Genomic DNA, 111160 nt, shown 5'->3' with positions numbered 1-111160 from the left:
CGGCCCGCTGCAGGAAATCGAGCGTGGGCCGCGCGGAAAGCGTCGCGGCACTGACGCGGCCAAGCCCTGAAAGCACCGTGGCATAAACACTGTCCGGCAGGTCGGCCGCATCCATCTGCTCTTCTTGCAGGACCCTCTTCATGGCCGCGAGAAGCGGAAGCCTTCCGCGGCAAGGCCGGGCCCGAACGCAAGCGCCACTCCCCTCCCCCGCGCGTGCCGGTCCAGCATCCGCGCCAGGACGAACATCAATGTTGCAGAGGACATGTTGCCAAAGGCCTCGAGGACCGCCCGGCTGTCATCCAGCGCGTGGTCGCCAAGCTCCAGGCCATGGGCAACGGCGTCAAGGATAGAGCGGCCGCCGGCATGGACCGCCCAGTCCTCCACCTGATCGGACCCGAAGGGGCAGAGCGTGGCGCGGACCTCTGGTTCAGAAAGCGCGCCGGCGATGCGGCCCGGCACCTCTCCCGACAGATGCATGGAAAAGCCGTGGTCGGCGATATGCCATTGAATGAGTTCGCCACTATCCGGCAGCGTCAACGAGAAAGGTTGATCCATGCGCAACCCCTCTGGCTTCGCCGTCACCAGCGCCGCTGCTGCGCCATCGCCGAACTGCAGCGCGGCCAGCAACGCTTCGATGCTGTCATAAGGTTGAAGATGCAGGCTTGAAAGCTCAACGCATATGGCGAGCACACGCGCCTCCGGATCAGAGCGCACGATATGCCGGGCGGAGCGCAAGGCGGCAACTGCGGCATAACAGCCCATATAGCCAACCAACAGGCGCTCGACGGAAGGGGAAAGCCCCAGCCGCTGCGCGATGATCTGGTCTACACCGGGCGCAATGAAGCCGGTGCAGCTTGCCACAATGAGGTGAGAAATGGTGCCCGGCGGCTCGGGAAGATTGGCGATGGCCCTGAGCGCCAGCTCCGGCGCTGCCTGGCCGTATAGTTCCATACGGACGGATGTGGGCGGAAATGGGTCGCTGGCGTAGAAACCTCCGGGGTCAACAGGTGATCCCGTCCCACCAGGCCTTGGCAGGATCGACCAGCGGTGCGAAATGCCGGAACGCCGGGCCATTCGCCGGAACAGCATGCGCTCCACATCGCTCGCCAGCCGTTCTTCGGCCCATATAAGAAATGGCGGGTGGATGTCATTGTCCGGTACGGCGGTGCCAATGGCATTGATATGGGCGGCAGTGGCTATGGGACGGACCCTCCATATCGTTGCCGTCAATCAGGACGGCGCCTGCCCTGCTTTCACAGATGATAACTTGATGCGAGACAGAGAACAAACGGGATTTTTATGGCCATGTTCCGGTGAATATGAGCCCAAGCCAAGGTTCTATCGTCCTCTGGCGGCCTGTCTGGCGATCATCAGCAGCTCATGTTCGACCAGGACCGGCCCTGCATTGCGGCTTGTACGGGAAAGGCGCTCGGCTTCGGCCAGGCGCTGAATGACTCTGGCGATACCGTCAGCCGCCCACAGCCGGGCCTGCCGTTGCACGGCCGCCTTGTCCTTCCAGAATATGGCCTTGCCGGCTGACGCCATGGCAGCGTCCATGTCGCCGCTCCGGTCGAATTCAGCGCGGATCGACGCCAGCAGGTGCGCCCGGCGCAGCAAGGCCCAAAGCAGGCTGCCCTCACTGGTGCCAAGCTGCGCGAGGATACGCAGCTCCCGTAGCAGCTTGGGTATGTCTCCGCCCAGCACTGCGTTTACCAGCGCGCCGATATCCTCCTCGGCGGCCTCGGCGGCAAGCGCGTCAATCGCTTCATGCGTGGCCTCTGCCGGGCGATCTGGCGCGGCGTCCAGGAAAAGGGAGAGCTTCTCGATCTCGATCGCCATCAAGGTTCGGTCGCCCCCGGTCAGCTCAGCGATCCGCCTTGCAAGGTCGCTGGGGAGGCGCAGTCCCTTTTCGCGCCCGACCATGATGGCCAATTGCTCGGCATCCCGTCCTTCCGGGACATAGCTGGCGAATGTCATGACCGCCTTATGGTCGAGCGCCAATTTCAGGATCTTCGACGTATTCTTGAGCGCGCCGCCCAAGGCCACGACCGGATTGCCGGCTTGCTCTGCCTCCAGCAGGCCCTCGATTGCGCCAAGGGCATCGTCATTGGAGAGCGTCAAGCGAATCCAGCGGGCGCCGCCAAACAGAGAAATGGACGCGGCTTCATCCGCCAGACGGGCCGGATCCGTCTTCAGCGTCGGGGCGTCGAGATCGATACGTTCGGCATCCCCGCCCATCGCCTTCTCCAGGCGGGCGGCAAGGGCCTGACTTCCCGACTCGTCGGGACCATGGAGCAGGAACAGGCGAATGTCGGCGGGAGGTGCGTCCAGCGCACGCTCGATCTGGGCCCTGTTGGCCTTCACTGGCCGCCGGGGCTGCGTGCCGCGTAAAGCGCCACTCGTGAGATGATCTGGTCCGCGACGGTCTGGGCCAGCCGTTCCAAGGCGGTATTTTCCGCCGCGATGGTGGCATATTCGGAGCTGGTCACGTCAATGCCCGCATCCGAACCGGCGGTGGCATCCAGCACCACGGCATCGCGGCCCAGTTCGACTAGCTGATAACGCGCCCTCAACGTCCGCCGCTCGCGGGTTACGGCGTCGTCGGAACGCACGCCGAAACCTGAAATCTCGTCGTCCAGCTTGATCACCAGCCGGTAGCGCGGCGCCGCTCCATCGACGGCCGCCAGGCGATCGTTGAGCGCGTTACGGACAAGCCAACCCGCCTTGCCCCCAATAGGCGCGACTTCAATGTCGCGAAGAGTCTGGGCCACGGCTCCCTTCCCGCCCCCTGCATAGAGCGGACGCAAACCGCAACCCGGCAGGGCGAGGGCAATGAGGAGCAGGGGCAGAAGGCGCTTCATATGACCAGATTGACCAAACGATCCGGCACCACAATCACTTTTTTCGGCGTCGCTCCATCCAGGGTGCGGACAATCTTGGCGGAAGCCAGGGCTAGGCGCTCCAGTTCGTCCTTCGGCGTTCCTTTGGCGACGGTCAGTGTATCGCGCAGCTTGCCTTGGACCTGAATGGCCACCGTGACCTCATCGTCCACCAGCAGAGCCGGATCGACCGCCGGCCAGCGAGCATCGGCAATCAGGCCCTGTTCGCCCATATCGGCCCAGGCTTCCTCCGCCAGATGCGGCGTCATGGGGGCTACAAGCAGCGCGAGCGCGCGGATCGCATTGCTGCGTGATGCCGATGGCGCGGCCTTTTCGACGGCGTTGGCAAGCTCGTAAATCTTGGCGACCGCCTTGTTGAAGGACAGCGCCTCAATGTCCTTGGCGATGCCATCGATCGTCTGGTGAAGCTTGCGGTCAAGCGCCCTGTCCGTGCCGGCGCCCTCATCTGCCGCGGGGCCGCGCTGACCGAAGAGGCGCCACAGGCGGTTGACGAAGCGCCAGGCCCCTTCGATACCGGCCTCGGTCCAAGGCAGGTCGCGCTCGGGCGGACTGTCGCTGAGCATGAACCAGCGCACGGCGTCAGCGCCATATTGTTCGATGATCTCATCCGGGTCGACGACATTCTTCTTCGACTTGGACATCTTCTCCACGCGCCCGACCGTCGCGGGCTCGCCGGTTCCGATGACAATCACCTGATCGCCGCGCTTCTCCACCTCAGTGGGCGCAAGCCAGCGGCCATCGGGCGCCTTGTAGGTCTCATGCGTCACCATGCCCTGCGTGAAAAGGCCAGTGAAGGGTTCGGCGATGTCCAGCTTGCCGATGCGTTTCAGGGCGCGAGTCCAGAAGCGGGCGTAGAGAAGGTGAAGGATGGCATGCTCGACGCCGCCGATATATTGGCCGACCGGCATCCATTTTTCGACCGTCGCCCGGTCGAACGGCTTGTCCGAAGGCTGGCTGGCGAAGCGGATGAAGTACCAGCTCGAATCGACAAAAGTGTCGAGCGTATCGGTTTCGCGGCGCGCGGCCTTTCCGCATCGGGGGCAGTCGACATGCTTCCAGGTGGGATGGCGGTCGAGCGGATTGCCCGGAATGTCGAAACTGACATCTTCCGGCAGCTTCACCGGAAGCTGATCGCGCGGCACCCCTACGGGGCCGCAATCCTCGCAATGGATGATGGGAATCGGCGTGCCCCAATAGCGTTGGCGGGAAACACCCCAGTCGCGCAGCCGCCAGACGGTCGTGCCCTGTCCCCAGCCTTCCGCTTCGGCGCGCGCGATGACGGCTGCCTTGGCCGCCTCCACTTCCATGCCGTTGAGGAAATCGGAGTTCACCAGCTTGCCGGGGCCGGTATAGGCCTCGTCCTCAATGGACTTGTCCTCATCCCCGCTCGCAGCGACCACGCGCTCGACGGGCAGCATATATTTGCGGGCGAAGTCCAGGTCGCGCTGGTCATGTGCAGGCACGCCCATGACCGCGCCTGTGCCATAGTCCATCAGCACGAAATTGGCGACGAACAGCGGCAGCTTCCATTCGGGATTGAAAGGGTGGATGACCGACAGGCCGGTATCATAGCCCTTCTTTTCCTGCGTTTCGATGTCCGCGGCGGCCGTGCCGGACTTGCGGCACTCCTCGGCAAAGTCGGCAAGCTGCTGGTCCTGCCCGGCCAGCGCCAGGGCGATCGGATGGTCGGCCGCAATGGCAGCAAAGCTCGCGCCGAAAATGGTGTCGGGACGGGTGGAAAAGACTTCGAGCTTATCGACGCCGCTCCCGGCCGGCTCCCCTGAAGGGGAGGGAGAGATTTCGAACGAAAACTGCAAGCCCACGCTCTTGCCGATCCAGTTCTCCTGCATCAGCTTGACCTTGTCAGGCCAGTGGTCGAGCGTCTTGAGGCCCTCAAGCAGCTCATCCGCGAAGTCGGTGATTTTCAGGAACCATTGGGAAAGCTTGCGCTTTTCGACAACGGCGCCCGACCGCCAGCCGCGCCCGTCGATCACCTGCTCATTGGCGAGCACGGTCATGTCGACGGGGTCCCAGTTGACCGCCGATTCCTTACGGTAAACCAGCCCATGTTCGTAAAGGTCCAGGAACAGGGCCTGTTCGTGGCCATAATATTCCGGTTCGCAGGTCGCGAGTTCCCGGCTCCAGTCGAGGGCGAAACCCAGCTTCTTGAGCTGCTTTCGCATCGAGGCGATATTCTCGCGCGTCCAGCTTCCCGGATGGACGTTCTTTTCCATGGCGGCGTTCTCGGCCGGCATGCCGAAGGCGTCCCAGCCCATAGGGTGCAGCACTTCATGGCCGGTCATGCGGCGGAAACGCGCCAGCACGTCGCCCATGGAATAGTTGCGTACATGGCCGATATGGATGCGCCCGGACGGATAAGGAAACATCTCGAGCACATAGCTGCGCGGCTTGTCCGTCTGATCGGACGCGCGGAACGCCTGCCGCTCCTCCCAGATCTTCTGCCAGCGGGAATCGGCCTCAAGCGGGTTGAAGCGCCTTTGCATTCATTACTCCCAAAAACAGGGGCTGCCGCTTGGCGAAGCGTCAGCCGCCAATCGCGCTGCGGCGCAGGTCGCGCGCCTTGGACAGGATGATTTCCTCAAGCTTCTGGACCGTTGCAGCCTGCACCGGCGCATCGACCCAGGTGCCGCCCTGGCTGACCTGGCGGCTGGCGGCGACACGCAGCGCGTCGGCCCGAAGGTCCTGGTCCAGAATGGAAACGGTCAGCTTCATCCGCTCATTGGGGGCGGTTGGATTGGCATACCAGTCGGTGACGATGACGCCGCCATTGGAATCGGTCTGCAGCAACGGCATGAAGGACAATGTTTCCAGGCTGGCGCGCCACAAATAGCTGTTGACGCCGATGGTCGTCACCCGGGAGGCGGCAAGGTCCGCCGCCGGGCGTTCCTGCTTGGATCCGCAGGCCGCAAGAGCGGCAAGACCCGCGAGAATGATGGCGGTGCGGGCGGCCGGCGCGGCGAACTGGCGAGGCATGCGCTTTTCCTTGAAAATCTGAAGCTGTCCCGGCTTCTATAGTTGCTCCTGTGGCATGAGCAAGCCCGTCGCGTGAAGGACATTGCGGAAACCGGTCACAAGTCTGTGTACTTATTGCAACAAAGTCCTTGAAAACCGATTCCAGGGGTAGCGAGTCAGGCAAGAAAGATGATATAGATCAACCAAGGATAAAAATCAGCGGAGGAGTCAGCGCTCATGCGTCTGGGTCGGGGACATATGCTTTGGAGTGGAGCGGCTTTCGCCGTGGCCGCTCTTGCTTTGTCTCCTGCGCTCGGAGCGGTAGCCAGTCTGGTGCGCGCGCCGGCGGAGGCGCCCACTGTTTCGCTGCGCAAGCTGGGGGGCATCGGGTCCTTTACGCCCACCAACTCGGACCCGCGGTTGGCGGCGAGCTATGCGAAGGCTGCGCTGAACTCGGGTCATTCCTTCCGGTTCACACCGACAAGCGGTTCCATGAGCGGCACCCGGTCCGTGACCATTGCGGTACGGGCGAATGGCAGCCTGCAGGACCGGGGCATCCCCTCCATCCTTTCGATCACGCCGCTTGCCTATAATCTGGGCGTTTCGCGCGGATGGCGGAAGTTTGCGCTACCCGACTCCGTGGGTAAGCTCGAACTGCCGCCCGTGGCCATCGAGACAGGGGCCAGCAAGATCGACGGAGCCGACGGTTTCAGCTTGAGCGCCAAGCGGAAGTTCAGCACCAGCGTTCAAATGGACAGCGAGCGCCCGATTGCAACCTCGCCCCAGACTCTGGCGGGCGAGGCAGCCATTTCCGTGGATCTGGCCGGTTCCTATTCGCTGACCCGCAATCTCGACCTGAAGGCGGGCGTCCGCTACCGGGGGCCGATGAATCGCCTTGCTCCGCTGACAGACGAGCGGCAGGACAGCCAGGCAGTTTATATCGGGACTGCATTCAAGTTCTAATTTCTTGCGCATAACGCGCATTCCTCCAGCTTTCCTGAGCTTTATGGCCGGACGGCTGTTGATTACTTATGTCTGTTCGTGTCGAGCGAAGTCGAGACACATTGCGACCTCATCCAACGTCCCTCGACTTCGCTCGGGACGAACGGATCGACAAAATCATCTTTCTCTTAGGTAAAAGAGCGACAAGGCATGAACAGCGCCGACCCCTTCAATCTTCAGCGCTTCATCGATGCTCAGGCGTCGACCTACGCCAATGCGCTCGACGAGATCAGGTCAGGGCGCAAGACAAGTCATTGGATGTGGTTCATCTTCCCTCAGATCGCGGGCCTTGGTCATAGTGCGATGGCGCAGCGATATGCCATCAGTGGGCGCAAGGAGGCTGCGGCCTATCTGGCGCATCCTTTGCTAGGTGCCCGGCTCAGGGAGTGCGCGGCGGCGCTGAACCGGCTTCCCGGCGGCGACGCAGAGGCGATTTTCGGCGGCGTGGACGCGATGAAACTCAAATCGAGCCTGACCCTCTTCAATGCCGTGGGCGGCCCGGAGGAGGCTTTCGCCGCCTGCCTTGCCAAATATTATGGCGGCGTCCCCGACGCTGCCACCTTGCGCATAATGGGGTGACGCACGCGCCCGCCATGGCTAGATGAAGCCATGAGCAATGAGGTCAAACTGCACCAGAGCTGGCTCGAGCCACTCAAGGCCGAGTTCGAGAGTCCCTATATGCAGGCGCTCCGCTCATTCCTGGTAGACCAGAAGGCGAGCGGGAAACGTATCTTCCCCAAGGGCAGCGAATATTTCCGCGCGCTTGATCTGACGCCTCTTCAGGAGGTGCGCGTGGTGATATTGGGTCAGGACCCCTATCATGGGCCGGATCAGGCGCATGGGCTGTGCTTTTCGGTCCAGCATGGAGTGCGGCCACCGCCGTCGCTGGTCAATATCTACAAGGAATTGCAGAGCGATCTCGGCATTCCGCGGCCCACGCACGGCCATCTGGAACATTGGGCACGGCAAGGCGTGCTGCTGTTGAACAGCGTTCTGACGGTGGAAATGGGTCAGGCGGCCTCTCACCAAGGCAAGGGCTGGGAGCGCTTCACGGATGCGGTGATTGCGCAGGTGAACAAGCGGTCCGATCCGGTCGTCTTCATGCTGTGGGGCAGCTATGCGCAGCGCAAGGCGGCCTTTGTGGACGCGGAACGGCACCTGGTTCTGAAGGCTCCGCATCCTTCGCCCCTGTCGGCGCATAACGGCTTTTTCGGCTGCCGGCATTTCTCAAAAGCCAATGCCTTCCTTGAAAGCCGGGGAATGCAACGTATCGACTGGGCGCTGCCCGACGGGCAGGAAGGTCAGCCGCGGCTACTTGCCTAGCAACCCCCGCGCCTGGCCGGTAAGTTCCGCCAGCATCGCCGCATTGGGAGTCGCGGCGGCGCGGGCGCGCTTCACCAGCGCCTGATATTGCTCCACCCGCTTCTCCTTGTAGGCGAGCCAGTCGCTGACATGCGCGGCGATGTCCCTGCCCTTCGCCTCGCTTAGAAATTCGAGCCGCACCTGTTGCAGATCGCGTGCGACGCCGGCCACGAGCAACCGCTCCCATGGATCGGTGGGACTCATGCGGGCGGCGGTCGATTGCACCCAATCGATGCCTAGCGTCTCACCAAGTCTGGTGAACGACCGGGTGACCTCGATCTCGTCCATTTCGAGCTTGCGGGCGAGCAGCGCAAGACCCACCGCGCCATCCAGCTTGAAAAGCTCCACCGCCCGGCCGATCAGTTCTGCGGGTGCGCCGAGGGTGAGGAGATGAGCAGCGATGGCTTCTGCCCGGCGGGCATTTTCCGGCCGCAGCAGATTGTCGACCTGTTCGGCAAGCCGTCCCACGCCCTGGTGCAGCATGGCGAGTCCGGCCGCGGGCAGCGTTCCTGTAGGCAGGCTGCGAAGCAGGTCGGCAATCTGCGCCCGCATCGCCCCTGCGATTTCAGCAAACAGGCCAAGGCGCGCGCTTTCCGGCATCGCACTTTCGTCAATATCCTTCCAGAGAGCGGGAACATGGAACAGCCGCTCGGCGATGATGAAGGCAGAAGACAGGTCAGCGAGGGAACAGCCCTCCTCCTCCGCCAGCTCAAAAGGATGAACGATGCCGAGCCGGTTGACGATCCGGTTGGCGACCTCCGTAGCGATGATTTCTCGCCGCAGTTGGTGGGCCTGGATGGCGTCGGCATGCGCCGCCTGCATCGCGGGCGGGAAGGACGCCGCCAATTCGCCTGCCATGCTGGGGTCATCGGCCAAGTTATGGCGTTCAATGGCATCCTGAAGCGCCAATTTTGCCGTCGACAGCAGAACGGCCAGTTCGGGCCGGGTGAGTCCCCTGCCTTCCTGCACCCGTCGCAGCAGTTCTTCGTTGCTCCCCAGGCCCTCGACCTTTCGATCGAGGCGGCCAGTGCTCTCGAAAATCTCGATGAGCCGGACATAGGAAGGGAGGCTTGCTGTGCCCCCCGCCTCGGCAATGGAGAGGCCCAGCGCCTGCAGCCGGTTATCCTCGAGCACGATCTCGGCCACCGAATCGGTCATCAGGATCAGCAGGGCGTTGCGCTGCTCAAGGCTTAGCCGTCCCTCCCGCATTTCCCGGTTGAGCGCGATCTTGATATTGACCTCATTATCCGAACAATCGACGCCTGCGCTGTTGTCGATGAAGTCCGTGTTGATGCGGCCGCCATGGAGCGCATAGACGATCCGCCCGGCCTGGGTGACGCCAAGATTGGCACCCTCGCCGATCACATGCGCGCGCAATTGTTCGGCGTCCACCCGGACGCGATCATTGGCGGCGTCCCCCACCTCCACATGGCTTTGGGCGGCGGCTTTCACATAGGTGCCTATGCCGCCGAACCAGAGCAGATCGACCGGCGCCTTCAATATCGCGCAAATGAGCCGTGCCGGTTCGACCTCGTTATCGGGCAGATCAAGCAGGGATTTCACTTGCGGGGAAAGGACAATGCTCTTCTGGCTGCGCGAAAATACGCCGCCTCCGGCTGAAATGAGCGAGCGGTCATAATCGTCCCAGCTTGACCGGGGCAATTCGAACAGCCGCTTGCGTTCCTCCCAGCTCCTTGCCGGATTGGGCTCCGGGTCAAGGAAGATGTGCCGGTGATCAAAAGCAGCGACCAGCTTTATCGCCTTGCTGAGGAGCATCCCGTTGCCGAACACATCGCCCGACATGTCGCCGACGCCCGCGACGCGCACCGGTTCCTTCTGCACGTCGATGCCCATTTCCCGGAAGTGGCGCTGGACGCTGACCCAGGCGCCGCGGGCGGTGATGCCCATCGCCTTATGGTCATATCCCTGGCTGCCGCCGCTCGCAAAGGCGTCGCCCAGCCAGAAGTCGCGTTCCAGCGCAATGGCATTGGCAACATCCGAAAAGCTCGCCGTTCCCTTGTCCGCCGCGACGACGAAATAGGGATCGTCGCCATCATGCACGACGACGGCCTCAGGATGGATCACCTTGCCGCCCACTATATTGTCGGTCACCGACAGCAGCGTGCGGATGAAGATGCGGTAGCTTTCCGTCCCTTCCGCCAGCCAGCCGTCCCGGTCCTTGGCAGGATCGGGCAGCATCTTCGGGAAAAAGCCGCCCTTGGCCCCCGTGGGGACGATGACGGCATTCTTGACACGCTGCGCCTTCATCAGGCCCAGTATCTCCGTGCGGAAATCGTCGCGCCGGTCGGACCAGCGCAGACCGCCGCGAGCGATCGGGCCTGCGCGCAGGTGAATGCCCTCTACGCGGGGACAGTAAACCCAGATTTCGCGCCATGGCAGAGGGGGCGGAAGGCCGGGCACCTTCGCGCTGTCCATCTTGAAGGCGAGCGCTTCGGCGGCGGTGGGCGCAAAGAAATTGGTGCGGAGCGTTGCCAGGATCACCGACCGGACGAGGCGCAATATCCGGTCTTCGTCGATGGCGGTCACGCCCTCCAGCGCAAGGTCCACCGCCTTCTCGGCCTCGGCCGCCGCCCTTTCGTCCGCCTGGCCGGGATCATGCCTGAATTCGAACAGGCGGATCAGTTCGCGCGCAATGCTTGGCTCTCGCCGCAGCGCTTCCACAAAGGTCGCAAGCCCATAAGAAACGCCGGTCTGCCGCAAATAGCGGAAGATCGACCTGAGCAGGATGACGTCGCGCGGCTCCAGCGCGGCGGAGATCAAAAGCTCATTGAAGCGGTCATTCTCTGCCGCCCCCTCCAGTACCGCCGCGATTGCCTGCTGTATGGTGTCGCGCCGGACAATGACTTCGGTCGACTGAAGGCCGGACGGCAACTCCAACACGAATTTCTGGATGTGGCCAAGTTCCCCATCCCCCAGGGGAGTGGACATTTCCTCAACCACACGGAAGCCGAAATTTTCCAGCGCCGGAACGGCATCGGAAAGGATGATCGGATCCAGGCTGTACAGTTTCAGGCGGAGGCGGCTGTGGTCATCGTCCGGCTGGCGGTAGAGCCTCGCGCCCCGGCTCGTGCGTCCGGAAAGTGCCTGCATCTGCAAAATGTCGATGGCGGCTTCGTCGGGCCCCGCACCCGTCCGGTAGCTCGCCGGAAATCCCGCTGCATAGCGCGCCGCAAGGGCCGCGGCGCGGTTCTGTTCGCCAATCTCCGCCAGGCTGCTTTCGATGGCGGGCACCCAGCCCCGGACCATCTCTTCGAGCATCCGGTTGAGCTTCGTTGCATCGGGCACCCGGCCGCCCTGGCGCAAATCGAACGCATAGCGGAGGATGGCCACGCCTCCTTCCTCCAGGGCAATGGTCCAGCTCAGCAATTGGGCATTGGCCGCACGGCCCAGCATATCGGCAATGGCGACGCGGCGGCCGGTCGAAACATCGTCGCGCGGCAGCCACACGAAGGCAAAGAGGTGACGGCCAAGCGGGCTTTCGACCAGCACCATCTTCGGCCGCGGACGGTCGGACAGCGACATGGAGGTGAGCACCAGCTCTTCCAGCGACGCCTGACTGAAACTGATCAGAAGGTCGTGGGGCAAGGCGGTCATCGCGTGCGCCAAGGCCTTGCCGGCATGCCCTACCGGATCGAATCCATATTTCTCCACAAGGCCGAACAGTGCCGAGCGCAGCAGCGGAATCTTTTCGGGCGGGGCGCTCAGCGCTGAACTGGTCCAGAGGCCCGCGTGGATGGAAAGGCTGGCGACATCCTTTCCCTGCCGCACGGGCAGGATGATGAGATCGATCAGCACCCTGCGGTGAACGGGCGAAAGGCGGTTCGACTTGATGATAAGGGGGCTTGGCTTTCCCTCTTCGAACCAATTGAAGGCCGCTTCGACCGACGCAGGCGAAAGCAGCGGCTCCCCGCCTACCGTGCAAATGCCAAGAGCGGTCTCTGCCTTCCCGGATCTTGTCCGGAATTCATGACCAAGCTGGGTAAAATTGCGGTCCAGGAACCAGCGCAGCAGCGCGGCCCCCTCTACATCGTGAAGTCGGTCCGCATCCGCGCGCATCGCTTCCTGCATCCGAAGCCAATCGGTGACCGCTGCCCGCACATGATCCAGCGTGGAGCGCACATGATCGGCAAGGATACGGCGCTTCCTGGCGTCAACCCGGTCAGTCTCCAGATAAATGATCGATTCCCGGCGGGCGCCGCTGCTGTCGGGCGGCAGGATGCCGGTCAGAACGCCGTCCGCGTCTCTCACGACCGGAACCACTGGATGGATCAGCCGGTGGATGGCTATTCCCTCGGCAGAAAGGGCGGCTGCAACGGAATCCACCAGAAACGGCATGTCATCATTGATGATGGCCAGCCGCATCAGCCGCCGGCCCTTCTCCGACGTCAATGTTTCCAGAGCGACTACAGATTCGCCCGGCCGCCGCCTGCGGGCAACCTCCGCCAGGAATTTGGCGGCCTCTGTTCGCGTGCCTTCGTCGAAGCCCTCGTCTTCGCCCGGCAGCGCTCCGCCGAGCAGAGCGGCCTTCAAGGCCTGGATTACAGGGGACAATTCAGCTTCGGCAACTTTCGTGGCCATAGGGCTCATCCTGTCCGGGAGCGCCGGGCGGTGCTCCATCTTTCTTATGTGCCCTGTTATACCCGGTCCCCTTGCTGCCCCTCAACCCAAATCTGGAAACAAAGTTTCGAATTGCGGAAATTTAATTATAGGTTTTGCCGCGTCTCGACGGCCCCGGATTCCCGTTTTTCAGGCGGCGGCCTTGCGAACAACTTTCTCCGCTAGTGGCGTGTCGGCGCTGAGGGTCCCGACAATGGACAGGCTGCCGTCGGCTTCGCGGCGGCCAATCAGAACCGCCAGGCCCTCCTCGTCCGTCACCACTTCCTCAAACGGGATCGCCAAAGCCGCGCGCAGCTTCCGCCTTGCTTCATGCACCGGGTTGGCGGGTGCGGTGCGTGCCTTCTTCCTGGCCAGGCGTTCGTCCCGCACAAGACCCTTCAAGCCGCCGGGATAAGCCTCCAGATAAGCGCCGAGTGCACCGCTTTCCATTCCGGCCGCCATGGCATGGTCAAGCGCCGCCGCATATTCAGCAAGGCGCGTCTTGTCGTAGCTGACGCCAAAGATCAACTTGACCACCGGCGTCATGGGCGCGCGGGCCTGCACCTTGATTCCCGCATCCTCCAGAAGTTCCGCATAGTCTTCGGGGCAGCGCTGGGTCAGCAGGGCAAAGTCATAGGCGAGGCCAATGGCCCGATAGAGTGCGGAATGGCTGCGGTCCTCCATCGCCTGCGCCTCGCCCGCATAATCGCGGGCCAGCGCCAGCCAGTCGGCAAGCGGCGCATCGGCGTCCGGCTGAGTGAGAACAAATTCACCATCCCTTGATTCCGGCACCGGCAGCTCAGGCAATGCCGAAGGACCGTCGGCCCAGACCGGTGCGGTGGGCGTGTGTGCCGGAGCGCTGCGGAGGGCCTGGCTCACCTCCAGGACCAGCTCGTCCGTCAGGCTGCGGTCGGCAATTTCCTTCCAGCTAATAACGCCATAGACAAAGTCGATAGTATCGTCGTCGCTGGAAAAGGGCATCAATATGCCGCGATAAAGGATTTCCGCTCCCCGCTGGTTCAGGAACTCGGCCTCAAAACCGATCGGCGCGCCATTGGCGATGATCTGCAGATAATGGTCCGTAAGGCGCGAAAGCAGCGACCGGCTCGGCACGTCGGCGATATATTGAATTTCACCTTCGATCTCGCATTCCCTGCGAAGCGCCGAGCCCAGATAGGAGAGCGCCGGATTTTCGATCCCAGCGGTAAAGTCCAGCAGCACGCTATGGGGTGCGAAATCCTCGATATTGGCGGGATCCAAATCCTCGATTGACGGGAAATGCCGATCCTGCAGCAAGGACGCCCAATAATTATAGGCGCGAACATGCATGCGCCGCTCATCATCGCCGATCGCCGGCGGCGCTTCTATGGATGAAACTTCCGCTGCATAATCCAGCTCGTCCAGATGAGGGGCCATGTCGTGCCCAAGCGGATTGTCCATTGCCCGTCCAGTCGCAAAAACCCTTATTCCAGCGGCGAGTCTGGCACGGCGATGGTAAAGATCGGGTGAATCAATCTTGCGGCGCCGTTAACCTTCGATCCGCTGTACATGGGGCACAATGGCCGCTTGTCAGAAGCGTCCGACCTTGGTAAGCGCGGGCCAGGATCAGGCCGCTTTAGCTCAGCCGGTAGAGCACATCATTCGTAATGATGGGGTCGCGTGTTCGAGTCACGCAAGCGGCACCAGTATCTTTTCCCAAGAATCATCGAACTAGCCGGATCCGGTAGAAGCGGAGAAGTCCGCTCTCCAAGCGATAGTCCCCTCTCGCGAATGAGACTGGCCCCAAGCATCTGATCAGATGATCATGTCCGCCAGCATGCGGGGGGATACGATGGTGAGGGCGCTTTCGTCTCGTTTGACGATACCCCGCCGCTCCAGGGCGGATATGGCGCGGGAAGCGGTTTCGCGCGTCGTCTGGACGGTCAGGGCGAATGCGGTGAGGACCGGCGGAGGCGAAATGCGATTGGCCGTGCCCGCGAGGCGGAGCAATTCGGCATAGACCCGGCCCGCTGCCGTCAGCATGTTGCGGGCGGCCATGCGATCGAGCGCCATGTCCAACTGACGGGCGAGCAGGCGCGAGAGCCCAGCGCCAAGCGCAGCATGTTCAGTGACCAGCCCGACCAGTTCACTGCATCCCATCCGAAGCAGTTTCACGGTGCCATCCGCGATTATGTCCGCCCTGTGGCTGGTAGGCGAGGGATAGGCACCGAAAATCTCTCCGGGTCCGTGCACGGCAAGCTGGACCTTCTGCCCCTCTGCACTGAAGCATTGAATGCGGGCTCGCCCGTCCAGAACCAGCCAGCAATGGGCGCACGGCTCCCCCTGATGCGCAATATGCGCGCCATGGGCAAAATGCTGTTCCGCAAGGGCTCCGTCCAAAAGGCAGGCAATCGGCTTCGGGCATGAAAAAATCGCCGAAATAATTGCGAGTCGATCGTCTGCCTGCACAGCCCGCTTTCCGGAACGTTTCAACCCTGGCCAGAAGCAAAGCTCGCTTTGACCATTACGCCAATTAACCAATTATTGGTGCGACACCAAATGGATATGGCAAGGGTCGAAATTCCCCGGCGCTGATGCGGCACGTCTGGTTTCTGATGCGATGCGAAAAAATGAAGGCCGCGCCGCTCATCTGGCGGGGGAAGCCTTGCTCCGCTGGCTTGGCCCCTCCGTACGATGTACAGCAAATGCTGCGCCATTCCGCTGAAGCTAATGGCAGCTAATGGCGATCGCGCCGGCGCAGACTTCGACCTTTGCAATGAGAGCGGGAGAATGGCCGATTTTCGTTGCCTTCCCGCCAGAAAATATCGATGCTCGAGGCCTTATGGCCGCGAACATAAGAAATTGACACATGGCAAAGAGCATTTCCCGGCCGGTCCGTTTCATGTCCGGGCGGATGGGACAGGCCGCACCTGTCCGTAGAAAGGATCGCCTCGATCTGTTCGATCATCTCGGCGACCACTCTTTTGCCTGTTACGTCACTCTCCTGGATATTGCCCCGATTTTCCGGGACTTCACGATCAGCCGACCCGGCCAACTCCTTGCTATTTGGCATATTGCTTCCCTGTCCGGTGCGAACCCCCGGATGGCAGTGCTCGGTCTATTTTATTGCCGGTAACTCCTTCTGCCAGCCCTCGGCCCCCTCTCGAGCCATTCCGGCACCCCACATGCCGGTCTCTTGCCCGAGGCTTGCTATAAGCGGTGGTCAGGGATCACCTCAATATGGCTGAAAGCATTGCTGGCGACTCTTATGGGGTATGTCCTGCTGGTGATTCCTTGCTGGTAGTTTTGCGAGGGCACTGTTCTTTGGCCATTTCCGCCGAGTTCAGTCGCAGGCGCAATGCAATTTCCAGGCAAGCCAGGCGGACACCAGGCACATCGCCGCCACCAGCAGCAAGGCGCCGGTGATCGAGAGGCCGGCTCCTGTGGCGCTCAATATTGCGAGGGCGCCCACCGTCATCGCGCCTGAATTCACCACATTATTCGCTGCCACGGTGCGCGCGGTCTCGCTCTTGCTGACGGTGGTGGTCAGGAAGGCGTAAAGCGGCACGACGAACATGCCGCCGCTGATCGCTATGCCGAGCAGCGCGATCACCACCTGCCAGGCGCCGGAATGATCAATGAAAGTCCAGACGCTGTAGAACTGGCCTTCGGGCGCTCCGGTCCAATTCCGAGCGACGGCATAGAGATAAAGGATGAATCCCGCCATCAGGATCACTGACGCCGGGGCATATTTCGCCGACACCTTTCCCTGAAGCAAACGGTTGATCAGAACCGATCCCACCGCCACGCCGATGGAGAAGATCGCGAGGAACAGGCTCGCCACTTCCTTGCTCGCGGTAAAGACATTCTTCACCAGCGGCGGAAAGATGATGATCAGGATAGACCCGATCATCCAGAAGAAACTGATCGCGCAGATCGCCAGGAACAGGCGGGGGATGTGCATGGTGACGCTGATGAGCCGCCAGGAGGAACGCAGCACATTATGGTCGATCTGAATGGGATCGCCGACCGGTGGAGCGGGCGGTATCTGGCGTCCGCTGAAATAGCCTAGCAGGGCCACGCAGATAACGGCGATGGCCGTCGCCTCCGCATTGATCCAGCCCGCAGCGATGGTGCCCGCCAGAATGGCGAGATAGGTCCCTGCCTCCACCAGGCCCGTGCCCCCCAGCACTTCATCATCCTTCAGATGCTGGGGAAGAATCGCATATTTGATCGGGCCGAAGAAGGTCGAATGGACACCCATGGCCAGCACCGCCGCGAGCATCAGCGGGATGTTCTGCAACAGCAAGCCGCCCGCCCCCACCGCCATGATGGCAATTTCCGCCGCCTTCACGATTCGTACGATTCGCGCCTTGTCCGTGGCGTCGGCAAGCTGGCCTGAAAGGGCGGACAGCAGGAAGAAGGGCAGGATGAACAGCCCCGTCGCCAGCGCGTTGAAATTGGATTCCATGCGCGGGTCGTCATAGATCGTGTAGGTGGCAAACAGCACCATCGCGGTCTTGAACAGATTATCGTTGAAGGCGCCCAGAAACTGCGTGACGAAGATGGGCAGGAACCTTCGCTTGCCAAGAAGCCCAAGGGATGCCTGCATGAAGGGAAATTCTCGTTGTTGCCGGACGGTACGGGAGGAGCATGTAGCCTTTGTCAGCGGCCGGGCCAAGCCCCCTCATCAACATTCATCCGACGCATTTCCATTGCCCGAGAAAAGCATTATGGCGTTGGCCGAAAAGATGCTTACGCTGCCGAACATATTGACCCTTTCCCGGATACTGGCGGTGCCCCTGCTGGTCGGCCTGCTATGGTTTCCGCAGTGGGAGACGGGCTATGCCTTTGGCTTTGCGCTCTATTGCCTGATGGGCATCACCGATTATTTCGACGGCTATCTGGCGCGTGCCAATGGCACCGTATCAAAGCTTGGCATTTTCCTGGATCCGATTGCGGACAAGATCATGATCGCGGCGGTGATCCTGATGCTGGCCGCCACGCGAGACATAGCGGGGATCCATATCATCGCCGGCATCATCATCCTGCTGCGCGAAATCGCGGTGTCCGGCCTGCGGGAGTTTCTGGCCGACCTTCGCGTGTCGGTGCCGGTGTCAAAGCTCGCAAAATGGAAAACGGCATTTCAGCTGATAGCGCTTGGGGCCCTCATCCTGGCGGGCGCGCTCCCGCAATGGGAAGCCATCAAGCTTATTGGATTGGCGACGCTCTGGGCTGCCGCTATCCTGACGCTGATCACTGGATGGGACTATCTGCGGGTCGGCGTCAGGCATATGGATTGAGGGACAGTGGCCAAGCTTGACATTCTTTATTTCGCCTGGGTGCGGGAGCGGATTGGCCTTGATGCCGAAACGCTTGAACATCCCGGCCGCGACATGCGGGTCAGCGATGTGATCGCTATGCTTGCGGGCCGGGGAGGCGGCTATGCCGAGGCCTTTGCCGAACCTGCGCGATTGCGGGCAGCTCTGGACCAAGCTTTCGTGCCGCTCGACGCGCCGCTCGAGGGCGCAAGGGAACTGGCGCTCTTTCCGCCGGTGACCGGCGGATGATCTCGGTTTCCGTCCAGACCGGGGATTTCGATCCCGGCCGGGAACAGGCGGCACTGGAGGCCAGCGGCGGCGGGGCGGTGGCAAGCTTCACTGGACTGGTACGCGCTGATGGGGGGCTCGTTGAGCTTCACCTCGATCATTACCCGGCGATGACGCTGGCCCAGTTGGATGCCCTTGCGAGGGAGGCGGAGGCGCGCTGGTCATTGCTGGGAGTACGAGTGATCCATCGCGTGGGGCCATTGGTTCCGGGCGACCGCATCGTATTTGTCGCCACGGCCGCCCGGCATCGGCAGGCCGCGCTCGAAAGCTGCGCCTTTCTCATCGACTGGCTGAAGACAAGCGCCCCCTTCTGGAAACGCGAACGCTTCGCCGACGGGCGGACGAACTGGGTGGAAGCGCGGGCCGAGGATGACGAGCGCGCCGCCAGGTGGAAGGATTGAGCCGGGGCTGCTTTGGGTCGATGCCGGGAATCTAATCCTCTCCAGTGGGAGAGGATATGAAGGCTTGGCTACGTGCAGCCTAGCCGGAGTCGGTGAGGGGTTGGGCTCTATCGAGAGTGCGGAACCCTCACCCATATTCCTCTTAAGCCGCCTTGCGCCCTTCCTCCGCCGCATCCCGCAGGATTTGTGCCATCAGGCGGAATTCCTTGTCCCGGGGACTGTTCTTCCGCCAGACCAGCGCTACGTCGCGATAGGCATGTTCGGACTTCAACGGTCGGGCCGCAATGTCCGTATTGGCGAGGATGCCGTTCCGGATCGCCATCTGGGGCAGCATCGTAAGTCCAAGCCCATTATCGACCATCTGCACCAGCGTATGGAGGGAGGTGCCCATCATGGTCGCTTCGGCGCGGAGATCGGGGCGGTTGCAGGCGGCAAGCGCATGATCTTTCAGGCAATGGCCGTCCTCCAGAAGCAGCAGGCGCGTCTCATCGATCGCGTCCGGCGTTACAAATGGCGGAGGATTATGCGGATCGTCCTTGGGGAAGGCGACGAACAGCGGGTCCTGGAACAGCAGTTCGCTGTCAACGTCCCCGCAGGGAAAGGGAAGGGCGAGCAGCACGCAATCGACATGGCCGTGCCGCAGGGATTCGATTGCTGCATGGCTGGTTTCCTCCCGAAGATATAATTTCAGTTCCGGCTTTTCCTTGCGGACCTTGGGCAATAACTGCGGCAGCAGGAACGGCGCGATCGTCGGAATGACGCTCATCCGCAACTCACCGGCAAGCGGCTTTCCGGCCGCCTGCGCCATTTCGGCCAGTTCCTCGGCCTCGCGGAGGATCCTGTGGGCCTTTTCGACAATCCGGTTGCCAAAGGCGGTGAAGCGGACCACACGGCGGGTTCGCTCGACAAGCGTTATGCCGATCAGCGACTCAAGCTCTCTTATGCCCGCCGAAAGCGTCGACTGCGTCACGAAACAGGCGTCGGCGGCCCGGCCGAAATGGCCGTGTTCCTTCAGGGCGGCAAGATATTGCAATTGCTTGAAGGTCGGCATGTAGCTCGACATTTATCGGTCTCCTCGATTGGTGGGCGCGATATAATCGTTTCAATCGATAAAGCCAACCCTCCATGGGGCCCCGAAATCCGTCATTTTCTTCTGAAAGAGGCGCCGCATCTGGAAAAATCCGGTCGCTTCGACTACCTTGGCCGGATATGTCAGTCTTGAGGGGAGCGCAGATGTTGCGCAATCTTGTGGCCTATCTGGATTCGGTGAAATTGCGCGATCCCGCGCCTAGGTCCCGTTGGGAAATATTATTGTACCCGGGCGTGTGGGCACTCGCCCTCCATCGGGTGGCGCATGCGCTGTTCCATGCCCGGCTTTATTTCCTTGCCCGAGCGGTCAATCATTTTTCCCGGTTCCTGACGGCGATCGACATTCACCCGGGGGCAAGGATCGGCCGGCGCTTTTTCATCGACCACGGGTTTACGGTGATTGGTGAGACGGCGGAGATCGGCGACGATGTCACCATCTATCAATGTGTCACCCTGGGCGGGACGGACCCGGCCAATGGCGTTGCCGGAAAACGGCACCCAACGATTTCCGATGGCGCCATCATCGGTTCGGGAGCGCAGGTTCTGGGCCCCATCGTGGTTGGCCCCAGGGCGCGCGTAGGCGCCAATGCCGTGGTCACCAAGGATGTGCCCGAAGGGGCCGTCATGGTCGGCATTCCGGCGCGGCAGACGCTGGTCGACGCGCATGAATATCAACGGCATTTCGTGCCCTATGGCACGCCCTGCTCAGAGGTGTTCGACCCGGCCACGCAAAAGCTGGAAATCATGCAATGCGAGCTGGAACAGCTGCGCAAGCGGATCGCTGAACTTATGGAGGAACGCGACCGCGGCCGGTCGCGGCATGAAGGTCTGCCGGAGCGTGACAGCGCCTGATGTATAATGTGACCCCCTTTCCGACGCTGCATGGCGGGGGGATACAGACCGGGTTTGACCGGCTCGAACTGATGCGGATCATGGATCTTTATGGCCGCATGGTCGCGGCGGGCCATTGGCGGGACTATGCCCTCGACCTGGGACGCGACGCAGCGATCTTCTCCGCCTTTCGACGGACTGCCGAGCGCCCGGAATACCGGGTTGAAAAGCGGCCTGCCCTGCGCCACCGGCAGGGCATGTGGGCCCTTATCGGCGAAGCGGGCATGGTGCTTAAGCGCGGTCATGAGCTGGTGGGCGTGCTCGCTCCGCTGGAACGGCGGCTGTTAAAGCTGGTGGGCGAATAGGTTCCGCCGGTTTCAAGCGATTGATGGCGCTGAGAACATAGAACTGTCGCCCCCGCAGGCAGGGACGACGGGTTCAGCCCTTAGGTTCAATGCCGGAAATGGCGCATTCCGGTGAAGAGCATGGCAAGCCCTGCCTCATCCGCCGCTGCAATGACATCGTCATCCCGGATCGAGCCGCCAGGCTGGATGACGGCCGTGGCTCCGGCCTCTACCGCCGCGAGCAGGCCGTCGCGGAAGGGGAAGAAGGCATCGGACGCCACCGCTGATCCGATGGTGCGCGGCTCGGCCCAGCCATTGGTTTCAGCCGCCTCCTTCGCCTTTGCAGCGGCGATACGGGCGCTGTCGCGGCGGTTCATCTGTCCAGCGCCGATGCCAGCCGTTGCGCCGTCCTTGGCATAGACGATTGCGTTGGACTTCACGTGCTTTGCGACCGTCCAGGCGAACAGGCAGTCCTGCAGTTCCTGCTCGGTAGGCGCGCGCTTGGTGACGACCTTCAACTGGTCGCGTGTCACCTGGCCGTTGTCGCGGTCCTGCAAAAGGATACCGCCCGTAATGACTTTCACCTGCTGCCCCTTCCGCGCCGGGTCGGGCAGATCGCCCGTTAACAGGAGACGCAGGTTTTTCTTCTTCGCGAAGACCGCCCTCGCAGCCTCATCGGCGTCAGGGGCAGCCACGACTTCGGTGAAGATCTCGCTGATCGCTTCCGCCGTAGGGCCGTCCAGCGGGCGGTTGACGGCGATGATCCCGCCAAAGGCCGAAACGCTATCGCAGGCCAGCGCCTCGCGATAGGCCTCGATCAGCGTGTCTGCGGAGGCGACGCCGCAGGGATTGGCGTGCTTTACGATCACGACAGTCGGCGGACCGTCGCGGAACTCGCTCACCAGTTCCAGCGCTGCGTCGGCATCGTTGAGATTATTGAAGGAAAGCTCCTTGCCCTGCACCTGCTGCGCTTGCGCGATCCCCTGGGCCGCAGGACCGAATGGAAGGTAGAGCGCAGCGGCCTGATGCGGGTTTTCACCATAGCGCAGCGGCATGGCAAGGCGGCTGGCCATGGAGCGGACCGGCGGGAATTTCTGTCCCTGGTCCACATTGGCGAACCAGCTTGCGATCATGCTGTCATAGGCTGCGGTCGCTGCATAAGCCTTGGCGGCGAGCAGGCGGCGAAAATCATAGCTGGTCGCCCCGCCCTTTGCGTCCATTTCCGCGATCAATTGGGCATAGTCTGCGGGATCGGTGACGATCGCGACGCTTTCATGATTCTTGGCCGCCGAACGGACCATGGAAGGACCGCCAATGTCGATGTTCTCGATGATCTCGTCCCTGTCCGCGCCGCGGGCGACGGTCTGGGCGAACGGATAAAGGTTCACCACAACGAGGTCGATCGCGCCGATCGCATGTTCCTGCATCGAGGCGACATGTTCGGGATTGCCGCGGACCGCGAGCAAGCCGCCATGGACCTTGGGGTGCAGCGTCTTGACGCGGCCGTCCATCATTTCCGGGAAGCCGGTAAGGTCGGAAATGTCCTTCACTTGCAGGCCGGCCTCGCGCAGCGCCTTGGCGGTGCCGCCGGTCGACACCAGTTCGACGCCATGCCGCGCCAGCGCCTGGCCCAGTTCAACAAGGCCGCTCTTGTCGGACACTGACAGCAGTGCCCGGCCGATCTTCACTTCACTCATCTTTTTCCCTTTACCCGACCCTTTTCAGCAGCCAGCCAATACTTGCGCCGCCGGCCGCGGTTTCTCCGGTCACTACCAGTTGTTTCGTGGGATGAGGGCGGCCATCGCCATCGACCCACAGACTGTCCTCAATGGCGAGCGCGCCGCCTCCGCTACGGAATTGCCAGAGAGGTCCCATTTGAATTCGCAGCAGTGCGCCCTGCTTGTCCGCCGTCAGCGTCGGTTCCACATCGGGCGCCAGATGGAAGCGCACGGCAAAGCCGGTTGCGGCGTGCTTGCGGCGGCCTGACGGCAGCAGCATGTCTTCGCCCCTTACTTCGCGGCCGTCCGAGCCCATCAGCAGCAAACGGCGATGGATGAAGCCCAGCCGGCGGACATAGCCGTCATGGCTGATCTCAAGGCGGCTGCCCTGTTCCAGTTCCTGGCGTTCCAGTTCCACTTCGGTGACGCCCTTGCCGAGCGTGCCGTCGTTCAGAATCGCCGTGCTGTTGCGGTCGGCGAGGACCAGGGTGCTATGCGCCGCAGTGGTCCGCAGGCCCTGCGCCAGGTCCTCCGGGATCGTGCCCCCCGCGAGCGCGGCGCCGCCGCAGTTGACGACCAGCCTATAAGGTCCGTCGCTGATCTCCATGGCGTTGGTCGACGCGCATCCCGCGACCGCCAGATGCGATACGGGCGGGGGCGCTGCGTCCACCAGCAGGACGGTCTGTCCGGCCGAAAGCCTCTGATAGCCCCAGTCGCGCGCCTGCCGCAGGGGCCGGGTGCGCACGCCGGTAGCGGCGACCACGGCCTCGACGAGCGAATCGGAGATGGCGTTGCCGCCTTGCCAGCTCCCAAGGCCGCCATCGCCATGCGTGATGCCCAGAAGCGCGGCGACCGCGCGGGACATGGCGATCTGAATGAAGTCCGGCATGGCTTCGCGCCGCACGTCATAGACGGCCTTCAGCATGGCGAGGAGCATGACGCCGTCAAGCTGGGCCGCCGGGGAGCGCGACACGCTGCCGCCATCGGGATGGAAGGCGGTGCCGATGGTCCGCTCAAGCCCCGCCTCGCCAAAGATGCGGCGGGGTCCCCCGCCGGGGATCAGCAGCGAAGCCGTGACGATGCCGCCCCAGGCGACGAGCCGGGGAAGGCCCGCCTGCGCCTTGTCTGCGCTGCGATCGAGATGGCGCGCCGTGCGGGCGATGCAGTTCAGCACCAGGGAGCGATAGACAAGATCCGTGCTCGACAGGATGAAGGGCGCGTGCGCCGTCCAGAATAGCAGGCGCCAGCCCGCATTATCGGCGCGCCAGGCGGGTTCGCTCGGCTTTTCGGCATGCACCGCGAGCCATTTGCGCATGATCGCTTCGGCGATCGGGGCCGCCTGTTCACGGGTGGCGACGGTGGCGAGATCGCGCAGCCAGCGGAAGCTGTGAATATAGTCCAGAAAGACCGGCGCCAGCGAGGGATTAGCGAAATCCAGCGAGGCGATGGGCTGCTTCATGCCCCGGAACAGGAAATAACCCGCGCGCAGCGCCTTGCCCGCGCGGGCGTCGCCCGGAATGGGATCGTCGGGCACGGCGAGCAGCTTCAGGGGATATTTGCCCTTCAGCCGCATTGCATGAAGCGGCGTGCGCCATGTCAGCCGATAGAAATGATTGGCCATGCGCTGGGCCAGCGACACGCCCTTGTCATCCGAAAGCCGGATCAGCCTCTTGCCCTGTTCGATCCCGTCCTGGGCGAGGTCGAGGGGGGAATGGTCGTTCACCCGCCCCTCAATATCCGGATATTGCCGGCATAGGCTTCGGGGCCGCCGCGGAAAGTGGCGGTGCCCGCCACAAGCACGTCGGCGCCCGCCGCAATGGCGCGCGGCGCGGTGCTTGCGTCGATGCCGCCATCCACCTCAAGGCGAATGTCCTTCCCGGTCTTGTCGATCATCTTGCGCACGGCCTCGATCTTTCGAAGCTGGCTTTCAATGAAGCTCTGCCCTCCGAAGCCGGGATTGACGCTCATGATGAGCACCAGGTCAATGTCTTCGATGAGGTAATCCAACATTTTCGCGGGCGTGGCAGGGTTCAGCGATACACCCGCCATCTTGCCCAGCGACTTGATATGCTGGACCGTGCGATGGATATGCGGCCCAGCCTCGGGGTGCACCGTGATGATATCCGCCCCCGCCGCCGCGAAGGCGTCCAGATACAGATCGACGGGCGAAATCATTAGATGGACGTCGAAGGGTTTTTGTGTGTGCGGCCGAAGCGCCTTCACCACGGCTGGACCGATGGTGATGTTGGGCACGAAATGACCATCCATCACATCGACATGGACCCAGTCGCACCCTGCTTCGTCAATCGCGCGGATTTCCTCGCCTAGTTTGGCGAAATCGGCGGAAAGAATGGAAGGCGCAATCTTGACAGGGCTATGCATGTCAATGGGCATTAGCCACAGGCCGTAAGCTTCGCAACTGCTCTGAAGGCGATTCTGGCCAGTTGCGAGCTTTTTGGGTGGGCAAGCTGTGGATAACCTCGCTCCTGTCCGTCTCGTTCAGCTCCGCCGCAGCCGCGCAATGAAAAAGCCGTCGAGCCGCCCCTCCGCAGCGAGCATGCCGGGAAGCGTCCGGATCCAGCCCTCTGGCGTTGGGGCAATGCCCACCGGAAGCAATTCGGCCGGTGCAGCCTCCAGCGAGAACTCCCTGTTCTTTTCCAGCAGCCGCGCTACCTGTTCTTCCCCTTCCGCGCGCTCGAGCGAGCAGGTCGCATATACCAGGGTTCCGCCGGGCTTCAGCCAGCCAGCGACGCGCTGGAGCAATTCCTCCTGCAGTTCGGCAAGCTCCCCGATCTGCCGTTCGCCGATTCGATGAAGGACGTCGGGGTGACGGCGAAAAATGCCCGTGGCGCTGCATGGCGCATCCAGCAGGATGGCATCTACTGGCGCTTGGGGTTCCCACTGCCGCAGTTCGGCCTGCACGCTCTCCGCTGCAAGCCCGGTGCGGGCAAGGTTTTCGCCAAGCCTCTCCAGCCGCCTCTTGGACTGGTCGACCGCCGTTACGCGCCAGCCATGGGAGGCAAGCTGCATCGTCTTGCCCCCCGGTGCGGCGCAGAGGTCAAGCACGTGACGTCCCTCGCCCTCGCCCAAAAGGCGCGCGGGGAGGGAAGCGGCAAGGTCCTGCACCCACCAGGCGCCTTCGCCAAAGCCTGGCAGCTCCGTGATGTCAGCAGACTCTGCCAGCCGGACATGTCCGGGGAGCAGGCTGGTTCCGTTCAACCGTTCGCACCAGCTTGCCGTGTCTTCGCCTGGCTTGAGGGTGAGATCGATGGCCGGCGGGGCGGCGAGCGCGTCCCTGGCGGCCTCCACCATTGCCTCGCCCCATTGGGCGAGCCAGCGTTCGCCGACTTCCGGCAGCAGCGCCGGCCGCTCGGGAAGGCTGACTTCATTCCGCATCAAGGCGCCGAAGACCCCATGCACCAGCTTGCGCGGTCCGCCATCGACCAGCGGAAGCGCCGTCGCAATGGCGGCATGGGCAGGCGTCTTGAGCAGCAACACCTGCGCCAATGCGATCCGCAACACTGCCCTCGCCTTCGAATCGGCGGGCAGCACCCGGCGCGTGGCGCTGTCGATCAGGGCGTCAAGATCGGGCGTCCGGCGAAGCACTTCCGCCACTATGGCATGGACGAGCGCCTTGTCCGCGCGCTGCGCAAGACCTTGCGCTGCGGCATGAAGCGCCAGCTCAAGCGGTTCGCCGCGGCGAAGCACGGCATCGAGAAGTTTCAGCGCCGCACGACGTGCTGGCAGGCCGGGCGGATGAGCTGGATAACGTGACATGAGCGCCCCCTAGGGGATTTCTGAGGAGGTGCAAAGAAGACCGTATCGTTATCGAAACGATATCGGCTGTCAATGATGCCGATGTGGATCAAGTGCGCTTGACCGGCGGGGAGTCTTGCCGCGAGGGGAAGGCGCGGAAGGCACGCCCCCGCTTGACGCCGGTGCCGCCGCTATTGGCGAAGCGCCCATTTCCAGAGCCATCTGTTCCAGCGCCGCAATCCGGTTCTCGGTCGCGGGATGGGTCGAGAACAGCTCGCTCACATGTGTGGGCACGATGTAAAGTTGCGCCGCCGCCGGGTTATGCTCCGCAACCGGGTTTGGAATATGAGCAGCGCCGCCCGCGATCTTCCTGAGGGCGGAGGCAAGGGCGCGCGGATTGCCGCTGATCTCTCCGCCCGACCGGTCGGCGCTATATTCCCGAGTCCGGCTGATCGCCATCTGCACGATCATCGCGGCAAAGGGCGCAACGAGAACGGCAAGAATCCCCGCCAGTCCCGGCCCGCGATCGTCCCCGTTCCGGAAGAACAGGCCGAAATTGGCGAGCATCGATATCGCGCCTGCAATCGTCGCCACCATCGTCATGATCAGCGTGTCGCGGTTGCGGACGTGCGCGAGCTCATGCGCCATGACGCCCGCAATCTCCTCGCGGCTCAGCATGGAAAGCAGACCGGTCGTCGCAGCGACCGCCGCATTCTCCGGATTGCGACCCGTGGCAAAGGCATTGGGATGCGGGCTGTCAATGACATAGACCTTCGGCATCGGCAGGCTGGCCCGGCTCGCGAGCTGTTGCACGATGCTAAAGAATTCTGGTGCGGTGCGGCCGTCCACCTCCTGAGCATGGTGCATTTTCAGCACGATCTTGTCGGCATTCCAGAAGGTGAAGAGGTTCATCCCCGCCGCCACGAGCAGCGCGATCAGGGCCCCGCTGGGGCCGCCCAGCGTATAGCCGAGCGCCATGAACAGCGCCGTCAGCGCCGCAAGCAGCATGACCGTCTTCAGACCATTCACTTGTCAAATCTCCTTGTCGAGCCGATCATGGGCCACGCGAATGAATGTGGGATGACATTGGTCCCGCTTCAATGTGAAGGGATATAGCATGGGCAAGCGCCCCGATCATGTGAAACCGCCAGCCTATTTGTCCGAAAGCCCACCAGTGCCGGAACCGGAGCCGGTGACTGGACAGAAGGACCAACCAAAGGATTCGTCCAATCCCACCCGCTACGGCGATTGGGAGCGCAAAGGCATTGCGATAGACTTTTAACCTTCCGGCTCCATAATGTCCGTTCATATCCGTCGTCCCTGCCTGCGCAGGGGACGGCGGAATTATCGCGCCTCGACTTTCTCAGGGACGCAAAATCGCGTCACAGCCACACGCAACGCAAGCTGTTCCATTTTGAACCATTCCGTCGTATTTTACGCACGGCTTTCGGTGGTTTGTGCACCCTGCGCGAGCAGTGGGGGTGCAGGACAAGGGCGCTCATTCTAATGGTCATGGACATAAGTAGTAAACGGGCCATTCGGAGATCGCGCAATCATGCTGGAACTTAACGATGATTCCGTCGTCGGCCCTCGCGAGGATGTGGACGGAAGAGGCACCATGACCAATGTAGCGAGGAAGTTCAGGCGGCAAGAGGACCCGGTTCGTGAAGCCCAGACGCATGAAGCATTGCTTTGCGGAATCGGGCGGCTGATCTTCGCCTGGGGCAAGCTTGAGGTCCAGTTGGAACAGAAGATCGCGCAGTTGCGCCGCGCCGCGGGCGACGTTCGTTCTGCAACAGGACGGACCAAGCCGACAATGGCCAAGATGCTTTCGGAGCTTCGCGCGATTATCTCCATGCGCTGCCGCCGCGACAATGTGCAGCTGGTGGAAATTGCCGAGGTCGAGCGCGCCATCCAGCAAATCGACAAATTCCGTACCCTTGTTCTCCAGGGCTTTCAGGGCCCCGGCGACAATGGCCAGTCGGAGGAACATCCCTTCCTCTGCCGGGATGCAAAAAACAATGTCATCAGCATCAGCCTTGATGAACTGAATGGAGAGATCTCCCGCCTCGATGCCTGCAGGGAACGCTTATTGGCGCTTTAGTTTGATCTGGCGCTATTTCGGATGAGGATAAGCAGTTCCGGCGGGTAATTGCCTCCTCATTGCTTGACCTGCATTTTAGGAGCGGCAAAGGCTGCTTCCGTCTTCGGCAACGACAGCAGAAGGAAAATCGATGAACCCCAAGAGAATACGCAAGGCCGTGTTCCCCGTGGCCGGCCTTGGCACCCGTTTTTTGCCCGCAACAAAGGTGGTGCCAAAGGAGATGCTGCCGGTCGTCGACAGGCCGCTCATCCAATATGCGGTGGACGAGGCGCTGGAAGCCGGCATCGAGCAGATGATCTTTGTCACCGGGCGCGGCAAGGGGGTCATCGAAGACCATTTCGATATCGCCTATGAGCTTGAGCACACGATGAACCTGCGCGGCAAGGACCTCTCCGTTCTGGCCCCGACCCGGCTGATGCCCGGCAACGCCGCCTTCGTCCGGCAGCAGGAGCCGCTGGGGCTTGGGCATGCGGTTTGGTGCGCACGCGACATTGTGGGCGATGAGCCCTTTGCGGTCTTCCTGCCGGATGAATTCATGGTCGGTCAGCCCGGCTGCATGAAGCAGATGGTGGATGCCTATGAAAAGGTCGGCGGCAATCTGATCTGCGCGCTCGAAGTGCCGATGGACCAGACTTCAAGCTATGGCGTGCTTGATCCAGGCAAGGTGGACGGTTCGCTCACGGAGGTGAAGGGGCTCATCGAAAAACCTGCGCCCGGGACTGCGCCCTCCAACCTCATCATCGCTGGCCGCTACATCTTGCAGCCTGAAGTGATGGAGATGCTCGAAGGGCAGGAAAAGGGCGCTGGCGGGGAAATTCAGCTAACCGACGCGATGGCGGCGATGATCGGCAAGCAGTCCTTCCACGGCGTCACCTTCGACGGCCGCCGCTTCGATTGCGGATCCAAGGCGGGCTATATCGAGGCCAATTTCGCGCTCGCGCTGGAGCGGGAGGACATGCGCGATCACATCCGCGCCTTTGCCCTCAATCTGCTTGGCTAGAGGCGCTATTGGAGGTGAAAGACTGACATTCCCTCTGACCTGTTTCCGTCGTCCCTTCGCAGGGACGACGGTTCTTTTAAGCGGATAGCGGAATCGGTCTCAAAGCCGCCATCGCTTCTGCAGCTAGCTTCCGCCTTGTCCGCGAACGCTCCTCATAATATCCTCCAATCTGCGCGATTCGGGGTCGACGCAGATCATGTCCTGGGGGGCATGCTGAAATCTGGACTGAGGACGGGTTCGCCCGGCTGGTAAAATCGTTCGCCCCGCGTGCACGAGCTTGCGGGACGAACGATTTGGTTCCGCGCCGATCCTATAACGGCCGCGCCGCTCCATCTTTAAGTGGCGGTTAACCAATCCTTAGAGGATTTCCTTCACTCCCTTCAGGACAGCATTCTGTTGGGGGAATTCCCGGATGTCGCGTGCGGACAAGGCAGTGGATGTGGCGATCATAGGCGCAGGCCCGGCGGGCCTTACTGCGGCCTATCTCCTTACGAAAAAGGGCTATAGCGTCACCGTGATCGAAAAGGACCCGGCCTATGTCGGCGGGATCAGCCGCACGGTCGAATATAATGGCTTCCGCTTCGACATTGGCGGTCATCGCTTCTTTTCGAAATCCAGGGAAGTGGTCGATCTCTGGAATGAGATCCTTCCCGACGACTTCATCCAGCGTCCCCGCATGAGCCGCATCTATTATGAGGGGAAGTTCTACAGCTATCCCCTGCGCGCCTTTGAAGCGCTGCGGAACCTAGGAATTTTCAGGTCCACCCTCTGCATGCTGAGCTATCTGCGCTCGAAGCTGCGCCCCAAGCAGGATGTCCGCAGCTTTGAGGACTGGGTTGTGAACCAGTTCGGGCACAAGCTTTATTCGATCTTCTTCAAGACCTACACGGAAAAGGTCTGGGGCATGCCCTGCGATGAAATGTCGGCAGACTGGGCTGCGCAGCGGATCAAGGGGCTAAGCCTTGGCGCGGCTGTCCTCGATGGGGTGAAGCGCTCGCTCGGGCTCAACAAGAGGCCCAATGACGGCATGGCGACAAAGACCCTGCTCGAAACCTTCCGCTATCCCCGCCAAGGGCCCGGCATGATGTGGGAAGCCGCCAGGGACTTTGTGCTGAAGGGCGGGAATCAGGTGCTGATGGGCCATGCCCTGAAGCAGATGAAGCATAACGCCCGCACCGGCCGCTGGCAGGTGCAGGCGACTGCGGGCGATGGCGGCCTTGTCACCATCAACGCCGCGCATGTCATCAGCTCGGCGCCCATGCGCGAGCTTGCCGGACGCATCGATCCGCTGCCCGCCACCGTTCCGCAGGCAATGGAGCTTAAATATCGCGACTTCCTGACCGTGGCGCTTATGATTCGCTCGGACGATCTTTTCCCGGACAACTGGATCTACATCCATGACAGCAAGGTGAAGGTGGGCCGCGTCCAGAACTTCCGTAGCTGGTCGCCCGAAATGGTGCCCGATGCCGATATTGCCTGTGTGGGCCTTGAATATTTCTGCTTCGAAGGCGATGGGCTCTGGTCCTCAAGCGATGCCGATCTCATCGAGCTTGCGAAGAAGGAAATGGCGATCCTGGGGCTTTGCAACCCGGAGGATGTGGTCGGCGGCGCGGTGGTGCGTCAGGAAAAGGCCTATCCCGTCTATGACGACACTTATGCCGAAAATGTCCGGCTGATGCGGGAGGAGCTGGAGGCCAGCTATCCAACGCTCCACATGGTCGGCCGCAACGGCATGCATCGTTATAACAACCAGGACCATGCCATGATGACTGCGATGCTCACCGTCCGCAACATCGAGGCCGGCACCCGCATCTATGACATCTGGGGAGTCAATGAGGATGCCGAATATCATGAGGCAGGCGATGAAGGCGAACGCGCTGCGCTTGCCTCCGAGCGGCTTGTCCCTTCCCGGATCGAACGGGCGGCCTGAGGCATGATGATGGCTGTCCTCTCCTTGCTGCGCAACATCACCTATCTCCGCTACATCCTGTCGAGCGCGGGGGCGCTGGCGGTGGACATGAGCGTTTTCATGGCGCTTTTCCATCTGGGGCTGTTTCCGGCTGCGGCGTCGGCGCTCGGTTACATGGCCGGTATCGCGGCGCATTGGCTGCTTTCCAGCCGAGCCGTTTTTACTGACAGCGTTGCCGCTCGAGGACGGGACCGCGACCGGCAGAAGGCGCTGTTCCTTGGCTCTGCGCTTGCGGGCCTTGCCATTACGACCGCCATCGTAGGTGCGGGCGACCTGATGGGCATAGATGCCCGCCTTGCCAAGCTCGTGGCGATCGTTATCAGCTTTCAGGCGACATATCTCATGCGCAAGAAAGTCGTATTCGCCGAATGATCCGCGACAGCCAAGTGGCGCCCTGGTTCAGGCCCGCCACATTCCTGATCTGGGCCGTTTGTGCTGCCATTCTGCTTTGGCTTTCGCGGGCGCAGATAGCCGATTTGGGCTTTCGTGACCCGGACGATGCGCTCCGCCTCGTGCAGGTCCGCGACTGGATGGCGGGGCAGAGCTGGTTCGACGTCACTCAATATCGCATCAATCCGCCCGGCGGCGGGCCGATGCATTGGTCACGCCTCGTCGATGTTCCCATCGCAACGCTGCTCTGGCTGGCGACCCCGTTGCTGGGCCATGCATGGGCGGAACGGGTGGTGCTGGCGGTCTATCCTCTGCTGGTCCTCGGGCTTACCTTCCTGCTGGTCGGGGGACTGGTAAGGCGGCTTGCCGGGCCAGTGGTGGCGCTGATCGCGCTGGTGCTGCTGGCCATGACCTTTCCGCTTCTGATCCAATTCAATCCGATGCGGATCGACCATCATGGCTGGCAGATCGCCATGGCGGCCCTGGCGCTTTACGGCAGCCAGATTCCGTCGGCCCGCAAAAGCGGTATCGTGAGCGGAATTGCCGTGGCGCTGTGGCTCAACATATCGAGCGAGGCGCTGCCCTATGCAGCGCTGTTCGGGGCGCTCTATGGCCTAAAATATCTGATCGCGGCCGAACAGTGGGAGCGCCTTGCCGCCTATCTGTTGACGCTGAGCCTGGTTTCCACCGGGCTGATGTTCGGAACCCATGGCTGGGCCGAGTCGCTGCTTCCCTATTGCGACGCCATGTCACCGCCCTATGTGGTGCCCCTCTGGACGGCCACCCTGCTGTTTCTGGGGCTGAAGGCTGTCCTTCCCGGCGGCGGGATGACTGGCCGTTTCTTCACTGCGGGGCTCGCCGGAGCAGCGGCGCTGGTCCCGCTCTTTCTGATGGGCCGCCCGTGCCTTGCCGGACCTTTCGAAACGCTCGACCCATTTGTCTATCGCAACTGGTATCTCAAGATCAGCGAGGGGCTCCCGCTTTGGCGGCAAAGCCCTGAAACAGTGATGTTCAGCCTTACCGGGCCTGTTCTTGGACTTATCGGCTATGTTCTGGCGATACGGGGCGCGCGGGAAAAGGACCAAGCCCGACCTTGGCTGGAGTTGCTTATTCTCGCTCTCGGAGCCGTTGCGCTTTCAGTATTGGTTCTTCGCGCGATGGCGGTGTCGAACCTCTACATGCTCCCTGGCAATGTCTGGCTCTTCTATGCGGCGCTTGTACAGGCGCGCGCGATCGGGCGGGCAGCCCCTCGCATCGTGGCGACGGTGGCGGCTTTCGCGCTGGTCCCGGCCATGCCGACCGCCCTGCTGGCGCATATCATTGTGAACAAGGATGAGCAGGAAAAGCAGGAAAAGCCCAATTCTGCCATGGATCAGGCAGAGGCCAAATGCGTTGGCGCCGGAGGGTTACGGGGCCTTGGCGCGCTTCCAGCCTCGACCCTTTTCGCGCCGCTCGACATCGGGCCGATGTTGCTTGTCTATACCCATCACAGTGTGATCGCCACCAATCATCACCGTAACCAGCACGCCATGGCCAAGGTGCTGAAGGCGTTCATGAGCAACGCTCCTCAGGCGCGTTCCATCGTCCTGGGTACAGGGGCCGATTATCTGGTCTATTGCCATGACCGCCCGGAAATCCGGAATTATGTGAAGGATAATAAATCGGGCCTCGCTGCCCTGCTGGAGGCGGGCAAGCCGCCCGTCTGGCTGGTCCCGCTGCCGATGCGGAAGGGTGAAACGATCCGGGTTTACCGCGTCGTCCGGTAGGGCATCCGCCGACACCATGACGTCGTCCCTGCGCAGGGACGACGATTCCAACGCCGGCAACGAAATGTTACCCCAATTGCCGACCGGCGGTCTGGAACAGCATCGCTGCGCCATTCATGCAATAGCGCTTTCCCGTCGGCCCTGGCCCATCGTCGAAAACATGCCCCAGATGCCCGCCGCAGCGGCGGCAGTGCACTTCTGTCCGGGGATAGCCGATCAGATAGTCGGTGCTGGTGCGCACTGCATTGGGCAGGGGCTTCCAGAAGCTCGGCCAGCCCGTGCCGCTGTCATATTTGGCGGCGGAGGAAAAGAGCGGCAGGCGGCAGCCCGCGCAAAGGAACAATCCCTTGCGATGCTCCTTGTTAAGCGGGCTTGAAAAGGGCCGCTCGGTCGCGGCCTTGCGCAGCACGGCATATTGCTGCGAGGTCAGGCGCTTCCTCCATTCCTCGTCCGGCAGGCTGATCTCGAATTTCTCGCCAGCGACCGCCAGTGCCGGAAAGCCGCCAAGGATGGTGGTCAGGACCCCGGCGGATGCGAGGAAGCTTCTTCGTGAGATTTGCATGCGATTGTCCTGCATCGCGCGTGAAGCTCAGCCCAAAGGGAGGCCGACATCGGCATAAGAGCAGATCACATCTGAACCGGCGATGGACGGTGGCTGAGCCAGGCCCGCCAGCCTCGCTTTTCTCCATCCCCACGGCCGGATTTCAGCACCGTGCGGCGGAACAGCCTTACGCCGATGCGAATGATGATCCCTACCCACAATAGCTGCCAGCCAAGCGCCAGAAAATGCGGCCAAAGCTCTGGCGATTGGGCGGCGTGAGCAATCATGGCAAAGGGGGAGCTGAGCGGAAAGGCCGCCGCTGCAATCTCGAAAAGGCTGCCCGGTCTGCTGACTGCATAGGAGGCAAGGAAGAAGACGACCACCTGGCCCATGGTGACGGGCATGGAGAGCGTCTGCACTTCCCTGACCGTGGAAGCCTGGGCCCCGATGCTGATGAAAAGCGCGCCCAGCAACATATAGGCCATAGCGAAATAAAGTATGCCAAGAGTGATGAAGGCGGGCCATCCCACGGCGGGAGGGGGCGGTGAAGAGGACAGGCCGAATACGCCGAGATACACAAGGCCGGCGCCGCTGCCCCAGATCGCGATCCCCACAAGCGACATGCCAAGCATCGCGATCAGCTTGCCGATGAAGATCGCGTCCACCGGCACCGCTGCGGCCAGTATCTCGATGATCTTGTTGGTCTTTTCCTCGACCATATTGGACAGCACCATGCCGGCAAGCAGCATGGTGAGGAGGAACAGCAGCACCTGAGTGCCCCGGCCGGTCAACATCTGCGCCTGCTCGCGGGCGCCCCGGCTGTCCTCGACGATGTGGTTCTGCAGCCTTGTAACGGGCAGCGCTTCGCCAGCGCGGGCGGTACTGACCAGAAGGGAAAGATCGCCCTCCAGCCGCCGGACTTCCGCTTCCCGTCCGGTAAGGACGGGCCGTTCAAGCGTGCCGGAAAGCACCGCGAGCACGCTGTCCTCGCGCCTCTGCAGCATGGCCTGCGGGCTGGCGCCGGGCCCGCCTGCTTTTAGAACCGGCATGGACAATGGGCCAAGTTGTTCCATCAGCCGCGCGTTGGCGCGGTAGAGGGCCTGGACTTCCTCCGGCGCCATCAGCACTCCCACGGCGGGGCGCATACCGGCGCCTGCCATGTCGTCGCCCAATTGCCCGGCGAGCACCCCCACTATCACGGGGAACAGCGGCCCCAGCAGGAAGAAGATGAAGGCCTTGGAAAAGATCACGGCGGCAAAGTCCCGTCGCGCGATGACGAAGGCGGCTCGGAACAGCTCTCTCATTCCGCCGCCTCCCGCTCAGTCGCCTCATCCATCTCGCGGGCCGCGGCCTCGCCTGCAATGGCGACAAAGGCGTCGTGCAGCCCCGGCCGCTCGATCGCCAGCGCCTCCACGCCCGCATTGCCCTCGACCAGGGCTTTGAGCAGTGGCTCCACGCCTCCGTCCGGCATGGTGAAATGCCACACATTGCCATCCACATGGGTGTCGGGCGGCAGCACCGCGCGCCAGGAGCCATCGGTGCGCCGTGTCTCCAGCCGGACTTGCGGCCGCAGGCGGCCGCGCGCCTCCGACACGCTCCCTTCAAAGCGGACCTTGCCCTTGGCGATGATCGCGATCCGCTCGCAAAGGCGCTCTGCATGGGCGATGACATGGGTGGAAAAGATGATGGTGGCGCCTTCCGCCGCCTTGCGCTTGATCAACCGTTCGAGCTTGCCCTGGTTGATCGCGTCCAGGCCGGAAAAGGGCTCATCGAGCACGATCAGCTTCGGCTCATGCACGATGGCGCCCAATAGCTGCACCGTTTGCGCCATGCCCTTGGAAAGGGTGCGGACGGGTTTGTCCACGGCCTCGCCAAGATCATGCTCCTCCATCAAAGCGCGGGCACGTTTGCGCCCTTCCGCCAGCGGCAGGCCGCGCAGCGCCCCCATGAAAGCGATCGCGTCATGGGCCTTCATGGATGGATAAAGGCCGCGTTCCTCAGGCAGATAGCCGACCTGCCGCACCATCTTCAGCGGCTTCTTCTCGCCGAGCAGCGATCGTTCGCCCGCGTCGGGATCTATAATGCCGAGCAGAATGCGGATCGTTGTCGTCTTGCCCGCGCCATTGGGGCCGAGTATGCCGTAGATGCTGCCTCCGGGCACAGCGATGTCGACGCCATCCACCGCCCGGAAGGAGCCGAAATCCTTGACAAGCCCATGCGCTTCAACGGCATAGGGCGAATGCATGTGCCCTGTCATCGAGGGCAGGATAGTCGCGGCTTATGACAACACAAGGCGAAAATATTGCAGAGCGCATCAAGGCGCAGGCCGTTTCGCTCGGCTTTGCCGCCTGTGGAATTGCGCGCGCCGATGCCGCGCCGCGCACCGCCGACCGGCTGGCGCAATGGCTTTCGGAGGGGTGCCATGGCGACATGATCTGGATGGAGGAACGCGCCGGGCAGCGCGGGGCCCCGCAGGCGCTGTGGCCGGAGGTTCGCTCTGTCATCATGCTCGGCATGAGCTATGCGCCCTCGCGCGATCCGCTGGCGCTTGAAAGAGCATGCGATATCGGCCGAATATCCAGCTATGCCCAGGGACAGGATTATCATGATGTGGTGAAGAAGGGGCTGAAGGCGCTCGCCCGCTGGCTGGTGGAAGAAGCGGGCGGTGAGCTCAAGGTCTTTGTCGATACAGCGCCGGTCATGGAAAAGCCGCTGGCAGAAGCTGCGGGTCTAGGCTGGCAGGGCAAGCACAGCAATCTGGTCAGCCGCGACCATGGGAGCTGGCTGTTCCTTGGAGCCATCTACACGACGCTGGAGCTTCAGACGGACAGGCAGGGACAGGACCGCTGCGGTAGCTGCGACGCCTGCCAGCGCGCCTGCCCCACCAATGCCTTTCCGGCCCCCTATCGCGTCGATGCGCGGCGTTGCATTTCTTACCTCACGATCGAGCACAAGGGGATCATCCCGGAAGAATTTCGTGCCGCCATCGGCAATCGCATCTACGGCTGCGACGATTGCCTGGCGGTCTGCCCCTGGAACAAGTTCGCGAGCAGTGCAGCCGTGAACAAGGCGTTTCTTGCCCGCGCGGAACTGGTGGCGCCGAAGCTTGCCGACATCCTTGACCTTGACGATGCCGCCTTCCGGACAGTGTTCGCCGGATCTCCAATCAAGCGCATCGGCCGGAACCGGATGGTCCGCAATGCCGCCATCGCCGCAGGAAACAGCGGCAATGGCGCCTATCGGGAACAGCTTGAGCGGCTCGCCAGCGATGACAGCGATGTGGTTCGCGACTCCGCGCTCTGGGCGCTGCAGCGGCTGAGCGATGGATAAGGATTCCCGCTTAGGCGTCCACTTCTGCCGCTGTTGTCATGGAAACATCCCAAAAAAACAGCCATCCTGCATGATTGGAAGTTGAAACTGCCCTCCGGCGCGTGAATGATTGCTCCAAAGGAGAGAAGGAATGCAGCATATCTACCCGGTGCCGCAGGAGTGGCGCGAGCGCACCAAGATGGACTTCGACAGTTATAGCCGCAACTATGCCCGTTCGCTGTCGGACCCGGACGGCTTCTGGCTCGAGCAGTCTTCTCGCCTGGCCTGGGTAAAGGCACCGGGCGTGGCGAGCGAGAGCAGCTTCGATCAGGCGGATTTCGGCGTTCGCTGGTTTGCGGACGGAGAGCTGAATGTCTCCGCCAATTGCCTGGACCGGCATCTGGCGGAGCGCGGCGATGACATCGCGCTCATCTGGGAGCCGGACGACCCCAAGGAAGATCCGCGACGCTTCAGCTATCGCCAGCTCCATGCCGAGGTTTGCCGCTTTGCCAATGTGCTGAGGGGCGAGGGGGTAAGGAAGGGCGACCGGGTGACGCTTTACCTTCCGATGATCCCGGAGGCGGTGTTCGCAATGCTGGCTTGTGCAAGGCTTGGGGCGATCCACTCCATCGTGTTCGGCGGCTTCTCGCCCGATGCGCTCGCGGGACGGATCACCGACTGCGACAGCAAATATCTGATCACCGCCGACGAAGGCCGGCGTGGCGGCAAGGCGGTGCCGCTGAAGGCGAATGCGGATGCCGCGGCAAAGCTCGTCACCTGCCTTCAGAAGATGATCGTGGTCAAGGCGACCGGCGGCACCGTTGCCATGCAGGAGGGGCGCGACCATTGGTATCATGACCTGGCGGCGGGCGTCGGCGCGGACTGCCCGGCAGAGCCCATGAATGCCGAGGACCCGCTCTTCATCCTCTATACCTCGGGTTCGACCGGCAAGCCCAAGGGGGTGCTACACACGTCGGGGGGCTATCTGCTCTGGGCGAGCCTGACGCACGAGCTCTGCTTCGACCACAGGCGGGGTGAGATCTTCTGGTGCGCGGCGGATGTCGGCTGGGTGACCGGCCACAGCTATATTGTCTATGGCCCGCTCGCCAATGGCGCGACGACGCTCATGTATGAAGGCGTGCCCAACTGGCCCTCCCCCAGCCGCATCTGGGAAGTAGTGGACCGGCATCAGGTGAACACGATCTTCACCGCGCCCACCGTGCTGCGCGCGCTGATGCGCGAGGGCGATGAGCATGTGACGCGCACCTCCCGCAAGAGCCTTCGCCTTCTGGGCACGGTCGGCGAGCCGATCAATCCAGAGGCCTGGCGCTGGTATCATGAGGTGCCGGGGGAAGGCCGTTGCCCGATCATCGACACCTGGTGGCAGACGGAGACGGGCGGCGCAATGATCGCTCCCTTGCCCGGCGCCACGGATTTGAAGCCCGGCAGCGCGACAAGGCCGCTCTTTGGTGTCGAGCCGCAGATCGTCGATGGCGAGGGCAAGGTGCTGGAAGGGGCATGCGAAGGCAATCTGGTGATCGCGAGTAGCTGGCCAGGGCAGATGCGCACGGTCTATGGCGATCATGACCGGTTCTTCCAGACCTATTTCAGTACTTTCCCGGGGAAATATTTCACCGGCGACGGCGCGCGCCGGGACGAGGACGGCTATTACTGGATCACCGGGCGGGTCGACGACGTCATCAATGTCTCAGGCCACCGCATGGGTACGGCCGAGGTGGAAAGCGCGCTGGTCCTCCATGCCAAGGTGGCCGAGGCCGCCGTGGTCGGCATGCCGCACGAGATCAAGGGGCAGGGCATCTACGCTTATGTGACCTTGAACGCGGACGAGGAGCCGACGGAGGAGCTGCGCAAGGAACTCGTCCAATGGGTGCGGCTGGAGATCGGACCTATCGCCACGCCCGACGCCATCCAGTTCACCCCAGCGCTTCCCAAGACCAGAAGCGGCAAGATCATGCGCCGCATCCTGCGCAAGATCGCAGAGGGCGATGTCTCGTCGCTTGGCGATACCTCCACGCTTGCCGATCCTGGCGTGGTGGAGAGCCTTGTCGCCAACCGGGTGGGGGTGACCTGCTGATTCATGTTGGCGTCATTCCCGCGAAAGTGGGAATCCATCTACCTGCGCGAAATCACCCGGTTAGCCTAGGAGATGGATCCCCGCCTTTGCGGGGATGACGGCAAAAGGATTTTACGCACCATTTCGGGCCAGAGGCATAGCATCATGGCCGCGCTCGCCCGGTCTTCAGGGCACCAGCACTGTATCCACCGCATGCGGCAGCGTGTCGGGATAGTCGAGCGTGTAGTGCAGCCCCCGGCTTTCCTTGCGGCGCAAGGCCGACCGGACGATCAGCCGCGCCACCTCCAGCAGGTTGCGCAGCTCGATCAGGTCGGGCGTCACGCGGAAATTGCCGTAATATTCATCCACTTCCTGGGCGAGCAGGCTGACGCGGTGCAGCGCGCGTTCCAGCCGTTTGGTAGTCCGCACAATGCCGACATAGTCCCACATGAACCGGCGGATTTCGCGCCAATTATGCTGGACGATGACCTCTTCGTCACTGTCCGTCACGCGGCTTTCGTCCCATGGCCGGATGGGAGGGGGCGGCGGCAGCTCGTCCCAGTTGGCATGGATATGCCGCGCCGCCGCCTCGCCGAAGACGAAGCATTCCAGCAGGCTGTTGGACGCAAGGCGGTTGGCGCCGTGCAGCCCGCTTTCGGTCACTTCGCCCGCGGCGTAAAGACCCGGCAGGTCCGTCCGGCCATCAAGATCGATTATGACCCCGCCGCATGTATAATGTTGCGCCGGAACGACAGGAATCGGTTCCTTCGTTATGTCGATGCCCAGTGCCAGCAGCCGGGCATGGATGGTCGGGAAATGTTCCTTTATGAACCCGGCCGGCTTGTGGCTGATGTCAAGATGGACATAATCAAGCCCGAGCCGCTTGATTTCATGGTCGATCGCACGGGCGACTACGTCGCGGGGCGCCAGTTCGCCCCGTTTGTCGAACCGATCCATGAAGCGCTTGCCGCCGCCGGGAGCGCCTGGAGGCAGTTTCAAAAGCCCGCCCTCGCCCCGCATCGCTTCCGTAATGAGGAAGTTTTTCACCTCCAGATTATAGAGGCATGTCGGGTGGAACTGGTTCATTTCCATGTTCGATACGCGGCACCCCGCACGCCATGCCATGGCGATGCCATCGCCGGTGGCTCCCCTGGGCGCTGTGGAGAAGAGATAGGTGCGTCCCGCGCCGCCGGTCGCCAAAATGGTCGCGCGCCCCAACAGCGCGTCGACCCGGTTGGCTGCGCGGTTGAAGGCATAGACGCCCCAGACATGGCCATCGCCTGAAAATTTCTCTCCATGGCGGCTGGTGACGAGGTCAATGGCCACCATGTCCGACATCAGCGTAATGTTGGGATTGGCCTCGGCCGCGCGCACCAGCGCGTCCTGTACCGCAGCGCCGGTGGCGTCATCGACATGAACAATGCGCCGGTGGCTGTGCCCGCCTTCCCTGGTCAGATGCCAGCGCTCGCCGAAATCCTGGCCGGCATTGAAGGGTACGCCGAGCTCCGCCAGCCGCTCTATGGCTGCGGGCGCATTGGTGACGACAAACTCGACAGTCTCCCGCTTGTTGAGCCCCGCGCCTGCGACCATCGTGTCATCAACATGACTTTCAAATGTGTCACCAGCATCGAGCACAGCAGCGATTCCGCCTTGCGCCCAGTTGGTAGAGCCGCCGTTGATCGCCCCCTTGGCGAGGACAAGCACCTTCTTGTCCTGCGCCAGGTTGATTGCGGCCGTAAGACCCGCGGCGCCCGAACCAATGACGACGACATCGAAAATCTGCGTGGGCATACTCTCTATCTTATCCGTTCGTCCCGGGCGAAGTTAAGGGACGTGCATTAAGCGCCAAGCCAGCGTGCCTCGACTTCGCCCGGCACGAATGGGAAGAGAACTAGGCCGCTGACCGGGTCAGGTGGAGGAATACGTCCTCCAGGTCGGGCTCCCGTGTCGACACATCGACAATGCCGAGCCCGCCCTTCTGCACCGCCGCCAGTACTTCCCCGGCATTGGCCTTGTTCTTCATATAGGTGATGGTGAGCACTCGGCCCGCCGTCAATTCTATCTTCTCGAAGCAGGAATGCATCGGCACTTCGTCCAGATCGCGGTCAACGGTCACCTCAACCACCTTTTCCTGCGCCATGTTCACCAGTTCGCGGGTCGGCTTGTTGGCGATGAGGCGGCCATGATTGATGATCGCGATGCGGTCACATAATTCCTCGGCTTCTTCCAGATAATGGGTGGTGAGCACAATGGTGACGCCCTGCTGGTTAAGCCGTTGCACATAGGCCCAAAGCTGTTGCCGGAGTTCAATGTCCACGCCCGCCGTGGGTTCGTCCAGCACGAGGATCGGCGGCGAATGCACCATCGCCTTCGCCACCAGCAGCCGCCGTTTCATGCCGCCCGATAGGGTCCTGGCATAGGCATGCGCCTTATCCTCCAGATGGACCGCCCGCAGCAGTTCCCAGGTTTTTCGCCGGTCCTTCGGCACTCCATAGAAGCCCGCCTGGTTCTCCAGCGTCTCAAAAGGGGTGAAGAAGGGATCGAACACGATTTCCTGCGGCACGATGCCAATGCTGTTCTTGGCGTTGCGCGGGTTCGTCATGATGTCGAAACCCCAGATGCGCGCTGACCCGCCGGTCTTGTTGACCATGCCCGACAGAATGTTGATCAACGTGGACTTCCCCGCGCCATTGGGACCCAGCAGGCCGAAGATCTGCCCGCGCGGCACATTGAAAGTGACATTGTCGAGCGCCTGCTTGCCGCCGGCGTAGATTTTGGACAGGCCATCGATTTCGATGGCGTTCTGGGTGAAAGCGCCTTGAGTCATGCGGGGGTAATAGCGCCCGGAAACCGAAGGGGCAAAGGAAGTCTGAGCAAGGTGTGAGGGCACCGCCAGAATGCACATGCCCTGAACGTGCGAAAGCCCCCATCCTCTGCAAAGGATGGGGACTCGCGCGGACACCCCTTTCGGGGATAAGGAGGGCTCCCGGGGTCGTTGGGGACAAAAGGCGCCCCGGGAGCCATTTGATCGGCTAAAGGTGGACCAATACCTTCAACGATCAAGTCTGTTCTTTTTATCGGTCAGCCAAGCCTTAGCGGATCAGCTGCAGCACGCCCTGCTGGCTCTGGTTCGCCTGAGCGAGCATTGCGGTGGAAGCCTGGCTCAGAATCTGGGACTTCGCCATCTGGGTGGTTTCAGAGGAGAAATCGACGTCCTCGATCCGCGAACGCGCTTCGGTCAGGTTGGTGGCCTGCGAGGTCAGGTTGGTGATGGCCGAAGACAGACGGTTTTGAACGGCACCCAGTTTTGCACGGCCTTCGTTGATCGTGTTGAGGGCAGTGTCCAGCTTCGCCAGAGCATCCACAGCGTTTGCCTGAGTTTCAAGGCTGATCGAACCGCCGCCAACGCCGGGGCCGCCGGCTGCCGTGGGCGTGCCCGCATTGGGAACACCAGCCGTTACGGTGTTGTCAGCGCCGTCGCCGATGTCGAGGATGGCGGCGTTCACGTCGGTGAGATTGATGGCGATGGTCTGACCGGAACCCGAACCCGCCTGGATGGTGATGGAACTGGTGCTGCCGTCGGTCAGCTTCACGCCGTTGAACGAGGTGTTGTTGGCGATGTCATCGACCTGCTTGAGCAGTTCGGTTGCTTCGAGCTGGATCGATTCCCGGTCGGTGTTGGACAATGTGCCGTTCGATGCCTGCACGGCCAGTTCGCGAACGCGCTGAACGAGATTGGAAATTTCGCCCATGGCGGCGTCGGCGGTCTGTGCCAGCGAGATGCCGTCATTCGCGTTACGGACAGCCTGTTCCATGCCCTTGATCTGGGAGGTCATCTTGCTGGAGATTGCAAGGCCGGCGGCATCGTCGGCGGCGCCGTTGATACGCTTACCGGTGGAGAGGCGCTCCATCGATTTCTGAAGACCCATGGAGGCCTGCGAGGTTGCAGTGCCCGCACGGATTGCGGCGACATTCGTACCAATAACAGTCATATTCGTCTTCCTTCTTCATGGTATGATGTCCCCGCAAAGTTTGGCGCCGGACCGAGTTAAGGCCCGGCGCCGGATCTTATATTATTGAAGCAGTTTCAGTACGCCCTGCTGGCTCTGATTGGCCTGAGCCAGCATGGCAGTCGACGCCTGGCTGAGGATCTGCGCCTTTGCGAGCAGCGTCGTCTCAGCCGAGAAGTCGACGTCTTCAATCCGCGACCTGGCTTCCGTCAGGTTGGTCAACGTGGACTGGAGATTGTTTACAGCCGATTCCAGCCGGTTCTGAACGGCGCCCAGATTGGCTCGGCTGGCGTTTATGGTATCGAGCGCCGTGTCGAGCTTGGTCAGGGCATCGGCGGCGAAGGCCTGGGTTTCAAGGCTGATGCCGGCGGCCGTGACAGTACCGTCAGCGGCACCTGCTGCGGACTGGTCGGTCAGATTCAGGATAGCAGCATTGGCGTCGGTCAGATTGATGGTGATCGTCTGGCCGGAGCTTGCGCCCGACTGAATGGTGATGGCGGCCTGTGAACCATCGGTCAGCTTCACACCATTGAACGATGTGTTGTTGGCGATGTCGTCGATCTGGGCGATCAACTGGCTGGCTTCTGCCTGGGTCGATTCCCGGTCGGTGTCGGACACCGTGCCGTTCGAGGTCTGGACGGCCAGTTCCCGCAGGCGCTGGACCAGGTTGCTGATCTCGCCCAGGGCGCTGTCGGCGGTCTGAGCAAGCGAGATGCCGTCATTGGCATTGCGGATAGCCACCGCCATGCCCTTGATCTGGGAGGTCATCTTGCTGGAAATGGCAAGGCCAGCAGCATCGTCGGACGCATTGTTGATGCGCTTGCCGGTGGACAGGCGCTCAAGCGACATGGCCAGCGATTTTTCCGCACGGTTGGCGGCGGCAGACGATCGCATGGCTGTGACATTGGTTCCGATAACTGTCATTTCAAATTTCCTTCCGCGCTAAGTTTTGAGACCCAAATGTGAATTGCAGTTCGTCGGTCTCGAAGGGGCATAACGGCGGGGCGCCGGACAACTTTAAGCCGGGTGTCAAAAAAATGCCGGGGTTGGCGAGGTCCGTCAAAAATTTGACGCGCGCGCGTCGGCCGCATGACATGCGCGTAAAGGGTGGGAAAAAATTTCCTACTATCAGTGGCTTACAAAGCCTCAGAGTTTGGCATGCTTGTTGCTTTAATCCTCTTCGTCAATCTTGCTGGCGGGGGTCGCCGGTTGGCCTTGCGCGGGGGCGCAAGGGAAATTGTGGGGGGCTTTGAAATGCAGCATGTTGAGCTGAGCGCGAGACTCAATGAGCAGATCCCGACCTTGGCGCCTTGGCTAAGGGGGGCCTGTTTCGACCTGTCCATCCTGGCGGAAACACCCCGTCCAGACCGGAATGCGCTTCGCCTGCTGACGCCTGAAGAGATTGGCGGGGCCACGCACAGGGACATATTGGTCGAATGGCGTGAGGGCCAGCCGGAGCTGGTGCGCGCCCGATCCGGCATGCCCGCGCGGATAGCTTTCGGCTTCGCGGACGCGGCGCTGGGTCATGCGCTGGTTGCTGAGCTTGTGCGGCCCGCCTGGCAACCGGCGGTTGGCGAGCCGAACAGCGCGCGCATGCTGCACCTCGCCGCCCGCATTGCCCAGAGCGACGCCACGGTCCTCATTCAGGGCAATACCGGCACCGGCAAGGAAGGGATGGCGCGCTTCGTCCATGCCAGCAGCGGACGGGCGGCGAAGGATTTCATCGCCGTCAATTGCGCCGCGCTCCCCGAAACCATGATGGAGGCCATGCTCTTCGGCCACCGCAAGGGCGCCTTCACGGGCGCTTCGGCATCATCCGACGGCCTGTTCCAGGCTGCCGACGGCGGCACGCTGTTCCTTGATGAAATCGCCGAACTGCCGCTCGCCCTGCAGGCGAAGCTGCTCCGCGCGCTTCAGGAGGGAGAGGTCCTGCCCGTCGGGGCGACCCATCCAGTGCCCGTGGATGTGCGGATCATCGCAGCGGGAAACCGGGACCTTGCTGCCCTGTGCGAGGAGGGGCGGTTCCGTCCGGACCTTTATTGGCGTCTCAACGTGATGGCGCTCAATTTGAAGCCCTTGGCGGAACGACGCCAGGATGTAAGAGCGATTGCAGCGGCTCTCCTGCTTCGGCAGCAGCCAAATGACGCCGGCTTCGTCTGGCCGACCAACCGGGCGCTCGAAAAGCTGATGGCGCATAGCTGGCCGGGCAATGCCCGTGAGCTTGGCAATGTGCTGCAGCGCGCGCTGGTGCTTCGCGAAGGCGACCGGATCGAAGCCGAGGATCTCCAGATTGCATCCGCGGCGCCCCTGGCAGCGCCGACAGTGGCGCCTGTCATGGTGCCGGCCGAACCATCGCCGGTGCGGCAATCGGCCACGCTGCACGACATCGCCCGCGCCTCCATGCTGGACCGGATCAGGGCGGTTCTGGACGAGGTGGATGGCCACCGCGCCCGCGCCGCCCAGCGGCTCGGCATTTCCGAACGCACGCTTCGCTATCGCCTCGCCGAGATGCGCGAGCTGGCGGCGGCCTGACGGGGGAGTTGAGGCATGACGGTCATCAACACCAACAGCGTGATGGCGATGCGGGCGGCCATCCTTCAGCAGAATGCGGCGCTGCGCGAAGCGTCTTCCGCCGCCGATGTGGTCTCCTCGCCCCTGTCCGGGACAACGCGCGCGGGTTCGGCCAATTTCGGCACGGCCATGAAATCGGCGCTGAGCGAGGTCAATGCGCTCCAGAACCAATCTTCCGAAGCCGCCGCCGCCTATGAGCGCGGCGAGACCACCGACATTGCAGCGGTGATGCTCGCCAAGCAGCAGGCGTCGATCGGCTTTGAAGCGACGCTGCAGGTCAGGAACAAGCTCCTGTCTGCTTACAAAGACATCATGAGCATGCCGGTGTAATATGAGTGAGACCAGCCTGACCATAGACAATCCGCCTGCGCCGTCCCTGGCGCGCAATCTTCCCTCCCGGTCGATCCAGGGGAACAAGGGCGGTTTTGACGACGTGCGCCTCCGTTTCCAGCAATTCCTCGGTCAGCCTGCCGTGGCGCGCAGCCTGCCGATGGTCGGCCTGATTGCCGTTGTGGCGCTGGCGGCGCTCGCATGGCTGGCCCTCCGCGAACCGCCGCAGCGCGACCTGTTCCGGGGGCTCCCCGACAGCGACAAGGCTGCTGTGGCCGAAGCGCTGGGGGCATCGGGCATAGCCTTCGACCTTGATGATGCCACGGGCGCGCTCACTGTTTCCGAAGATGATTATCACAAGGCGAAGATGACGCTCGCCGCCGAAGGCTTGCCCAAGAGCGCGCCCGATGGCGACAGCCTCATCAATTCCCTTCCCATGGGCGCAAGCCGCGCTGTCGAAGGCGAAAAGCTCCGCGCGGCGAGGGAAATGGACCTCGCCCGGACGATCGAGGCCATTGACGCGGTGCAGAGCGCCCGCGTTCACCTGGCCTTGGAGCAGCCCAGCATCTTCCTGCGCGACAAGAGCAAGCCTGCCGCTTCCGTGATGCTGCGCCTGGCCGATGGCCGCGCCCTGTCGGATGCGCAAGTGCAGGCGATCGTTCACCTCGTCGCCTCGTCCGTGCCGGGATTGTCCCCCGACGATGTGTCGGTGGTCGACCAGAATGGGCGCCTCCTGTCCAATCCCGGCGATGCGGGCGGTTCGGCGGAGACCGACCGGCAAATCGCCGTCCAGGGACGGGTGGAGGAGCGTTACCGTCAGGCGGTGATCGCGCTGCTGACCCCAATTCTTGGCGCTGGCAATTTCAGCACTGAAGTCCATGCCGAACTTGATTTTTCGGAAAGCCAGGCCACCAGGGAAACTTTCCCTTCCGAGGAAAGCCGAGTGAAGTCCGAACAGGGTAGCTGGACATCCGACAAGGGTGAGCCGCCGGCCTATGGCATTCCCGGCGCGCTGGCGAACCAGGCCCCTCCCGCCGCGGTTCCGGGGGCGCAACCTGCCGATCCCGCCGCAACCGCCACGCCGGGCGCGCAGGCGGCGAAGACGGCTGAAAATTATGTGCGCAACTTCGAGCTCGGCCGTGAGGTGTCCGTCACCCGCAATGCGCTTGGGACGGTCAAGCGGCTGTCCGTCGCCGTGGCGCTGCGCAACCCGGAAACCGGCAAGCCACGGAGCGCGCAGGAAATTGCCGCTCTGGAAGCGCTCGTGAAGGGCGCGGTCGGCTTTGATCAGGCGCGCGGCGATATTGTGGCGCTGACCGCCCGCAAATTTGCGGCAACAGGCGAAGAAGGGGCGGTCGCAAGCTGGTATGAAGCAAGCTGGGTGTCGATGCTGGTGCGCAACCTCTCTGCCCTGCTTGTGGCGCTTGCCCTCATCTTCGGCATTGGCCGCCCGCTCATGAAACGTCTGGCGGGCCGGAGAGAAACCGAGGGGGCGCTTTCGGCAAACCAGAGCGCCTCCCTTGGAGCAGAGATATCGCAGGAAATAAGCCGTGCCGCTGCCGCCGATCCAAGCCGTCCGGTCACACTCGACATGATCTCTTCGACCCAAAGCTATGCCGAGCGCGCGGCGCTCATCCGCAATTTCGTGAAGCAGGATCCCGATCGCGCCGCCCTGGTGGTGCGCGACCTGCTGCGGGACTCAAACCGCAAGGAGGCCGTGAATGCCTGAGGCAGCGCTGATGAAACGATCCATGACGGGCAGCGCCGCCGCCGCCGTCCTCCTGATGCTGTTCGAGGAAGATGAAGCGGCGCAGATCCTGTCCCGGCTTGAGCCCGAAGAGGTCCGGCAGCTTGGCAACGCCATGTATGACGTCGCCGATGTCGCAGTGGAGGAGGTCGATGCCGCGCTCGACCAGTTCGTCAGCAAGGCGAAGAGCCGCACGACCGTCGGCTATGGCGCGGAAGAGCATATCCGCGCCATGATGCACAAGGCGCTTGGGCCCGACCGTGCCGACAATATGCTGGCGAGGATCACGCCGCCGCAGCGCTCCAACAAGCTGGAGATGCTGAAGTGGATGGAGCCGAAGGAGATCGCCCAGGCCATTGAGAATGAGCATCCGCAGATCATGGCGCTGGTCCTTGCCCATCTGGATGCACCGGCCGCTGCTGATGTGTTGCAGCTCCTGCCGCTCGATATGCAGGACGACATTGTTTACCGCATCGCGACGCTTGGTCCTGTAACGGCCGAGGCGCTGGACGATCTGGAAGCGCTGTTGATGCGGCGCGGAACGAAGACGGCGACCAGCACGGCTTCGCAACGGGGTGGCACGACCGAGGCGGCCGCGATCATGAATAACGTGCGCAAGGTCAACGAACAGCGCATCATCAAGCAGATCGGGAAGCGCGACAAGGCGATCGCCCAGACCATCGAAGAGGAAATGTTCGTCTTCGACAACCTCATCGAAATGGACGACAAGAATCTGGGCGCGCTGCTCCGCACCGTCGACAACGCCGTGCTGGTCGTGGCGCTGAAGGGCTGCAACGAGCTGCTGAAGGCAAAGATCTTCGGCTGCATGTCGAGCCGCGCCGCGCAGGCCGTTCAGGACGAAATCGAGGATCGCGGACCGATCCGCCTTGCCGATGTGATCGACGCGCAGAAGCAGATCATCGCCGCCGCCCGCCGCATGGCGGAATCGGGCGCCATCATGCTTGGCAGCAAGGGAGGCGAGGACTTTGTCTAATATCTGGCAAGGCGTCGAGGCGCAGGCCGCCCGCTTTGGAAGCTGGACCGAAATGTCCGCGCAGGACAATTTCCGTCCTCTCTATGGCCTGGATGCAGAGGGCTTCACCCCGCTCGGCACTTCCTTTTTCGAAGGCAGCGAACAAGCAGCCGAGGAAGGCCCCTCGCTGGAGCAAATGACCGCTGACGCCTTTGCTCAGGGCTTTGAGGAAGGGGTAAAGGCGGCGCGCGCCGAATTGGAGGCGGACCGCGCTGCGCATCTTCGTCTGGCTTTGGCGCTTGAACAATTGCAGCCCCAATCCAGCGGCGCACTGTCGGCGCTCCTGTCCACCGCCGTGCTCCGCCTCGTGCGCCAGATTGCGGGCGAGGTGGAGGTGGATGCGGACCTGCTGGAAAAGCGCTGCCTCGCCATTGCCGAATGCATAGAGGAGGAGGTCGGGCAGCCCGCCCTTTACCTCCATCCCGGCGATGTTGAGTTGATGGCATCCAGGAACCTGCCGGTGCGGCTGCTCCCGGACGAAGAGATGCTGCGCGGATCGGTGCGGCTGGAGACTTCCGACGGATGGGTCGAGGATGGCCCGGAAATCCGCCTCTCGCGGCTGCAGGGCCTGCTCGACGACATGACGGGCCGCTCATGATCGGCGCAGTGCTCAAACAGGCTGAAACCCTGCTCGAAACCATGCAGGTTGCTCATGCAGGTCCGCGCCATGTGGGGCGGCTTGTGGCGCATGATGGTGGCATGCTGGAGGTCACGGGTTTCAACCGGCCAATCGGGGCAGGGGCTCGCGTGATCGCAGCGGATGGCACCGTGGCAAGGGCCGAGGTTGTCGGGTTTCGTGGCAATCGCGCCTTGCTGGTGCCGCTCGACCTTGATGCGCCGCATGAAAGCGGCGCCCGGGTGGAACCGGACAGCGCCGCCAATATGGTGCAGGTCGGCGACGGCCTCATGGGCCGGGTGATCGATGCCATGGGCATGCCATTGGACCGCAAGGGACCGATCATGGCCAATGCCTATTGGCCGCTCGCCGGGGTCAAGGGTAATGTGCTTGACCGGGGGCGGGTGACCGAGCCCTTCGATCTTGGCGTCCGTGCGGTGAATGCGCTGCTGACGGCGGGGCGTGGCCAGCGCATTGCGATTATCGCAGGTTCGGGCGTTGGCAAGTCCGTGCTCATGGGCCAGATGATCGCGGGCGCGGAAGCAGATGTGGTGGTCGTGGGTCTCATCGGAGAGCGCGGCCGCGAGGTCAGCGACTTCCTGGAGACCAAGCTTGAAGGCATGATCCGGTCGAAAAGCATCGTTGTCGCGGTGCCCGCCGATCATCCGCCGGTGCTTCGCCTGCGTGCCGCCGCCCGCGCCACGGCGATCGCGGAATATTACCGGGCGCGGGGCAAGAAGGTGCTGCTCCTCATCGACAGCCTGACGCGCTGCGCCCATGCCCAGCGCGAAATTGGCCTGGCGCTTGGCGAGCCGCCCGCGATGAAGGGCTATCCGCCATCCGCCCTCTCGCTGATCCCGCGCCTTGTCGAGCGTGCTGGCGTGGACAGCCGGTCGGGTGGATCGATCACGGCGCTCTACACGGTGCTGGCCGATGGCGACGATACCGATGACCCCATCGTCGATGCCGCGCGCGCCATCGTGGACGGCCATATCGTCCTGTCCCGCCAGCTTTCGGAACAAAGCATCTTTCCCGCCATCGACATCGGCAAGTCGCTGAGCCGCGTCATGGCCGACGTGGTGACGGACGAGCACCGCCGTGCCGCCTCAGCCTTCCGGCGCCTCTGGGCGGCCTATGAGGAAAATCGCGACCTCATTCTGATGGGGGCGTATCGCCCGGGCAATGACGCCGTCATTGATGAAGCAGTTGCGCGGCGGCCTGAACTGCTCGACTTCATCCGGCAGGATGCCAAGAGCCAGATTGGCTTCGATGCCAGCACGAGTGCGCTGCAGCAGGCGTTCGGCGCATGAAGGGCGTGATCGCAAAGCGGGAGCGGGTGGCGCGGGCGCGCCGGGTGCAGCATCTGCTCGCCACGGTTGAAACCGCGCGGGCGCAGAATGAAGCGCAGGTGCTCGAGGACAATGCCCGGCGCGTCAGCAGCGTTCGCGCGGAACTCTATGCGACCGGCAAGTTCACCATGGGCGCGCAGCTTGCCGCGCACCGGGAACTGGCAGGAAGGCTGGAGCAGGCGGGGCGGCAGCTCGACGGCGCGATCTATGACGCGCACAAGCGCGTGGAGCAGCGCGAAACCGAACTGCGGCTCGCCAATCGCGACAAGGAAATTGCCGAAAGGCTGAAGGACAAGGCGGCTCGCAGCCATGCCGAGCAGATGGAGGCCCGGCTGCAATCGCTGCCGCGCTACAGGCGGACCGCCTCGCTGGGAGATGTTTGATGATGGCCAATATGCCGACGCTCGAAAAGATCGCTGGAGAACCCCTCAAGGGAAAGAACAAGGCGGCGCCTTCGGACGAAGCGGGCGCCGATTTCCTGGCGCTGTTGGCGGGGCTGGACGCTGGCAGGGCGGATGCGCCTGGTCAGGCGGTGGCGGTGACGCACCGGCCCGCTTTCGTCACGGAAATGCTCCAACAGCGCCTCGGCGCGAACGGAGCGGCTGACGGCAGCGAAGATGAGAGGGTCGCATCCATTTTACCCGAGGCTGGGGAAGATGCCGCAGCGGAAGCATCCGTGCTCGCCAGCAAGGCTCCGGCGGCGAATATCTTGATGGGGCTTGAGAAGCTGAAAGAACGGCCGCTGGAAGAGATGCCGAATGCGTCTGAGGACCAGGACAAGCCCGCCAAATTGGCTCAGTCCCCATCCGTCCCGCCGCAAATGGCCCTGACCGTCGCTGAGCAGCCGAAAAACGCGAAGGCTGACACTGCTGTTGCCAAGGAGCAGGAGGAGGTTTCTGCTGCGGGTGGCGAGGATCAAGACAAGGTAGAAGCCGTCAAGAATCCCGCTCTTCCGGTGCTGCCCGGCGGAAATATGCCGGCGGCGGCACCAGCGAGCGGAGCTGAACGGAAGGGCGAGAAGCCGCCGCCAGGCGCTTTGGCACTGAGCAACTCTCTTGCCGCAACGCCAAAGGCCCTGCCCGAATGGGCGGCGCAGCCGGCACAACTCCATGCCGCGATTGCCAAGCGGGATCCTGTTGCGGCTGAGGCAGGTCAGGAAACGGCGCTGGCTGAACCGGTATCCGCCCGGCCCGCCCGCAGCCGGCAAGCATTGGCGCTGGAACTGGTGGCGGCGTCATTTGGCAGAAACAATGCTGCTGAGGCGCCCGCGTCTGCCGAGAAGGCTGATGCTGCGGCGCCCCTTCTGCCGGGTGTAGCTCATCTGAGGGCAGTGGACGCTCCGCCGCCCCTGACGGCCAGCCCCGCTGGGCCTTTCATTGACGCTGCGGGTCCGCTGGCTCAGGCCATTCCCGCCGCTGACACGGCTGCAATCCTTGGCGAGCAGGTGATCGACATGGGCGTCGATGGCCAATGGATCGACCGGATGGCGCGGGAAATCGCGGATGTGGCCGCCGGAACCGGGCGGGCCAGCTTCACGCTCAATCCTGAAAATCTGGGCAAGCTGCAGGTCGAAATCCTGCAAAAGGATGAGGGTGCCAATGTCCGCCTGCTCGCCGCAACGGATGCGGCAGCGGCGGCGCTTCATCAGGGGCGGCAGCACCTCCAGCAGGATGCGCGTCTGCAAGCTGTCCGAATTGTTGATGTGCAGGTGGAACGCCAGAACGTGGAGCGCGGCAGCGACAGCAGCCTTTCGGCTCGCGCCCAGTCATCCGGGCAGGAAATGACGGGGCAGCAGGGACAATCGCAGCCCTTCCTTAAAAAACCGGCGGTTCAGGCCGTATCTTCAAGGGTCACCGGACAGGAACAGGACCAGATGGCGAGTGAGCGCGCACGGAGTCAGCACGCCCGCTATGCCTGAGCGGGAGATATGAAGTGAGCGATGAAAAAGCGCCCAGGAAAAAGGGCAAGGGTAAGCTGGCCATCATTGTGGTGCTGGTGCTCCTTTTGGGAGCGGCAGGCGCGGCGGGCGGCTTCTTTGCAGCGGGCATGCTGGGCGGCACGGCTCATGCGGAAACCGAAGATCCGAACAGGCCAAAGCTGGTGCTGAAGGGAGAGGCCGCGGAGCCCGCCAAGGAAGGCGAGAAGGCGGAACCGGTCATCGGCACCGTTGACGGGGATGGCTCCAGTCCCAAGGACGCGGCCAATTATCAGGCGACCTATTATCAGATCGAAACGCCCTTCACCTCGAACCTGAAGGACAGCGGCTCCTTTGCGCAAATCTCATTGGCGATTGCGACCTATTATGACAGCCGCCTGATCGAGAATATCAAGCAGCATGAAATCGCCGTCCGTTCGAGCGTTCTGATGCATATTGCCGACCAGGACGAACTGGAGCTTTCCACTCCGCAGGGCAAAGAAGCGCTGCAGAAGGAGCTGAAGGGCGCGATTAACAAAATTCTGGTGGAAAAAACGGGGTTTGGGGGTGTTGATAACGTTTATTTTACCAATTTCGTTATTCAATGAACTCGCGCGGGCACCCGCCCGCGGGGGGCCAAGCATATATGAATGACGTAGTAGCGTATAAATTCGGGCAATCCGAACCGCAGCCGCCTGTCGTGCTGTCGGGCATGGACCGAATCGGCGAACGGATGGTGCGCCGGATTCGCGTGCTGCTGGAACCGATGCTTGGGGTGAAGCCGCAGGTAAGCTGCGAGCAGGTCTCGGTTTTCCGCTTTTCCGATTGGTCGCTCTTCGTTCCCGATTTCGTCAGCCTTAGCATGTACCGGCTGCACCCGTTGAAGGGTGCGGCCCTTTTGCGCATCGATGCAGACATGATCGCTTCGCTGGTGGACAGCTTCTATGGCGGCACCGGCGCGCGCATGCCCTTCAACCGCAAGGAATTCACGCCTACCGAGGAACGGATGCTGGGCAAGTTCACCGGCAGCCTTGTCGAAAAGCTGGTCGAGTCCTGGGCAGAGACCCATGCGGTCGACGCGACGCTGATCGGGCGGGAAACCAGCATCAATTATGTGACGGTCGCGGGCGATGACGAGCAGGTCGTGGTGCAGCGCTTTGACGTCACGCTTGGCCGCGAAGACGTCTGGCCCATTGAATTCGTCTATCCGCTGGCGGCGTTGCGCGGAATTGAATCGCTGATGGGCACAAAGGTTCATGACGAACTGAGGATCAGCGATCCCGCCTGGCGCGAACGGCTGGGGCGGCAGGTGAGCCATGTCAGCTTTCCTGCGCGCAGCATCCTGGCCCGGCCCAGCCTGTCGCTGTCGCAACTGATGCAGCTTGAACCGGGCGATGTCATCCCGGTGCAGATAAATCGCAGCTTGCCCCTACTTGTGGGAAACAAGGTTTTCGCGCATGGAACCATCGGGGAGAAGGAGGGGCGCGCTGCCTTCATGATCGAAAAATTAGCTGAAGGGACCGAATGATGAGTGACATGAGCGACGCGCCGCGGATCGAAGATGCGATCGGCACGCTGCCGGGCAGCCGCAATTTCCGCCTTCTCGCGGATATTCCCGTACGCATGTCGGTGGAGGTGGGATCCACTTCGCTGAAGCTTGCCGAAGTGATGGACCTTGCCGAAGGCAGCGTGGTCGAACTTGACCGCCAGGCCGACGAACTGCTCGACATCATGGTCAACGGCACCCTTATCGCCAAGGGCGAAGTGGTGACGGTCAATGGCCGCTATGGCATCCGCATTGTGGAGGTCGCAACCGCAGAGGCGCGCATGGCCGGAGTGGAACGGCGCGCCTGATGTTCTGGTATTTCGTGAAGCTTCTGATCCTGCTGCCGCTGGTCGGCGGCATGGCCTTCGGGGCGCTCTGGCTCTGGCGCAAATATCAGCCCGGCATGATGCTGGGCCAGCAGGACCGGGCGGTGAAGCTGATCGACGCCATTCCGATGGGCACATTCGGAAAGCTTGCCGTGGTGGAATTCGAAGGGAAGCGCTTCCTGCTTTCCGTCACCCGCGGCCGGATCGACAAGATCGCGGAAAGCGGCGATGAGGGGTAAGGAAGGTTTGTTCTTCCCTTCTTCCGTCGTCCCTGCGCAGGCAGGGACCCCGCTTTTCTTCCTTCGGCGCCGGAAAAGGCAGATGGATTCCCGCCTTCGCGGGAATGACGGTAAGAAGGGATGGGCGCTGCTACTGATCGCCCTTGGTCTCTTCCTTGCTGTCCTCCTCGCCACTCCCGCCCTTGCTCAGACGGCCGCTCCCGACAGTTCGGGCGCGCTGACGCGGGCCCTTGGCGACGTCTCGGGCGATGGCCGTCCCCTGTCGCTAAGCCTTCAAATCCTCATATTGATGAGCCTGCTGACGGTGCTGCCGTCGCTCATCCTGATGATGACCAGTTTTACGCGAATCATCATCGTGCTTTCGCTGCTGCGCCAGGCGTTGGGCTTGCAGCAGACGCCGCCCAATCAGGTGCTGGTGGGCCTGGCGCTTTTCCTTTCGCTTTTCGTCATGCGTCCTTCGGTCGATGCCATCAACAACCAGGCGATGGACCCCTATGGCGCAGGCCAGATCTCCATCGAGGAAGCGATCTCGCGCTCGGGCAATGTGCTGCATGGCTTCATGGCGCGGCAGACGCGGGAAACCGACCTGAAGCTGTTCTCCGACCTTGCGGAAGCCAAGCCATTTGCCAGCACCAAGGATATCCCCTTTTCGATATTGCTACCCGCCTTCGTCACCAGTGAGCTGAAGACGGCCTTTCAGATCGGCTTCCTCATCTTCCTGCCGTTCCTGATCATTGACCTGATTGTCGCCTCCACCTTGATGGCGCTTGGCATGATGATGCTTTCCCCGACGATCATCTCGATGCCGTTCAAGCTCTTGCTGTTCGTGCTGGTTGACGGCTGGGCGCTGACGATGGGATCGCTTGCGGGGTCGTTCGCGACATGAGTTGGGCGGAATAGCTGATGGAAAATTCCGACTTCTTTATCGGCATCGCACAGCAAGCGCTCTACATCACCGCGCTCGCAACCGCGCCGATCCTGATCCCGGCACTGCTGGCCGGTGTAATACTCGGCATGATCCAGGCGGCGACCTCCATCAATGAAGCTACGTTGAGCTTCGTGCCGAAGCTGATCGTCGTCGCACTCATGCTGGCATTGTTCGGCGGATCGATCATGATCCTTGTGGCCGATTTTACACGCGAAATATTCAGCCGGATACCGGAACTGCTCCAATGATCGCGCCGGGCCTTGCCGGAGCGGAGGCGCAGCTCTGGCTGTGGCTCATTGCGATGGTGCGGCCGGGCGCTGCATTTCTTGCCGCCCCCATCTATGGCACGCGCTCGGTTCCGGTTCAGCTCCGTCTCATCCTGTCGCTTGCGCTCGGCATGGCGGCCCTGAACAGCGTCACCATCACCATGCCCGAAGGCGGCATTGCCACTTTCCAGGGCATATTGCTCGTTGCCGGGGAAGTCCTGGCGGGTCTCGCAATGGGCTTTGCGCTGCAGATCGGTTATTCCGCCGCCTTTGTCGCGGGTGAGGTCATAAGCAACGCCATGGGTCTTGGTTTTGCCAGCATGTCCGATCCGCAAAGCGGACAGTCCAGCCCGGTCGTCGGCACCTTCCTCTCCGTGCTCGCGACTTTCCTGCTGCTGGCCATGGACGGCCATCTGATGCTGATCACCTTCATAGTGAAAAGCTATGAGGCGCTTCCCCCCGGCGTCATGATTTCCAATGATGCGATCTACAGCCTGGTGATGTTCGGCGGGACCCTGTTCGGGGCGGGCCTGACCATTGCCCTGCCGGTCGGTTTCGCGCTCATCCTCATCCAGATCGTAATGGCGATGCTTGCTCGTTCGGCTCCATCGCTCAACCTTTTCTCGGTCGGGATGCCCGCTGCGATTATCTGCGGCTTGATCCTGCTTACCATGGCCGCGCCCGTGATGAGCGATGCCATTACCGACGCCCTGCGCCTCGGCCTCGACCAAGCCCAGTCCATAGCGGAGGGGAGCGGTGGCTGAAGGATCGGGCGGCGGCGAAAAGACCGAGAAACCGACACCGAAGCGGCTGCGCGACGCCGCTCAGAAGGGTGATGTTCTTCAATCGAAGGAGCTTGCGACCGCATTGGTGGTGATGGCCGGCATGGCATGGATCGCCATAGCGGGTCCCGCCATTGTTGAGGCCATGGCGCACATGCTGACCGAGGGATTGCGTTTCAGCGCCAGGGACGTGCTCAATTTCACCCCAGCCGCGCGGGCCTATGAACTGCTCGGCCTCGTCGTCATGCCGGTTGGCGGGATCATGGCGGCTACGCTGATCGCCGCAATCGCCGCACCCGCCATGCTGGGATCGCTGGGCTTCCGCTCCAGCGCCTTTGCCCCCAAGCCGGAAAAGCTCAATCCGCTCAATGGCCTGAAGCGTATGTTCGGCATGCAGGGGCTGATCGAGCTTGCCAAGTCGATCGCAAAGGTCGTGCTGCTGGGTGCGGTCGGCTTCTGGGTCATCTGGGACCGGCTGGAGGCGATCGTGCACATGGGTCAATCCGGCATCCAGCCCGCGCTGGTGGAGTTGGGCAGTCTGTTCGTCATCGCCTGCCTCATCATGGCGGGCGCCCTGTTCCTGATCGCGGGCATCGACATTCCAGCCCAGATCCTCCAGCGCTCCAAACGCCTCAACATGTCGAAGCAGGAACTGAAGGAAGAGCATAAGGAAACCGAAGGCTCGCCGGAACTGAAGGGCGCCGTCCGCCGCCGCCAATATGAGCTGCTCAACCGGTCCGCGCGAAAGGCGATCGGCGAGGCGTCGGTGGTGGTCACCAATCCGACGCATTTCTCGGTGGCTTTGCGTTACCGTTTGGGGGAAGACAGCGTTCCGCTGGTGGTGGCGCGCGGCCGGGGCGACACTGCGCTAGCGATCAGGGAGCTTGCCAAGGAAAAGGGCGTGCCGCTGATGGAATATCCGGAACTCGCCCGCGCCATCTATTACACGTCGCAGGCGGGGCAGGCGATCAATGAGCAGCTCTATATGGCCGTGGCAACCGTTCTGGCCTTTGTCTTCCGAGTGGAAAGCAAGATGGCGAGCGAAAGCGACCGGCCGCAGATCATAGTGCCTGGCGACCTCCGCTTCGACGCGGATGGGCGCAAGATGAACTGAAAAAACTTAGCCCCTCAAAAAAATTCCTAAACTTTTGTCGCGCCGATCCGTCCTGGCGTTACGGGGCAGAATTTTAGGATTGGCCAATGAACGATTTTCTCGCCCGCAGCAGTATTCAGTCCTCTCCCCGGTTGGAGAGGGCCAGCATAGCGGTGTCCGAAGCGCAGGCATCGGGCCAAATGGCATCCGGCCGGGATGGCAAGAGAGCCAACGCCGCCCTTCCCGAAGGCGATGTCGATCAACAGCTTTCCAGTGCGGCAGAGGTGGCGGAGGCGCAGGCCAAGATTGCAGCGCTTCTGTCGGAGATCGATGGCGTGGACAGCGGCGCACCGCTCGATGCCGATGCGCTGGAGGCGCAGATCATGGCCCTGCTGCCCCGGCCCACCATTATCGTTCCACTGCCTCCGGCAAGCCGGGACGTGGTCGAACGGGCCGTTCAGATTGCGGAAACCATCCGCGCCTCCGCCATGCTTGCCCTTGCCGCGCAGGCGAATGTGGAAAGCGGCCTTGCAGGGGGATCGCTGGCTTAGCGCTTCCCCTAAAGTTCTTCCCGGTGTCGCCGTTCTATTTCCTTGAAGGGACAAGGCATGGTTACAAGCGTTTCATCAGGCATCACCTCGGCGCTCGGGCTTGGCTATGGCATTGACAGCGCCAGCATCGTGAGCGGCCTTGTGTCTGCCGTGCGAGATCCCAAGAACCAAGTGCTTTCCGCGCGTGAATCGATGGTCAGCGCTCAAATTTCGGCGCTGTCCAACGCGTCGAAGGCGCTCGACACCTTCTCGACCGCGTTGACCGAGCTGCTGGCCGACAGCAGCTATTCGGGCCGGCCGGCTTCCAGCGACAGCAGCATCGCCGCCGTGAAGCTCACGCAGGAAGGCGATTTGTCGAACCTGCCGGTTGCGCTGGAGGTGAAGCAGCTCGCTACGTCCCAGGTGCTGAAGTCCACAACGCTGGCCAGCAGTGGCACGGCCGTTGGCCTTGGTACGCTTACCCTCACCACGTCCTCGGGCAGCTATTCCATCACCGTCGACGGCAGCAACAATACGCTCGCGGGGCTTGCCACGGCCATCAACGATGCGGACGCTGGCGTGACCGCCACCATCGTTTCGGATAGCAGCGGCGCCCGGCTGGTTCTGAAGGGCGGGGTAGGGGCCAGCGAAAGCTTCACCCTTTCCGATGGCGGGGATGCGGATCCCGATCTGCTCCGCTTCACCTCCACCGGCGGCCTCACTCAGGCGCGCCCGGCGCAGAACGCCCTGGTGGTCATGGACGGCGTTGAAACCAGCTTCGCCAGCAACACGCTGGTCGACGCCATCCCGAATGTGACCATCGATCTGATGAAGGCGGTCCCCGGCACGGTGATCACCATTTCCGAGCAGCAGCCGTCCAAGTCCATGCGCGAACTGGTGACGGAATTCGCCGCAGCTTATAACGACCTTTGGAAGGGGCTGGGGGATCTGACCGCTGCCGGCATGGACGGTCAAAAGGGCGGTATCCTGGCGAGCGATTCCAGTGTGCGGCTGATGAAGAACCTGCTCAACAAGCTGACATCCACCAAGCTGGTGGCGAGCGGCCCTTATACATCGCTGGCCCAGATCGGCTTGCAGACCAACAAGGACGGCACGCTGAAGGTCGACACCGCGGCGCTCGACAAGGCGTTGGAGGCGGATCCCGCCGCCGTTACCGCCATGATCAATCCGGTCACGCAGGATGCGAACAATCCGGGTCTCGCGGGCGCCCTCGAGTCCGTCAAGGATAGGCTGCAGCACGACGATGCCGACGAGCGGGAGGACGGCGCCCTCGTCAGCGCGCTCAACCGTTACAAGAAGACGCAGGAGCAGGTGCAGAAGGATCGCGAAAAGTTCGAGGATTTCATGGAGGGTTATGAAGCGAGCCTCAGCGCTACCTTCTCCGCCATGGACACCAAGCTTGCAACGCTCAAGGCGAGCCAGAGCTATATCGAGCAGCAGATCAAGATGTGGAACAGCTCGGACGATTAAGAAAAGGGGATAGATGATGTATTTCGGAAGCGGATATAGCGGCGCGGCCAGCCGGCGTTATGCGGCAGTCGATACGGGCAGCAGGGTGGAAGGGGCCAATCCCCACCAGCTCGTGAAGATCCTGTTCGACGAACTCCTGCTTGCAATGGACGCTTCGATCATTGCCGATCGCAATGGCGATCGCGGCAAATGCTCCGAAAAGCAGGCGCGCGCCCTTTCCATCCTGCATGCGCTGGAAAGCAGCCTGGATTTTGACAAAGGCGGTCAGATAGCCCTTGGCCTTGCGCAAATCTATCGTGAAGCCCGCCGCCTGATCGTGGCCGGACTGCAGTCGCGGTCAGCCGCCGAAATGCACCAGGCGCATCACATCATCAACGAGATTGCCGAAGCTTGGGCAGCGATTGGGTGATCGCTTCCTTATAATGAGACGTTTTTGACCCGTCGTCCCTGCGCATGGAGGGACGACGGATTTCTTTGATCGAAAATCAGTTATCTCGGTGCCATGCGGATCGCACCATCCAGCCGGATGGTCTCGCCATTCAGCATCGGATTGGCGATGATGCTTTGCGCAAGCAGCGCATATTCCTCGGGCTTGCCGAGGCGGTTGGGGAAAGGCACTTGCTGCGCCAGCGATTGCTGCGCCGCTTCCGGGAGCCCGGCCATCATTGGCGTCCAGAAAATTCCGGGAGCGATGGTCATCACCCGAATGGCGAAGGGCGCCAGATCGCGGGCGATGGGCAGGGTCATGCCATAGACGCCGCCCTTCGACGCTGAGTAGGCGGCTTGGCCGATCTGGCCTTCAAAGGCGGCCACGCTCGCCGTATTGATGATGACGCCCCGCTCCTCGCCGATCCGGTCGGCCGTGCTGAGGCGGGCCGCGAACTGGGAAATGACGTTGAAGGTGCCGATCAGGTTGACCTCCACCGTGCGACGGAACTGATCGAGCGGGTGCGGCTTGGCTTCCTTGCCCACCGTTTTGCTAGCGATGACAATGCCGGCGCAATTGACCAGCACGCGAGCAACGCCATGCGCCGCTTCGGCCTCATCGAGACCGGCGGTCACGCTGGCTTCATTGCTGACATCGACCTTGGCGAAAAGGCCGCCGATCTGGGCGGCATGCGCGCGGCCCGCCTCTTCATTGAGGTCGAAGATCGTGACTTTCGCGCCCTGCGCCGCCAGCATTTCGGCGGTTGCCCCGCCCAGCCCCGACGCGCCGCCGGTCACAATCGCGGCCACATTGTTCAATTCCATGCAATGATCCTCCTCGCCAATTCATTCCTCCAAACGCCTATGGGCGCGGCAGGAGGAACGCAAGCACGCGACTAACGGGACAGGGACGCAGCCTCCCGCGCCAATGCTTCGATCTTGCCTGGGTCCACCGGCCCCTTGGGCACGATCCAGCTTCCGCCAACGCACTTCACAGCCGGCTCGGCGAGCCATGCGGCGGCGGTGTCCGCCCTGATGCCGCCGGTGGGACAGAAGCGGACCATGTGGAAGGGTGCGGCGAGCGCCTTCAGTGCAGCCAAGCCTCCAGAGGTTTCTGCAGGAAAGAATTTGAAGCGCGAAAGCCCCATGTCCATACCGCGCATGATGTCCCCCGCCGTGGCCGTTCCGGGCAGGAAGGCGACGCCGCTTTGAATGGCGGCTTTCCCCAACGGCTCGGTAAGCCCGGGGCTGACGATGAACTGCGCCCCTGCCTCCAATGCCTGATCCAGTTGCCGGGGATTGAGCACCGTTCCTGCTCCGACCACGGCGCCCGGCACCTTCGCCATTTCCCGCATGACATCCAACGCGGCGGCTGTCCGCATCGTGACTTCCAGAGCGGGCAGGCCGCCCGCCACCAGCGCCTCGGCGATGGGCGCCGCATCTTCCACCCGCTCGATGACCAGCACCGGTATCACCGGCGCCAATTCCATGATTTCGTCAACGCTGCGGCTCATGTCCTCATCTCCCGGAACGCGGCGGCGGCCCCGAACAGTCCGATTTCATCATGGACCGCAAGGCGGATCGGAATGGAGGCCATCAGGCTTTCGAACCGGCCCTTCGCCTTGAAGCGGGCATGGAAGCCGCTGGCGAGCAAATGGCCGCGCATGCGCTGGGTAAGCCCTCCTGCCAGGACAACCGCGCAAGGGCCATGCGCCAAAGCGAGGTCGCCCGCCACCGAACCATAGGATAGGCATAGCCGGTCCAGCGCGGCGCGGGCGAGGGGAATGCTGCCGTCGAGTGCAGCCGCCCATAGATCGGCGTCGGAGAGCAATTCGATCTTTTCATGATTCTGGACCGCCAGCCCCTGATAGATGTTGTTGAGACCGGGCCCCGACACGATCCGCTCGACCGATACCCGGACGAATTTCTGGCGGAGATAGTCGAGCAGCCGAGTCTCCAGCGCATCAAGCGGCGCAAAATCGAGATGCCCCCCCTCCGTCGCGATGACATGAGGCACGCCGTCGTCATAGGCGATCATCGCCACGCCGAGGCCGGTGCCCGGCCCCATTATCGTGACTGCGCCATGCCGGGGAAAGGGCCTGTCGTCCCCATAGAGCAGTTCCAGATTCTCCGCAGGCAGTTTCGCCACTGCATGCGCCACCGCCTCAAAATCGTTGATGAGGCGCAGGTGGTCGAGACCCAGTTCCGCCGCCAGCCTGTTTGGACGGATGACCCAATTGCTGTTCGTCAGCTTGATCACGTCCCTGCCGATTGCCGTCGCAAAGGCGATGCACGCCGCCCTCGGCAGGTCGCCCGCGCCTTCCTTCGCCTCATCCTTGGCAAAGGCCTCCCATGTGCTGGCAAGGCTTACATGCTCTGCGACCTTGTATTTTCGCACCCTGCCCAGGCGGGGGACGCCGTCGCCATCCATAGTGGCGCGGGCAAAGCGGGCGTTCGTCCCGCCAACATCGACGGCAACGATTTCCTTCACAATTCGGCTTCCATCGCCGCCAGCATCGCTGACGCACCTTCCTCCGCGCTATCGCTATGGTGACGGAACAGCGCAAAAAGTTCGCGGCCGGTATCATAGGGCGGTGGCGGGGCTGGTGCAGCCTCTCGCGCCTGCCATTCCGCTTCTTCGACCAGCGCGCTCACGACCCCGCTGTTCGCGCAGATACGTACGATGTCGCCGTCCCGCAACCTGGCGATAGGTCCGCCGCCCAGGGCTTCCGGCGACAGGTGAATGGCCGCCGGGACCTTGCCGCTGGCTCCCGACATGCGCCCATCGGTGAGCAGCGCCACTTTATGGCCCCGGTCCTGCAGCACGCCCAGCGCGGGAGTAAGCTTGTGAAGCTCCGGCATCCCGTTCGCGCGAGGACCCTGGAAGCGGACGGCAACGACGACGTCCCGGTCGAGTTCACCCGCCTTGAATGCCTTCAGCACGTCCTCTTGCTTTGCAAATACCCGGACTGGGGCCTCGATAGTCCAGCGGGACTGTTCCACAGCGCTGATCTTGATGATGCAGCGGCCAAGATTGCCCTGGAGCAGCTTCATACCGCCGTCGGGCTGGAAAGGGTCCGTAGCTGGCCGCAGCATTGCATGGTCGCGCGGCTCGGGCGGGGCGTCCTTCCAGACCAGCGCATCATTTTCAAATAGGGGCTCCACCGCATAGCCCGAAAGATCCGATCTCGCGACCGTCATGACGTCGCGATGGAGAAGGCCCTCACCAAGCAACTGGCTGATGATCCAGCCGATCCCGCCCGCCGCATGGAACTGGTTCACATCGCCCGATCCGTTGGGATAGACCCGCGCCAGCAGCGGAACCGCCGCCGACAGTTCCGAAAAGTCGGTCCAATCCACGCTGATCCCCGCCGCGCGCGCAATCGCCGGGATGTGGATCGCGTGATTGGTGGAGCCGCCGGTGGCAAGCAGCCCCACGATCGCATTCACGATCGCCTTTTCATCCACGCACAGCCCCAGCGGCCGGTAATCGTCCCCCTCCCAGCCGATCGCGGCCAGCCGGTGCACCGCCGCGCGGGTGAGTTCGCTACGCAGCCGGGTGCCTGGATTGACAAAGGCGGCGGCGGGCATGTGGAGGCCCATCACCTCCATCATCATCTGGTTGGAATTGGCCGTGCCGTAGAAAGTGCAGGTGCCCGCGCTATGATAGGACTGGCTTTCCGCCTCCAACAGATCCGTCTCGCCCACCTTGCCCTCGGCATAGAGCTGGCGGACCCGCACCTTTTCCTTGTTGGAAAGGCCAGTGGGCATCGGCCCGCCTGGCACAAGGATGACTGGCAGATGCCCGAAGCGCAGCGCGCCGATAAGAAGGCCGGGAACGATCTTGTCACAAATGCCGAGCAGCAGCGCCCCTTCGAACATCGCATGGGACAGGGCGATGGCAGTTCCCATCGCGATATTGTCGCGGCTGAACAGCGACAGGTCCATGCCCGCCTGGCCTTGGGTGACGCCGTCGCACATGGCCGGAACGCCGCCAGCGACCTGCGCTGTCGCGCCCACCTCACGCGCCGCCAGCTTGATCGCCTCGGGGTAGCGGCCATAGGGCTGATGGGCGGACAGCATGTCATTATAGGCCGTGACAATGCCGATGTTCATGGCCTTGCCCGTCTTGATGACGCCCTTGTCTTCCCCGCTGGCAGCGAAGCCGTGGGCGAGATTGCCGCAACTCAACTTGCCCCGGTTGGTGCCGGCGTCACGCCCTCGCTTGATGAGGTCCAGATATTTGCCGCGCCGTGCCGCACTCTGCCGGACGATCCGTTCGGTGACGGCGGCGACCGTCGAATGAAGGTCAGTCATGCCAGCTTGCTCCATCGCGTTCGATAAGCGCAATGGCCGAGGACGGTCCCCAGTTCCCGGCGGCATATTTGGCCGGCTTCATCTCTGCCTCCGCCCAGCCCTTGTGGATGCTGTCGATCCAGCTCCAGGCGGCCTCCACCTCGTCGGCGCGAACGAACAGGGTAGTGTCGCCCACCAGAAGATCGAGGATCAGCCGCTCATAAGCAATCCGCCGACGCATCTTGGCGAAAGCGGCGTCAAGGCTCACATTGAGCCCGACCTCGCGCAGTTCGACACCCCCGCGGTCCAGTCCCGGCTGTTTGGCCATGATCAGCACGCGGATATTTTCTTCAGGCTGAAGGCGGATGATAAGGGTGTTGGGTTCCAGCCCCTTGCCTTTGCCGCTGAAGATGGAGTGCGGCACCTCCTTGAACTGGATGAGGATTTCCGACTGCCGGTTGGGCAGCCGTTTGCCGGTGCGGATGTAGAAGGGCACGTTCTTCCAGCGCCAATTGTCGACAAAGGCCTTCAGCGCAACGAAGGTTTCCGTGTCGGACTCATGTCCGAGCTCGTCGGCATAGCCAACGACGATCTCCCCCTTTACCGCGCCGGGACCATATTGGCCCTTCACGCTGTGATTGAGCACGCTCTTGGCATCCATCGGGCGCAGGCAGCGAAGCACCTTCACCTTTTCATCGCGGACAGCCGTGGCATCGATCCTTGCGGGCGGCTCCATCGCAACCAGCGCGAGTAGCTGGAGCATGTGGTTCTGCACCATGTCCTTGAGCGCGCCAACGCCATCATAATAGGAAACGCGGCCTTCCAGCCCCACCGTTTCGGCCACGGTGATCTGCACATGGTCAATCGCGGTGTTGTTCCACAGCGGCTCAAAAAGCATGTTGCCGAAGCGCAAGGCGAGCAGGTTCTGGACGGTTTCCTTACCCAGATAATGATCGACGCGGAAAATCCGTTCTTCGTCGAAAGTCGCCGCCATCGCCAGGTTGACCTCATGCGAGGATGGCAAATCGTGGCCGATCGGCTTTTCCATCGCGATCCGGCTTTTGGGACCGGCCAGCCCCGCCTTCTGCAGCGCCTCGGCGGTGGGCGCGAACAAGGATGGCGGCGTTGAGAGATAAATGGCAAGGCCCTTGTCCTCGCGGCCCTTCACGCGCTCGGCCAGCGCGGCGAACTGGGCGTCATTGCCGACGCTCACCGGACAATAGATGATCATTTCCGCAAATTTCGCGGCCTGCTCGCGATCATATTGATCGTCGGCAAGGAACTCCTTCAGCGTCTTGTCGATGTCCCTGCGGAACGCGGCATCGTCCAATTCGGAACGCCCGGATGCGACGATAAGGAAATCCTTGGGCAGCAGCCCATCGCCCATCAGATTATAGAGCGATGGAAAGATCATGCGATGAGCCAGATCTCCGGTCGCGCCGAAGAGTATGAACGTGGCAGATGGTTCGGTCAAAAAGGCAACCTTTACCGGCTAGAGTATCATCTTTTCTGCACGCGCGAGCGAATATAACCGCTTGGTGCGCAACCGCAACCCGGCTCGCGGCATTGGCGAAATTTGCACGGTGCCTATCAGCGCCAGTTGCCAGCCGCATTTAGCTCAGCTAGAGCCGCGCGTTGCAACTCGCTGCCCCTGTGGCGAAATTGGTAGACGCGCTCGACTCAAAATCGAGTTCCGCAAGGAGTGCTGGTTCGAGTCCGGCCAGGGGCACCATTTCTGTTCCGAAAACGCCAATATCCCCTGCCCTCAGCAGAGAGACGGCTTTGGAGCAGTGAACCGGAGCTGCTCGGTGAGGCTAGGGATGGGCTGCGCCTTCGGACGGTCGAATCAATTTCCGGCAGATTCCAGTGCCAATCTCAGTTGCCCAATATCGACACTGAAAGGCTGTTGCTTGCACTTCAATATGGCTTGCCAGCCAGCAAATTGCACATTGTCGTCGAAACTCGGAACCAATTGGAAATAGCTTTCGACCTTGTGACCAAGAGCAAGCGGGAAGTGGTCATGGTAGACATTGGGAGGCAAAAGCTCGACCAATGTACGGATGCGATCGTTGAGTGCAAGAAATGCCATTGCCGCACCATGTATGGCTACGACATCCTCAGCGGACTGCATGATCGAGATTTGCTCCGAAATGGAATGCTCTTCAGGGTAAAATATATGATAGCCCCGGTCTTCCAGAAATGAATTCACCTCCGACTCGTTTCTCAATGAGCGCGCGCCACGGCGAGAGAGGAATATTTTTTCTCTATTATTTCTGCATTCTATAAACGGCGAGTATACTTCCCCTGTAAAATTGTAAAATGGAATATCGATTTCATGATCGAAGTCATATTGGGCAAGTTGTCGAGAAAGGCGGAACATATACTGCTGCCCGATAATGGGGCGGTATGTGCACAGTGGTTCGATACCGAAGTAAGACAGAAGTTCACGAAATCGCGGTTGCAATGGACGGAATATGAACTTCACATCGCCGCCTGCGCTCTGGACATGCAAACATAAGGGAATGATGTCCATCAACATGTGGGAGATGTTGTTTGGTTCGATAAATCTCGTATCGAAGAATGGCCCAGCCTGGATTGGAATCGCCGATCGGCTGATTATGCGCTTTGCCAGGGAGCGATGCCATCTGCCCTCCAAACCGGCGACTTGTTTCGAACAAGCATGCTTTGAGATGAGCGTCATCCCGGTGTAGTGCCTTGATCTCGCGACCTCCAGAAGCCGCCGCTCATGGCCGACGAAGAGGTGGACCGGAACGATGGTGCAGGGCGGAATCGGCCTCTCAAAATGCTTCATAAAGAGACCGCTGCACACAGTCATAGCCTCAGGCCCATCAGCGTTAATATTTGCGAACACTTCGCTGGCCAGTTTATCTGGAGGCAATTCGCGAAGGAATTCATCTTTTCCCGCGCGTATTTTTGGCTATTCACCCTGATTCTAATGAAAATCAGCTTCTGTCCGACGCAAGGGACCAATGACCATCCATGGTCTGTATGAGGAAGCGCAGCGTTGGCCGGGCGAGCAGCGCGTCTGCATTGGCGTGAGGGGCAAAGAGCAGGCCGATCTCGCGGTTGTAGGGAAAATCTGCCAGCCGGGGGCGAACGACGCCCTGCAGATGGAAACTGTCGGGCATTACTGTAACGCCCAGGCCCGCGCGCACCATGCGAAGCGCCTGGTCGTCATTGGTGGTGCGGGCGGGGAAAAAGGGGCGTACGCCACGGGCGGTGAAATAACGGCTTGTCTCGGACAGCAGCTCACAGTGCCGCCGGACGATCATGGGATTGTCGGCAAGGCGGGCACCGTCGATGATTTCCTCCCGGGCAAGCGGATGACTGGCTGGCATGGCCAGCGAATAGCCTTCGGTGAACAGGGGCTCTGCCCGGAACCGGGCGTCGTTCCTGCGCAATATCGTCAGCGCCGCATCGATCCTGCCCCGCATCAGCCGCTCCAGAAGGTCCCGTTCGCGCCCTTCGACAAGCTCCACGCGTTCGTCGAACGCCGCCGATTTCAGCCGCACGGCATATTCCTCGATCCAGCCTCCCGGAATGGTCGTCAGAATACCAAGGCGCAGGGTCGAAACCGGCGAGACACCCTGGATGTCACGTTCTGCGGCCAGAAATTCGGCCTCGATCCGGCGCGCATGATGCGCCAGCGATGCGCCGGCGACGGTCAGTTCCACGCGGCGGTTGGTGCGATGAAACAATTTATAACCAAGCATCGCTTCCAGCTTAGCGATGCCCGCCGATAGGGTCGGCTGCGAAACATTGCATTGGGCGGCAGCCTTGGAGAAATTCCCCTGATCTATCACTGCCAGAAAGTAACGCAGAAGGTAGCGGTCCATCATAGATACCGCCTATAGCATGATCGGCTTTCTTTCAATTTCTCTTGAACAAGGGATTGCAGTATCACGTCTTTCCAATACTGCAGGAAAGGATGCCCCATGGCCGAACTGGATTTTGCGCTGGGCGAAACTGCGGACATGATCCGGGAATCGACACGGCGCTACGCCGCTGACCGCATCGCGCCGCTCGCTGCCCGAATTGATGCGGAGGATTGGTTTCCCAGGGAACTCTGGCCCGAAATGGGATCGCTTGGGCTCCATGGCATCACTGTTGAGGAGGAATGGGGCGGCCTCGGGCTCGGTTATATTGAACATGTAGTGGCGCAGGAGGAAGTCGCCCGCGCCTCTGCCTCCATTGGCCTTAGCTATGGCGCGCATTCCAATCTCTGCATCAATCAGCTCCGCCGCTGGGGAAACGAGGAGCAGAAGAGCAAATATCTGCCAAAGCTCATCTCGGGAGAACATGTCGGCAGCCTCGCCATGTCCGAGGCAGGGGCTGGTTCCGATGTCGTTTCGATGAAGCTGCGGGCCGAGCGCAGGGGTGACCGGTATATATTGAACGGCACCAAATTCTGGATCACCAACGCCTCCTATGCAGATACGTTGATCGTCTATGCAAAGACCGGTGAAGGGTCGCGCGGGATCACCGCCTTCATCATCGAAAAGGAAATGAAGGGATTTTCGATCGGGCAGAAGATCGAGAAGGTCGGCATGCGCGGCTCCCCCACCGCCGAACTCGTCTTTGATGAGTGCGAGGTGCCGGAGGAGAATGTGATGGGGCCGCTGAATGGCGGTGTCGCCGTGCTGATGTCGGGCCTGGATTATGAGCGGACGGTGCTGTCAGGTATTCAGCTTGGCATCATGCAGGCCTGCCTGGACGTGGTTCTGCCCTATGTCCGGGAACGCAAGCAGTTTGGCCAGCCGATCGGCGCCTTTCAGCTCATGCAGGCGAAGATCGCCGACATGTATGTCGCCCTCAATTCCGCAAGAGCCTATGCCTATGCAGTGGCCAGGGCCTGCGATGCGGGCATGACCACGCGCTTTGATGCCGCTGGGGCGATTCTCCTTGCCAGCGAAAACGCCGTGAAGGTGGCGCTGGAAGCGGTCCAGGCGCTTGGCGGTGCAGGCTATACCAGGGACTGGCCCGTCGAACGCTATATGCGGGACGCCAAGCTGCTCGACATCGGCGCGGGCACGAACGAGATTCGGCGCATGCTGATCGGAAGGGAACTGATCGGCGTTTGAGGATGCTTTCGATCGGACCGTTGCTGCGCTAAAGTGATTGCAGGCGCTTCAGCCCGCCCGTCAGGAGGGTTTGTGACAAAGCATTTTTCCCGAGCCGGCCTTGGCAGGAATGACGCCTGAATCCACCTGGATGTTCGCCGAGGCTGGCGAGGCGGCCGCCATGGTTGCGGCTCAGCTAGCCGACAACAGGGACCAAGTCGACAGCCTGGCTGAAAGGCTGCGTTCCAGTCCGCCGCCAGCTGTGCTCACCTGCGCCAGGGGGAGCTCCGATCATGCCGCGACCTTTGCCAAATATCTCGTCGAGACGCGGCTGGGAGTGATTACCGCTTCGCTCGCTCCCTCCGTTGCCTCGGTCTATGGCGCTGCGCCGCGTGCCGCTGGGGCGCTTTGCCTTGCTATTTCGCAGTCGGGCAAGAGCCCGGACCTGCTGGCGACGGTGCGCGCAGCGAAGAAGGCGGGAGCCTATTGTGTTGCGCTGGTCAATGTGCCGGATTCCCCGCTGGCTGAGCTTGCCGACAGCTTCATACCTTTGATGGCGGGGCCGGAGCGCAGCGTTGCTGCGACCAAGAGCTATATAGCCTCGCTCGCCGCCATCATTGATCTGGCCGCTGCCTGGAGCGGTGACGCGATCCTGGCCGATGCGCTCGCCGCCGCGCCCACGCTCCTGCGCCAGGCATGGGCGGCGGATTGGTCCCCCATGATAGAGCGGCTGCGCCACACGCAGGGTCTTTACGTCATCGGACGAGGCATTGGCCTTGGCATTGCTCAGGAAGCGGCGCTCAAGTTCAAGGAAACCTGCGGACTTCATGCTGAGGCATTCAGCGCGGCGGAGGTCCGGCACGGGCCCATGGCGCTGGTGGGTCCCGGTTTTCCGCTGCTCGTCTTTCGCCAGTCCGACGAGACCGGAAGCAGCATTGACGAGCTTGTGTCGGAAACCGTGGCGCGAGGTGGCGAGGTGCTGGTGACGGGACCTGCGCTCCGTGGCGCAATCGCGCTTCCGTCGCTTGAAGCGCATCCCGTCATCGAACCGATGTTGCAGATTCAGTCCTTCTACCGCGCGGTGAACGCGCTATCGGTCGCGCGCGGCTTCGATCCCGACAAGCCGCCAAATCTTGCCAAGGTGACGGAAACCATCTGATGTTCGCGCTCGCCCATGGACGAATTTTGATCGGCGCCAGCTTTGTCGAAGGGCGGGCCGTGCTGGTCGAGGAAGGACATATAGCCGCCATCGTGCCAGAGGCCGATATACCAGCGGGAACATTGGTCCACGACCTTGGCGGGCAGATGCTCGTCCCCGGCTTCATTGACACCCAGCTCAATGGCGGGGGAGGGGTGTTGTTCAACGATAATCCGGCAATTGACGCCATCGCCGCCATTGGCGCCGCGCACCGTGCCTTTGGGACGACCGGCTTCCTGCCAACGCTCATCAGCGATGATCTGGAAGTGATCCGGCGTGCTGTTGCGGCCGTGGACGAAGCCATTCACAAGGGCGTGCCCGGCGTGCTCGGCATCCATATCGAAGGACCATTTCTCAATCCCCTACGCAAGGGGATCCATGATGGAAGTAAAATTCGCCCGCTGGATGATGAGGGCTTTTCCGCTATCACTGGCCTCAAACGGGGGCGCACGCTGCTGACGCTTGCGCCGGAAAGGACGACGCCCATGATGGTCCGCCGTCTCGCCGATGCCGGAATCATCGTTGCGGCTGGGCATAGCGAGGCGAGCTGCGCCGAGGTCAAGCTGGCGCTCGACCATGGTCTTACGGGTTTTACGCACCTCTTCAACGCCATGTCCCCGCTGACGGCGCGCGAGCCGGGGGTCACGGGAGCGGCGCTCGATGACAGCCGTGCCTGGTGCGGCCTGATCGCGGACGGGCGGCATGTCGACCCGGTGGCGATGCGCGTGGCGCTCCGCTGCAAGGGGCCGGAAAAGCTGATGCTGGTAACGGACGCGATGCCGAGCGTCGGCATAGCCTCCAAGCATTTCATGCTGCAGGGCCAGCGCATTGAGGTCATTGACGGCGCCTGCGTCAATCAGGACGGAACCTTGGCTGGCTCCGATCTCGACATGGGCCATGCGGTGCGCAATGCGGCAGCCATGCTTGAGGTCGGCCTCGAAACCGCCATTCAGATGGCGAGCGCCACCCCGGCGGCTTTTCTAGGCCTTTCTCACCGGACGGGCCGGATTGCTGCGGGGCTCGCCGCCGATTTGGCGGCATTGGACGAAAGCGGCCGCGTCATGCAAAGCTGGATAGCCGGGCGGACGGCGTGACCTGTTGCGGACTAGCCTGGATTGAACGCGGTCACGAACCAGGCGGCGCCCTCGATCATTACGGATCCCTCGCGGTAGCGCGGCGCCAGCATCATCTCCAGATCTCCTTTCAGGTCATTGCGTACAGAAGCGTCCAGTTTTGAAACCGAGGCCGCGATCGGCAGGGCCGTCATAAGGAAATCGGCGGCGGCGCTTGGGCATGCACCCTTGCCACCCACCGGCTGCTTCCCTCGCCAGGGCTCGATGCCGATGCCGGTATAGCCCGCCCGTTCCAGCATCCCTCTGGTGACATCGGGATCGGACAGGCGAAAGGGACCCGGATCGTCGGGTTGATGTTCGGGAAGCGTGATGTAGCGGCTGACGACCTGCGCGACATCCGTGAACCAGATATTCTCCTCTACCGGAGCCCAGCAGGAAAAGATGATCGATCCTCCCGGGGCGAGCCAGCTTCGCATATGGGAAAAGGCAGCCGTCGTGTCGCGAAAGAACATCACGCCAAAACGGGCGAACAGCCGGTCGAATCCGGTCATCGGCAATTGGGCGTTTTCAGCGTCCGCGCAGTAGAACTCGACATTCTCAACGCCTTGTTCCCAAGCGCGCTGTTCGGCCCTTTCGATCAGCATATGTGCGATGTCGACGCCCAATACCTTCCCCCCGGGAGCAACGAGCCTCGCAATGTCGAGGCTGGTGAGGCCGCCGCCACAGCCCACATCCACAACCGTTTCGCCCGGTTTGAAGCGCGCCCTTGCGATTAGCGCGTCGCCCACGGGCGCCACCATGGTTTCCAGGCGGTCGATGTGCTCAAGCCAGCGTCTGCCGTCTTCGCCCTTCCAATCGCGATGTTCCGGAGCAGCCATTTCTGCCTTCCCTCCTGTAATAGGGCCGGAGGGCCAACGACTCACCGGCCATTGGGCAAGCATCCAATAGCTGCGCAATATTGCAAGGCCTGGCTTGGGGTGTCCTGCGTCAGCGCCGGGGACAGGCCCCGGTCAGTTGTGCACCGGAATATTTCTCTCCAGCATTTCATTTTCGGCAGGGCTTGCCCATTGGCCGATCTGGCCGTTCACCTTTTCCACCAGTTCAAGCAGCTTGCTGCGATCATTTCTGCGCATGGTCGCGAAAATATGTTCAGCGATCAGCCGGACGTCCGGGATCATTGAACCCAAAACCTCCCACCCGGCATCATTAAGGCTGACCGGGCGGCGGCGGCGATTATCGTCATTATCCTCGCGCGTCAGCCAGCCCCTTTCATCAAGCGCGGCAAGCGCACGGCTGACATTCATGGGAGCGATGGACATGATTTCGGAAATGTCGTGACCGGCGACCGGCCCTTCTCCGCCGACGCACATCAATACACGCAGTTCATTGATCGAAAGGCCATGTTTGATGGCAATGCCTTCCCGCATGGGCCGGCCGATCATGCCCGACAATTTCAGCAGGCCGATGAGCAGCTCGACATCGAACCCCAGTTTTTCGGGCGACAGGATGTCGTCTCGATCAGTCATGATTCTCCCCCGGATTATAGCTTCATTTTCGTAGTGCGGAGGCTTGCTGCCAAAATCAAAAGATGGAAGCTTGCCTATAGGCCAGTTGAAGAAGCCGGATCGTCCTGACTTCTTGGTCCAGCGCTTGTCCTCGGCGGCGCCGTCAGGCCTCTTTGCCGCCCGGCGTTGGCGCGCCGGGAAGGGGTGGGACGGGCTGGGGCGGCACGTCCCGGTCCTCCTCATGCACGTCGACAATGCCTCTTCCAACATGGCTCTTGCGGTAGCCATAGGCATAGTAAAGCGCCAGGCCGATGCCGCCCCACACGGGCAGCACCATCTTCGCCTCGAAGGGCAGGTTCGCGTAAAGGCCAACGCAGCCGATGATCGCCAGCGGCGCGACGATCCAGACGGCAGGCGTACGGAAGGGGCGGGGCCGGTGCGGGTCGGCGCGGCGCAGGATCATCACTGACAGTGCGACCATGAAAAAGGCGAAGAGGGTGCCCGAATTCGACACATCTGCCAGCTGTCCCACCGGCAGGAATGCTGCTGCCACCGCCACGAAAGCGCCGGTGATGGCGGTCACGACATGCGGCGTCTTCCAGCGCGGATGGACTGAGGCCAGCTTTTCCGGCAACAAGCCGTCGCGCGCCATCACGAAGAAGATGCGCGTCTGACCGAACAGCATCATCAGGATGACCGAAGGCAGGGCAAGGAAGGCGGCCAGCCCGATGAGGTTGCCGACCTGCTCCCAGCCCAATTGCCGCAATACATGGGCCAGTGCCTCGCGAGAGCAGACAAGCGGTTCGCGGCCAATGGCGGCAAGGCTCTGGCACTGTTCAGCGAGGGCAGGGGTGCCCGGCGCCAATATCTCGCCGCCAGGACCTGTCACTGGTTGTGCGCCGATCGTGCCGATCGCGCCCGCCGCCACCAATATGTAGAAGACGGTACAAATGCCAAGCGATCCGATAAGGCCGATGGGCACGTTGCGCTGCGGATTTTTCGTTTCCTCGGCCGCCGTCGAAACGGCATCGAAGCCCACATAGGCGAAGAAGATAGAGGCTGCCGCGCCCACCACGCCAAGGCCGCTGCCGCCGGTGCCGGCCCAGCCATTTGGAGCGAAGGGCTCAAAATTAGCGCCATTAATCATGGGGATGGTGATGGCGACGAAAACGCTGAGCGCGACTACCTTTACCGCCACCAGCACCGCGTTGAAGCGGGCGCTTTCCGTCGTTCCGATCATCAGCAGCCAAGTCACGAGGAGCGCAATGATCAGCGCCGGGAGGTTAACCACGCCCCCGGCATAGGGTCCGGTCGCCAGTGCGGCGGGTATTTCGATGCCAAGCGAGCTTTTGAGCAGGCCGACGAAATAGCCGGACCATCCCACCGATACGGCGCTTGCCGCGACGGCATATTCCAGCACCAGGGCCCAGCCTACCATCCAGGCCAGCAACTCACCCATCACTGCATAGGTATAGGTGTAGGCCGAACCCGATACCGGCACCATGGAGGCCAGTTCCGAATAGCAAAGCGCCGCCACTGCGCAGACGAAGCCCGCGATGACAAAGCTCAGCATCATGCCGGGCCCCGCCTTCTGGGCGGCTTCCGCTGTCAGCACGAAAATGCCGGTCCCGATGATGGCGCCTACGCCCAGCAGCGTGAGCTGGACGGGCCCCAGGGTTCGGACAAGTGATTTTTTCTCTGCGGTGGCAAGAATGGCGTCGAGCGGCTTAACGCGGCCAAAGATCATGCATGAGTCTTTCTGCACAGGGCGAACCGCCGGGTCCGCTATCCCCTTTATGGCGCAGAGATTACCGCCAAATTCCGGCCGCGCAAGTATATTACAAGGGTCGGCAATGGGTTGGCTAGTCAGTCTGATCCCTCTCCAGTGGGGGAAAGCAATACGCAGACTTGGGCCGACCTGATCGGTCGCAGTTGGGTGAAGGCTCCAGCGCTACTGATAGGGCACAACCCCTCACTAGCTCTGGCTGGGCTTCAAGTGGCCAAGCCACCATATCCTCTCCCACTGGAGAGGGAAAGCAGCCCTGTCGTTTCCAACTCAATATCTGCCGGTGCGGTTATCTCGCCAGCATCGGTCCAAGCGGACGGCCCGCGAATATATGCACATGGAGATGCGGCACCTCCTGATGGCTGTTGGGGCCGGCATTGGCGAGCAGGCGGTAACCGCTCTCAACCAGCCCGGCTTCCCGTGCGATGCTTCCCACCGCGCGGATGAAGCCCGCGATCTCGGCGTCGCCTGCCTTGGCTGAAAAATCGTCCCAGCTCACATAGGGGGCCTTGGGGACCACCAATATATGCGTGGGCGCCTGCGGATTGATGTCGTGGAATGCGAGCGCGAAATCATCCTCATAAACTTTCTTGCAGGGGATTTCGCCGCGCAGGATCTTCGCGAAGATGTTCTGATTGTCATAGGGCTTGGTCGCATCGACTGGCATCGGCTCTACTCCGTTTTTCTCGCGGCCTTTTCATCAATGCCGGAAACGCCCTCCCGCCGGTCAAGCTCCGCCAGGACATCATCGAAACTGAGGTTGAGGTCGTCCAACAGCACCGCGAGATGGAAAAGGAGATCGGCGGCCTCGCTGGTCACGCCCTTCGCATCACCCTGCATGGCCGCGATGACGGTTTCGACCGCTTCCTCGCCAAGCTTCTGCGCGATTTTGGCGCGTCCCTTGGCCCGCAGCTTGGCGACATAGGAAAGCGCCGGGTCAGCGACCCGGCGCTCCTTGATGGTGTTTTCCAGCCGCTTCAAGGTTCCGCTCATGTCCCGCAGTTGGGACATGCCCCCCGGACCCGTCAACTGGAAAATCTTTGGCCCACCCTCAAACCGGTTATTTCCTTTCGCGCCGGGCTGCGCGTTTGCGGCTGCCGTGGCGGCCGACCAGAAGGCCTACTACGCCCGCCGCAAATAATGCGAAATCCGCAGGCTCAGGTACGGCGGTGCCGCCGCTTGATCCACCCGAAGACCCGCCGCTGCTCGAGCTCGAGGAAGACGAAGACGAGCTGGAGCTAGAAGAAGTCGTGGACGAAGACCCGCCAAAGCTGCTGCTGCCGCCCGATGAAGAACTGGTCGAACTGGAACCGCCATGGCCACATCCTGGATAATGCTTGTGCCCCCACCAGCTTCCGGTCGCATGCGCCGGTGCGGCGGAGAGCAGCAGGGTTATAGGCAATAGCAACAACAACTTATCCAGACGCATGATCATTTCCCCCTTATCGAAATGCATATATCGAGAGGGGTAAGCAGGGCTCATGCCAGTTTTGGAAAGGGCAGCATATCTGTCCTTTATATGGTTAACGTCCGGCAAGCGGCTGTGGTGAATGTAAAAGGCCCCGACGTTAACCAAGGGGAATTGCGGGTAGCGGGGTAGAGCCCGGCCTACCCAAATTACCAACGGGTCGAATCATCCGCCTACTGGCGCGCGGCGAAATCTTTGCTTACCTTTTCTCCAATGACCATTGATCTCAATATCCTGCTGCGGGCCTATGCGATGGGGATATTTCCCATGGCCGACAGCAGGGATGATCCGGAAATCTTCTGGGTGGAACCCAAGAAACGGGCCATCCTGCCGCTGGAGGGACTGCATATTTCCCGTTCGCTGCGCAAGACCATCCGGTCCGACAAGTTCCAGGTGACGGCCGACCGGGATTTTCCCGCAGTGCTGACGGCTTGCGCGCAATCGACTCCGGGCCGGCCGGAAAGCTGGATCAACGGACCGATCGCCGACGCGTGCCTGTCCCTTTTCCAGATGGGCTACGCCCATAGCATCGAATGCTGGACGGGCGGCCGGCTGGTGGGCGGACTCTATGGAATATCCCTGGGGCGCGCCTTTTTCGGGGAAAGCATGTTCAGCCGGGAAACCGACGCCTCGAAAGTGGCTCTGGCATGGCTGGTGGCGCGGCTGAAGGCGGGTGGGTTCGAACTGCTGGATTGCCAGTTCATGACCGATCATCTGCGCTCGCTAGGCGCGGTGGAGATCAGCCAGGCGCGCTATCTGTCGTTGCTGGATTCGGCATTGGCCGGGGCGGGCGCGGCGGCTGTGGGGGGCGCAGGCGGTGCCTCATTGGCTTCTGTCGTGCCTTCCGCCGGAGATTTTTCCGCGCTGGATTCGCTTGCCCCTGCGGCTGATCCGGTCTTGCCAACCTTGGTGGTGCCGGGGCCGGTTTCCGGCCAGGTCATTGTGCAGCTCTTGACCCAGACGTCATAAATTTCGTGCTGGACCACATTGCGTTCCGGGCGTTCCTTGAACAGCCAGCCTGAAAAGACGCGCCGCCATTTCTTATCGTTCCCCTGAACGTCAAGCTGCACGAAAGCACCGGTTTCGGGCACTTCTTCCCAGGGCGCAGTGGTTTCGCAAGCGTGCAGGCGAACAATTGCCTTGCCGACGCGCAGCGCCTCGCCCGGCTTCATGCTGAGATCGCGGGTCAGGCCATTGCGCTTGTTGAGGAGTCCGATGACGGCTTCCCGTTCCGCCATGGGCGTGCCCGGCAGGTCGGCGGCCTGGCTGCGGTTCGCCGTCGGCTCGGCAGCGTTTTCCAGCCTCACCGGACCTTCATTGGTCTGGTTGTCGGTGGGCAGCTTGTCACTGCATCCAGCCAGAAGCAGAGCAGGCAGGACCGCTCCCGCCAGTCCACCCCTCATGATGCGTCGGGGCTCCATGCCTCATAATCGCCCGTGGCGGCGGCACGGCGGCCGCCCGCCTCCAGCGCGCCCTGCGGCCGGTAGGCCTGCGGCGTGCCGGTGAGATTGGGGGCGGATTCCTTTTCCCAGATGCGCGGCGGCGGCAGAAAGCTTTCGGGCACCTCGTCAAATGTGTGGTGCAGCCAGCCATGCCATTCGGGCGGCACCCGGCTGGCGTCGTTGGAGCCATTATAGATGACCCAGCGGCGATCATCCTTGCCGCGATAATAGATATTGCCCAGATGGTCTTCGCCTACTTTCGTGCCATGCCGGGCACTATAGAGCGAGGTGCCGATGGTGGCGCCGTCCCACCAGGTGAAGATCTTGCCGAGGATTCCCATGCGCAGCGCTTAGCCTTTTCCTGCCGGGATTGGCAATGGGCTATCGAAGTCCTGATCCAAGCAGCGCCAGGATCACACCGATCGCCACCAGCGCCAATCCCATTGCCTCGGAGCGGGTCAGCCTTTCGCGCAGATAGAAATGGGCAAAGGCCAGGGTGAAGATCACCTCGACCTGACCAACGATCCGCACCAGCGCGACGGGCGCGGTGGCGAAACCGGTGAACCAGCAGGCAGAGCCGAGGGAAGCGAGCAGCCCCACCTGGCTCGCGACCCGCCAGCTATGGACGATCTTTGCAAACTGGTCCTTCTCCCGCCAGAAAATATAGCCGCCTTGCATCAGCGTCTGCAGGAAAACCGTGGTTGCCAGCACGATGAGCGCGGCTTGGACCTTGTCCGGCGTGGCCACCTGAAGCGTAGCGCCCTTGACCGCCACAGAGGTCATGGCGAACAGGAAACCCGATGCGATGCCGCAGATCGCGGCCTTGTCCCCCAAGGCTTGGACGAGACCAGCGAAACCGACATGCTTGCCGCCCAGGGACAAGATCAGGACGCCCGCAATGCCCACCAAAATGCCGAGCCAGCTCAACGGGCTAAGCACCTCGCCCAACAACAGGAAGGCAAGGATCGCTCCTTGCAGGGCCTCGGTCTTCGAATAGGCGGTTCCGGCGACGAAATTCCGGTAACCAAAAGCCATGATCAGCAAATTGGTGGCCAGTATCTGCGCCAGACCCGCTGCGGCCGCATAGGGCAGGAACATCGCTCCGAGCGATGGAAACGGGTCCCTGGCGATAAAGCCTTCATAAAGGCTGAGCAGCAGCCATGCCACCGGCAAGCCGAACAGATAGCGGACAAGCCCTGCGGCGTTGACCGACAGCGTCGCCCGGACCCGCTGCTGCACCGCCGTGCGCCATGCCTGCACCGATCCGGCGATCAGTGTCGCGGGCAGCCATATGGGAGAGGTGATCATGGACGCGGATGGCCTCTACCGCAGTCCAAGATATTTATGCGTCTGCACCGACAGGCGCCATTTCGGCCGGGCCATGACGAAATCAATCGCGGCCTGATGGTTGGCCGCGGCATTTTCATCGTCGAGCGGCTGGACCAGGAAATGGTCGAAGGTCCAGTTTTCCATCGCCTCGACATTGCTGCCCGGCTGCGGCCAGACGAGCTTCAGTTCATTGCCGGACCGCTGCACAATCTCACTGCCCGCCTTGGGACTGATGCATACCCAGTCCAGATCGGGATGGGCGGGAAGCGTGCCATTGCTTTCCATGGCGATCTCGAACTGCCGGGCGTGAAGTGCCCTGATGAGCGGATCATCGATCTGCAGCATCGGCTCGCCGCCGGTCAGCACGATGAAGGGGCGGCCTTCCGCATCACCCCACAGCTTCAACGCAGCATCGGCCAGCGCCTCGGCGCCGGAAAACTTGCCGCCACCGTCGCCATCCGTCCCGACAAAATCGGTATCGCAAAAGCGGCAGACGGCCTCTGCCCTGTCCTGCTCGCGTCCTGACCAGAGATTGCACCCGGCAAAGCGCAGGAATACGGCACGGCGCCCGGCCTGCATCCCTTCTCCCTGAAGGGTAAGGAACATCTCCTTCACGGCATAGGTCATGGCAGCGTCGCGTACACCGTCGGGTCGGGCAGCCCCGCCTCCTCAAAGCCCTTGTGGCGCAAGCGGCAGCTATCGCACAGGCCGCAATGCCTGCCATCGCTCGTCGGATCATAGCAGGACCAGCTGAGGCCGGCGTCCATTCCCAGACGGCGCGCCTCGGCCGCGATCTGCGCTTTGCTCATATGCTGGAGCGGGGCGTGGATAGTGAAGCTCTCGCCCTCCACTCCGGCGCGGGTTCCCAATTTGGCTGTGATTTCGAAGGACCGGATGAATTCGGGCCGGCAGTCGGGATAACCCGAATAATCGAGCGCATTGACCCCAATGAAGATGTCGCGCACGTCCCTCGCCTCGGCAAGACCCAGGGCAAGCGAGAGGAATATCGTGTTCCGGGCGGGAACATAGGTGATGGGAATGGCGGTGCCTACGCCTTCCTTGGGCACGTCGATTTCACTCGTCAGGGCCGAGCCGCCAAAGGTCCTCAGGTCAAGCGGCAGCACGATGTGCGAGGCGGCATTCAGGACCTTGGCGATCCTTGCCGCCGCTTCGAGTTCAACCCGGTGGCGCTGATTATAGTCGATGGTAAGCGCGTGCAGGACAAAGCCCTGCTCTCGCGCCAATGCACCAGAGACCATTGAGTCCAGCCCTCCCGACAGAAGGACTACCGCGCCTTTGGGTTGTCGAACCATGAAAAGCCGCTACGCCGCTCTGGCCGGAGTTGCAAGTTTGGCGTTGTTTTCATGAGGGCTCCGGTAGAAATGTCCGTCGCCCGTGCGCAGGCAGGGATCCCGCTTTGCGTTCAAATTGAAGAAAGCAGTGGCGCCCTGCCTGCGCCGGGGCGACCGATGCTTCCTTTACCTCTACCAATCCTCCACGGTCAGCAATGCAAGTTCCATTGTCGCTTTCCCGCTTTCCCACGTCCATGCCTCGACCACCGCATCGGCCACGATATGACCAGGCAGCTGGAACTCGGCCTCAGGCAATTTCGCGGCCAGTTGCCCGGCCCGCACATGGGCATCGCCCCCCGATATCTTCAGCACTGCCTTGTGACGTGCGCCGCTGAACGTGGCGCTAGACCAGGAACGGCTCGAAGAAGACAGAATCTCCGCTCCCTCCCCGGCCATGGCCAGCAGCAGGCGCAATAGCCGCGCATGCGGATCTCTCTTTACCGGTGACATCATCATCAGCGTTGCTCCCTCGCATTAATGTTCATGAAATGTTCTATTCTTCTTTTTACGCGTTCCCCCGGTTCCCGGCCATTGCGCAGGTCAAAGACCAGCCGCGGATCCCGCACGGCCGCGCGGCCGAACTGGGTGGGCGCCATGCCGGTCTGGCGCAGAAAGCGTTCGATGGATCGCAGCAGGTGCATGGCAAGGCTCCTTGAGTCGTATAGGGTTTTTCCTATTTCAGATGATATTTCCTACTTGTCTAGGAAAAATCCTGCCGGTATGATGTGCCTCATGGACAATCTCCAGGCCCGCGCCTTTCTGGATCGCCTCGTTCATGAGCGGCGGGAGAATTATGGCGCGCTGTCCAAGCTCATCGGGCGGAATGCCGCCTATATTCAGCAATATATCAAGCGGGGCAGCCCCAGGAAGCTGGATGAGGCCGACCGGCGCACGCTTGCCCGCTATTTCGGTGTCGACGAACATCTCCTCGGCGGGCCGGAGGAAGCACCGGCTGCCCTTGCCGGGCGCGGGGCAAAGGGCATGGTGCTGGTGCCGCAATATGATCTTGGCGCATCAGCCGGGGCGGGATCGCTCGACCAGAGCGAGCGGCCGGCGGGCAGGATGGCCTTTGACGAGAAATGGTTGAGGGAATTGGGCGCCAACCCCGCCGGTCTCTCAATGATAAGGGTGGATGGCGATTCGATGGCGCCGACGCTTTCCCATGGCGATGACATATTGGTCGACCGGGCGGATGGCGCCGTGCGGCTGCGCGACGGCATCTATGTCCTGCGGCTCGATGATACGCTCATGGTGAAGCGGGTGGCGATGGGATTGGTGAGGGGCCGCTTTTCGGTACGCAGCGACAATCCGCATTATCCCGACTGGGAAGATATTGACCCCGCACTGGTGGATGTGATCGGCCGGGTGATCTGGGCGGGCCGGAAGCTGGGATAGTGGCTTGTAAACAATCCGTCGCCCCTGCGGAGGTCCGGCAAATTTGAAGCGTCGCCTATATCGGCGCCAGCTTGCGAATCTCCTAGGCGTCCGCCACATAGGCGGCATGACAACGCCCCCGCTCAAAGCCGCCATCATCCCCGTGACGCCCTTGCAGCAGAACTGCACCCTGCTCTGGTGTACGGCTACCAACAAGGCCGCCTTTGTCGATCCGGGCGGCGACCTCGACCGTCTGAAGGCTGCCGCGAAGCAGCAGGGGGTTGAGATTGAAAAAATCCTCATCACCCATGGCCATATCGACCATTGCGGTGAAGCCGGAACATTGGCCAGGGAACTGGGCGTTCCCATTGAAGGACCGCATGAGGCGGACCGCTTCTGGATCGCCCGGCTTGACGAGGATGGCCGCAACTATGGCGTCAACGGCGCGGTGTTCGAGCCGGACCGCTGGCTGCATGACGGTGAGAAGGTCAGCGTTGGCGATCTGACGCTGGACGTCATCCACTGTCCCGGGCACACGCCGGGACATGTCGTCTTCTACCACCGGCCCTCTCAACTGGCGATTGTCGGGGACGTGCTGTTCCAGGGCTCGATCGGGCGCACGGATTTCCCACTCGGCAATCATCAGGATCTGATCGACGCGATCACGAAAAAGCTTTGGCCACTTGGCGGCGAAACCGCCTTCGTGCCCGGTCACGGCCCCATGAGCAATTTCGCGCATGAGCGGCAAACCAACCCTTTTGTCGCGGATCGGGTGACGGGTTTGGCCTAAGATTCGTTCACCATTCCCGTCGTCCCCGCATAGGCTGAATCTTTGCAAGGGCCGATCTTTGCATAAATCACATCGCCCCCGTCGTCGTCCCCGCGCAGGCGGGGACCCCGCTTTTCTTGCCGGAATGGAGACAAGGCAGCGGAGTCCCTGCCTGCGCAGGGACGACGGAATTATTTCTCCCTTCCCACTATTCCTCCATCTCTTCCCCAGGCTCCGCCTGCACAAAGCGTCTCGCCAGATCAAAGTCATGGCCCGCGCGCAGAAAAGCCGCGATCTGTTTCTGCTGCTTCTCCCGGTCGGCCGCCTCCGCAGCGAAAGGGCCGATCCGCCTTTTGCGGGCGAAGGCTTCGGCCGCACGCCATTGGTCCTTTTCTGCCATCCGCCGGGCGGTATCCCGCTCCGCCTCTTCAATACCCGCCGCGCGCAGGTTCTCCTCGATCCGGCGGGCGCCATAGCCGCGGCGGCCGAGGGAAGCCGTCCGCATGGCCGCAAAGGCGGTGTCGTCCACATAACGCAGCTCGGCAAACCGGGCGATCAGCCCTTCCACGTCGGGCGGACGGTCGCCGTCCCATCCCCGTTCGCGCAATTTACGTTGAAGATAGGCCGCCAGCTTCGCCCGCGTCGTGGCGTACCGTCCGGCATAATGGAGTGCTAGCTGCTCCAGCCGTTCGCCGTTCAGGGCAGGTTTTTTCTTGCTGTTATAATCTCTAACCACGCGCCACGATTATGCCACAGTCGGGCCGGAATTTGAACGCGCCTTCTGGTCTAAAAGCGCACGCTAGCACGGGCTGGACAGTTTCGGCGCAATAGCGCAGGAAGAGCAGCCGCGTTTCGGATAGATAAGGGAGCAACCGGAATTGCAGAATGCCAATGTGATGGTTCGGGACGCCGCACCGTCCGCAACGCCGACGCATGACGGCTTGCCGCGGCGCTTTTCCGACTTTGACACGCTGGGTGAGGCGCTGGATTATGCGGCTCGCGGCCAGCGCGGTTTCAACTTCTATGATCCGCGCGGCAATCTGGCGCGGCCCTATCCCTTCTCCCAGTTGCGTGAGGACGCGCTGCAATGCGCCTACCGCCTGGTCGCAGAGGGTGTCCGCCCGCAGGACCGCATCGCGCTTGTGGCCGAAACCGGCGCTGATTTCGCGGCGATGTTCTTCGGCATTGTCTATGCGGGCGCCTGGCCGGTGCCGCTGCCGCTGCCGACCAGCTTTGGCGGCAAGGAAAGCTATATCGACCAGCTTTCGGTGCAGCTCAAAAGCTGCGATCCGAGGATGCTCGTCTACCCGACGGAGCTTGCCGACATGGCGGGCGATGCGGCGCGGGCCTGTAATGTGGATGGGCGGACCTATGAGGATTTCATGGTCCTGAAGGCGCATCAGACGCCCCTGCCGCAGGCCGGCACCGAAGACATCTGCTATCTGCAATATTCGAGCGGCTCGACCCGCTTCCCGCATGGCGTCGCGGTGACGCACCATGCGCTCCTCAACAATCTTTCCGCCCACAGTCATGGCATGGAGGTCACGGAAACCGACCGCTGCATAAGCTGGCTGCCCTGGTATCATGACATGGGCCTGGTCGGCTGCTTCCTTTCGCCTGTCGCGAACCAGGTCTCGGTCGACTATCTGAAGACAGAGGATTTCGCCCGCCGCCCGCTTGCCTGGCTCGATCTCATCAGCCGCAATCCGGGCACCTCGATCAGCTATTCCCCGACCTTTGGCTATGACATCTGCGCCCGCCGCATGTCGAGCCAGACCAAGGCGTCGGACCGCTTCGATCTGTCCCGCTGGCGGATTGCGGGCAATGGCGCAGACATGATCCGCCCGGACGTCATGCAGGGCTTTGTCGACGCGTTTGCCGATGCGGGCTTTTCGGCCTCTGCTTTCCTGCCGAGCTATGGTCTTGCAGAGGCGACGCTCGCCGTCACCATCATGCCGCCGGGCGAGGGCATCGTTGTCGAGCTGGTCGAGGAAACCGACCTTTCCGGCGGCGAAAGCGCGCAGGACCGCCCGCCGCGTTACCGCGCCATCGTCAATTGCGGTAAGCCTGCCAAGGACATGGTGGTCGAAATCCGTGATGAAGACGGTACGATCCTACCCGAAAAGCAGATCGGCAAGGTGTGGACGACGGGTCCCTCGATCATGACCGGCTATTTCCGTGACCCGGAAGCCACGGAGGCCTGTCTGGTCGACGGCTGGCTCGATACCGGCGACATGGGCTATATGTCGGAGGGCTATCTCTACATTGTCGGCCGCGCCAAGGACATGATCATCATCAATGGCAAGAACCATTGGCCGCAGGACATCGAGTGGGCCGTGGAGCAGCTTCCGGGCTTCAAGGCCGGCGACATCGCCGCCTTTTCGATCACCACGCCCGGCGGCGAGGAAACGCCCGCCGTGCTGGTCCATTGTCGCACTTCGGACAATGCCGAACGCACCCGCCTGCGCGACCAGATCAAGGAAAAGGTGCGGTCGATCACCGGCATGAACTGCGTGGTGGAACTCGTCCCCCCGCGCACCTTGCCCCGCACCAGCTCAGGCAAATTGAGCCGGTCCAAGGCGCGGAACCTGTATTTGTCGGGCGAGATCCAGCCTTACGACGTGGCGGCTTGAGGCGGGTTAGAGGCCCGGCGGCTTCGGGTGGTTTTCGGACAGGCAGCTTTGCGCCATGATTGCTTGAAATCAGACTGGAGTTCAGTTGAAAGGTTTCGCTGACTGGATGAAGCCCACCGTAGGCGCAGTCTGTTTCGGGATGCTGTTGCATGTGTCGCTGCTCATTCCTCCCGCAACGTTCCCTCCGTGGATGATAGGTTTGCTCTTTATCGCCTTGGCATTGGCGACATGGCTGAGCCTGCGTCGCAAAGTCCTACCTTACAGCGCCAACGCATTCGCCGCAGGGATTTTCTGTATGTCGTCGCTTGTTTGGGGATCAACACTCATTTTGTTCCCGCACAGTCCGCTCTGAAGTCAGTTACAGGACGAGCTAGACGGCGACTTTTGGTCGACAGCGGACATAAAAAGTTCTGTCCTCCGGGAGCTATGGCCACTCCGGCTCTTTCCCCTGTAAAGCCCGAAAATGCCGCGGCTGTAGGAAATTCCCGCCGCAACAATTTCCTATTTAACAGGCGAACCCTTACGCGCCCTCTCCCCACAGGCTACCCGGCTGAAGCAAGCCGCTCGCCTGCTTCAATCCGCCCTTCCGGTCCTTCGCCAGCAGCAACGCGCCGTCCAGGTCGACCCATTTCGCCTTCTGCCCCAGCAGAAAGGCCGGGGCGATGCCGAGCGAGGTGCCCAGCATGCAGCCAACCATGATGTCCAGCCCCCGCATCCGCGCCTTTTCCGCCAGCAGCATGGCCTCGGTCAGGCCGCCCGCCTTGTCGAGCTTGATATTGACCGCCTGATAGCCCTCAAGCCGGTCGAGATCCTCATGTGTGTGGCAGCTTTCGTCCGCGCAGAAAGGGATGGGTGAGTTGAGGCCGAGCAGCAGGTCTTCTTCCCCCGCCGACACCGGCTGCTCGATCAGTTCCACGCCGAACGCGGCGAGGGCATGCGCCTCCGCCTCGATGTCCAGCTCATCCCAGCTTTCATTGGCGTCGACGATCAAGCGCGCTCCGGGTGCCCCTTTGCGGACGGCAGCGACCCGCTCGCGGTCGCCTTCGCCGGTCAGCTTGCATTTCAGCAGCTTGTACGTCTTCGCGGCCTCGCGGGCATCGGCCTCCATCTTGGCGGGATCGGCCAGGCTGATGGTGAAGGCCGTGCCAAGCGGCTGCGGCTGCGGCAGGCCCGCGAGCTGCCAGACCGGTTTCCCCGCCTGCTTCGCCTCCAGGTCCCAAAGCGCACAGTCGAGCGCGTTCCGGGCCGCGCCCTCCATCATGCTGTCGAGCAGGTCCTCGCGCGTGATCTTCCGCCGCTGTTTCCCCCGCATCAGGATGGCGTCGGCGCAAAGCTCCGCCGTTTCGCCTTCGTAATAGATGGGGGTGCCTTCGCCCCGGCCGATATGGGTGCCGTCCGTCACTTCGCAGACAACGACATCGACGTCGGTCTTTGCGCCCCGGCTGATGATGAATGCGCCGTCGACTTTCCAGCGCTCGACCTTTGCGGAAACAATTTCAATCATGGGTCGAGAGCCTTAAAGGAGAAGCGATGGAAGGCAAACCCAAAGGCAGCGGCCTCAAGCGATTTATTCAAGGCGTGCGGGTGGATGCCCACGCCGTCTGGTTCGCCGTGCGTGATCCGCGCACGCCCCTGCCGGTGCGCATCTTCGGCGCGCTGGTCGCCGCCTGTGCGCTTTCGCCGATCGATCTCATTCCCGATTTCGTGCCGGTCCTGGGACTGATCGACGACCTTGTCATTCTGCCCATAGGCATATGGCTGTTCACGCAGCTTATCCCCAAGTCTCTCTGGGCGGAATATAAAAGAATGGCAGAGGCGGAGACCCATCGCCCGATGAGCCGCGCGGGCGCGGTCATGATCATCGCGATCTGGCTCGCCCTTGCCGCGCTGGTGGCGTTCATGGTGGCCAACTGGCAATTTTATTGAGCGCCTCAATCGGAAAGTTCCGGCGAGTTTAGGTTGACGAGTCGGTCCTTGTCGTGGCACTGGCGAACGCCTTGCGGGTATAGCTCAATGGTAGAGCACTAGCCTTCCAAGCTTGTGATGCGGGTTCGATCCCCGCTACCCGCTCCAACTCCCCTCTTCATTGCACCTGCCGACGGAACCATTTGCGCCTGATCGCGTCTCTCCGGCTGATACAATTTGCGACAATTTCGCTGTCCCGCTGACATATTTTCCCGACAAAGACGGGCCATAAGCGGATCAAGGCGGGACGGTTGGTCCGGCTGGGATCAATGATCAAGGACCTTTATGAAGAAGAGTTGGCTTATCACTTCCGCGCTGGGCGGGATGATTTTTGCGGGCGGCGTTGCGCTGGCCGCACCTCAGGGCAAGGCTATGCGCGCGGACGCCAATGCCGATGGCAATGTGACCAAGGCGGAGCTCACCGCGTCGCTCGAGAAGCGCTTTGCCGAACTCGACAAGAATGGTGACGGCAAGGTCACGCAGGAGGAGCGCGACGCCGCCCGTCAGGCGCGGTTCGACAAGCGTTTCGCCGAAATGGACAAGGACGGAAACGGCCAGATCAGCAAGGCCGAGATGCAGGCCGCGCATGAGGCTCGCAAGGAGCGGCGCGGCGACCATCATGGCATGGGCGGCCCCGGCCCCAAGCCTCATTGGGGCGGCGGCATGCACGGCGGCCGTGTGGCGATGATGGACGCGAACAAGGACGGCGTCCTGACCAAAGCCGAATTCATGGCCAAGCCACTGGAGATGTTCGAACGCGCCGATGCCAACAAGGACGGCACCGTGACCCAGGCTGAGCGGCAGGCCGTTCGCGACGCCATGAAGAAGCGCATGCAGGAAGGCACCAAGACACCTTCGAACTGATCTGTCCCCCCTCTCCCTTGGGATCGGTTCGAAACCGGAAGGGCGGAGGCTTCGATGCCTTTGCCCTTCCTTGTTTCGAGCGCGTATGACGGTAAGCTCGGTCCATGAACGACAAACCCCATTTACTGTTGGTAGATGACGAGCGCTCGATCCGGGAGCCGCTCGCCCAATATCTGTCACGCAATGGTTTCCGGGTATCGGCGGCCGCCAATGCCGCGGAAGCGCGGACCAGGCTTGCGGGAAATGCGATTGACCTGGTGGTGCTGGACATCATGATGCCGGGCGAGGATGGCCTCAGCCTCTGCCGCCATATCAGGGAGAATGGCGATCTGCCGGTGATTCTGCTCACCGCGAAATCGGAGGAGACGGACCGGATCATCGGCCTTGAAATGGGCGCCGACGATTATGTGCTGAAGCCCTTTTCGCCTCGCGAACTGGTGGCGCGGATCAAGGCGATTTTCCGGCGTGTGGCGGCGGGAGGCATTCGTCAGCATACCGATGGATCCAATTACAGTTTCGAAGGCTGGGTGCTGAAAACCGGCGAACGGACATTGGTGGATCAGGAGGGTGTGGCCGTGCCGCTCAGCACGGCTGAATATAATCTGATGCTCGCCTTTGCGACCCGGCCGAATCAGGTGCTGAGCCGCGATCAGTTGCTGGACATCACCCAGGGGCGTGAGGCGAATATCTTCGACCGGGCGATAGACAATCAGATCAGCCGCCTTCGCCGCAAGATCGAGCAGGATCCCAAGAACCCGCGCCTCATCAAGACTGTATGGGGCGGCGGCTACACGTTGGCCGCCGACGTGCGGAAGCTCTGATGAAGCTCCTGCGGCGGATCACGCCCTCCAGCCTTGCGGGCCAGATCATCCTTGTTGTCGCCATTGCCCTGTTCGTGGCGCAGGCGCTGAATTTCGCGCTGCTCTATCGCGAGCGGGAACGGCAATTACTGGCGATCGCGAGCGCTCCGGCGGCAGCCCGGATCCTCGATGCAATAGACCGGCGTGAAAGGTTTCCGGGTAGGACCGAGCGGATCAGTTGGTCGAGCGTGACGCCCGAGCTCACCGGGAAGCGCAGGCCCGACATCGAACGCCGGGCAAGAACGCTTCTCGAAGAAGCCGGAGCGAATATTCTGGCGATCCGGGCGGTGGAGCGGAAGCGGCCGTTCCGCAACCCGCGCTGGGCCGGTGAGGGGCACCGGCGCTTCATGCACGGCATGCCGCCTCCCCGCGATGCGCTTTTTCTTTCCGTACAGCTTGCGCCCGATCGCTGGGTGACGGCTGAGACGCGTTTGCCGCGTGGCGCTCCCCGCTTTGTCGGCTGGCTGATCGGTCAGACGCTGGTGCTCTATGTCATCGTGCTCGTGCCGCTGCTGTTCGTTGGACGGCGCATTGGAAGGCCGCTCAAGGACCTCACGCGGTCAGCCGAGCAGTTCGCGACCACGGGTGCTGCCGAACCGGTGCAGGAAAGGGGGCCCGGGGACGTCCGGCGTCTTACCACGGCCTTCAATGCCATGCGGGCGCGTTTGTTGGCGATGCTGACGGAAAAAGACCGGATGCTGGGCGCCATCGGCCACGATCTGCGCACGCCCCTCGCCTCGCTCCGGGTACGGGCGGAGTCGGTGGAGGATGAGGGCGAAAGAGCGCGCATGACCGAGACCATCCTGGAGATGAACCGCACGCTCGACGACATATTGTCCCTGGCGCGCGCGGGGCGGAGCATGGAGCCGGTTCAGCGGGTCGATCTGGCGGCGCTGGCCGATGCTGTTGTGGAGGACTTCATTGAGCTGGGCCGCAATGTCTCCTTGGCCGAAAGCGACCGTCTGGTCGTGTCGGTCAAGCCCCAGCTAATGAAGCGGGCGCTTCGGAACCTCATTGAAAATGCCCTCAAATATGGTGGCCATGCCCATGTCGAACTGCATCGGCATGCTGAGGACATCCATATTGATGTGACGGACGACGGGCCCGGCATGCCCGAGCATCGCATGGCGGAGATGATGGAGCCCTTCACGCGAATCGAGGAGTCGCGCAGCCGCGATACGGGCGGTGCAGGATTGGGGCTGGCGCTGGTCCGGGCGATCATGGCTGAGCATGGCGGGGAATTGCGTCTCTCCAACCGCCCGGAGAGGGGATTATGCGCAAAGCTGGTGCTGCCGAAAATGCCCGCAGATCAGGCTTAGACCATCTTTAGTTGGATTGCTTCGTCTCCGTTCGTCCCGAGCGCAGTCGAGGGACCTTGGTTCGCATGAACATGTCTCGACTTCGCTCGACACGAACGGAAATAGACGAGTGATTTCAACGCGGAGAATCCTGCTCCAGCACAATGTTCAGCCTAATTCCGGCTGGCCCAGCAGCGTGTCGACCCAGCGAATGGCGATCGCGCTTGCCTGATCGCCGGAAAGGGTCGAGGAATCGAGTGATAATTCCAGCCAGAGGCCATCTACCAAGGCCGTCAAGGCGATGGCGACCGGTCCCCTCTGCGCCGGGGGAAGGCCGCAATCCGCCAGCAACGCTTCCAGCTCGGCCCGGAATGCGGCATAGCTTTCCTTGTGGATCGCCGCGATTTCGGGATCGCTGCGGACCAGGCTCCAAAAGGCGATCCAAGTCGAAAGCACCGCCGGGTCCGCGATGGGGGAACGGAAATTGGCGGTGACATAGGCGATAAGACGCGCCCGCTTGTCTTCTCCGGCCTCGGCGACCGCCGCCGCGACGGTTTGAGCCATGCGGACCGTCGTGGCGCGATATGTCTCGGCGATCAGGGCATCAACGCCATCGAAATAATGGCGCAGCAATCCGGACGACACCCCAGCGCGCAGGCAGATTGCACGAACGGACGTGCCGCCCACCCCTTTTTCCGCAAGGCAGGCAGCGGTGGCGTCAATCATTGCCTGCCGCCGGAAATCAGCGGCTTCCCGGGAAAAGGAAGCTCTGTTCATCAGTGATAACCAAGCCCTGAACTCATGAACCTGGCCCTAACCCATATTGTGCATTTTTTCCAGTTGTTATACGCTCGTAAAACAGCTGGACGACCCATTTTGCGCGGCATTAGCGCGATCCATTCCATTACTCCAGCGCAATGGAACCGCAATGGCTCGCTCCCATGAAAATCCGGATGTTCTGATCGTCGGCGGCGGGCACAATGGTTTGGTATGTGCGTTCTACCTTGCTCGTGCCGGGCTCAAGATTTGCATCCTCGAACGCAGGCATGTGATTGGCGGCGCGGCCGTGACGGAGGAGTTTCATCCCGGCTTCCGCAACAGCACGGCAAGCTATACGGTCAGTCTGCTTCAGCCCAAGGTCATCCGGGACATGGCCCTTGCCGACCATGGCTATCGGGTGATCGAAAGGCCGATCGCCAATTTCCTGCCTTTGGGCGAAGGCAATTACCTCAAAATGGGCGGAGGGCTGGAGCGGACCCAGGCGGAGTTCCAGCGCTTTTCGATGCATGATGCGCAAGTGCTGCCCGCCTATCTGGATGCGCTCGAGACAGCGGCGGGGCTGCTGCGTGACATGGTCTTGCGGGCCCCGCCCAATGCAGGGGATGGATTGAGGGCCCTTGTCGAGGGAGCCTTGCAGGTGCGGCGGTTGCGCGGTCTGTCCCTTGCGGAACAGCGCGACCTGCTGGACCTTTTCACCAAGAGCGCGCGCGATTTTCTGGACGGCTGGTTTGAAAGCGAGCCGATCAAGGCGGCCTTTGGCTTTGATGCCATGGTCGGAAATTATGCCAGTCCCGACACGCCGGGCAGCGCCTATGTCATGCTGCATCACGTTTTTGGCGAGGTGAACGGGACCAAAGGCGCCTGGGGCCACTGCATCGGCGGAATGGGGACTCTGACGCAGGCGATGGCGAAGGCGTGCCGGACTGTGGGAGTGGACATCCGGCTCGAGGCGCCCGTGGAGCAGGTGCTGGTGGATGGCGGAGAGGTCGCAGGTGTCCGCCTACAGGACGGAAAGGAAATTGCAGCCTCGGCCGTGATCGCCAATGTCGGGCCCAAGCTGCTGTATGAGCGGCTGATGGAGCCGGATGACCTGCCCGCAGATTTCCGCCGCCGGATGAAGGGGTACAAGGCAGGGTCCGGCAGCTTTCGCATGAATGTGGCGCTTGCCGAACTGCCGCGTTTCACCTGCTTGCCGGAGCCGGGCGAGCACCACCGTTCGGGAATCATCATTGCCCCTTCGCTTGACTATATGGACCGCGCCTTCAACGATGCACGCTTATGGGGCTGGGCGAAGCGGCCCATCGTTGAGATGCTGATCCCCTCGACGGTCGATGACAGCCTGGCGCCAGCGGGTGCGCATGTGGCGAGCCTCTTCTGCCAGCATTTTGCCCCCGAACTGCCCGATGGCCGTGACTGGGACGCGGAAGAAGACAGGGCAGCGGATGCCGTGATCGATACGGTGGAGGAATATGCCCCCGGCTTTCGCGCTTTGATTCTGGGCCGGTCGGTGCTCTCACCCAAGGGCCTGGAGCGCACATTCGGCCTTTCGGGCGGTGATATCATGCATGGGCGCATGTCATTGGATCAGCTTTGGGCGGCGCGGCCAGTGCTCGGGCACGGCAATTATCGGGGACCGGTAAAGGGACTCTATATGTGCGGTGCGGGAACGCATCCAGGCGGCGGTGTCACAGGCGCGCCCGGCCACAATGCCGCTCAGGCGGTGCTTGCTGACCGGGGACTGTTCCGCCGCCTTCCGTTTATCGGCGGGGCTCGTCCTCGTCGGTCCAATCCTCCGGGTCGATGAAGGACTCGTCGGTATCTTCGACAATATCCAACTGATCCTCATCATCCTCTATTTCGTCATCGTCGGTCAGGTTGCCGTCGATATCGGGAGGAATGTCGGTCTGGATCGTGCCGTCGGTCGGGCCGCGTCCCTCAGCCTCAAGGATTTCGGCGCGTTGGGATTCGTCATAATCCTCATCCGGGGGAAGATCGGCAGGGCCCCGGTCCTTTTGCTGACCATAGCTATGGGTGGGAAGAATGCTGGGGTCTTCCTCATCGGGCCGGGGATCGGGCTTCTTGCCAATGTCGGACATGATTGTTCCTTCACACAATATAGGGAACCGGCGCGAACCAGGTGACGGCGGCGACCAGGACCACGATGAAGAGAGCAAGGACAACCGCAACCTGTTTGCTGAGCTTATTGCGCCGGCGCGCGGCATAGATGCCGCCCAGCAGTGCAGCGCCGATCAGCAGGCTGACGAGAAACGGCATCACTGCGAACATGAGCCGCAGGGTAGGGCGATGATGCCGGTGCTGCAGTATCACATGTTATGATTTTGCTGCCGCAACGGCCCGCGCCGCTGGCCGCATGGGCTCATTCCTTACCAACGCAGGTTAATCTGACGGACCCGCGCCCCTCGAAATGTGTTCTGTCTTTCCTGGCTTGGAGAGGAAGCGGATGCTTCCGGGTTCTGGAGTGATGAAATGAGTAAAGTCCTGGCTCAATTTTCCATCAGCCGTTCGCGTGATGGCTATGTCCTTCATCTGGAGGATGAGGATGGCGATACCTCGGATTTCGTAGCCACTTATGAACAGCTCGACCTGATCAGCGAAGCGGTCGAGGACCAGTTGAACACCGATGAGGAAGATGCGCTGGGCATCGATGAAGAGGAAGAAGATGAGGAGGATGAGGATGAGGACGACGAGGAGATGTGATGCTGGCTGGAAAGCATTACGGGGTTCATAATGACATATCCTTGACTCCCACCCCCCACCCCCTGTTATGAAGAACATAACAGGAACATTTTGCAATGGGTGAGTCGGGCATAAAGTTGGCAGCCTTGCGGCGCCAGGTCTCCGGGATCGAATTCCGGCAAGCTGAAGCTGCTGCGCGGTTCGCCACCGGCCATCCGGCTCTGGATGCAGCGCTGGGGGGTGGATTGGCTGAAGGGCGGCTGCACGAGCTGTTCGCTGCAAGCCCGGAGGATGCCGCCAGTGCGGCGGGGTTTGCCGCGATGCTGGCGCTTCGGGCACTTGAGCCGGGAAAAGCGCTGCTGTGGCTGCGGACCGATAATGCCGAGCGGAGGAGCGGCGGCTTTCATGCGCCCGGCTTTGCCGAACTTGGCGGCAATCCGGACGCCATACTGCTGGCGCTTGCGCCCGATGAGGTCACCTTGCTGCGCTGCGCGGCCGATGCGGCGCGCTGTGCGGGATTGGCTGTGGTGGTGGCCGAATGCTGGGGCAGCCCCCCTGCGCTCGATCTGACCGCGAGCAGGCGTTTGACGCTGGCGGCGGAGAAGTCCGGCGTCACGCTATTGCTGCTCCGGGTGGATGCGGAGGCTGCGCCTAGCGCGGCGGAGACGCGCTGGCAGGTCTCGGCCGCCCCTTCGCAGGCGCTGGAGGCCAATGCGCCTGGCCCTGTGGCCATGGACATCGAATTGCTGCGCCGCCGTGCTGGACCTGCCGGCATGCGCTGGCGCGTGGAGTGGGATCGTGACCAATGCAGCTTCCGGGAACCGGCGCTTTCTGGCGCTATGGTTCCCCTTCCTCTCGGCGGACCGGCTGCGGATTTGCCGCCGCTCCGCCGCACGGCCTGACGCCCCGCTCGCTTTTACCGAAAAGGTGAGGGGCGCGATGCGTCTGATGGCGGTGGACCAGGCGGCCTTGTCGCTGGGGCTCTCCCCCGGGCTGATGCTGGGCGATGCGCGCGCGCGCGTGCCGGACCTGGAGGTGGCGGAACATGACGCCCGCGCCGATCAGGAGTGGCTCGAACGGCTGCAATTGGGGTGCATACGCTATACGCCCACCGTGGCCCTGGATGCGCCCGACGGGCTGGTGCTCGACATTACGGGCTGCGCGCATCTTCTGGGTGGCGAGGCAGGCCTTGCCGGGGACATCGAGATGCGGATGGCGCGGCTTGGCATGAGCCTGCGTCATGCCCTTGCCGGGACGCCGGATGCAGCCTTGGCGCTGGCGCGGTTCCAGAGGGTGTCGGCTGCGGATGAGGCTCTGGCGGTCCGCCGCTTGCCGGTGGCGGCGCTCCGGCTGGAGGCGGAGAGCGAAACCGCCCTCAAGCGTGCGGGCCTGAAGACCGTTGGCGATGTCGCCAGCCGTCCCATCGCTGCCATTGCCGCTCGCTTTGGCGAGGAAGCCGCAACGGCGCTTCGGCGATTGACAGGGGAGGCGGAAAACCCGCTCATTCCCCGCCGCCCCCTTCCCCCCATCATCGCCGAACGCCGCTTTGCCGATCCGGTGGCAAAGACCGCCTATGCGCTTCAGGTGCTGGAAGAACTGGCCCATGCGGCAGGGCAGCAGCTTGAGGAGCGGAAGGAGGGCGGCCGCCGGTTCGAAGCGGTCTTCTTCCGTGCCGATGGTCTTGCGCGGCGGCTGAGCGTCGAGACGGGACTGCCCACGCGCGAGGCGGAAGCTGTGATGCGGCTGTTCCGGGAGCGGCTCGACAGCCTGTCCGATCCGCTCGATCCTGGTTTCGGCTTTGACATGATCCGTCTCTCTGTCCCGCGCAGCGAAGGGCTTGCTCCCGCCCAATTGAAGCTGGAAGGGGGCAGTGTCAGTGAGGCGGAAGTGGCGGCGCTGGTCGACCGCCTCAGCACCCGTCTCGGCCGCGCCCGGCTGAAGCGTTTCCGCCCGCGCGACAGTCATATCCCCGAACAGACGCAGCTTGCCCTGCCTGCCGCCGATGCCGCTGGGAAGCCGTCCTCGCAATGGCCGGTCTCGCCGCCGGGGGAACCGCCCATGCGTCCGCTCCACATGTTCGAACCGCCGCAGCAAATCGAGGTGTTGGCAGAGGTCCCGGATGGCCCGCCCCACCGCTTCCGCTGGCGGCGGACCTTTCATGAGATACGCCGCTTCGAGGGGCCGGAGCGGATCGCCCATGAATGGTGGCGGCAGGAAGAGGGGCTCACGCGGGATTATTACCGTGTCGAGGACGCGCATGGCCGCCGCTACTGGATTTTCCGGCATGGCCTTTACGGCAGCGAGGCGATGAATCCGCTTTGGTATCTGCACGGGGTGTTCGCATGAGGGGGGAGCGCAAATCCTCCCCGGCGGGAGAGGCCGCTCTGGATTCAGGAAGCACCCCTATTCCGTTTGCCCTGAGCCTGTCGAAGGGCTTTTCTTCCAGAAGGAGAGGGCTTCGACAAGCTCAGCCCGAACGGGAGGGAACCGGCAAGGATGCCGATTTTGCCGAACTCATCGCCGCAACCAATTTCTCCTTCCTGCGCGGCGCCTCGCATCCTTCCGACATGGTCGCGCGCGCGATGGAACTCGGCCTTGCCGGCATTGGCATAGCCGACCGCAACAGCGTCGCAGGGGTTGTGCGCGCCCATGTGGCCTTGCGGGAAGCTCAGGAGAAGGCGGAGAAGCCAGTCGATTTCAAATTGGCCGTGGGCGCGCGGCTCGTCTTTGCCGATGGGACCCCGGACATTGTCGCCTATCCTGAGACCCGTTTTGGCTGGGGACGGCTGACACGCTTGCTGACGGTGGGCAACCGGCGCGCGAAAAAGGGGGATTGCACCCTCTATCTCTCCGACTTGCTGGAATATTGCGAAGATCTGCTGCTGATCGTCCTTCCTTCGTCATTCCCGCAAAGGCGCGAGAAAAATGCGGAAGGAGTAACTTCGCTCCTCTCCCAGCTCACCGCCGCCCGTCCGGGCTCCGTCTGGATCGGGGCGAGCATGGCTCGATCCGGTTCCGACCGCCGCCGTCTTGCGGAGCTCATGCGCCTGGGAGCTGCCGCAGGGGTGCCGCTTCTTGCGGCCAATGAGGCGCTTTATGCCGCGCCTGAGCAGCGTCAACTGCACGACATAGTCACTTGCATCCGCGAGGGCGTGGCCATTGCGGATGCGGGCCGCCTGCTCGCCGCCAATGCCGAGCGGCACTTGAAATCGCCGCAGGAAATGGTGCGGCTGTTCCGCGACTGTCCCCAGGCGATCGGCGAAAGCCTGCGCCTCCTCTCGCGCATCCGCTTTTCGCTCGACGAGCTGCGCTACGAATATCCGCATGAGCCCGTGCCGGAGGGCTGGAGGCCGCAGGAGTGGCTGGAACATCTGGTGATGGAGGAGGCGCGCAAACGCCATCCTGATGGCCTGCCGGAAAAGCTGCTCAAGGTCCTGGATGAGGAATTCACCCTCATCCGCAAATGCAATTATGCCTATTATTTCCTGACGGTTCACGACATCGTCCGCTTCGCGCGCAGCCAGGAGCCGCCGATCCTGTGCCAGGGCCGGGGTTCGGCGGCCAATTCAACCGTCTGTTACCTGCTCGGCATCACCTCGATCGATCCGGTTGCAAACAACCTGCTCTTCTCCCGCTTCCTTTCCGAGGAGCGCCGCGAGCCGCCCGACATCGACGTCGATTTCGAACATGAGCGGCGGGAGGAGGTCATGCAATATGTCTATCGCCGCTATGGCCGCCATCGCGCTGCAATTGCGGCGACAGTCATCCATTACCGCTCGCGCAGCACGGTGCGGGAAGTCGGAAAGGCATTGGGTCTTAGCGAGGATGTGACGGCCCGCCTCGCCGGGACCGCCTGGGGCAGCTATGCGAGCGATATGCCGGAAAAACGCTTTACGGAAGCGGGCTTTGATCCCGGCAATCCGGAAATGATGCGGCTGCACCGGTTGGTGGGCGAACTGCTGCAATTCCCCCGCCACCTGTCGCAGCATGTCGGCGGTTTCGTGCTGACCGAGGACCGGCTGGACGAGACCGTACCCATCCATAATGCGGCGATGGAGGACCGTACCTTCATTGAATGGGACAAGGACGATATCGACGCGCTTGGCCTCATGAAGGTCGATGTGCTGGCGCTTGGCATGCTGACCTGCATCCGCAAGAGTTTTGAACTTATCGCCAACCTTCCCCCGTCATTCCCGCGAAAGCGGGCACCCAACTCGCCCCAATCCTTAACATTGAACCAAAAGGATGGATGGGTCCCCACTTTCGCGGGGATGACGGATCAGGAAGACGAAATTCCCCAAGCCCTCACCCTCGCCAATGTCCCTCCCGAGGACCCCCTCGTCTATGACATGCTTTGCGAGGGCGACAGCATCGGCGTCTTCCAGGTCGAAAGCCGGGCGCAGATCAACATGCTGCCGCGCCTCCGGCCCCGGAAATTCTATGACCTGGTCATCCAGGTGGCGATCGTTCGTCCAGGTCCCATCGAAGGCGACATGGTGCATCCCTATTTGCGGCGCCGGAGCGGGAAGGAGGCGGTGGTCTTTCCTTCGCCCGCGCCGCCGCACAATGCCAATGAGCTGGTGGAGGTCCTCGGACGCACCAAGGGCGTTCCGCTGTTCCAGGAACAGGCGATGAAGCTCGCGATTGTCGCTGCCGAATTCACGCCCGATGAAGCCAATGGCCTCCGCCGCGCCATGGCGACCTTCCGCAATCTTGGAAAGATGCACATCTACAAGGACAAGCTCATCAGCGGCATGACGGCGCGGGGCTATGAACGCGATTTCGCCGAGCGCTGCTTCAAGCAGATCGAAGGATTCGGCAGCTATGGCTTTCCTGAAAGCCATGCCCAGTCCTTTGCCAAGCTGGTCTATGTCTCGGCCTGGATCAAATGCCACCATCCGGCGGTCTTTGCCTGCGCGCTGCTCAATTCCCAGCCCATGGGCTTCTATGCTCCGGCGCAGATCGTCCGCGACGCACGCGAGCATGGCGTGGAGGTGCGAGCGGCGGATATCAATACGAGCTTCTGGGACAATGGGTTGGAGGCTGCAGGCACCCAACCCAAAAAACCGTCATTCCCGCGAAAGCGGGAACCCAATTTGTCTCCAGAAAGAGAATACTCCCCCGCCCTCCGCTTGGGTTTCCGCCAAGTCGACGGGTTCCGTGAGGATTGGGCCAAGGCGCTGGTGGCGGCGCGGGAGGAAGGGCCGTTCGACAGCATGGAAGCACTGGCCCGTCGCGCGAGGCTCCCGGCGCGTGCCTTGCGGCTGCTTGCCGATGCCGATGCCTGCCGCTCCATTGGTCTTGATCGCCGGCAGGCCCTGTGGGAGGTGCGGCGTATGCCCGATGGCGAGCTGCCCCTGTTCGTCGCGGCTGAGGCGCGGGAACTGGCTGAAGAGGCGGACACCAATCTTCCCGCCATGCCGCTTTCCGAACATGTCGTAACAGATTATCAAACGACGCGCCTGTCGCTGAAAGGACATCCCATGGCCTTCCTCCGTCCGCTCTTCCGGGCGGAAGGGATATTGAGCTGTGCAGAGACAAGCGCCGCCAAAAATGGCGCGCGGGTGAGGACGGCGGGCGTGGTGCTGGTCCGCCAGCGGCCGGGCAAGGGCAATGCCATTTTTGCCACGATCGAGGATGAGACGGGAATCACCAACATCCTCATCTGGGCACGGCTTTTCGAACGCTACCGCCGCCCCGTCATGGCCTCTCGCCTGATGCTGGTGGAGGGAGAGGTGCAGCGCAGCGAAGAGGGGGTCGTTCACCTGATGGCCGCGCGCATCATTGACCGCACTGCCGAACTCGACCGGCTTTCGGAGGATCGCCAGCCGCATATCGAACTATCGCGCGCCGACATTTTCACCCACCCCCTCTACCCCCGGGCGGCGCATCCGAGAGATGTCAGGATATTGCCGAAATCCCGGGATTTTCAGTGAACGCCGCTGCAGGGGCAAAAGGCTCGGCTTTGCCGGGTGGAACATCAAACCCCTATCCGTGTTTCCCCGCAGGCATAGCAGTGGGTCGCTCCGCTGATCATGAGGGACCCGTGGCAGACATCGAACTGAAGAAAAAGGCGCCTGGCGCCACCGCGCTGCTCATCGTCGACATGATCAATGACCTGCAATTCACCGAAGGCCCGTCCATGGCGGCGCCGGGGCTGGTGGCGGCGAACATCATTGCAAAGCTTCGAACCGCGGCGACCAAATGCGGAGTGCCGGTGGTTTATGTGAACGACAATTACGGCCTCTGGCATGGCGACACCACCGCCATCGTCGAATATTGCCTGCGCCCTGAAAGCCGCGGCAAGGAGATCGTCCGCAAGCTCCGTCCCCGCAAGCGCTACTATTTCGTCGTGAAACCCCATTTTTCGGGCTTTTATGCAACCAACCTGCCGGTCTTGCTGCCACGGCTGGGGGTAAGCCGCCTGGTCCTCACCGGGATTGCGGCGGACATCTGCCTGCTTTTCACGGCCGCCGATGCCCATATGCGGCAATATGATCTCTGGGTGCCCTCGGATGCCACGGCTGGCGTCACCCCAGAGCGGAAGGGCTGGGTAATCGATATCGTGGAGCACAGCATGGAGGCCGAAACCGCCCCGTCAAGCGCGCTCAGCCTGAGCGAGTGGCTCCGCCGGGCGGACTGATGCTATCTTTCCCGCGTCGCGCTGAACCGGATGTCGGGATTGCGGTCCTGCACATAACCCACGTCCCAGGCGCTTTTCGCCAGATATACGGGGTTGCCGTCCCGGTCCTTCGCCAGATTGGAGCGGTTGATGTCGGCAAAGCTCTTCATTGCGGCCTCGCTCCCGCCGATCCAGCGGGCGGTATCGAAGGGCGACATTTCGAGCGCAGCATCCACCTTATATTCAGCCTCCAGGCGGGAAAGGAGCACATCGAGCTGAAGCTGCCCCACCACGCCGATGATCCAGGCGGACCCGATCTCAGGGTAGAAGACCTGAATCACGCCTTCTTCCGATAGGTCGTCCAGCGCCTTCCTCAACTGCTTGGTCTTGGTCGGGTCCTTGAGCGCCACGCGGCGCAAAATTTCGGGCGCGAAATTGGGAAGGCCGGTGAAGCGCACATCGGCCTTTTCGCTCAGCGTATCGCCGACCCGAAGCGTGCCGTGATTGGGAATGCCGATGATATCGCCGGGATAAGCCTCGTCCGCCAGCTCGCGATTCTGCGCGAAGAACAGGATCGGGCTATGCACCGCAATCGGCTTGCCATGGCCGCTCGGCGTCAGCTTCATGCCTCGCCGGAACGTGCCCGAGCAAAGCCGCATGAAGGCGATGCGGTCGCGATGCTGCGGGTCCATATTGGCCTGCACCTTGAAGATGAAGCCCGTCACATCGTTCCGCTCCGGATCGACTGCCGCTGGCTCGGCCGGCTGAGGACGGGGCGGGGGGGCATGTTCGCCGAGCGCCTGGATCAGCTCGGTCACGCCGAACTGCTTGAGCGCCGATCCGAAATAAACCGGCGTGAGGTCGCCATGGCGATAGGCCGCCGCATCGAACTCCGCATAGCCCGCCTGCGCGAGCTCCGCCTCCTCGCGAAGCCGCTCCAGACCCTCAGATGAGAGCGTTTCCGCCAATTTTGGGTCGTCCAGGCCGGTGAAGGCGCTTGTCCTCCCCTCGAACTGACGGCTGTCACCCGTCGGTTGCATCAGCCGATTGGCATAAAGATCGTAAATCCCCTCGAACTGCCCGCCCATGCCCGCCGGCCAGCTCATCGGACAGACATCGAGCGCCAGCATGTCCGCAATCTCGTCCAGCAGGGCAAAGGGATCGCGTCCCTCGCGGTCCACCTTGTTGACGAAGGTGATGATCGGGACCGACCGCAGGCGGCAGACCTCGAACAGTTTGCGGGTTTGCGGCTCAATGCCCTTGGCGGCGTCGATCACCATCACCGCGCTGTCGACGGCAGTGAGGGTGCGATAGGTGTCCTCCGAGAAGTCCTCGTGTCCCGGCGTGTCGAGCAGGTTGAAGGTAAGGCCATCCTTCTCGAACGTCATGACCGACGAGGTGACGGAAATGCCGCGCTGCTGCTCGATCTTCATCCAGTCGGACCGCGCGCGCCGGTTCGCCCCGCGCGCCTTGACTTCGCCCGCAAGGTGAATCGCGCCGCCTTCCAGCAGCAGCTTTTCGGTAAGCGTGGTCTTCCCCGCGTCGGGGTGCGAGATGATCGCGAAGGTACGGCGGGTAAGAATGGTCATGCTCTCGGCTCTTTTCAATTCTATTCGTCATCCCGGCGAAGGCGGGGATCCAGCTTCCGGCGTTCCGTCTAGAGCGCGCTGCGTTTAATCTGACGCGGGCGGGCGCTCTAATTCTTTGTTGTCGCATCGTTTTTCGCGCAAAACCGGTTCCCACTTTTGCGCACGATGCTCTAGGGCATAGGTCAGGAGATGGATTCCCGCTTTCGTGGGAATGACGAAATCCTGCTTGGCTTCTCAACCCCGTAACGTACCGCCGAGCTTCTCCGCAGCCTTCACGATTGCGGCACTGATCACGCTCAGTTCCTCTTCCGTGAAGCTTTTCTCGCCCGGCTGCAGCGTCACTTCGATCGCAAGGGATTTCTGCCCTTCCGGCACGCCTTGGCCGGCAAAGACATCGAACAGCCGCGCGTCCACGATCGCCTTCTTGTCGGCACTGCGCGCGGCGCGGACGAGTTGCTCCGCTTCCAGACCTTCGGGCACCAGGAACGCGAAGTCACGCTTCACCGCCTGCAATGCGGGCGGGGCATAGAGTGCGCGCATGAAGCCGATCCGGCGCTTGGCCGGAATGGCATCAAGGAAGATCTCGGCGGCCACGGCGCTACCCGGCAGATCGAACTGCTTCACCATCTTGGGATGCAGCACGCCATATTCGGCCAGCACATTCTTTGGCCCCAAACGCAGCGTCCCCGACTGCCCGGGATGATAGGCGGCGCTTGCTTCGCCCATCATCTGGAGATTTTCGACCGGCGCACCAGCCGCGGCGAGCAGCGCCACGACTTCCGCCTTGATGTCGAAAGCGTCGAAGGGGCTTGCCTTGCCGCCCTTCCAGTTGCGGGGCGTCTTGTCGCCGGCGAGCACAATGCCCACGGTGGCGCGCTCGCCATCCGAAAAGTAGCGCCGCCCAACTTCGAACAGGCGGACGGAGGACGCGCTGCGATCGGCATTGCGCTGCGTCGCCGAAAGCAGGCCGGGGAGCAGCGAAGGCCGCATGACCTTCATTTCCTCGGAAATCGGATTGGCCAGCGTCCAATCGCCCCCACCCACGGAGGCGGCTTCCTTCTCCGAGATGAAGGACCAGTTCACCGCCTCATTGAGCCCGCGCGCAGCGGCGGCGCGGCGGACGCGGCGCTCCATCAACTGCTGCGGCGTGGCCGTTGGCCTTGCGACACCCGGCACGCGGGGCAAGGGGATGGAAGGCACCTTTTCGATGCCGTAGATGCGGACGACTTCCTCGACGATGTCCGCGCTGCCCTCGACGTCACGACGCCATGAGGGGACGGAGATGGCCCATTTCTCAGCGCCTTCCATTACAAAGCCCAGCTTCTCGAGGATCGCCCGCTGCATGTCGCGGCTGACCTCTACGCCAGCGAGCGACAGGACCGCGGCTGGATCAAAGGCGATGCTGCGCACTTCAAGCGGCGGTTCGCCAGCATAGGTCGCCTCGGTCGCAGTTCCGCCGCACAGGTTGAGTACCATCTGCGTCGCGATGGAGAGGCCATCATCGAGAAATGCAGGATCGACCCCGCGCTCGAAACGGCTGCGCGCATCGGAGGTGAGGGCCAGCTTCTGTCCCGTTCGCGCAATAGCTTCCGGGGTGAAATAGGCGCATTCGATCAGGACATCGGCCGTGCCCTCCTGCGCGCCCGAATGCTCGCCGCCCATGATGCCGCCAATGTCGTGCACCGCTTCTGTGTCGGCGATGACCGTCATGCCCTCTTCAAGGCGATAGGTTTTGCTGTTGAGAGCCAGCACTTCCTCGCCCGCCTTCGCCTTGCGTGCGACAAGGCCGCCTTTGAGGTTCGCCATGTCATAGACGTGCAGCGGACGGCCAAGATCGATCATGATGTAATTGGTGATGTCCACCAGCGCTGAGATCGGCTTTTGCCCAATGGCTTTGAGCCGCTTCTGCAGCCATTCGGGCGACGGGCCGTTTTTCACGCCCTTGACCGAACGGGCATAGAAGGCCGGACACCCTGCAAGATCATCCGTGCGGACATCGGGTCCCTGGCCTTCACCCTTGATGGCGGGCACGTCGAGTGGCTTCAAGGAGCCCAGTCCTACCGCTGCCAGATCGCGCGCAATGCCGCGCACGCCCATGCAATCCTGCCGGTTGGGGGTGATTGCCACTTCAATCACGGGATCATTGAGGCCCGCCCATTCGGCATAGACCTCCCCCACTGGGGCGTCGGCGGGAAGCTCGATGATGCCGTCATGATCCTCGCCCAGCTCCAGCTCGCGAGTGGAACACATCATGCCGTTCGATTCGACGCCCCTGATCGCAGCAACCTTCAGCGTAATGCCGCTCCCCGGCACATAGGCGCCCGGCATGCCGAACACGCCCACCAGTCCTTCGCGGGCATTGGGCGCGCCGCAGACGACCTGCAGCGGGCCCCCAGGAATATCGGCACCAGCGTCCACGGAGAGCACCTGCAGCTTGTCCGCCTGCGGATGCGGCGCGGCGCTCAGCACGCGCGCAATGCGGAACGCACCCAGCTTCTCGGCAGGATTTTCGACGTCCTCGACCTCGATGCCGAGGGCGTTGAGCTTTTGAAGGATCTGCTCCAGCGTTGCGCCGGTTTCCAGATGCTCTTTCAGCCAGGACAGGGTGAATTTCATGCGCCCACTCCCCCCGAAAGCGTGGGTACATCGAGCGACGAAAAGCCATAATGGCGCAGCCAGCGCAGATCGCCGTCGAAGAAAGCGCGCAAGTCGTTCATCCCATATTTGAGCATCGCCAGCCGGTCGACGCCGGTGCCGAAGGCAAAGCCCTGCCATTCCTCAGGATCAAGGCCGCAGGCGCGGATGACATTGGGATGAACCATGCCGGACCCCAGCACCTCCATCCAGCCTTCCGAGCCGCCAATGACGCGCTGGCCCTTTTCGACGCTGTAGCCGACATCTACCTCGACCGACGGCTCGGTGAAGGGGAAATAGCTGGGGCGCAGGCGCAGAACGATGTCGTCGCGCTCGAAAAAGGCCTTGAGGAAGGTCTCCAGTGTCCATTTGAGATGGCCAAGATTGATCCCCCGGTCGATCACCAGACCCTCGATCTGGTGGAACATCGGGGTGTGCGTCGCATCGCTGTCCGACCGGTAGACGCGGCCCGGCGCGATGATGCGGATCGGCGGCTCCTGCGACGTCATGGTGCGGATCTGCACCGGCGAGGTATGCGTGCGCAGCAGCATCCTGTGCCCGTTGCGCTCGTCCGGGAAATAGAAGGTGTCGTGCATCGCCCGCGCCGGATGCGTCTCCGGGATGTTGAGCGCACTAAAATTATGCCAGTCGTCCTCGATCTCCGGCCCCGTGGCGACGGAAAAGCCAAGATCGGCGAAGATCTCCGCCAGTTCGTCCATCACCTGGCTCACCGGATGCACCGATCCTTGCGGCTCGGGCAGCACCGGAAGGGTCATGTCGAGCTTTTCAGATGCCAGTCGCGCCTCCAGCAGCGCGCTTTCCAACGCCTCCTTCCTTGCAGCGATGGCGGCGGTGACACTTTCGCGGAGATCGTGGATTCTGGGCCCTTCGACCAACCGCTCCTCAGGGCTCATCTTTCCCAGCGTCTTGAGCAGCGCGGTGATTTCCCCCTGCTTGCCCAGCGCATGCACGCGAATGGCCTCAACGGAGTCGAGGGTGGCGGCAGCATCGACCTGGCTGAGGAGATGGGTCTTGAGGTTGTTTAAGTCTGTCATATATGTTCGTCATTCCCACTTTCTCGTCATCCCCGCGAAAGCGGGGACCCATCTACCCGCAATCTCCAACATTGAACCTGAGGAGAAATGGGTTCCCGCTTTCGCGGGAATGACGATCAGGATTTAGCCGCTGGCCTTAATCTGGAAGCCTCGGGAATCCAAGTCCGATTGCCACATCGCTCCAATGCGGATTGCGCTCTTCGAGCAGTTCGATTTTCCACGGGCGGTTCCATTTCCTGATCCGCTTTTCGCGTAAGATCGCATTCTCCATGGTCCCATGAATTTCGTACCACATCAGGCGATTATCGCCATATTCGCGGGTGAAACCGGGGACGGATGTTCGAATGCGCTTCAGAAGGTTGGACGTGACGCCGACATATAAAGTGCCGTTGCGCTTGCTGGCGTGACGAATAAAGATCGGCACCCCCAAGAAAAAAGGTGCCGAAGCATCGCCCCGGCACCCTTGATCTCTTTGCCTTGTCGCGTGTTACGCGTTCGGCAGGGCTGCCTGCGCCTGTGCGACAATGGCCTTGAAGGCGTCGCCTTCGTGCATCGCGATGTCGGCCAGGACCTTGCGGTCGAGATCCACGCCGGCGAGCTTCAGGCCGTGCATGAACTGGCCGTAGGTCAGGCCTTCCATGCGAACGGCGGCGTTGATGCGCTGGATCCACAGGGCGCGGAAGCTCCGCTTCTTTACCTTGCGGTCGCGATAGGCGTACTGGCCGGCCTTTTCGACGGCCTGACGGGCGATGCGGATGGTGTTCTTGCGGCGGCCATAATAGCCCTTCGCCTGATCCAAAATCCGCTTGTGCTTGGCGCGGGTGGTAACACCCCTCTTTATGCGTGCCATATCTCTCTAGTCCTTCTCTTACTTCAGGCCGTAGGGAGCCCACAGGCGGATGTGCGCGACGTCGGCGTCGGACAGCACTTCGGTGCCGCGGTTCTGGCGGATGTACTTGGCGTTGTGGCTGATCAGGCGGTGGCGCTTGCCGGCGACACCATGCTTGACCTTGCCGGTGGCGGTGAATTTGAAGCGCTTCTTCACACCGCTCTTGGTCTTGAGCTTGGGCATTTTTGTCTCCTTTGTCAGTTCGACGATTGTAGACGGCCACGGCAGCCCATGATCGGCCGGGCAGTCCCTCATGAATCGTGGAAAGGCGCGCCTATAGGGCGGAACTGGCGGCAAGGCAAGCATCGTTCATCGCTTTGCGCTGGCTTCGCTTGCGCGCGCGCGTAAACTCTGCCGGGAGTCGACCCATTGAAGGAGAGGAAAATGGCCGAGACGCAGGCAACCGTTCTGCCCGGCGTAATCCCGCATTTGACGATTCGCGACCGGCGCGGGACCGAAGCGATCGATTTCTATGTCCGCGCTTTTGGCGCGCAGGAATCCCGCCGGCATTTCGCTGACGACGGCGTAAGGCTGATGCACGCCCAATTGCAGATCAATGGCGGCTCGTTGATGTTGAACGATGATTTTCCTGAATATTCCGGCGAGGAAAGCGCCCCGCCGGCGAGTGTTACGCTCCATCTGCAGGTGGACGACGCCGACCGGTGGTGGGCACGGGCGACAGAAGCGGGCGCGCAGGTCCGGATGCCGCTGGACAACCAGTTCTGGGGCGATCGCTATGGGCAACTGGTCGATCCATTCGGCCATGTCTGGTCGATCGGCGGGCCGTTGAAGGGGTAGATCATCAGACCCGTTGGGGCTGAGCCTGTCGAAGCCCTTTACTTTCCTGGAGGAGCCAAGCCGTTCGTCAGGCTCCGGGCAAACACGCTACTCAAGGGTGAAGAGCTTCAGTGCCCTTCATGCCCATGGGCAAGCGCCTCCAATATGTCGTCCATCCGGGCGATGTCGCCCATGGCGACGACATCGCCCTTGCTGTCCCGGTCGAGCGGATTGCCCTGCCAATCGCACATATGCCCGTCCGCTCCTTCGACGACGGGGACCAGGGCGGCAATGTCATAGAGCTTCAGGCCCGCTTCAGCGACGATGTCGACATGGCCGGTGGCGAGCAGCGCGTAATTGTAGCAGTCGCCACCCCAGACGGCATCGCGGCACTGGCCAGCCAGGATCGAGAAATGCTCGCCAGTGCAGCCGGGGAAATATTGGGGACCGGTGCTGGCCAGGATTGCCTGGTCGAGTGCGCGGCAAGGCCGGGTCCGGATCGGCTGGCCGTTGAGCGTCGTCGCGTCTCCGGTCCGGCCGATCCATCGTTCCCGTGAGATTGGCTGGTCGATGAGGCCCAGAACCGGCCAGCCTTCCTGCATCAGCGCGACCAGCGTTCCGAAAATGGGCCGGCCCGCAATGAAGCTGCGCGTTCCGTCAATGGGATCCAGGACCCAGACATGAGCTGCGTCCTCGCGCACATTGCCATATTCCTCGCCAATGATGCCGTCCTGCGGCCGCTCCTTTTCCAGGATGGAGCGCATCGCCGCTTCGGCGGCGCGGTCCGCCTGCGTCACCGGCGACAGATCGCCTTTTGTCTCGATGTCGAAGCGGGCGCGAAAAAAGGGCCGGATTGCGTCGCCTGCCGCATCGGCAAGACGCTGAGCGAGTTGCAGGTCGTCGCGCGACGCCATCGCCTCAGTCGAACAAGCTGGAGACGGAGCTTTCGTCCGCGATGCGCTTGATCGCTTCGCCCAGGAGCGGCGCGATGGGCAAATGGCGGATGCTGTCCGAGTCGCGAACGGCGTCGGTGGCGAGGATGGAATCGGTGATCACCAGTTCCTGCAGTTCCGATGCATTCACGCGGGCGACAGCCCCGCCGGAGAGCACGCCGTGGGTCACATAGGCAACGACCTCCTCAGCCCCGGCCTTCTTGAGCGCGGCTGCCGCATTGCAGAGCGTGCCGGCCGAATCGACAATATCGTCGATGAGGATGCAGAAGCGGCCCTTCACGTCGCCGATGATGTTCATGACTTCCGATTCGCCTGCGCGCTCGCGGCGCTTGTCGACAATGGCGAGCGGGGCGTTGTCGAGCCGCTTGGCAAGGGCGCGGGCGCGCACCACGCCGCCCACGTCCGGGGAGACCACCATGATGTTCTTGTCGCCGAAACGCGCCTGAATGTCGGCGGACATGACGGGCGCGCCGTAGAGATTGTCCGTCGGAATATCGAAGAAACCCTGGATCTGTCCTGCGTGCAGATCCACGGACAACACCCGGCTTGCGCCCGCAACGGTGATGAGGTTCGCGACCAGCTTGGCGGAAATCGGCGTCCGGGGGCCGGGTTTCCGATCCTGCCGCGCATAACCGAAATAGGGGAGCACGGCCGTGATGCGCTTGGCCGACGCACGCTTGAGCGCATCGACCATGATCAGCAATTCCATCAGATTGTCGTTCGCGGGATAGCTGGTCGACTGAATGACGAAAATGTCTTCGCCGCGGACATTCTCATGGATCTCGACGAAAATCTCCTCATCAGCGAAGCGGCGGACGCTGGCGTCGATCAGGGGCAGCTCGATATAGTCGGCAATCGCCTGCGCTAGCGGGAGGTTGGAATTCCCCGACATCAATTTCATGGTCTGCACCCCGTGACAACTATGTGACGCTGATAATCGGCGCCCCTGTAGACTCCAAATGCATTTTGGGAAAGGGGCTGTTGAATGAGGGGGGACGGGGTGGTTGAAGGAACCGGTTTGCTACCGTTCCCGTTTGCCCTGAGCCTGTCGAAGGGTTGAAGGGAAGGATTGGGCTTCGACGGGCTCAGCCCGAACGGCATAGGGCGATTGGGCGGATAGCCCACAACCCATTTCCAAGCCGTGCCAAAATGTTTTACGGACCGCAGCCATGAACGATCGACCCGCCGACATTCTCACCATCGCCCTGGCGCAGATCACCCAGTCGGTGGGCGATCTCAGGGGCAATGCCGATGCGATGCTGCTCTGGCGGGAAAGGACGCGCGAGGCCGACCTCATCGTCTATCCCGAATTGCAGTTGATCGGCTATCCGCCCGAGGATCTGGTGCTGAAGCCGGCCTTCATCGAACGGGCCGGGGAGGAACTGTTGCGCCTTGCCGAGGCCACAGCCGATGGCGGCCCGGCCATGCTGGTCGGCACGGTGATTGCGGCCCAGGGAGTGCTGTTCAATGTCGTGGCGCTCCTCGACGGCGGAGAGATTGTGGCCGTCCGCCAGAAGCGGGAGCTGCCCAATTACGGAACCTTCGATGAAAAGCGCCTGTTCGCGCCTGGCCCGCTGCCGGAGCCGGTCGAGTTCCGGGGCGTGAAGCTGGGCCTGCCGATCTGCGAGGACATCTGGTTTCCCTTCGTCTGCGCCCATCTCAAGGAACGCGGGGCGGAAATCCTGATCAGCCCGAATGGCAGCCCCTATGAGGTAAACAAGGATCAGCACCGCATCGACGCCATTTCCGGCGCACGGGTACGGGAGACAGGCCTGCCCATCGTCTATCTCAATCGCGTTGGCGGTCAGGATGAGCTGGTTTTCGACGGCGCCTCCTTCGTGCTCTCGGCTGAATCCAAGCTCTTGCACCGCCTCCCCGAGTGGGATGAAGCGCTGGCGCTGACCCGCTGGACCAGGGGAGAGGCGGGCTGGACATGTGC

General features: G+C 62.2%; 112 protein-coding genes, 4 tRNA genes and 1 pseudogene (1 of these 117 cut by a window edge). 60 read left to right on the top strand and 57 right to left on the bottom strand.

All coding sequences use genetic code 11. The features are described from left to right. The 6 genes from VJS46_RS09110 to VJS46_RS09085 form a co-directional block, all read right to left on the bottom strand. A protein-coding gene (locus tag VJS46_RS09110; RefSeq protein WP_324059702.1) for a methyltransferase domain-containing protein crosses the window boundary here: on the bottom strand, positions 1-142 show its 5' end (the start). Its footprint begins 542 nt before the window's first position; only the first 142 of its 684 coding nucleotides appear in the window; the start codon lies at positions 140-142; its stop codon lies beyond the left edge, outside the window. Next, positions 139-1230 carry a type III polyketide synthase gene (locus tag VJS46_RS09105; RefSeq protein WP_414707990.1) on the bottom strand — a complete coding sequence of 364 codons (1092 nt, stop codon included), beginning with the start codon at positions 1228-1230 and terminating at the stop codon, positions 139-141. Before VJS46_RS09105 ends, VJS46_RS09110 begins: the two co-directional genes overlap by 4 nt. A gap of 108 nt (positions 1231-1338) precedes the next feature. After that, positions 1339-2364, bottom strand: coding sequence for a DNA polymerase III subunit delta (gene holA / locus VJS46_RS09100; RefSeq protein ID WP_324059700.1), 1026 nt, complete (start codon positions 2362-2364; stop codon positions 1339-1341). Continuing rightward, positions 2361-2861 (bottom strand): LPS assembly lipoprotein LptE, encoded by a 501-nt coding sequence (lptE, locus tag VJS46_RS09095; RefSeq protein WP_324059698.1) that lies wholly within the window; start codon positions 2859-2861, stop codon positions 2361-2363. Before lptE ends, holA begins: the two co-directional genes overlap by 4 nt. Further along, a complete protein-coding gene (gene leuS / locus VJS46_RS09090) occupies positions 2858-5404 on the bottom strand; it encodes a leucine--tRNA ligase (RefSeq protein WP_324059696.1) in 2547 nt (848 codons plus the stop codon). The genes lptE and leuS overlap by 4 nt, the downstream gene beginning before the upstream one ends. A 40-nt stretch (positions 5405-5444) precedes the next feature. Continuing rightward, positions 5445-5894, bottom strand: a complete 450-nt coding sequence (locus tag VJS46_RS09085) for a DUF3576 domain-containing protein (protein WP_324059695.1) — start codon at positions 5892-5894, stop codon at positions 5445-5447. Positions 5895-6110: 216 nt separating this feature from the next. Between VJS46_RS09085 and VJS46_RS09080 the strand changes: the two genes are divergently transcribed. From VJS46_RS09080 to ung, 3 genes are all read left to right on the top strand, one after another. Next, on the top strand, positions 6111-6836 hold the full coding sequence (locus VJS46_RS09080) for a hypothetical protein (protein ID WP_324059693.1): 726 nt from the start codon (positions 6111-6113) through the stop codon (positions 6834-6836). A gap of 189 nt (positions 6837-7025) precedes the next feature. Next, a complete protein-coding gene (locus tag VJS46_RS09075; RefSeq protein ID WP_324059691.1) occupies positions 7026-7454 on the top strand; it encodes a DUF1810 domain-containing protein in 429 nt (142 codons plus the stop codon). A gap of 30 nt (positions 7455-7484) precedes the next feature. Next, entirely contained in the window at positions 7485-8198 is a 714-nt protein-coding gene (ung, locus tag VJS46_RS09070) for a uracil-DNA glycosylase (protein ID WP_324059689.1), read from the top strand. Here ung and VJS46_RS09065 read toward each other — a convergent pair. Together VJS46_RS09065 and VJS46_RS09060 are read right to left on the bottom strand one after the other, a co-directional pair. After that, positions 8187-12836, bottom strand: a complete 4650-nt coding sequence (locus VJS46_RS09065) for an NAD-glutamate dehydrogenase (protein ID WP_324059687.1) — start codon at positions 12834-12836, stop codon at positions 8187-8189. The two genes, ung and VJS46_RS09065, sit on opposite strands and share 12 nt — an antisense overlap. A gap of 168 nt (positions 12837-13004) precedes the next feature. Continuing rightward, on the bottom strand, positions 13005-14294 hold the full coding sequence (locus VJS46_RS09060) for a hypothetical protein (protein WP_324059685.1): 1290 nt from the start codon (positions 14292-14294) through the stop codon (positions 13005-13007). Between the two features lie 169 nt (positions 14295-14463). Between VJS46_RS09060 and VJS46_RS09055 the strand changes: the two genes are divergently transcribed. Beyond that, positions 14464-14539 (top strand) — tRNA-Thr (locus VJS46_RS09055). A 109-nt stretch (positions 14540-14648) separates the two neighbouring features. Here the strand turns inward: VJS46_RS09055 and VJS46_RS09050 are convergent. From VJS46_RS09050 to VJS46_RS09040, 3 genes are all read right to left on the bottom strand, one after another. Next, positions 14649-15233, bottom strand: a complete 585-nt coding sequence (locus VJS46_RS09050; protein WP_324059683.1) for a Crp/Fnr family transcriptional regulator — start codon at positions 15231-15233, stop codon at positions 14649-14651. 337 nt (positions 15234-15570) lie between these two features. Then, positions 15571-15906: a hypothetical protein gene (locus VJS46_RS09045; RefSeq protein WP_324059681.1), complete on the bottom strand. Its 336-nt coding sequence runs from the start codon at positions 15904-15906 to the stop codon at positions 15571-15573. A 270-nt stretch (positions 15907-16176) separates the two neighbouring features. Continuing rightward, positions 16177-17445, bottom strand: a complete 1269-nt coding sequence (locus VJS46_RS09040) for an MFS transporter (protein WP_324059679.1) — start codon at positions 17443-17445, stop codon at positions 16177-16179. A 139-nt stretch (positions 17446-17584) separates the two neighbouring features. On the opposite strand from VJS46_RS09040, the gene pgsA reads away from it, so the two are divergent. From pgsA to VJS46_RS09025, 3 genes are read left to right on the top strand one after another with little or no spacing between them, the layout of a single operon-like run. Continuing rightward, on the top strand, positions 17585-18136 hold the full coding sequence (gene pgsA / locus VJS46_RS09035; protein ID WP_324059677.1) for a CDP-diacylglycerol--glycerol-3-phosphate 3-phosphatidyltransferase: 552 nt from the start codon (positions 17585-17587) through the stop codon (positions 18134-18136). Positions 18137-18142: 6 nt separating this feature from the next. Then, positions 18143-18403, top strand: coding sequence for a molybdopterin converting factor subunit 1 (moaD, locus tag VJS46_RS09030; RefSeq protein WP_324059675.1), 261 nt, complete (start codon positions 18143-18145; stop codon positions 18401-18403). After that, positions 18400-18843 (top strand): molybdenum cofactor biosynthesis protein MoaE, encoded by a 444-nt coding sequence (locus VJS46_RS09025; RefSeq protein WP_324059673.1) that lies wholly within the window; start codon positions 18400-18402, stop codon positions 18841-18843. Before moaD ends, VJS46_RS09025 begins: the two co-directional genes overlap by 4 nt. A gap of 142 nt (positions 18844-18985) precedes the next feature. Here the strand turns inward: VJS46_RS09025 and VJS46_RS09020 are convergent, their stop codons facing one another. After that, a complete protein-coding gene (locus VJS46_RS09020; protein WP_324059671.1) occupies positions 18986-19906 on the bottom strand; it encodes a hydrogen peroxide-inducible genes activator in 921 nt (306 codons plus the stop codon). 170 nt (positions 19907-20076) lie between these two features. Here VJS46_RS09020 and epsC point away from each other — a divergent pair, with 170 nt between their 5' ends. Continuing rightward, a complete protein-coding gene (gene epsC, locus VJS46_RS09015) occupies positions 20077-20784 on the top strand; it encodes a serine O-acetyltransferase EpsC (protein WP_324059669.1) in 708 nt (235 codons plus the stop codon). Further along, positions 20784-21128 (top strand): DUF2794 domain-containing protein, encoded by a 345-nt coding sequence (locus VJS46_RS09010; RefSeq protein ID WP_324059667.1) that lies wholly within the window; start codon positions 20784-20786, stop codon positions 21126-21128. Before epsC ends, VJS46_RS09010 begins: the two co-directional genes overlap by 1 nt. A gap of 86 nt (positions 21129-21214) precedes the next feature. On the opposite strand, the gene purH is transcribed toward VJS46_RS09010, so the two are convergent. The 5 genes from purH to htpX form a co-directional block, all read right to left on the bottom strand. Further along, the gene (gene purH, locus VJS46_RS09005; RefSeq protein WP_324059665.1) at positions 21215-22804 is read right to left on the bottom strand and encodes a bifunctional phosphoribosylaminoimidazolecarboxamide formyltransferase/IMP cyclohydrolase; all 1590 of its coding nucleotides are present in this window, start codon (positions 22802-22804) and stop codon (positions 21215-21217) included. Between the two features lie 10 nt (positions 22805-22814). Further along, positions 22815-24548 carry a heparinase II/III family protein gene (locus VJS46_RS09000; RefSeq protein ID WP_324059663.1) on the bottom strand — a complete coding sequence of 578 codons (1734 nt, stop codon included), beginning with the start codon at positions 24546-24548 and terminating at the stop codon, positions 22815-22817. Continuing rightward, a complete protein-coding gene (gene rpe / locus VJS46_RS08995) occupies positions 24545-25207 on the bottom strand; it encodes a ribulose-phosphate 3-epimerase (RefSeq protein ID WP_324059661.1) in 663 nt (220 codons plus the stop codon). The genes VJS46_RS09000 and rpe overlap by 4 nt, the downstream gene beginning before the upstream one ends. A 117-nt stretch (positions 25208-25324) precedes the next feature. Further along, on the bottom strand, positions 25325-26602 hold the full coding sequence (locus VJS46_RS08990) for an RsmB/NOP family class I SAM-dependent RNA methyltransferase (protein WP_324059659.1): 1278 nt from the start codon (positions 26600-26602) through the stop codon (positions 25325-25327). A 69-nt stretch (positions 26603-26671) separates the two neighbouring features. Continuing rightward, positions 26672-27610: a zinc metalloprotease HtpX gene (gene htpX, locus VJS46_RS08985; RefSeq protein ID WP_324059657.1), complete on the bottom strand. Its 939-nt coding sequence runs from the start codon at positions 27608-27610 to the stop codon at positions 26672-26674. Positions 27611-27698: 88 nt separating this feature from the next. On the opposite strand from htpX, the gene VJS46_RS08980 reads away from it, so the two are divergent. The 6 genes from VJS46_RS08980 (at position 27699) to VJS46_RS08955 (ending at position 33810) form a co-directional block, all read left to right on the top strand. Continuing rightward, positions 27699-27863, top strand: coding sequence for a DUF1674 domain-containing protein (locus tag VJS46_RS08980; protein ID WP_324059655.1), 165 nt, complete (start codon positions 27699-27701; stop codon positions 27861-27863). A gap of 273 nt (positions 27864-28136) precedes the next feature. Continuing rightward, on the top strand, positions 28137-28685 hold the full coding sequence (locus VJS46_RS08975; protein WP_324059654.1) for a hypothetical protein: 549 nt from the start codon (positions 28137-28139) through the stop codon (positions 28683-28685). A gap of 130 nt (positions 28686-28815) precedes the next feature. After that, positions 28816-29685 (top strand): UTP--glucose-1-phosphate uridylyltransferase GalU, encoded by an 870-nt coding sequence (galU, locus tag VJS46_RS08970; RefSeq protein ID WP_324059652.1) that lies wholly within the window; start codon positions 28816-28818, stop codon positions 29683-29685. Positions 29686-30097: 412 nt separating this feature from the next. Further along, positions 30098-31615, top strand: coding sequence for an NAD(P)/FAD-dependent oxidoreductase (locus tag VJS46_RS08965; RefSeq protein WP_324059650.1), 1518 nt, complete (start codon positions 30098-30100; stop codon positions 31613-31615). A gap of 3 nt (positions 31616-31618) precedes the next feature. Further along, positions 31619-32026 (top strand): GtrA family protein, encoded by a 408-nt coding sequence (locus VJS46_RS08960; RefSeq protein ID WP_324059649.1) that lies wholly within the window; start codon positions 31619-31621, stop codon positions 32024-32026. Further along, positions 32023-33810: a hypothetical protein gene (locus VJS46_RS08955; protein WP_324059647.1), complete on the top strand. Its 1788-nt coding sequence runs from the start codon at positions 32023-32025 to the stop codon at positions 33808-33810. The genes VJS46_RS08960 and VJS46_RS08955 overlap by 4 nt, the downstream gene beginning before the upstream one ends. A gap of 67 nt (positions 33811-33877) precedes the next feature. On the opposite strand, the gene msrB is transcribed toward VJS46_RS08955, so the two are convergent. The 3 genes from msrB to VJS46_RS08940 form a co-directional block, all read right to left on the bottom strand. After that, positions 33878-34372 carry a peptide-methionine (R)-S-oxide reductase MsrB gene (msrB, locus tag VJS46_RS08950; protein WP_324059645.1) on the bottom strand — a complete coding sequence of 165 codons (495 nt, stop codon included), beginning with the start codon at positions 34370-34372 and terminating at the stop codon, positions 33878-33880. A 65-nt stretch (positions 34373-34437) separates the two neighbouring features. After that, positions 34438-35655, bottom strand: coding sequence for an ABC transporter permease (locus tag VJS46_RS08945; protein WP_324059643.1), 1218 nt, complete (start codon positions 35653-35655; stop codon positions 34438-34440). Further along, positions 35652-36608, bottom strand: coding sequence for an ABC transporter ATP-binding protein (locus VJS46_RS08940; RefSeq protein WP_324059642.1), 957 nt, complete (start codon positions 36606-36608; stop codon positions 35652-35654). The genes VJS46_RS08945 and VJS46_RS08940 overlap by 4 nt, the downstream gene beginning before the upstream one ends. 23 nt (positions 36609-36631) lie before the next feature. Here VJS46_RS08940 and queG point away from each other — a divergent pair, with 23 nt between their 5' ends. Then, on the top strand, positions 36632-37681 hold the full coding sequence (queG, locus tag VJS46_RS08935) for a tRNA epoxyqueuosine(34) reductase QueG (protein WP_324059640.1): 1050 nt from the start codon (positions 36632-36634) through the stop codon (positions 37679-37681). A gap of 130 nt (positions 37682-37811) precedes the next feature. Further along, the gene (gene acs / locus VJS46_RS08930; protein ID WP_324059638.1) at positions 37812-39755 is read left to right on the top strand and encodes an acetate--CoA ligase; all 1944 of its coding nucleotides are present in this window, start codon (positions 37812-37814) and stop codon (positions 39753-39755) included. 165 nt (positions 39756-39920) lie between these two features. Here the strand turns inward: acs and nadB are convergent, their stop codons facing one another. From nadB to VJS46_RS08910, 4 genes are all read right to left on the bottom strand, one after another. Beyond that, positions 39921-41525, bottom strand: a complete 1605-nt coding sequence (gene nadB, locus VJS46_RS08925) for an L-aspartate oxidase (RefSeq protein WP_324059636.1) — start codon at positions 41523-41525, stop codon at positions 39921-39923. 100 nt (positions 41526-41625) lie between these two features. Further along, entirely contained in the window at positions 41626-42561 is a 936-nt protein-coding gene (locus VJS46_RS08920; protein ID WP_324059634.1) for an ABC transporter ATP-binding protein, read from the bottom strand. 265 nt (positions 42562-42826) lie between these two features. Further along, the gene (locus tag VJS46_RS08915; RefSeq protein WP_324059632.1) at positions 42827-43726 is read right to left on the bottom strand and encodes a flagellin; all 900 of its coding nucleotides are present in this window, start codon (positions 43724-43726) and stop codon (positions 42827-42829) included. A gap of 81 nt (positions 43727-43807) precedes the next feature. After that, a complete protein-coding gene (locus VJS46_RS08910) occupies positions 43808-44668 on the bottom strand; it encodes a flagellin (protein WP_324059630.1) in 861 nt (286 codons plus the stop codon). Positions 44669-44998: 330 nt separating this feature from the next. Between VJS46_RS08910 and VJS46_RS08905 the strand changes: the two genes are divergently transcribed. The 19 genes from VJS46_RS08905 to fliS all read left to right on the top strand — a co-directional run bounded on the left by VJS46_RS08905 (position 44999) and on the right by fliS (position 60915). Further along, positions 44999-46276: a sigma-54 dependent transcriptional regulator gene (locus VJS46_RS08905; protein WP_324059739.1), complete on the top strand. Its 1278-nt coding sequence runs from the start codon at positions 44999-45001 to the stop codon at positions 46274-46276. Between the two features lie 15 nt (positions 46277-46291). Beyond that, positions 46292-46645 (top strand): flagellar hook-basal body complex protein FliE, encoded by a 354-nt coding sequence (gene fliE / locus VJS46_RS08900; RefSeq protein WP_324059628.1) that lies wholly within the window; start codon positions 46292-46294, stop codon positions 46643-46645. A gap of 1 nt (position 46646) precedes the next feature. Beyond that, the gene (gene fliF / locus VJS46_RS08895; protein ID WP_324059627.1) at positions 46647-48374 is read left to right on the top strand and encodes a flagellar basal-body MS-ring/collar protein FliF; all 1728 of its coding nucleotides are present in this window, start codon (positions 46647-46649) and stop codon (positions 48372-48374) included. After that, positions 48367-49386 carry a flagellar motor switch protein FliG gene (gene fliG, locus VJS46_RS08890; RefSeq protein WP_324059625.1) on the top strand — a complete coding sequence of 340 codons (1020 nt, stop codon included), beginning with the start codon at positions 48367-48369 and terminating at the stop codon, positions 49384-49386. The genes fliF and fliG overlap by 8 nt, the downstream gene beginning before the upstream one ends. Beyond that, positions 49379-50023 carry a FliH/SctL family protein gene (locus VJS46_RS08885; protein ID WP_324059623.1) on the top strand — a complete coding sequence of 215 codons (645 nt, stop codon included), beginning with the start codon at positions 49379-49381 and terminating at the stop codon, positions 50021-50023. The genes fliG and VJS46_RS08885 overlap by 8 nt, the downstream gene beginning before the upstream one ends. Further along, complete coding sequence (locus VJS46_RS08880) at positions 50020-51351, top strand: FliI/YscN family ATPase (protein ID WP_324059621.1); 1332 nt, start codon at positions 50020-50022, stop codon at positions 51349-51351. Before VJS46_RS08885 ends, VJS46_RS08880 begins: the two co-directional genes overlap by 4 nt. Beyond that, a complete protein-coding gene (locus VJS46_RS08875; RefSeq protein WP_324059619.1) occupies positions 51348-51773 on the top strand; it encodes a hypothetical protein in 426 nt (141 codons plus the stop codon). Before VJS46_RS08880 ends, VJS46_RS08875 begins: the two co-directional genes overlap by 4 nt. Further along, on the top strand, positions 51773-53308 hold the full coding sequence (locus VJS46_RS08870; RefSeq protein ID WP_324059617.1) for a flagellar hook-length control protein FliK: 1536 nt from the start codon (positions 51773-51775) through the stop codon (positions 53306-53308). Before VJS46_RS08875 ends, VJS46_RS08870 begins: the two co-directional genes overlap by 1 nt. A 14-nt stretch (positions 53309-53322) precedes the next feature. Next, entirely contained in the window at positions 53323-53913 is a 591-nt protein-coding gene (locus tag VJS46_RS08865; protein ID WP_324059615.1) for a flagellar basal body-associated FliL family protein, read from the top strand. 38 nt (positions 53914-53951) lie between these two features. Continuing rightward, positions 53952-54833: a flagellar motor switch protein FliM gene (locus VJS46_RS08860; protein ID WP_324059613.1), complete on the top strand. Its 882-nt coding sequence runs from the start codon at positions 53952-53954 to the stop codon at positions 54831-54833. Beyond that, on the top strand, positions 54833-55159 hold the full coding sequence (fliN, locus tag VJS46_RS08855; protein ID WP_324059611.1) for a flagellar motor switch protein FliN: 327 nt from the start codon (positions 54833-54835) through the stop codon (positions 55157-55159). Before VJS46_RS08860 ends, fliN begins: the two co-directional genes overlap by 1 nt. Next, on the top strand, positions 55159-55416 hold the full coding sequence (locus VJS46_RS08850) for a flagellar biosynthetic protein FliO (protein ID WP_324059609.1): 258 nt from the start codon (positions 55159-55161) through the stop codon (positions 55414-55416). The genes fliN and VJS46_RS08850 overlap by 1 nt, the downstream gene beginning before the upstream one ends. Before the next feature lie 82 nt (positions 55417-55498). Beyond that, a complete protein-coding gene (gene fliP, locus VJS46_RS08845; protein ID WP_324059607.1) occupies positions 55499-56302 on the top strand; it encodes a flagellar type III secretion system pore protein FliP in 804 nt (267 codons plus the stop codon). Between the two features lie 17 nt (positions 56303-56319). Continuing rightward, positions 56320-56592: a flagellar biosynthetic protein FliQ gene (locus tag VJS46_RS08840; RefSeq protein ID WP_324059605.1), complete on the top strand. Its 273-nt coding sequence runs from the start codon at positions 56320-56322 to the stop codon at positions 56590-56592. Continuing rightward, on the top strand, positions 56589-57374 hold the full coding sequence (fliR, locus tag VJS46_RS08835; RefSeq protein WP_324059603.1) for a flagellar biosynthetic protein FliR: 786 nt from the start codon (positions 56589-56591) through the stop codon (positions 57372-57374). The genes VJS46_RS08840 and fliR overlap by 4 nt, the downstream gene beginning before the upstream one ends. Then, on the top strand, positions 57367-58506 hold the full coding sequence (locus tag VJS46_RS08830; RefSeq protein ID WP_324059601.1) for a flagellar type III secretion system protein FlhB: 1140 nt from the start codon (positions 57367-57369) through the stop codon (positions 58504-58506). Before fliR ends, VJS46_RS08830 begins: the two co-directional genes overlap by 8 nt. An 86-nt stretch (positions 58507-58592) precedes the next feature. Further along, on the top strand, positions 58593-59036 hold the full coding sequence (locus tag VJS46_RS08825) for a hypothetical protein (RefSeq protein ID WP_324059599.1): 444 nt from the start codon (positions 58593-58595) through the stop codon (positions 59034-59036). A 57-nt stretch (positions 59037-59093) separates the two neighbouring features. Further along, on the top strand, positions 59094-60506 hold the full coding sequence (fliD, locus tag VJS46_RS08820) for a flagellar filament capping protein FliD (protein WP_324059597.1): 1413 nt from the start codon (positions 59094-59096) through the stop codon (positions 60504-60506). Positions 60507-60519: 13 nt separating this feature from the next. Then, positions 60520-60915, top strand: coding sequence for a flagellar export chaperone FliS (gene fliS / locus VJS46_RS08815; RefSeq protein WP_414707989.1), 396 nt, complete (start codon positions 60520-60522; stop codon positions 60913-60915). An 80-nt stretch (positions 60916-60995) separates the two neighbouring features. Here the strand turns inward: fliS and VJS46_RS08810 are convergent, their stop codons facing one another. From VJS46_RS08810 to zwf, 5 genes are all read right to left on the bottom strand, one after another. Next, positions 60996-61757: a 3-hydroxyacyl-CoA dehydrogenase gene (locus tag VJS46_RS08810; RefSeq protein ID WP_324059595.1), complete on the bottom strand. Its 762-nt coding sequence runs from the start codon at positions 61755-61757 to the stop codon at positions 60996-60998. Between the two features lie 71 nt (positions 61758-61828). Then, a complete protein-coding gene (gene eda, locus VJS46_RS08805; RefSeq protein WP_324059593.1) occupies positions 61829-62446 on the bottom strand; it encodes a bifunctional 4-hydroxy-2-oxoglutarate aldolase/2-dehydro-3-deoxy-phosphogluconate aldolase in 618 nt (205 codons plus the stop codon). After that, positions 62443-63423: a glucokinase gene (glk, locus tag VJS46_RS08800; RefSeq protein ID WP_324059591.1), complete on the bottom strand. Its 981-nt coding sequence runs from the start codon at positions 63421-63423 to the stop codon at positions 62443-62445. Before glk ends, eda begins: the two co-directional genes overlap by 4 nt. Continuing rightward, the gene (edd, locus tag VJS46_RS08795) at positions 63420-65249 is read right to left on the bottom strand and encodes a phosphogluconate dehydratase (protein ID WP_324059589.1); all 1830 of its coding nucleotides are present in this window, start codon (positions 65247-65249) and stop codon (positions 63420-63422) included. Before edd ends, glk begins: the two co-directional genes overlap by 4 nt. After that, positions 65242-66702 (bottom strand): glucose-6-phosphate dehydrogenase, encoded by a 1461-nt coding sequence (gene zwf, locus VJS46_RS08790; RefSeq protein ID WP_324059587.1) that lies wholly within the window; start codon positions 66700-66702, stop codon positions 65242-65244. The genes edd and zwf overlap by 8 nt, the downstream gene beginning before the upstream one ends. 173 nt (positions 66703-66875) lie before the next feature. Here zwf and VJS46_RS08785 point away from each other — a divergent pair. Next, a tRNA-Leu gene (locus VJS46_RS08785) sits at positions 66876-66960 on the top strand. A 114-nt stretch (positions 66961-67074) separates the two neighbouring features. Here VJS46_RS08785 and VJS46_RS08780 read toward each other — a convergent pair. Together VJS46_RS08780 and VJS46_RS08775 are read right to left on the bottom strand one after the other, a co-directional pair. After that, positions 67075-68100, bottom strand: a complete 1026-nt coding sequence (locus VJS46_RS08780) for a glycosyltransferase family 61 protein (RefSeq protein ID WP_324059585.1) — start codon at positions 68098-68100, stop codon at positions 67075-67077. Between the two features lie 91 nt (positions 68101-68191). Beyond that, positions 68192-69088, bottom strand: a complete 897-nt coding sequence (locus VJS46_RS08775; RefSeq protein WP_324059583.1) for a LysR family transcriptional regulator — start codon at positions 69086-69088, stop codon at positions 68192-68194. 96 nt (positions 69089-69184) lie between these two features. On the opposite strand from VJS46_RS08775, the gene VJS46_RS08770 reads away from it, so the two are divergent. The 3 genes from VJS46_RS08770 to nagA all read left to right on the top strand — a co-directional run bounded on the left by VJS46_RS08770 (position 69185) and on the right by nagA (position 72601). Next, positions 69185-70330, top strand: coding sequence for an acyl-CoA dehydrogenase family protein (locus VJS46_RS08770; protein ID WP_324059580.1), 1146 nt, complete (start codon positions 69185-69187; stop codon positions 70328-70330). Between the two features lie 109 nt (positions 70331-70439). After that, positions 70440-71468 carry an SIS domain-containing protein gene (locus VJS46_RS08765; RefSeq protein ID WP_324059578.1) on the top strand — a complete coding sequence of 343 codons (1029 nt, stop codon included), beginning with the start codon at positions 70440-70442 and terminating at the stop codon, positions 71466-71468. Continuing rightward, the gene (nagA, locus tag VJS46_RS08760; protein ID WP_414707988.1) at positions 71468-72601 is read left to right on the top strand and encodes an N-acetylglucosamine-6-phosphate deacetylase; all 1134 of its coding nucleotides are present in this window, start codon (positions 71468-71470) and stop codon (positions 72599-72601) included. The genes VJS46_RS08765 and nagA overlap by 1 nt, the downstream gene beginning before the upstream one ends. Before the next feature lie 11 nt (positions 72602-72612). Here the strand turns inward: nagA and VJS46_RS08755 are convergent, their stop codons facing one another. The 5 genes from VJS46_RS08755 to VJS46_RS08735 all read right to left on the bottom strand — a co-directional run bounded on the left by VJS46_RS08755 (position 72613) and on the right by VJS46_RS08735 (position 76864). Next, positions 72613-73458, bottom strand: coding sequence for a class I SAM-dependent methyltransferase (locus tag VJS46_RS08755; protein ID WP_324059576.1), 846 nt, complete (start codon positions 73456-73458; stop codon positions 72613-72615). A gap of 132 nt (positions 73459-73590) precedes the next feature. Further along, on the bottom strand, positions 73591-74106 hold the full coding sequence (locus VJS46_RS08750; protein WP_324059574.1) for a MarR family winged helix-turn-helix transcriptional regulator: 516 nt from the start codon (positions 74104-74106) through the stop codon (positions 73591-73593). Between the two features lie 142 nt (positions 74107-74248). Next, the gene (locus VJS46_RS08745) at positions 74249-75832 is read right to left on the bottom strand and encodes an amino acid permease (protein WP_324059572.1); all 1584 of its coding nucleotides are present in this window, start codon (positions 75830-75832) and stop codon (positions 74249-74251) included. A 328-nt stretch (positions 75833-76160) separates the two neighbouring features. Continuing rightward, complete coding sequence (locus VJS46_RS08740; protein ID WP_324059570.1) at positions 76161-76538, bottom strand: histidine triad nucleotide-binding protein; 378 nt, start codon at positions 76536-76538, stop codon at positions 76161-76163. Positions 76539-76543: 5 nt separating this feature from the next. Next, positions 76544-76864, bottom strand: coding sequence for a phosphoribosyl-ATP diphosphatase (locus VJS46_RS08735; RefSeq protein ID WP_324059736.1), 321 nt, complete (start codon positions 76862-76864; stop codon positions 76544-76546). A 47-nt stretch (positions 76865-76911) separates the two neighbouring features. Between VJS46_RS08735 and VJS46_RS08730 the strand changes: the two genes are divergently transcribed. Beyond that, entirely contained in the window at positions 76912-77205 is a 294-nt protein-coding gene (locus VJS46_RS08730; RefSeq protein WP_324059568.1) for a hypothetical protein, read from the top strand. Positions 77206-77552: 347 nt separating this feature from the next. After that, positions 77553-78308 (top strand): leucyl/phenylalanyl-tRNA--protein transferase, encoded by a 756-nt coding sequence (gene aat, locus VJS46_RS08725; RefSeq protein WP_324059566.1) that lies wholly within the window; start codon positions 77553-77555, stop codon positions 78306-78308. 35 nt (positions 78309-78343) lie between these two features. Here aat and VJS46_RS08720 read toward each other — a convergent pair. Continuing rightward, positions 78344-78511: pseudogene (locus VJS46_RS08720) on the bottom strand (DUF2155 domain-containing protein); the annotation flags it as partial. On the opposite strand from VJS46_RS08720, the gene VJS46_RS08715 reads away from it, so the two are divergent. Further along, positions 78461-78769 (top strand): hypothetical protein, encoded by a 309-nt coding sequence (locus VJS46_RS08715; RefSeq protein WP_324059743.1) that lies wholly within the window; start codon positions 78461-78463, stop codon positions 78767-78769. The pseudogene VJS46_RS08720 and the gene VJS46_RS08715 overlap by 51 nt on opposite strands. Here VJS46_RS08715 and VJS46_RS08710 read toward each other — a convergent pair. The 6 genes from VJS46_RS08710 to VJS46_RS08685 all read right to left on the bottom strand — a co-directional run bounded on the left by VJS46_RS08710 (position 78739) and on the right by VJS46_RS08685 (position 82103). Continuing rightward, positions 78739-79122, bottom strand: coding sequence for an NADH:ubiquinone oxidoreductase subunit NDUFA12 (locus tag VJS46_RS08710; protein WP_324059564.1), 384 nt, complete (start codon positions 79120-79122; stop codon positions 78739-78741). The genes VJS46_RS08715 and VJS46_RS08710 overlap by 31 nt on opposite strands. Before the next feature lie 40 nt (positions 79123-79162). Continuing rightward, positions 79163-80089: a DMT family transporter gene (locus tag VJS46_RS08705; RefSeq protein ID WP_324059562.1), complete on the bottom strand. Its 927-nt coding sequence runs from the start codon at positions 80087-80089 to the stop codon at positions 79163-79165. Positions 80090-80104: 15 nt separating this feature from the next. Then, positions 80105-80737: a 7-carboxy-7-deazaguanine synthase gene (gene queE / locus VJS46_RS08700; protein ID WP_324059560.1), complete on the bottom strand. Its 633-nt coding sequence runs from the start codon at positions 80735-80737 to the stop codon at positions 80105-80107. Then, positions 80734-81423 (bottom strand): 7-cyano-7-deazaguanine synthase QueC, encoded by a 690-nt coding sequence (queC, locus tag VJS46_RS08695; protein ID WP_324059558.1) that lies wholly within the window; start codon positions 81421-81423, stop codon positions 80734-80736. Before queC ends, queE begins: the two co-directional genes overlap by 4 nt. A gap of 171 nt (positions 81424-81594) precedes the next feature. Then, positions 81595-81918, bottom strand: coding sequence for a hypothetical protein (locus VJS46_RS08690; RefSeq protein WP_324059556.1), 324 nt, complete (start codon positions 81916-81918; stop codon positions 81595-81597). Next, positions 81918-82103: a hypothetical protein gene (locus tag VJS46_RS08685; RefSeq protein WP_324059554.1), complete on the bottom strand. Its 186-nt coding sequence runs from the start codon at positions 82101-82103 to the stop codon at positions 81918-81920. The genes VJS46_RS08690 and VJS46_RS08685 overlap by 1 nt, the downstream gene beginning before the upstream one ends. Positions 82104-82194: 91 nt before the next feature. Between VJS46_RS08685 and VJS46_RS08680 the strand changes: the two genes are divergently transcribed. Together VJS46_RS08680 and VJS46_RS08675 are read left to right on the top strand one after the other, a co-directional pair. Beyond that, positions 82195-82857, top strand: a complete 663-nt coding sequence (locus tag VJS46_RS08680) for a S24 family peptidase (protein ID WP_324059552.1) — start codon at positions 82195-82197, stop codon at positions 82855-82857. A 106-nt stretch (positions 82858-82963) separates the two neighbouring features. After that, positions 82964-83626: an MBL fold metallo-hydrolase gene (locus VJS46_RS08675; protein ID WP_324059550.1), complete on the top strand. Its 663-nt coding sequence runs from the start codon at positions 82964-82966 to the stop codon at positions 83624-83626. Between the two features lie 187 nt (positions 83627-83813). On the opposite strand, the gene VJS46_RS08670 is transcribed toward VJS46_RS08675, so the two are convergent. Then, a complete protein-coding gene (locus VJS46_RS08670; RefSeq protein WP_324059548.1) occupies positions 83814-84341 on the bottom strand; it encodes a regulatory protein RecX in 528 nt (175 codons plus the stop codon). Between the two features lie 160 nt (positions 84342-84501). Here VJS46_RS08670 and VJS46_RS08665 point away from each other — a divergent pair, with 160 nt between their 5' ends. After that, positions 84502-86238: a fatty acyl-AMP ligase gene (locus VJS46_RS08665; RefSeq protein ID WP_324059735.1), complete on the top strand. Its 1737-nt coding sequence runs from the start codon at positions 84502-84504 to the stop codon at positions 86236-86238. A gap of 520 nt (positions 86239-86758) precedes the next feature. Here VJS46_RS08665 and dgcA read toward each other — a convergent pair. Then, a complete protein-coding gene (dgcA, locus tag VJS46_RS08660; RefSeq protein ID WP_324059547.1) occupies positions 86759-87742 on the bottom strand; it encodes an N-acetyl-D-Glu racemase DgcA in 984 nt (327 codons plus the stop codon). A gap of 26 nt (positions 87743-87768) precedes the next feature. Here dgcA and VJS46_RS08655 point away from each other — a divergent pair, with 26 nt between their 5' ends. The 5 genes from VJS46_RS08655 to VJS46_RS08635 all read left to right on the top strand — a co-directional run bounded on the left by VJS46_RS08655 (position 87769) and on the right by VJS46_RS08635 (position 91246). Further along, positions 87769-88164 carry a YkvA family protein gene (locus tag VJS46_RS08655; RefSeq protein WP_324059545.1) on the top strand — a complete coding sequence of 132 codons (396 nt, stop codon included), beginning with the start codon at positions 87769-87771 and terminating at the stop codon, positions 88162-88164. Between the two features lie 73 nt (positions 88165-88237). After that, positions 88238-88311, top strand: a tRNA-Gly gene (locus tag VJS46_RS08650). 177 nt (positions 88312-88488) lie between these two features. Next, positions 88489-89067: a calcium-binding protein gene (locus VJS46_RS08645; protein WP_324059543.1), complete on the top strand. Its 579-nt coding sequence runs from the start codon at positions 88489-88491 to the stop codon at positions 89065-89067. A 104-nt stretch (positions 89068-89171) separates the two neighbouring features. Further along, positions 89172-89888, top strand: coding sequence for a response regulator (locus VJS46_RS08640; protein ID WP_324059542.1), 717 nt, complete (start codon positions 89172-89174; stop codon positions 89886-89888). Continuing rightward, positions 89888-91246 (top strand): sensor histidine kinase, encoded by a 1359-nt coding sequence (locus VJS46_RS08635; protein WP_324059540.1) that lies wholly within the window; start codon positions 89888-89890, stop codon positions 91244-91246. The genes VJS46_RS08640 and VJS46_RS08635 overlap by 1 nt, the downstream gene beginning before the upstream one ends. A gap of 147 nt (positions 91247-91393) precedes the next feature. Here VJS46_RS08635 and betI read toward each other — a convergent pair whose 3' ends face one another. Then, positions 91394-92002: a transcriptional regulator BetI gene (gene betI / locus VJS46_RS08630; protein ID WP_324059538.1), complete on the bottom strand. Its 609-nt coding sequence runs from the start codon at positions 92000-92002 to the stop codon at positions 91394-91396. Positions 92003-92153: 151 nt separating this feature from the next. Between betI and VJS46_RS08625 the strand changes: the two genes are divergently transcribed. Continuing rightward, on the top strand, positions 92154-93809 hold the full coding sequence (locus VJS46_RS08625; RefSeq protein ID WP_324059536.1) for an NAD(P)/FAD-dependent oxidoreductase: 1656 nt from the start codon (positions 92154-92156) through the stop codon (positions 93807-93809). On the opposite strand, the gene VJS46_RS08620 is transcribed toward VJS46_RS08625, so the two are convergent. Then, on the bottom strand, positions 93763-94101 hold the full coding sequence (locus tag VJS46_RS08620; RefSeq protein ID WP_324059534.1) for a DNA primase: 339 nt from the start codon (positions 94099-94101) through the stop codon (positions 93763-93765). The genes VJS46_RS08625 and VJS46_RS08620 overlap by 47 nt on opposite strands. Before the next feature lie 10 nt (positions 94102-94111). Further along, positions 94112-94291, bottom strand: a complete 180-nt coding sequence (locus VJS46_RS08615; protein ID WP_324059532.1) for a hypothetical protein — start codon at positions 94289-94291, stop codon at positions 94112-94114. A gap of 201 nt (positions 94292-94492) precedes the next feature. On the opposite strand from VJS46_RS08615, the gene VJS46_RS08610 reads away from it, so the two are divergent. Together VJS46_RS08610 and VJS46_RS08605 are read left to right on the top strand one after the other, a co-directional pair. Further along, positions 94493-94723 carry a hypothetical protein gene (locus VJS46_RS08610; RefSeq protein WP_324059530.1) on the top strand — a complete coding sequence of 77 codons (231 nt, stop codon included), beginning with the start codon at positions 94493-94495 and terminating at the stop codon, positions 94721-94723. Between the two features lie 95 nt (positions 94724-94818). Further along, positions 94819-95604, top strand: coding sequence for a hypothetical protein (locus VJS46_RS08605; protein ID WP_324059527.1), 786 nt, complete (start codon positions 94819-94821; stop codon positions 95602-95604). Here VJS46_RS08605 and VJS46_RS08600 read toward each other — a convergent pair. After that, positions 95540-96307, bottom strand: coding sequence for a hypothetical protein (locus VJS46_RS08600; protein ID WP_324059525.1), 768 nt, complete (start codon positions 96305-96307; stop codon positions 95540-95542). The genes VJS46_RS08605 and VJS46_RS08600 overlap by 65 nt on opposite strands. Here VJS46_RS08600 and VJS46_RS08595 point away from each other — a divergent pair. From VJS46_RS08595 to VJS46_RS08580, 4 genes are all read left to right on the top strand, one after another. Then, positions 96292-96372: transfer RNA gene (locus tag VJS46_RS08595), tRNA-Leu, on the top strand. The two genes, VJS46_RS08600 and VJS46_RS08595, sit on opposite strands and share 16 nt — an antisense overlap. A gap of 67 nt (positions 96373-96439) precedes the next feature. Beyond that, on the top strand, positions 96440-97048 hold the full coding sequence (locus VJS46_RS08590) for a hypothetical protein (protein ID WP_324059523.1): 609 nt from the start codon (positions 96440-96442) through the stop codon (positions 97046-97048). After that, positions 97045-100638, top strand: a complete 3594-nt coding sequence (locus tag VJS46_RS08585) for an error-prone DNA polymerase (protein ID WP_324059522.1) — start codon at positions 97045-97047, stop codon at positions 100636-100638. The genes VJS46_RS08590 and VJS46_RS08585 overlap by 4 nt, the downstream gene beginning before the upstream one ends. Before the next feature lie 110 nt (positions 100639-100748). Further along, positions 100749-101345, top strand: a complete 597-nt coding sequence (locus VJS46_RS08580; protein ID WP_324059520.1) for an isochorismatase family cysteine hydrolase — start codon at positions 100749-100751, stop codon at positions 101343-101345. A 2-nt stretch (positions 101346-101347) separates the two neighbouring features. On the opposite strand, the gene VJS46_RS08575 is transcribed toward VJS46_RS08580, so the two are convergent. The 6 genes from VJS46_RS08575 to rpmI all read right to left on the bottom strand — a co-directional run bounded on the left by VJS46_RS08575 (position 101348) and on the right by rpmI (position 107674). Continuing rightward, positions 101348-102913 carry a peptide chain release factor 3 gene (locus VJS46_RS08575; protein WP_324059518.1) on the bottom strand — a complete coding sequence of 522 codons (1566 nt, stop codon included), beginning with the start codon at positions 102911-102913 and terminating at the stop codon, positions 101348-101350. 234 nt (positions 102914-103147) lie between these two features. Beyond that, a complete protein-coding gene (pheT, locus tag VJS46_RS08570) occupies positions 103148-105529 on the bottom strand; it encodes a phenylalanine--tRNA ligase subunit beta (protein WP_324059516.1) in 2382 nt (793 codons plus the stop codon). Beyond that, positions 105526-106602 carry a phenylalanine--tRNA ligase subunit alpha gene (gene pheS / locus VJS46_RS08565; RefSeq protein WP_324059514.1) on the bottom strand — a complete coding sequence of 359 codons (1077 nt, stop codon included), beginning with the start codon at positions 106600-106602 and terminating at the stop codon, positions 105526-105528. Before pheS ends, pheT begins: the two co-directional genes overlap by 4 nt. A gap of 136 nt (positions 106603-106738) precedes the next feature. Then, a complete protein-coding gene (locus VJS46_RS08560; protein WP_324059512.1) occupies positions 106739-107026 on the bottom strand; it encodes a GIY-YIG nuclease family protein in 288 nt (95 codons plus the stop codon). Positions 107027-107089: 63 nt separating this feature from the next. Beyond that, on the bottom strand, positions 107090-107452 hold the full coding sequence (gene rplT, locus VJS46_RS08555; protein ID WP_324059510.1) for a 50S ribosomal protein L20: 363 nt from the start codon (positions 107450-107452) through the stop codon (positions 107090-107092). A gap of 18 nt (positions 107453-107470) precedes the next feature. Continuing rightward, positions 107471-107674: a 50S ribosomal protein L35 gene (gene rpmI / locus VJS46_RS08550; RefSeq protein ID WP_324059508.1), complete on the bottom strand. Its 204-nt coding sequence runs from the start codon at positions 107672-107674 to the stop codon at positions 107471-107473. Positions 107675-107875: 201 nt separating this feature from the next. Between rpmI and VJS46_RS08545 the strand changes: the two genes are divergently transcribed. Further along, positions 107876-108289, top strand: coding sequence for a VOC family protein (locus VJS46_RS08545; protein WP_324059506.1), 414 nt, complete (start codon positions 107876-107878; stop codon positions 108287-108289). A 107-nt stretch (positions 108290-108396) separates the two neighbouring features. Here the strand turns inward: VJS46_RS08545 and hisN are convergent, their stop codons facing one another. Together hisN and VJS46_RS08535 are read right to left on the bottom strand one after the other, a co-directional pair. Further along, positions 108397-109182 carry a histidinol-phosphatase gene (hisN, locus tag VJS46_RS08540; protein ID WP_324059503.1) on the bottom strand — a complete coding sequence of 262 codons (786 nt, stop codon included), beginning with the start codon at positions 109180-109182 and terminating at the stop codon, positions 108397-108399. Between the two features lie 4 nt (positions 109183-109186). Next, positions 109187-110122, bottom strand: coding sequence for a ribose-phosphate pyrophosphokinase (locus tag VJS46_RS08535; RefSeq protein ID WP_324059501.1), 936 nt, complete (start codon positions 110120-110122; stop codon positions 109187-109189). A 268-nt stretch (positions 110123-110390) separates the two neighbouring features. On the opposite strand from VJS46_RS08535, the gene VJS46_RS08530 reads away from it, so the two are divergent. After that, on the top strand, positions 110391-111160 hold a 770-nt coding region (locus VJS46_RS08530), incomplete at its 3' end, for a nitrilase-related carbon-nitrogen hydrolase (protein ID WP_324059499.1).

The sequence above is a fragment of the Rhizorhapis sp. genome (genome assembly GCF_035276005.1).
Lineage (GTDB): Bacteria > Pseudomonadota > Alphaproteobacteria > Sphingomonadales > Sphingomonadaceae > Rhizorhapis.
Note: the sequence above shows the minus strand (reverse complement) of the source record. Positions and strands in the feature narration are given on the sequence as shown.

What these genes read in the sequence shown, in the direction of transcription:
- VJS46_RS08600 (WP_324059525.1), bottom strand. Translation starts at nt 96,307, where the DNA reads ATGGGCCAGTTCTTCCAGCACCTGAAGCGCATAGGCGGTCTTTGCCAC.
- VJS46_RS09045 (WP_324059681.1), bottom strand. Translation starts at nt 15,906, where the DNA reads ATGCCAAATAGCAAGGAGTTGGCCGGGTCGGCTGATCGTGAAGTCCCG.
- VJS46_RS08965 (WP_324059650.1), top strand. Translation starts at nt 30,098, where the DNA reads ATGTCGCGTGCGGACAAGGCAGTGGATGTGGCGATCATAGGCGCAGGC.
- VJS46_RS08810 (WP_324059595.1), bottom strand. Translation starts at nt 61,757, where the DNA reads ATGGAATTGAACAATGTGGCCGCGATTGTGACCGGCGGCGCGTCGGGG.
- VJS46_RS08710 (WP_324059564.1), bottom strand. Translation starts at nt 79,122, where the DNA reads ATGGGAATCCTCGGCAAGATCTTCACCTGGTGGGACGGCGCCACCATC.
- VJS46_RS08675 (WP_324059550.1), top strand. Translation starts at nt 82,964, where the DNA reads ATGACAACGCCCCCGCTCAAAGCCGCCATCATCCCCGTGACGCCCTTG.
- VJS46_RS08875 (WP_324059619.1), top strand. Translation starts at nt 51,348, where the DNA reads ATGAAGGGCGTGATCGCAAAGCGGGAGCGGGTGGCGCGGGCGCGCCGG.
- VJS46_RS08585 (WP_324059522.1), top strand. Translation starts at nt 97,045, where the DNA reads ATGAGGGGGGAGCGCAAATCCTCCCCGGCGGGAGAGGCCGCTCTGGAT.
- aat (WP_324059566.1), top strand. Translation starts at nt 77,553, where the DNA reads ATGACCATTGATCTCAATATCCTGCTGCGGGCCTATGCGATGGGGATA.
- VJS46_RS08940 (WP_324059642.1), bottom strand. Translation starts at nt 36,608, where the DNA reads ATGACAGGGCACATGCATTCGCCCTATGCCGTTGAAGCGCATGGGCTT.
- ung (WP_324059689.1), top strand. Translation starts at nt 7,485, where the DNA reads ATGAGCAATGAGGTCAAACTGCACCAGAGCTGGCTCGAGCCACTCAAG.
- nagA (WP_414707988.1), top strand. Translation starts at nt 71,468, where the DNA reads ATGTTCGCGCTCGCCCATGGACGAATTTTGATCGGCGCCAGCTTTGTC.
- VJS46_RS08610 (WP_324059530.1), top strand. Translation starts at nt 94,493, where the DNA reads ATGAGTAAAGTCCTGGCTCAATTTTCCATCAGCCGTTCGCGTGATGGC.
- fliD (WP_324059597.1), top strand. Translation starts at nt 59,094, where the DNA reads ATGGTTACAAGCGTTTCATCAGGCATCACCTCGGCGCTCGGGCTTGGC.
- epsC (WP_324059669.1), top strand. Translation starts at nt 20,077, where the DNA reads ATGTTGCGCAATCTTGTGGCCTATCTGGATTCGGTGAAATTGCGCGAT.
- VJS46_RS09025 (WP_324059673.1), top strand. Translation starts at nt 18,400, where the DNA reads ATGATCTCGGTTTCCGTCCAGACCGGGGATTTCGATCCCGGCCGGGAA.
- fliP (WP_324059607.1), top strand. Translation starts at nt 55,499, where the DNA reads ATGGATTCCCGCCTTCGCGGGAATGACGGTAAGAAGGGATGGGCGCTG.
- rpmI (WP_324059508.1), bottom strand. Translation starts at nt 107,674, where the DNA reads ATGCCCAAGCTCAAGACCAAGAGCGGTGTGAAGAAGCGCTTCAAATTC.
- VJS46_RS08635 (WP_324059540.1), top strand. Translation starts at nt 89,888, where the DNA reads ATGAAGCTCCTGCGGCGGATCACGCCCTCCAGCCTTGCGGGCCAGATC.
- VJS46_RS08980 (WP_324059655.1), top strand. Translation starts at nt 27,699, where the DNA reads ATGGGCAAGCGCCCCGATCATGTGAAACCGCCAGCCTATTTGTCCGAA.
- VJS46_RS08645 (WP_324059543.1), top strand. Translation starts at nt 88,489, where the DNA reads ATGAAGAAGAGTTGGCTTATCACTTCCGCGCTGGGCGGGATGATTTTT.
- VJS46_RS08960 (WP_324059649.1), top strand. Translation starts at nt 31,619, where the DNA reads ATGATGATGGCTGTCCTCTCCTTGCTGCGCAACATCACCTATCTCCGC.
- pheT (WP_324059516.1), bottom strand. Translation starts at nt 105,529, where the DNA reads ATGAAATTCACCCTGTCCTGGCTGAAAGAGCATCTGGAAACCGGCGCA.
- VJS46_RS08920 (WP_324059634.1), bottom strand. Translation starts at nt 42,561, where the DNA reads ATGACTCAAGGCGCTTTCACCCAGAACGCCATCGAAATCGATGGCCTG.
- queC (WP_324059558.1), bottom strand. Translation starts at nt 81,423, where the DNA reads ATGGTTCGACAACCCAAAGGCGCGGTAGTCCTTCTGTCGGGAGGGCTG.
- acs (WP_324059638.1), top strand. Translation starts at nt 37,812, where the DNA reads ATGCAGCATATCTACCCGGTGCCGCAGGAGTGGCGCGAGCGCACCAAG.
- VJS46_RS08625 (WP_324059536.1), top strand. Translation starts at nt 92,154, where the DNA reads ATGGCTCGCTCCCATGAAAATCCGGATGTTCTGATCGTCGGCGGCGGG.
- pgsA (WP_324059677.1), top strand. Translation starts at nt 17,585, where the DNA reads ATGCTTACGCTGCCGAACATATTGACCCTTTCCCGGATACTGGCGGTG.
- VJS46_RS09075 (WP_324059691.1), top strand. Translation starts at nt 7,026, where the DNA reads ATGAACAGCGCCGACCCCTTCAATCTTCAGCGCTTCATCGATGCTCAG.
- lptE (WP_324059698.1), bottom strand. Translation starts at nt 2,861, where the DNA reads ATGAAGCGCCTTCTGCCCCTGCTCCTCATTGCCCTCGCCCTGCCGGGT.
- leuS (WP_324059696.1), bottom strand. Translation starts at nt 5,404, where the DNA reads ATGCAAAGGCGCTTCAACCCGCTTGAGGCCGATTCCCGCTGGCAGAAG.
- VJS46_RS08665 (WP_324059735.1), top strand. Translation starts at nt 84,502, where the DNA reads ATGGTTCGGGACGCCGCACCGTCCGCAACGCCGACGCATGACGGCTTG.
- pheS (WP_324059514.1), bottom strand. Translation starts at nt 106,602, where the DNA reads ATGACAGACTTAAACAACCTCAAGACCCATCTCCTCAGCCAGGTCGAT.
- VJS46_RS08615 (WP_324059532.1), bottom strand. Translation starts at nt 94,291, where the DNA reads ATGTTCGCAGTGATGCCGTTTCTCGTCAGCCTGCTGATCGGCGCTGCA.
- VJS46_RS08825 (WP_324059599.1), top strand. Translation starts at nt 58,593, where the DNA reads ATGAACGATTTTCTCGCCCGCAGCAGTATTCAGTCCTCTCCCCGGTTG.
- VJS46_RS08860 (WP_324059613.1), top strand. Translation starts at nt 53,952, where the DNA reads ATGAATGACGTAGTAGCGTATAAATTCGGGCAATCCGAACCGCAGCCG.
- VJS46_RS08735 (WP_324059736.1), bottom strand. Translation starts at nt 76,864, where the DNA reads ATGAGCGGAACCTTGAAGCGGCTGGAAAACACCATCAAGGAGCGCCGG.
- VJS46_RS08590 (WP_324059523.1), top strand. Translation starts at nt 96,440, where the DNA reads ATGCGGCTGTTCCGGGAGCGGCTCGACAGCCTGTCCGATCCGCTCGAT.
- VJS46_RS09060 (WP_324059685.1), bottom strand. Translation starts at nt 14,294, where the DNA reads ATGGACAATCCGCTTGGGCACGACATGGCCCCTCATCTGGACGAGCTG.
- purH (WP_324059665.1), bottom strand. Translation starts at nt 22,804, where the DNA reads ATGAGTGAAGTGAAGATCGGCCGGGCACTGCTGTCAGTGTCCGACAAG.
- VJS46_RS09040 (WP_324059679.1), bottom strand. Translation starts at nt 17,445, where the DNA reads ATGCAGGCATCCCTTGGGCTTCTTGGCAAGCGAAGGTTCCTGCCCATC.
- VJS46_RS08880 (WP_324059621.1), top strand. Translation starts at nt 50,020, where the DNA reads ATGATCGGCGCAGTGCTCAAACAGGCTGAAACCCTGCTCGAAACCATG.
- VJS46_RS08755 (WP_324059576.1), bottom strand. Translation starts at nt 73,458, where the DNA reads ATGGCTGCTCCGGAACATCGCGATTGGAAGGGCGAAGACGGCAGACGC.
- rplT (WP_324059510.1), bottom strand. Translation starts at nt 107,452, where the DNA reads ATGGCACGCATAAAGAGGGGTGTTACCACCCGCGCCAAGCACAAGCGG.
- VJS46_RS08685 (WP_324059554.1), bottom strand. Translation starts at nt 82,103, where the DNA reads ATGCACCTGCTGCGATCCATCGAACGCTTTCTGCGCCAGACCGGCATG.
- eda (WP_324059593.1), bottom strand. Translation starts at nt 62,446, where the DNA reads ATGAGCCGCAGCGTTGACGAAATCATGGAATTGGCGCCGGTGATACCG.
- VJS46_RS08990 (WP_324059659.1), bottom strand. Translation starts at nt 26,602, where the DNA reads ATGTCACGTTATCCAGCTCATCCGCCCGGCCTGCCAGCACGTCGTGCG.
- edd (WP_324059589.1), bottom strand. Translation starts at nt 65,249, where the DNA reads ATGACTGACCTTCATTCGACGGTCGCCGCCGTCACCGAACGGATCGTC.
- VJS46_RS08775 (WP_324059583.1), bottom strand. Translation starts at nt 69,088, where the DNA reads ATGATGGACCGCTACCTTCTGCGTTACTTTCTGGCAGTGATAGATCAG.
- VJS46_RS08705 (WP_324059562.1), bottom strand. Translation starts at nt 80,089, where the DNA reads ATGATCACCTCTCCCATATGGCTGCCCGCGACACTGATCGCCGGATCG.
- VJS46_RS08740 (WP_324059570.1), bottom strand. Translation starts at nt 76,538, where the DNA reads ATGCCAGTCGATGCGACCAAGCCCTATGACAATCAGAACATCTTCGCG.
- dgcA (WP_324059547.1), bottom strand. Translation starts at nt 87,742, where the DNA reads ATGATTGAAATTGTTTCCGCAAAGGTCGAGCGCTGGAAAGTCGACGGC.
- VJS46_RS08915 (WP_324059632.1), bottom strand. Translation starts at nt 43,726, where the DNA reads ATGACTGTTATTGGTACGAATGTCGCCGCAATCCGTGCGGGCACTGCA.
- VJS46_RS08640 (WP_324059542.1), top strand. Translation starts at nt 89,172, where the DNA reads ATGAACGACAAACCCCATTTACTGTTGGTAGATGACGAGCGCTCGATC.
- fliS (WP_414707989.1), top strand. Translation starts at nt 60,520, where the DNA reads ATGATGTATTTCGGAAGCGGATATAGCGGCGCGGCCAGCCGGCGTTAT.
- msrB (WP_324059645.1), bottom strand. Translation starts at nt 34,372, where the DNA reads ATGCAAATCTCACGAAGAAGCTTCCTCGCATCCGCCGGGGTCCTGACC.
- VJS46_RS08690 (WP_324059556.1), bottom strand. Translation starts at nt 81,918, where the DNA reads ATGATGATGTCACCGGTAAAGAGAGATCCGCATGCGCGGCTATTGCGC.
- fliN (WP_324059611.1), top strand. Translation starts at nt 54,833, where the DNA reads ATGAGTGACATGAGCGACGCGCCGCGGATCGAAGATGCGATCGGCACG.
- nadB (WP_324059636.1), bottom strand. Translation starts at nt 41,525, where the DNA reads ATGCCCACGCAGATTTTCGATGTCGTCGTCATTGGTTCGGGCGCCGCG.
- VJS46_RS09065 (WP_324059687.1), bottom strand. Translation starts at nt 12,836, where the DNA reads ATGGCCACGAAAGTTGCCGAAGCTGAATTGTCCCCTGTAATCCAGGCC.
- betI (WP_324059538.1), bottom strand. Translation starts at nt 92,002, where the DNA reads ATGAACAGAGCTTCCTTTTCCCGGGAAGCCGCTGATTTCCGGCGGCAG.
- fliG (WP_324059625.1), top strand. Translation starts at nt 48,367, where the DNA reads ATGCCTGAGGCAGCGCTGATGAAACGATCCATGACGGGCAGCGCCGCC.
- VJS46_RS08850 (WP_324059609.1), top strand. Translation starts at nt 55,159, where the DNA reads ATGTTCTGGTATTTCGTGAAGCTTCTGATCCTGCTGCCGCTGGTCGGC.
- VJS46_RS08945 (WP_324059643.1), bottom strand. Translation starts at nt 35,655, where the DNA reads ATGAGAGAGCTGTTCCGAGCCGCCTTCGTCATCGCGCGACGGGACTTT.
- galU (WP_324059652.1), top strand. Translation starts at nt 28,816, where the DNA reads ATGAACCCCAAGAGAATACGCAAGGCCGTGTTCCCCGTGGCCGGCCTT.
- VJS46_RS08975 (WP_324059654.1), top strand. Translation starts at nt 28,137, where the DNA reads ATGCTGGAACTTAACGATGATTCCGTCGTCGGCCCTCGCGAGGATGTG.
- fliF (WP_324059627.1), top strand. Translation starts at nt 46,647, where the DNA reads ATGAGTGAGACCAGCCTGACCATAGACAATCCGCCTGCGCCGTCCCTG.
- VJS46_RS08575 (WP_324059518.1), bottom strand. Translation starts at nt 102,913, where the DNA reads ATGACCATTCTTACCCGCCGTACCTTCGCGATCATCTCGCACCCCGAC.
- VJS46_RS08605 (WP_324059527.1), top strand. Translation starts at nt 94,819, where the DNA reads ATGGGTGAGTCGGGCATAAAGTTGGCAGCCTTGCGGCGCCAGGTCTCC.
- VJS46_RS08535 (WP_324059501.1), bottom strand. Translation starts at nt 110,122, where the DNA reads ATGAAATTGATGTCGGGGAATTCCAACCTCCCGCTAGCGCAGGCGATT.
- VJS46_RS08620 (WP_324059534.1), bottom strand. Translation starts at nt 94,101, where the DNA reads ATGTCCGACATTGGCAAGAAGCCCGATCCCCGGCCCGATGAGGAAGAC.
- VJS46_RS08905 (WP_324059739.1), top strand. Translation starts at nt 44,999, where the DNA reads ATGCAGCATGTTGAGCTGAGCGCGAGACTCAATGAGCAGATCCCGACC.
- hisN (WP_324059503.1), bottom strand. Translation starts at nt 109,182, where the DNA reads ATGGCGTCGCGCGACGACCTGCAACTCGCTCAGCGTCTTGCCGATGCG.
- VJS46_RS08750 (WP_324059574.1), bottom strand. Translation starts at nt 74,106, where the DNA reads ATGACTGATCGAGACGACATCCTGTCGCCCGAAAAACTGGGGTTCGAT.
- queG (WP_324059640.1), top strand. Translation starts at nt 36,632, where the DNA reads ATGACAACACAAGGCGAAAATATTGCAGAGCGCATCAAGGCGCAGGCC.
- queE (WP_324059560.1), bottom strand. Translation starts at nt 80,737, where the DNA reads ATGACCTATGCCGTGAAGGAGATGTTCCTTACCCTTCAGGGAGAAGGG.
- VJS46_RS08765 (WP_324059578.1), top strand. Translation starts at nt 70,440, where the DNA reads ATGACGCCTGAATCCACCTGGATGTTCGCCGAGGCTGGCGAGGCGGCC.
- VJS46_RS08545 (WP_324059506.1), top strand. Translation starts at nt 107,876, where the DNA reads ATGGCCGAGACGCAGGCAACCGTTCTGCCCGGCGTAATCCCGCATTTG.
- VJS46_RS08840 (WP_324059605.1), top strand. Translation starts at nt 56,320, where the DNA reads ATGGAAAATTCCGACTTCTTTATCGGCATCGCACAGCAAGCGCTCTAC.
- VJS46_RS09010 (WP_324059667.1), top strand. Translation starts at nt 20,784, where the DNA reads ATGTATAATGTGACCCCCTTTCCGACGCTGCATGGCGGGGGGATACAG.
- VJS46_RS08770 (WP_324059580.1), top strand. Translation starts at nt 69,185, where the DNA reads ATGGCCGAACTGGATTTTGCGCTGGGCGAAACTGCGGACATGATCCGG.
- VJS46_RS08870 (WP_324059617.1), top strand. Translation starts at nt 51,773, where the DNA reads ATGATGGCCAATATGCCGACGCTCGAAAAGATCGCTGGAGAACCCCTC.
- VJS46_RS08910 (WP_324059630.1), bottom strand. Translation starts at nt 44,668, where the DNA reads ATGACAGTTATCGGAACCAATGTCACAGCCATGCGATCGTCTGCCGCC.
- rpe (WP_324059661.1), bottom strand. Translation starts at nt 25,207, where the DNA reads ATGCATAGCCCTGTCAAGATTGCGCCTTCCATTCTTTCCGCCGATTTC.
- VJS46_RS09085 (WP_324059695.1), bottom strand. Translation starts at nt 5,894, where the DNA reads ATGCCTCGCCAGTTCGCCGCGCCGGCCGCCCGCACCGCCATCATTCTC.
- VJS46_RS08680 (WP_324059552.1), top strand. Translation starts at nt 82,195, where the DNA reads ATGGACAATCTCCAGGCCCGCGCCTTTCTGGATCGCCTCGTTCATGAG.
- VJS46_RS08655 (WP_324059545.1), top strand. Translation starts at nt 87,769, where the DNA reads ATGGAAGGCAAACCCAAAGGCAGCGGCCTCAAGCGATTTATTCAAGGC.
- VJS46_RS08955 (WP_324059647.1), top strand. Translation starts at nt 32,023, where the DNA reads ATGATCCGCGACAGCCAAGTGGCGCCCTGGTTCAGGCCCGCCACATTC.
- VJS46_RS08745 (WP_324059572.1), bottom strand. Translation starts at nt 75,832, where the DNA reads ATGATCTTTGGCCGCGTTAAGCCGCTCGACGCCATTCTTGCCACCGCA.
- VJS46_RS09080 (WP_324059693.1), top strand. Translation starts at nt 6,111, where the DNA reads ATGCGTCTGGGTCGGGGACATATGCTTTGGAGTGGAGCGGCTTTCGCC.
- fliE (WP_324059628.1), top strand. Translation starts at nt 46,292, where the DNA reads ATGACGGTCATCAACACCAACAGCGTGATGGCGATGCGGGCGGCCATC.
- VJS46_RS09020 (WP_324059671.1), bottom strand. Translation starts at nt 19,906, where the DNA reads ATGTCGAGCTACATGCCGACCTTCAAGCAATTGCAATATCTTGCCGCC.
- fliR (WP_324059603.1), top strand. Translation starts at nt 56,589, where the DNA reads ATGATCGCGCCGGGCCTTGCCGGAGCGGAGGCGCAGCTCTGGCTGTGG.